Below are 108,763 nucleotides of genomic sequence, written 5' to 3'. Positions count from 1 at the left end.
TCAGGGAAAGCCCCTCGCCTCATGGCGGGGGGCTTTTTCGCGTTCTCGGACCATTTCCGGACCATTTCCGGAGCATTCCCGGAGCCAGCGGATACCGAGTCCGGTCCGTGATCAGTTGGTTGTTGCCCGGGCGGATGGTTGCGGGCAGACTGCCCGTCATCGTGATTGGTCCAGACCATCGGCGGGCGGAGGGCTTCGGGGGTCATGGGAGCGGCGGGGGTTCGGCGGGCAGGGCAGCACGGGGTGGTGCTGGGCGCGGCGGCGGTGACGGTGCTGGTGGCGGTGGCGGTGTTGACCGCGTTGACGGCGCTGACGGGGAGTTCGGTGACGCAGGGGATGCGGCACCGGTTGGCGGCGGATCCGCGGTTCTCGTTGACGTTGTCGGGGCGGTACGCCGAGGGCGCGGACGCGGCGGCGGATGCGCCGGTGCGGGCGGCGTTGCACCGGGCGTTGCCGGGGATGCCGGCGGAGATCGAAGAGGTGCTGCGCGGGTCGATGCCGTTGCGGACGCCGCTGCCGAGGGCGGCGGGGGCGGTGTCGTCGCAGGGAATGGCGGTGGTGCCGTTGGCGGTGCCGGAGCCGCAGCGGGTGGCGGAGCTGGCGCAGGGGGCCTGGCCGACGGGGCTGGAGCAGGTGGCGTTGTCGGAGTCGACGGCGCGCTGGCTGGGGGTGTCGGCGGGGGAGAAGATCGCGCTGACGCAGTCGGCCGGCGGGGTGCTGTCGGTGACGGTGAGCGGGGTGTACCGGGAGCTGCCGGGCGCGGAGCGGCAGTGGCGGGCGTGGACGGCGACGGTGCCGGTGGAGTCGTCGGACGGGTTGGTGCTGGCGTCGCAGGAGTTGCTGCGGACGCATCCGCTGCTGCACGACCAGGTGGACGTGGTGTGGACGGCGGTGCCGGCGCCGGGGCAGTTGCGGCCGGAGGGGCTGGGGCTGGTGCGGGACCGGGTGGACCGGTTGATGGGCGGTGATGTGGTCCGGGCGGTGTTCCGGGGCGCCGAGTCTCCCGTGAACGGGCTGCGGGCGTCGAGCGATCTGCCGACGGCGTTGAACGATCTGCAGTCGCCGATGATGGTGGCGCGGTCGGGGATGCTGGTCCCGGTGACGATGCTGGCGGTGCTGTCGGCGGTGACGATGGTGCTGACCGCTCGTCAACTCACGGACTTCCGGCGATCGGAGCTGCTGCTGCAGTTGGCGCGGGGTGCCGGACGGGCCCGGCTGCTGGGTGCGGCGGCGGCGGAGTGGGCGCTGTGCACGGTGCCGGCGGCGCTGCTGGGCGTGTGGGTGGCGGGGCCGTTGCTGCGGCTGCTGGAGCGGTTGGGGCTGCCGGTGGACGGGGCGGCCGCGGAGGCGACGGGCGCGGCGGCGTGGACGGTGGCCGGGGTGGCGCTGGTGCTGCACGGCTGTGCGGCGTTGCTGCCGGTGCTGTGGACGGCGGACGGCGGCGAGCGGGAGGTGCCGTCGCGCAGTGCCCGCCGGGCGGTGGCGCAGCGGGCCGGGGCGGACCTGGTGCTGGCGGCGGTGGCCGTCCTGGCGTACCTGCAACTGCGGCAGTACGAGGGGTTGTTGAGCCCGGCGTCGAGTGCGGTGGGGTTCGATCCGGTGCTGGTGGCGGCACCGGTGGTGATGACGGTGGCGGCGGCGCTGCTGCTGCTGCGGTTGTTGCCGCCGTTGGGGCGGGCGTTGGAGGCGTTGGCTCGGCGTGGGCGGGGTCTGGTGGGGCCGCTCAGTGGTTGGCAGGTGTCCCGGGGGCGGGCCGGTCAGGCGGCGCCGGTGCTGTTGATGGCGTTGGCGTTGGCGGTGGGGGCGTTGACGACGACGGCGATCGCGGGGGAGGGGCCGAACGATCGGGACCGGGCGGCGTTCGACCTGGGCGCGGATCTGCGGGTGACGGGCGGTGCGGTGCCTCCGGGGGCGCGGCAGGCGGCGTTGGCGGCGGTGCCGGGGGTGGCGGCGGTGACGCCGGTGGGCGCGGTGGAGGGCCAGGTGTCGGGGGTGGCGACGTCGGTGCTGGGGGTGGACACGGCCGCGGTGCAGCCGGTGGCGACGTCGGAGCGGATGGCGTCGGGGTCGTGGACGCATGCCGTTCCGGCGGTCCGGTCCGATCTCGAACAGGGTTCGCTGGCGGGGCAGTTGGCGTCGTTGCGGGACGGGGTTCCGGTGCACGGGATGCCGTTGGCGGGGCGTCCGTCGGAGCTGAAGGCGCGGGTGTCGGTGTCGTCGGCGGGCCGGATCGGTTCGGTGTGGCTGGTGGCGCAGGTCGAGGACGCGGGCGGCCTGGTGACGGAGGTCCGGGCGGAGGTGACGGCGGACGGGGTGGCCCGGACGGTGTCGCTGCCGTTGGCGTCGGGGGAGTTGCACTACCCGTTGCAGGTGACGGGGTTGGGCCTGCGGAGTGCGGCGCGGGGTTTCCCGCGGGCGACGTTCCGGTTGACGCTGTCGGGGATCGAGGGGGCGACGGTGCCGGCCGGGGCGAGCTGGGTGGATGTCACCCGTGGCCCGTTCGGTCCGACGGATCTGGGGTGTCCCGGGCAGTTGGACGAGGGCCAGGGTTCGCGGCGGATCGACGCGGGCGTGTGCGAGACGGTGAAGGCCGAGGACGGCGGGCTGCTGTCGGCGGTGGTGCGCGGCGCGGACCCGTCCCAGGTGGAGGCGGCGGACGGGGTGTCGTTCGCGCTGGCGCCGCCGGGGACGCCGAAGCGGGTGCGGGGGATGCCGGTGGCCGGGTTCGTGGTGCCGGCGCTGGTGAACGAGGCGTTCCTGCGGGCGATCGGCGCTCCGGTGGGCGGCCAGGTGCGGTTGATGTCCGGTCAGGCGGACCTGTTCGGGCTGCGGATCGTCGGGGTGCTGCCGGACTTCCCGGGCGGCGGTGACCGGGACCGGGCGCAGGCGCTGGTGGATCTGTCGGCGCTGTCGGCGGCGCGGTCGGGGCTGGGGTTGCCGCCGGTGGCGGACGGGGCGTGGTTGTTGGCGGCGTCGTCGAAGGCGGGGATGGAGCAGGCGGAGCGGGCGATCGCGGCGGATCCCGGGCTGGGCCGGGTGGAGAGCGTCCGGTCGCGGGCGGCGGCGATGGCGGCGGATCCGTTCCGGGCGGGGCGGCGCAGTGCGCTGGTGCTGTCGTTGGTGCTGTCGCCGGTGTTCGCGGTGGCCGGGTTCACGGTGCATGCGGTGGGTTCGGCGCGGTCGCGGCGGCGGGAGTTCGCGGTGCTGCGGGCGATCGGGGTGCGGCGGCGGCAGTTGGCGGGGGTGCTGCGGCTGGAGCAGTTGGCGGTGGTGGGTTTCTCGGTGCTGCTGGGCGGGGTGCTGGGGGTGGGTCTGGCGGCGGTGGTGCTGCCGTTGATCGTGGTGGACGGCGGTGGCCGGGCGGTGTTTCCGTCGCTGGAGCTGACGGTGGGCTGGGGTTGGACGGCGGCGGTGGTGCTGGCGACGGGGCTGGGCGTCGGCTCGGTGGTGCTGGTGCTGTCGCGGATGTTGGCGCGGGTCGATCTGGCGCGTGAGCTGCGGGCGGGGGAGAGCGGATGAGCGGGTTCGGCGGGTTCGGGGGGTGGCGTCCGGCGTTGCGGGAGGCCCGGACGGGGTGGCCGGTGCTGGTGGTGCTGGCCGTGCTGTCGGCGGTGCTGACGGTGGCGTCGTTGCTGTGGCCGCCGGTCTTCGACGACTTGTCGACGAAGGAGTTGAACCGCCGGTTGGCGGTGGCGCAGGCGGAGGGGCCGCTGGTGGTGGCGCGGGCGACGCTGAACGCGCCGCGGAACCGGGCGGGGCAGTCGACGGCGCCGCAGTTCGGCTCGTTGGACAGCGACCTGACGCGGGTCGGCGAGGGCCTGCGGCAGGGTGCGTCGGGGGAGTTGGCGCACACCCTGGTGCGGGTGTCGGGCCGGGCGCAGAGCGACGGCATGGAGTTGAAGGGGCAGGGCGTGCCCCAGCCGCACGGCAATCCGGCGTCGGTGTCGCTGGCGTACGCGCAGGACGCGGCGGCCCGGGTGCGCTGGGTGGCGGGTCGGGCGCCCGGGCAGCCGGACGCGGCGCAGCAGGCGCCGGTCGAACTGGGCATGTCTCGCAAGGGGTTGGAGCAGTTCGGGTTGGCGCTCGGGCAGCGGGTGATGCTGGAGGGGCAGGCCGGGGCCACCGAGGCGGTGGTGGTCGGCGAGTTCGCGCCGCTCGACGGCTCGGACGACCTGTGGCGTGAACTCCCGTTGTTGAACGAGCCGTTGGACGCGCCGGAGCCGAGCGGGTACATCCGGTACGGGCAGGCGCTGGTGGCCCCGGCGGGGCTGGAGGCGATGGAGGCGCGCGGGTCGTTGTCGCTGTCGGCGAGCTGGGTGTTCGAGGCGGCGCAGCAGCCCTGGGGGACCGGCGGCACGACTGCGGGGGCGCGTGAACTTGCTGCCGGGGCACGGGGGTTCGCTGTCGCGGCGCGGGATCGGGCCTGCGGCGACATCGTCTCGGACATGATGCCGTGCCCGGCGGGAGTGCGGACGGTGTCGCCGCCGCAGGTGCAGGAGCAACTGTCGGCGCTGGTGGACCGGTTCGCGGAGCAGCGGGCCCGGACGGTGTCGTTGCAGTCGTTCGCGTTGGCGGGGCTGTTGGCGATCGGGGTGTCCACGGCGGTGGCGGCGGCCCGGTTGGGGGCGCGGCGTCGGGAGGGGGTGCTGAGGCTCCAGCGGGCGCGCGGGGCGGGTGAGCCCGCACTGGCGGCGGTTCGGCTGCTGGAGGCCGTTCCGGCGGTCCTGGTGGGGGTGTTGGCGGGCCGGGCGGTGTCCGGCCCGTCGGCGGGGGAACGTCCGCTCGGTGCGTGGTGGCCGGTGGCGGCGGTGGCCGTGCTGGTGGCGGGCGCGCCCGCGGTGGCGGTGTGGTGGCAGGGCCGGGCGCTGCGTCGGGCGGGTCGGGAGCCGGTCCAACGGCGGGGTGTGAAGCGGGCGTTGGGCCTGTCCGGCCGGCTGGTGGTGGAGGGTACGGTGCTGACGCTGGCGGCGGCGGGTGTGCTGCAGCTGCGGCTGCGCGGCGCGACCTCGCCGGGCACCGCCGACCCGGACCCTCAACTGGCCGTGGTGCCCGTGGTGTTGGGCCTGGCGGCGGTGGTCGTGGTGCTGCGGGTGTACCCGGTGCCGCTGCGGGTGCTGACCGGCTGGGCGCGGCGGCGGCGCGGCACGGTCGCGCTGGTCGGCCTGTCGCAGGCCGGCCGGCGGTCCGGCGCGGCGGCGACGGCGCTGCTGGTGCTGGTGCCCGCACTGGCCTGCGCGGTGTTCGGCGCGCTGGTGTCCGGGACGGTGCGCAACGGCCGGGCGGAGGCTGCGCAGTGGCGCACCGGCGGGGACGCGGCCGTCCTCTGGCCGGCCCAACGCTCCTTGCCGTTGGAGGAGTTGGCGAAGGTGCCGGGCGTCGGCGGGGTGCTGTCGGTGCACGGCGGGGTGGCGTCGCTGACGGCCGGCGAGGACGGGACGGTGCTCAGGAACGTGGGCCTGGTCGGCGTCGACCAGGAGGCGCTGGCGAAGTTGGAGCCGGGCTCGCCGGTGGCGGCGGCGCTGAGCGGTGCGGGGCTGTCCGCGCCGCTGGCGCCAGGTGCGGAACTGCCTGCGCTGGCCGACGCGAGGACCGCGGCGCGATTCCCCGAGGGGGCGTTCGACGCGGACGCCGGGGCGAACAGGTTCCGGGTCCGGATCGTCGGCGTGCTGCCGGCCGGCGCGGAACGGGACCGGGCGGTCGGGCCGGTGGTCGCCGAGGTCGCGGGCGGGCCGCTGCTGGTGTTCGGCGGGCCCGCCGCGGAGCGCCTGCCGCGACAGACCGGGCAGCGCAACGCGGCCGTGCTGTTCGCCGAGCCCGGCCGCGCCGGGTCGGCGGCCGGCGCGCAGCGGATCGACGGGGACCGGCTGCGGGCCGTGGTGGCGGCCTCGGCGGCGACCGCGGGCGTCGGCGGCGCGGGGGTGGCGGGCGGCGCGGTGCTGCGCGGCGCGCCGGTGGAAGTCCGGGACATGGCAGGGCAGTTGAAGGAGTCGACGAACGACGGGCTGGCGTCCGCACTGGAGCTGGCGTTCCGGTCGGCGGCGGCGATCGGCCTGTTGCTCGGGCTGACGGCAGTGGTCCTGGAGCTGCTGCTCGGCTCCGCGGAACGCGGCCGGATGCTTGCGTACCTGCGCACGCTGGGCCTGGGCCCGAGGGCCGCGGCGGGCGTCCAACTGGTGCAGCTGCTGCCGGTGATGGCAGCGGCGGTGATCGGCGGAACGGCCCTCGGGCTGGGCCTGCCGTGGCTGCTGGGCCCGGCACTGGAACTGAGGGCGTTCACCTCCGGCCCGGGAGCGCCCTCGTTCGCCCCGGACTGGACGAGCATCGCGATCGCCGCGCTGGGACTGCTCGTCCTGGTGCCGTGTGCGGCGGCGCTGGAGGGGGTGGCGGGGCGTCGGCGGGTGCCGCAGTTGTTGAGGCTCGGTGAAGGAGCGCAGTAGACGGTGGGGCGGACAGTGCAACGGGGTCGTGCGTCGTCGGCGTACGGCCCCGTCGTGCTTGCCCGCGCAGTTCCTCGCGCCCCTGACGGGGCACAGAACTGCAGTGCAGTACCGGGACGGACGAGGGATTTGGAGAGAGTCGGAAAACCTGTCAGTGGGGCACGGTACGTTCGTCGTCGGATGTGTCCTGATTGTGGGTGAGGTGTCCGTTGCAGCTGGCTCAGGTGGAGGGGGTCCTGGAGCGGATCACCTATGCCAATGACGAGACGGGGTACACGGTTGCGCGGGTGGACACCGGGCGGGGGGCGAATGATCTGCTGACGGTGGTGGGGGCGCTGCTCGGGGCGCAGGTGGGGGAGAGCCTGCGGCTGTTCGGGCGGTGGGGGTCGCATCCGCAGTACGGGCGGCAGTTCACGGTGGAGAACTACACGACGGTGCTGCCGGCCACGGTGCAGGGGATTCAGCGGTATCTGGGCTCGGGGTTGATCAAGGGGATCGGGCCGCGGTTCGCGGAGCGGATCGTGGAGCGCTTCGGGGTGGAGACCCTGGAGGTGATCGAGAACGAGCCGAAGCGGCTGATCGAGGTGCCGGGGCTGGGGCCGAAGCGGACGAAGATGATCGCCGAGGCGTGGGAGGAGCAGAAGTCCATCAAGGAGGTGATGGTCTTCCTGCAGAGCGTCGGGGTGTCGACGTCGTTGGCGGTGCGGATCTACAAGCAGTACGCGGACGCGTCGATCGGGGTGGTGAAGAACCAGCCGTACCGGCTGGCGGCGGACGTGTGGGGCATCGGGTTCCTGACGGCGGACCGGATCGCGCAGGCGGTGGGGATTCCGCACGATTCGCCGGAGCGGGTGAAGGCGGGCCTGCAGTACGCGCTGTCGCAGTCCACGGACCAGGGGCACTGCTATCTGCCGGAGGAGCGGCTGATCGCGGACGGCGTGAAGCTGCTGCAGGTGGACGTGGGGCTGGTGATCGACTGCCTGGCGGAGCTGGTCGCGACGGAGGGGGTGGTGCGCGAGCGGCTGCCGGGCGGGGACGGGCTGGAGATCACGGCGGTGTACCTGGTGCCGTTCCACCGGGCGGAGATCTCGTTGGCGGGCCAGTTGCTGCGGCTGCTGCGGGCGGGCGAGGACCGGCTGCCGTGGTTCCGCGACGTGGACTGGCCGGCCGCGCTGGGCTGGTTGGCGAAGCGGACGGGTGCCGAGCTCGCCCCGGAGCAGGAGCAGTCGGTGCGGCTGGCGTTGACCGAGAAGGTCGCGGTGCTGACGGGCGGGCCGGGCTGCGGCAAGTCGTTCACGGTGAAGTCGATCGTGCAGTTGGCGTTGGCGAAGCGGGCGAAGGTGGTGCTGGCGGCGCCGACGGGGCGGGCGGCGAAGCGGCTGGCGGAGCTGACGGGCGCGGAGGCGTCCACGGTGCACCGGCTGCTGGAGTTGAAGCCGGGCGGCGACGCCGCGTACGACCGGGACCGGCCGTTGGACGCCGACCTGGTGGTGGTGGACGAGGCGTCGATGCTGGACCTGATCCTGGCGAACAAGCTGGTCAAGGCGGTCGCGCCGGGCGCGTACCTGCTGTTCGTGGGGGACGTCGACCAGCTGCCGTCGGTGGGGGCGGGCGAGGTGCTGCGGGACCTGCTGTCGCAGGGCAGTCCGATCCCGTCGGTGCGGCTGACCCGGATCTTCCGGCAGGCCCAGCAGTCGGGCGTGGTGGTGAACGCGCACCGGATCAACGAGGGCCTGCCGCCGCTGACCGAGGGCCTGCCGGACTTCTTCCTGTTCGCGGAGGACGACGCGGAGCGCGCGGCGGGTCTGACGGTGGACGTGGTGGCGCGCCGCATCCCGCAGCGTTTCGGGCTGGACCCGCGGCGCGACGTCCAGGTGCTGGCGCCGATGCACCGCGGCCCGGCGGGGGCGGGCGCGCTGAACACGCTGCTCCAGTCGGCGGTCACGCCGGCCCGGGAGGGGCTGGCGGAGCGGCGGTTCGGCGGGCGGACGTTCCGGGTCGGCGACAAGGTGACGCAGATCCGGAACAACTACGACAAGGGGCGCAGCGGCGTCTTCAACGGCACCGTGGGCGTGGTGACGTCGCTCAGTGTGGACGACCAGCGGCTGACGGTGATGACCGACGAGGACGAGGAGATCGGCTACGACTTCGACGAGCTGGACGAGTTGGCGCACGCGTACGCGGTGACGATCCACCGCTCGCAGGGCAGCGAGTACCCGGCGGTGGTGATTCCCGTCACCACCTCGGCGTGGACGATGCTTCAGCGCAACCTGCTGTACACCGCGGTGACGCGGGCCAAGAAGCTGGTGGTGCTGGTGGGGTCCCGGAAGGCGATCGGGCAGGCGGTGCGGGCGGTGAGCGCGGGGCGGCGGCACTCCGCGCTGGACCACAGATTGGCTGCCGGGCGTGGATCAGGGGGTACGGTACGTCCAGAGGTTGTCTTGACGTGAAGAGATTTAGGGCGGAACCTGGTCTGGTGCCGATCTTGTCCGGTTCACACCGGCTGCGGCAGCAGAGTTTGTAGGCCCTGGTTCTTTCCGGGGTCGCCCCCGGTGCGCGGCCGTCCTTCGGGTGGGGGATCGTTGAGACAGTCAGGGCAGTCGGATGAGGACCAATTTCGTCGGTGAGGAAGACGTGAGCGACAAATCGGTAGTACTGCGGTACCAGGACGGCGAGTACGAATACCCCGTCGTCGAGAGCACTGCGGGCAACGCCGGCTTCGACATCTCGAAGCTGCTTCCGCAGACCGGCCTGGTCACCCTGGACAACGGTTTCGGCAACACCGCCGCCAACAAGTCCGCGATCACCTTCATTGACGGTGACGCCGGCATCCTGCGTTACCGCGGCTACCCGATCGAGCAGCTGGCCGGCGAGGCCAACTTCATCGAGACCGCCTACCTGCTGATCAACGGCGAGCTGCCGAACGAGGGCGAGCTGGCGGCGTTCAGCAACGAGATCACCCAGCACACCCTGCTGCACGAGGACGTCAAGCGCTTCTTCCAGGGCTTCCCGCGGGACGCCCACCCGATGGCGATGCTGTCCTCGGTGGTCGGCGCGCTCTCCACCTTCTACCCGGAGAGCCACAACCCGTTCGACGCGGACCAGCGCCACCTGTCGACGGTGCGCCTGCTGGCGAAGCTGCCGACGATCGCGGCGTACGCGTACAAGAAGGCGGTGGGCCAGCCCTTCGTCTACCCGCGCAACGACCTCGGCTACGTCGAGAACTTCCTGCGGATGACCTTCGCCGTCCCGGCCGAGGACTACGAGCTCAACCCGGTCGTGGTCAACGCCCTGGACAAGCTGTTCATCCTGCACGCCGACCACGAGCAGAACTGCTCCACCTCGACGGTGCGCCTGGTCGGCTCCTCGCACGCCAACCTGTTCGCCTCGATCTCGGCGGGCATCTCGGCGCTCTGGGGCCCGCTGCACGGCGGCGCCAACCAGGCCGTGCTGGAGATGCTGGAGCAGATCCAGAAGGACGGCGGCGACGTCGACGCGTTCATCCGCAAGGTGAAGAACCGCGAGGACGGCGTCAAGCTGATGGGCTTCGGCCACCGCGTCTACAAGGCGTTCGACCCGCGCGCCGCGCAGGTCAAGGTGCTCGCCCACGAGGTGCTGGCCCAGCTCGGCAAGTCCGACGAGCTGCTGGAGATCGCCCTCAAGCTGGAGGCGCACGCGCTCCAGGACGACTTCTTCGTCTCGCGCAAGCTCTACCCGAACGTGGACTTCTACACGGGTCTGATCTACCGCGCGATGGGCTTCCCGACCAGCATGTTCACCGTGCTGTTCGCGCTCGGCCGGCTGCCCGGCTGGATCGCCCAGTGGCACGAGATGATCAAGGACCCGACCAGCCGGATCGGCCGCCCGCGGCAGATCTACACCGGCGTCGAGATCCGCGACTACGTGCCGATCGACGCCCGCTGAGCGAGCCGCACCGCACAAGCACCGACGAAGGGGCCCGGCCCCCTGCCACCCGATGAGGGAGGCGGGGCCGGGCCCCTTCGTCATGTCTGTCTCCGCGAGGTGGGGCGCACGGCGCCCGGGACGATCCCGGGTGGGGAACGGCCGCTCAAAGCAATCCCCGGACTCCCGGCTCCGGCCCGGCGCCGTGCGCGAAGGCCGTCGACGAGTCGACGACCGTCCGGGGCCCGCCGGAGCCCCGCTCTACAAAAGGTAAGACGTACCAGGGGGCGCAGAGTTACGGCAGGGGGGTGTGAGTTGCCTCTCTCCACTCTCCGTGTGCATCCGCGCACCCGGACGGCGGAGCGCATATCACACCGCACGCCGAGCGTGCGACGTCACCCACCCCGCAGAGACCGCAACCCAGCGTGATAGGAATCGTGGCAATCCGGTACGGACCGCCTGCCATCCGCGGAGCGGTGAACGGTCAGGGAGGGATGCGCTATGGCCAGGAACGTCGTCGTCACCGGTGGAGGCACCGGAATCGGCCTGGAGGTGGCCCGGCGCTTCGCCGAGGCCGGCGAGCGCGTGATGATCGTCGGCCGCCGTCCCGGGGTCCTCGACCACGCCGTCGCGGAACTCGGCCCCAACGTCACCCCGCTGGTGTGCGACCTCGCCGACCCGGACGCCGTGGAGGCCGCACTGGCCGAACTGCCCGCCCGGATCGACGTCCTGGTCAACAACGCCGGCAGCCGGGAGACCGTGTTCGGCGCCGGCCCGCACGCCGTACTGGCCCGCTGGCGCGGCGACTTCGAACGCAACGTGCTGACCGCCGTGCTGCTCACCGAGTCCGTCCGCGACCGGCTCACCCCCGGCTCCGGCCGGGTCATCACCGTCTCCTCGATCGCCGCGCTGCGCGGCGCCGGCTCCTACGGCGCGGCGAAGGCCTCGCTGCACGCCTGGAACCACTTCCTGGCGGCCCAGCTCGGCCCGTCCGGCATCACCGCCAACATCGTGGCGCCCGGCACCGTGGCGGGCACCGAGTTCTTCGGGCCGCGCCTGGACGAGGCGGAGGTCGCCCGCCGCTCGGCGCGGACCCTGCTCGGCCGGATCGGCGAGTCCGGGGAGGTCGCCGCCGCCGTGTGCTTCCTCGCCTCGGAGGAGGCCGGGTTCATCACCGGCGAGATCCTGCACTGCAACGGCGGTGAACTGCTCGGCCGTTGACCGCCGTTGCAGTGCGGGTCAGACCGGTCGGAACGTGCGCAGGCGCAGGCTGTTGGTGACCACGAAGACCGAGGAGAAGGCCATCGCGGCGCCCGCGATCATCGGGTTGAGCAGGCCGCTCGCGGCCAGCGGGATCGCCGCGACGTTGTAGGCGAAGGCCCAGAACAGGTTGCCCTTGATGGTGGCCAGGGTGCGGCGCGACAGCCGGATCGCGTCCGCCGCCGAGCGCAGGTCGCCCCGCACCAGGGTCAGGTCCGCCGCCTCGATGGCCGCGTCGGTGCCGGTGCCGATGGCCAGGCCCAGGTCGGCCTGGGCGAGCGCCGCCGCGTCGTTGACGCCGTCGCCGACCATCGCGACCGTCCGGCCCTCCTGCTGGAGGCGGCGGACGGTGGCGACCTTGTCCTCGGGCAGCACCTCGGCGATCACGTCCTCGGCGGGGATGCCGACCTCGGCCGCCACCGACTCTGCGACCGCCCGGTTGTCGCCGGTCAGCAGGACGGGGCGCAGACCCAGGGCGCGCAGCTCGGCGATCGCCTCGGCGCTGGTCGGCTTGACCGCGTCCGTCACCTCCAGCACGGCCCGCGCCGCGCCGTCCCAGGCGACGGTGACGGTGGTGCGGCCGGCCCGTTCGGCGGCGGCCCGGGCCTCGGCGAGGGCGGTCGGCAGGGGCGTGTCGGCGAGCAGCGCGGCGCGTCCGGCGACCAGCGCGCGGCCGTCGACGGTGCCGCGGACGCCGAGGCCGGGGAGGTTGCGGAAGTCGGTGACGGCGGGCAGGTCGCCGAGGCGCTCGGCGGCGGCGTCGGCCACGGCGCGGGCGATCGGGTGCTCGGAGGCGTGCTCCAGTGCGCCGGCCAGCCGCAGTGCCTCGTCCTCGGTGGTGCCGGCGGCGGTGTGCACGGCGGTCAGGGTCATCCGGCCGGTGGTGACGGTGCCGGTCTTGTCGAGGACGACGGTGTCGGCCCGGAGGGTGTTCTCCAGCACCTCGGGGCCCTTGATCAGGATGCCGAGCTGGGCGCCGCGGCCGGTGCCGACCATCAGGGCGGTCGGGGTGGCCAGGCCGAGGGCGCACGGGCAGGCGATGATCAGCACCGCGACGGCGGCGGTGAAGGCTTCGGTGGGGCTGCCGGTGGCGAGCAGCCAGGCGATCAGGGTGCCGAGGGCGAGCAGGATGACGGCGGGCACGAAGACGGCGGAGATCCGGTCGGCGAGGCGCTGGGCGGCGGCCTTGCCGTTCTGCGCGTCCTCGACCAGCTTCGCCATCCGGGCGAGCCGGGTGTCCGCACCGACCCGGGTGGCTTCGACCACCAGGCGGCCGCCCGCGTTCACGGTCGCGCCGGTCACGGTGTCGCCGACGGAGACCTCGACGGGCACGGACTCGCCGGTCAGCATCGAGGCGTCCACGGCGGAGCTGCCCTCGACGACCGTGCCGTCGGTGGCGATCTTCTCGCCCGGCCGGACCACGAAGCGGTCCCCGACGGCGAGCCGGTCGACCGGGACGCGGGTCTCGCGGCCGTCGCGCAGCACCGTGACGTCCTTGGCGCCGAGGTCGAGCAGGGCGTGCAGGGCAGCGCCGGCCCGGCGCTTGGAGCGGGCCTCCAGCCAGCGGCCGAGCAGGATCAGGGCGGTGACGGCGGCCGCGGTCTCCAGGTAGAGGGCGGAGGAGGCGTCGGTGCGGTCGACGGTGAAGCTGAAGGAGTGCCGCATGCCGGGCAGGCCGGCGTGGCCCCAGAACAGCGCCCACACGGACCAGCCGAAGGCGGCCAGGGTGCCGAGCGAGACCAGGGTGTCCATGGTGGCGGCACCGTGCCGGGCGTTGGTCCAGGCGGCGCGGTGGAACGGCCACCCGCCGTACACCACGACCGGGCCGGCGAGGGCGAAGGCCAGCCACTGCCAGTTGTCGAACTGCAGGGCCGGGACCATCGACAGCAGCACCACCGGGAGGCTGAGCGCGGCGCTGATCAGCAGCCGGTCGCGCAGCGGGTCCTGGACGGCTTCCGGTTCCGGTTCGGGTTCGGGCGGCGGCGGGAGCTCGGCGGTGTAGCCGGTCTTCTCCACCGCGGCGATCAGGTCGGCGACGCTGGTGCCGGGGCCGAAGTCCACCCGCGCCTTCTCGGTCGCGAAGTTGACGCTGGCCTCGACGCCGTCCAGCCGGTTCAGCTTCTTCTCGACCCGGGCGGCGCAGGACGCGCAGGTCATGCCGCCGATCGCCAGTTCGACGCGCTCCCGGGGCCCGGCGGGGGCGGCGGGATCGGTGGTGGTGCTCATCGACTCGCTCTCTCTCGGCGGCGGCGCGGGGGCGGCCTCGGTTCCCGCCGCCCCCGCGGGCGGATCAGGCGGCCCGGCCGACCAGCTCGTAGCCGGCCTCGTCCACCGCGGCGGCGATCTGCTCGTCGCTGAGCGGGGACTCGGCGGTCACGGTGACGGTGCCGGCCGTGGCGTCGGAGGAGACCGCGGTGACGCCCGGCAGACCCGAGACCTCGCCGTTGATCGCCTTCTCGCAGTGGCCGCAGCTCATGCCGCTGACGGTGTAGGTGACGGTGCTGGACATGGGAACCTCCGGGACGCTCGCGGCTTGTGCCAACGAAGAACAGCATACCCCCCAGGGGTATTACGTCCAGGGGTGGGTGGCGTTCCTCGACCGACACGAACCGTGGCCCGCTCCCGAGCCTAGTCCGGCTTCACGCCCGGCCCGCAACGACGGGCGGCCCGCGGTCCGACCGACCCCCGGCGGCCGCCCCCGGCCGACCGGGCCCCGTTCGATCGCGCGGGGCGGGGCGGACGTGTGTCCGATATGTTCGAAACGTGGCTGTTCGACGCCGGGACCGTGCGGCGGCCGCCGGGAGCGGCGACGAGCCGTCCGCCCGGCGTCGCAGCGCGCTGCGCGCCGCCGACCTGCAGGACGTCTCCCCGCTGCTGCGCGCCGCGCCCGCGCTGCTGGCCATCGGCCTGGTGGTGGCGGCCGACCTGCTGGCCGGGACGACCACCTACCTGGCGCCGCTGATGGTCGTCGTGCCGTCGGTCGCCGCCCTCACCCTCCGGCCGCGCGAGCTGATCGCGGTCTGCCTGCTCGGCCTGATGGCGATGTTCGTCCTCAACCGGTACTACGACCAGGTCACCGCGCCGTCCGACAGCCGGTTCCTGTTCGGCGCGACGATCAGCTACATCGTGCTGAGCGCGTTCAGCGCCTTCGTCGCCGAACTGCGGATGCGAAGAGCCGAGGCCTTCGCCGCCGTCAGCTCGGTCGCGGAGGCCGCCCAGCGGGCGCTGCTGCGCCAGCCCGACCCGGTGGTCGGGCCGCTGCGGCTGTCCGTGCGCTACGTCTCCGCCGCGGACGCCGCCCGGATCGGCGGCGACCTGTACTCCGTGCTGGACACCCCGTACGGCACCCGGGTGCTGGTCGGCGACGTCCGCGGCAAGGGGCTGGGCGCGGTGCAGACCGCCGCCGTGGTGCTCGGCGCGTTCCGCGAGGCCGCCTACGACGAGGAGCGGCTGTCGGCCGTCGCCGCCCGGATCGAGGCCAGCATGCACCGGCACGTGCCCGACGGGGAGTTCGCCACCGCGCTGTTCGCCGAGTTCCGCGCCTCCGGCCCCGTCGACCTGCTGCACCTCGGGCACGTCCCGCCGATCCGGGTCCGCGCCGACGGCCACGCCGACGTCCTGGAGTCCGCCGACCCGTGGCTGCCGCTCGGCCTCGGCGACCTCGCCACCGGCGCGCCCTGCGCCACCGCCGTCCCGTTCGGCCCGCGCGAAGTCCTGGTGCTCTGCACCGACGGCGTGATCGAGGCCAAGGAACGGCGCTCCGGCGCCTTCTACCCGCTCGCCGAACGCGTCGGCCCGCTCGTCAAGGACGGCTGGCGCTCCCTCACCGACCTCGACACCGCCGTCGCCCGCCTCTACGGCGACCTGCTCGAACACACCGGCGGCGGCCTCAACGACGACGCACTGCTGCTGCTCGTCACCCGGCCCGAGGGCGGGTGACTGGGCGGGGTGGCTACTTGGCGTCGCCGTAGCAGTCGACGACGGCGGTGGTGAGGGGGAAGCGGACCGGGGTGTCGCCGAAGACCAGGGCGGTGGCTTCGTCGGCGGCTGCGGCGACCTCGGCGGCGACCGTGTCGGCCAGGTCGGCGGGGGTGTGCACGACCACCTCGTCGTGCTGGAAGAACACCAGGTGCGGGCGGTCCGGGCCGGAGTGCAGGGCGGACAGGCGGCGGCGCAGTGCGGCCAGCAGGGCCAGCGCCCAGTCGGCGCCGCTGCCCTGGATGACGAAGTTGCGGGTGAAGCGGCCGCGGGCGCGGGCCGAGCGGCCGCCCGCCTCACCGGACTCGGGGGCCTCGGTGAGGTCCAGCCAGTCCGCCGAGGGCGGCGGGCAGACCCGGCCCAGGCGGGAGGAGACCACGCCGCCGTCCTCGCCGGTGCGGGCCGCCGCCTCCACGTAGCCCATCGCGTCCGGGTAGCGGCGGCGCAGCGTGTTCAGCAGCGGGCCGATGCCGCCGCCGGTCTGGCCGTACATCGCGCCCAGCAGGCCCAGCTTGGCCTTCTCCCGGTCGCCCTGGAAGGCGCTCGCCGCGAGCGCCGCGTACAGGTCGCCGCCGGCGGCGGTGCGGGCCAGGCCGCGGTCGCCCGACATCGCGGCCAGCACCCGCGGCTCCAGCTGCGCGGCGTCCGCGACCACCAGCAGCCAGCCCGGATCGGCGACCACCGCGCGGCGCAGGGTGCGCGGGATCTGCAGCGCGCCGCCGCCCCGGGACGCCCAGCGGCCGGTGACGACGCCGCCCACCACGTACTCGGGGCGGAACCGGCCGCCGCGCGCCCACGCCGCCTGCCAGGCCCAGCCGTGCGCGGCGAACAGCCGCGACAGCTCCTTGTAGCGGATCATCAGGGCGGCCGCCGGATGGTCGACCGCCTTCAACTCCCAGGAACGGGTCGAGGACAGCTGGATGCCGCGGTCCGCGAACGCCTTGATCACCTGGGTGTGCGAGTCCAGGTTGAACGGCCGCGCGCCCAGCGCCTGCTGGACCTCCAGGGCGAGGTCGGACAGCTTCGACGGCAGCGTGCCCGGAATGGTCGGACGCGGGCCGAGCAGCTCCGTCAGCAGCGCGTCGTGCACGTCGGCCCGCCACGGCAGCCCGTCGTGCGCCATCTCGCAGGCCAGCAGCGCCCCCGCCGACTCGGCCGCCACCAGCAGCCGGAACCGGTGCCGGGCCGCCGGGTCGGCGATCGCCGCGAGCCGCCGCAGCTGCTCCGCGTGGACGGCCACCGTGGCCTCCAACGGGTCGGCGCCGGGCGGCAGTTGGAGCCGGTCCGGGGCGAACAGGCCGTCCTCGTCGGGCAGCGCGCCCTCCGGCAGGTCGGCCGGCACCGGCAGCCCGCGCAGCCGCGCCCAGGCCGCACCCAGCGACCGCGGCGCGCCGAACCGGCCCTCGTGGCCCAGCAGCAGCGCCTCCGTCAGCCGGAGGTCGTGGCAGCGCGCGACCCGCTCCGGCAGCTCCGCCAGTAGTGGGCCGTACGCGGTGTCGGCCGTCGGCCACACCCAGCGCGGCGCGTGCTCGGCCTCCACCGCAGCCACCGCCTCGGCCAGCCGCGGCACCCGTTCGGCGGGGCCGAGCGGGCTGCCGTCCTCGGCCAGCGGGCGCAGCCGCCCACCGGGGCCGTGCGGGTCGGGCACCAGGGCGTAACGCACGGGCGGGGGCTCCTCTCGGGCTGCCTGCGAGCAGGTTCGTGTGCGGCAGGTGGACCTGTCGACGTTAGCCGGTGCCGCCGACAGTCGCCCGGAGGGGCGTGCCGGGGTCGACGGCGGGCCCCGGGTGGGGGGTTCGGTGTTCCGCCGACGCGTTGCGCCCCGTAGGGTCGGCGGTCATGAGCGACAATCCCTTCTTCTCGCCCAGCACCCTGGTGTTCGAGCTTCCGCCCTTCGCCGAGATCCGGGAAGAGCACTACCGTCCGGCGTTCGAGCGAGGCATGGCCGACCAGCTCGCCGAGATCGCCGCGATCGTCGCCGACCCGGAGCCGCCGACCTTCGACAACACCGTTGTCGCGCTGGAACGTTCCGGTGCGGTGCTGCGCCGGGTCGGCGTCGTGTTCGAGAACCAGGACTCGTCCGACACCACGCCCGGCGTCCAGGCCCTCGACGCCGAGATCAGCCCGCTGCTGGCCGCGCACTCCGACGCCGTCCACCTCGACGCGGCCCTGTTCGCCCGCGTCGACGCGCTGTACCGCGACCGCCACGAACTCGGCCTGGACGCCGAGTCGCTGCGCCTGCTGGAGCGTCGCCACACCGCCTTCGTCCGGGCCGGCGCCCGCCTCGACGAGGCCGGCCAGCAGCGGCTGCGCGAGATCAACACCCGACTCGCCGCCGACGGCGCCGCGTTCCGCAAGAACACCCACGACGCCTCGCTGGCCGGCGCCGTCGTCGTCGACAGCGCCGACGCCCTCGACGGCCTGCCCGCCACCGCGATCGCCGCCGCCGCCGAGAACGCCCGCGCGCTCGGCCACGACGGCCACTGGGTGCTCGGCCTGAAGAACTTCTCCAACCAGACCGAACTCGCCGAGCTCACCGACCGCGCCCTGCGCGAGCGCCTGCTCACCGCCTCGCTGCGCCGCGGCCTCGACACCAACGGCCCGCTGGCCGCCCGGATGGCCGCGCTGCGCGCCGAACGCGCCGCCCTGCTCGGCTACGACAGCCACGCCGCGTACGTGGTCGCCGACGAGACCGCCGGCACCGTCGAGGCGGTCGGCGCGATGCTCGGCCGGCTGGTCGGGCCCGCCGTCGCCATCGCGCAGCGCGAGGCCGCCGAGCTGGCGGCCGCCGCGGCCGCCGACGGCGTCGACGAACTCGCCGCGCACGACTGGGCGTACTACGCGGAGAAGGTCCGTGCCGAGCGCTACGACGTGGACACCGCCGCGCTGCGCCCGTACTTCGAGCTGGAGCGGGTGCTGCAGGACGGCGTCTTCTTCGCGGCCGGCCTGGCGTACGGGCTGAGCTTCACCGAGCGTCCCGAGCTGACCGCCTACCACGCGGACGCCCGGGTGTTCGAGGTGACGGACGCCGACGGGTCCTCGCTGGGCCTGTTCATCGGCGACTTCTACGCCCGCGAGTCCAAGCGCGGCGGCGCCTGGATGAACGAACTGGTCTCGCAGTCCCGGCTGTCGGGCCGCAAGCCGGTGGTCGTCAACAACCTGAACGTCGCCCGCCCGCCCGCCGGGGAGCCGGCGCTGCTCAGCTGGGACGAGGTCCGGACGCTGTTCCACGAGTTCGGGCACGCGCTGCACGGCCTGTTCTCGGACGTCCAGTACCCGATGTTCGCGGGCACCGAGGTGCCCCGGGACTTCGTCGAATTCCCGTCCCAGGTCAACGAGATGTGGATGATCCGGCCCGAGGTGCTGGCCAACTACGCCCGCCACCACGTCACCGGCGAACCGCTTCCCGCCGACACGGTGGAGCGGATGCTCGCCGCCGAGAACTACGGGCAGGGCTTCCGGACGGTCGAGTACCTGTCCGCCGCGCTGCTCGACTGGGCGTGGCACTCGCTGCCGGCCGGGGCGAGCGTCGAGGACGCGGAGGCGTTCGAGGTGCAGGCCCTCGCCGAGGCGGGCGTCGCGATGGCGGCGGTGCCGCCGCGGTACCGCACCGGGTACTTCAACCACGTGTTCTCGAACGGGTACAGCGCCGGGTACTACGCGTACATCTGGTCCGAGGTGCTGGACGCCGAGACGGTGGACTGGTTCGCCGACAACGGGCGCGAGGTGCGGGACAGCGGCGAGCTGTTCCGGGCCGAGCTGCTGTCGCGGGGCGGGAGCCGGGACGCGATGGAGTGCGTGCGGGCGGTGCTGGGGCGGGAGCCCTCGATCGAGCCGCTGCTCGCCCGGCGCGGGCTGGCGTAACGGCGGGTGTCCCCGCGCCCCGGCAGGGGTGCGGGGCGCCGGCGATTTTTTGCCGCTACTCGGCGAACACCGGGCCGTAGCCGGGGGCCGGACGGCCGTCCGGGGTGAGGGCGCAGTAGCCGCCGTTCCCGCGGCACCAGTACCACATGGTCCAGGCGGCGGCGAAGCCGTTCATCGCGGTGACCTGGCGGCGGATCAGTTCGGCGTTGCCGGGGGTGGCGGCGCTGGGCGGGCCCCATTCGCCGACCAGGACGGGGAGGCGGTGGGCGCGCGGGTAGGCGGTGATCGCGTCGGTGTAGGCGTCGACGAAGCCACCGGCCGGGTCCCAGTCCCGGCCCGCCTCGACGGCGGTGTCGTAGAAGTGCGGGGCGTAGCCGATCCGGTCGGCGCCCGGGCGGGGGTCGGCGAAGCCGGGGAGCCGGGTGGGGACGCCCTGACCGACCAGGACGGTGGGCTCGACGAACAGCCAGGCGTCGCGGTCGACCCGCCGGACGGCGTCGATCAGGCGGCGGTACATGGCGGGGAGCCGGCCCTGTTCGAGGGCGGCGGCGGAGGCGGCGAGCACCGCCGGGTCGGCGGGGTCGCCGTCCACCGGGCCGAACGGCTCGTTGAACAGGTCGTAGCCCAACAGGGCGCGGTGGCCGCGCAGTTCGCGGGCGACGGTGGTGTACAGGTCGGCCTGGGCGCGCTGCAGGTCGCGGTCGTCGTAGAGGTGGCGGAAGGCGGCCTGGACCGAGGGCTGGAAGTAGCCGGCGAACCAGTCGTCCGGGTCGGGCGTGAACGGCAGGCCGTCGTCGCGGGTGGCCCAGGCGGGTGCGCCGCCGTCGCCGCCGCCGAAGTACTGCCCGTAGACGTCCTGGTGGTAGTCGACGACGGCGTACAGGCGGTACTTCTCGGCCCAGTCCAGGATGCGGTGCAGGCGGGCGAGTTGGGCCCGGTCGTAGCGGCCGGGGGCGGGTTCGAGGCGGGCCCAGGAGACGGCGACGCGGATCAGCCGGAAGCCGTGCGAGGCGAGATCGCGCACGTCGGCCTCGGTGGTCTCGTCGTACTTGTCGAGGTTGAAGCCGCGCAGGTCGAGGACGCGGCCGTGCCGGTCGGTGAAGGCGGTGCGGCCGTCGGCGAGGGTGGTCGCGGAGACCTTGCGGGCGTCGAAGGGCTCGCGGTCGGCGGGCGGGCCGGCCGAGACGGTGCCGAGGACGGCGGCGACGGTGAGCAGCAGGGCGGCGGCGGAGCGGCGGACGCGCACGGGGCACCTCGCGGCGGGGTGGGGGAGGGTGGGAGTGCGCCGATCCTGCCGGAGCCGCCCCCGCCGCACAAGAGGTGAGACCTGCTCATGTTTGACGGGCGGTCAGGCCTCGGGGCGGGCTTCCGTCCGGGTCCCCGTCCGGGGGCCGGGGTGCGGCTCGGGTCGGGGTTCGGGTCGGGGCTCCGGGGTGGTGGCGAGCATCGGGGGCAGGTCGGCGGCGGCGGAGAGCCGGCCCCAGAGCAGGTCGGCGAGGGCCTGCACCATGCGGGCGCGCGGGCAGGGACGGGTCTCCAGCCACCAGTCGCCGGCCGCCAGCACCATGCCGGTGATCGAGCGGCCCCAGGTCTCGGAGAGCAGCGGCCCGTCCTGGCCGAGGTCGATCTGCTGCTGGATGGCGCGGGTGATCTCCTCGGCGATCTGCCGCAGCGCGGGCGCCAGTGCGTTGCCCGCGCCGGTGGGGTCGCCGGGCTCGGGGTGGGTGAGCAGCCGGTACACCTGCGGGCGGGACTCGATCGCGGCCAGGTAGACGTCCAGCACGTGCTCGACCCGGTCGCGGCGCTCCAGCGGCTCGTTCAGGGCGGTGCGGACGGCGGCCAGCAGCCCGGCCGTGTGACGCGCCGTCAATGCGCCGATCAGGCCGCTCCGGTCGCCGAAGTGCCGGTACAGGATGGGCTTGGTGATGCCCGCCTCGGCGGCGATCGCGTTCATGCTGGCGCTCGGGCCCTCGCGCTGGACGACCCGGTCGGCGGCGTTGAGGAGTTGTTCGCGGCGGGGTTCGGTGGTCATGCGCTGCTCCTCGTGAGGGTGGGACCTGGACGGGCGTTGACACCGGTTACCTATCGGTAGCAGACTCGCCGCCATGTTACCGGAGGTAACAGCGCAGTGGCGCGGACGCTCCGGCCCGCACTCCCGTCTCCTGGAGGCCGACCATGACCACCTTCTCGCTCGACCCCGGGCCGGACCAGATCGCCGTCCGTGACTGGCTGCACGGATTCGCCGCCGACGTCATCCGCCCGGCCGCCGCCGAGTGGGACGAGCGCGAGGAGACCCCCTGGCCGATCATCCAGGAAGCCGCCAAGATCGGCATCTACTCGCTCGACTTCTATGCCCAGCAGTTCTTCGACCCGTCCGGCGTCGGCATCCCGATCGCCATGGAGGAACTCTTCTGGGGCGACGCCGGCATCGGCCTCGCCATCACCGGCACCACCCTGGCCGCCGTCGCGGTGCTCGCCAACGGCACCGACGAGCAGATCGGCACCTGGGCGCCGCAGATGTTCGGCACCCCCGACGACGTCAAGGTCGCCGCGTTCTGCTCCTCCGAGCCCGACGCCGGCTCCGACGTCTCCGCGCTGCGCACCCGTGCCGCCTACGACCGGGCCAAGGACGAGTGGGTGATCAACGGCACCAAGACCTGGGCCACCAACGGCGGCATCGCGCACGTCCACGTGGTGGTCGCCACCGTCGACCCCGAACTCGGCGCGCGCGGCCAGGCGTCCTTCCTGATCCCGCCCGGCACCAAGGGCCTCAGCCAGGGCCAGAAGTTCAAGAAGCACGGCATCCGCGCCTCGCACACCGCCGAGGTCGTCCTGGACGACGTCCGCATCCCCGGGCACTGCCTGCTCGGCGGCAAGGAGAAGCTCGACGCCCGCCTCGCCCGCGCCCGCGAAGGCGCCAAGGGCGGCGGCAAGAACGCCGCGATGGCCACCTTCGAGGCCTCCCGCCCCGCCGTCGGCGCGCAGGCCATCGGCATCGCCCGGGCCGCGTACGAGGTCGCCCTCGACTACGCCAGGACCCGCGTCCAGTTCGGCAGGCCGATCATCGAGAACCAGGGCATCGCCTTCCAGCTTGCCGACATGAAGACCCGCATCGACGCCGCCCGGCTGCTGGTCTGGCGGGCCTCCTGGATGGCCGTCAACAACCGGCCGTTCACCAACGCCGAAGGCTCGATGTCCAAGCTGTACGCCGGCGAGACCGCCAAGTTCGTCACCGCCCAGGCCATGCAGATCCTCGGCGGCAACGGCTTCACCCGCGAATACCCCGTCGAGCGCATGCACCGCGACAGCGCCATCTACACCGTCTTCGAGGGCACCAGCGAAATCCAGCGCCTCGTCATCGCCCGCGCCATCTCGGGCGCGCCCATCCGCTGACGCCCCGCCGGTTCCCCGATCCGCCCGACGGCGGTGGCCCCCACCAGTTCAGCCGCCGCCGTCGGGCCCTGTTTCGCGCTCAGAACTTCGGCTCGCGGCGTTCCAGGAATGCGGCCAGGCCCTCGTGGACGTCCGGGGCGGTGCGGGAGGCGCGTTCCCAGGGGGCCAGTGCGGCTGCCGCCGTTTCCGGGGTGGCGGACAGGGCGGCCTTGACGGCGCCGATGGTCTGGGGGGAGCGGTGGGTGAGGAGGCGGGCGAAGTCCCTTGCTCGGGCGTCGAGTTCGGTGGGCGGGAGGACCTCGTCGAGGAGGCCGAAGCGTTCGGCGCGGGTGGCCGGGACGAGGGCGCCGGAGAAGAGGAGGTACTTGGCGCGGGCGGGGCCGACCAGGGCGGCCAGGCGGAGGGTGGGGACGGCCGGGTAGACCACGCCGAGCTTGGCGGGGGTGATGCCGAGGCGGGCGTCCTCGGCGGCGAAGCGCAGGTCGCAGGCGACGGCCAGCTGGCAGCCGCCGCCCACGCAGGCACCCCGGATCACCGCGAGGGTCGGCCGGGGGAACGCCGCCAGCGCCTCCTCGGCGGCCACGTTCAGCGCGTGGTAGGCGTCCGCGGCGGCCGGATCGGCGTAGACGTCGGCGAGTTCGGCGATGTCCGCGCCGGCCGAGAAGGTGCCCTCCGCGCCCGTCAGCAGCAGCGCCCGCACGTCGGAGCGCCCGCCGAGCTCGGCCAGCAGGCCCGGCAGTGCCCGCCACATCGCGCCGGTCACCGCGTTGCGGCGCTCGGGGCGGTCCAGCAGCACCGTCGCCACCCGGTCCTCGCCCACCCAGCAGCGCAGGCCGTCCGCGCCGGTCGGCAACTCGGCGTCCCCGGGGCCCGGGCGGTCGAGCGGGACGGTGCTCGCGGACATCACGGCCTCCGGGAAATGGGAGAGGGGACGGGTCGTCAGCCTTCCACAGCGCGGCGGCCGTTCACCATGTGACGCGGATCAAGCGGAGGCGCGCAGCTCCCGCCACTCCGGGGCGAGCATCGACCAGACCTCCAGGTCCAGGCGCTCGCCGTGGTGCAGGGTGATCTGGCGCATCGTGCCGTCCAGCGTCATGCCCACGCGCCGGGCGACCGCGCGGCTGGCCGGGTTCACCGTGGAGTTCCACCACTCGGCGCGGTGCAGGCCGCGCTCGACGAACGCGTAGTCCAGCAGGCGCCGGACGGCGGTGGTGATCAGGCCGCGGCCGCGGCCGGCCGGCTCCGTCCACGCGCCGATCTCGCACACCCCGTCCCGGGTGTCGAACCGGACGAACATCACTCCGCCGATCAGTGTGCCGTCGAGCCAGATCCCGTAGATCCGGCCGCTGTCGCTGCACTGCTTGTCGGCGTACCGCTGCAGGGTGGTGCGGGCCGACGCCAGGTCGGTGCTGATGCCCGCCCACGGGATGAACGGGTCGACGGTGGCCCGGGCGCGCTCCATGTGCGCCAGGAACTCCTCGGCCTGCCACGGCTCCAGCGGGCGGAGCTCGGCGTCCTCGGTGAGTGCGACGGTGTACATGGGCAGCCCCTCCGGCATTCCGACATACATAACAAACGTTTGGTAGGTACCCTAGCGCGCATGACACCACCCGCCCGCGGAGACCACGAAGCACGCCGCCGGGACGTCTCCGAGGCGGTCTGGCGGGTGCTCGCCGCCCGCGGCTTCGGCGGACTCACCCTGCGCGCCGTGGCCGCCGAACTCGGCGCCTCCACCGGGCTGCTCACCCACTACTTCCCCAACAAGCGGGCCCTGGTCGCCCACGCACTGGACGTCCTCGACCGGCAGACCGCCGACCGCCCCCGCCCCGCCACCGCGGAGAGCGCCGGCGCCCGCGGCCTGCCCGTGCTGCGCGCCGCCCTGCTCGACATCCTGCCGCTGGACGGCGTGGGCACCGCCTGCAACCGGATCTGGGTCGGCTCCTGGGACGCCGCGCTCACCGACACCGAGCTGACCGCCGAGCACGCCGAGCGCTACCGCCGGTCGCGGCGGCGGATGACCGAACTCTGCGCCGAGGCACAGGAACTGGGCGAACTCCCCGCCGACCGGCCGGCCGCGGACCTTGCCGCGCTGGCCCAGTCCTTCGGGCTCGGGCTGGTGGTGCAGGCGCTGTTCGCGCCCGCCGAGTTCCCGCCGGAGCGCCAACGCGCCCTGCTGGACGACTTCCTGGCCGGGCTGGTGGCGGGGGAGCGGCCGGGCCCGGACCGGGGCTGACGGCGGCCGGGATGGCTGCGGCCGGGGAAGGTGGCCGACGCGGGGCGGCGGCCGGCGGGGCGGTGGTCGGGAACGGCGGCGGTCGGGGCGGTGCGCTGTGGCCGCGGGTGCTCCGCGGCGGGTCGCCGGGCCGGAGCCGGAGGTGCCCCCAGCAGGATTCGAACCTGCGACCTACCGCTTAGAAGGTATTGGCGCTTGGGCGCTGTGCTTACCTGCTGTTTTGCCTGGTCGTGGGACACCGACTTAAGCCTAGGCGGTTGGTCTATGAGTGATCTTGATTTGTCTCGAAATCGCTCTCTGTAGCCAGAGAACGGAACCGCCCCGTCGCTATGCGAGCGACGGGGCGGTTCCTCGACTGAGGCCCCACCATCTGGGCGGGACGCGGCCTCGTGCAAAGGATCGCTGCCGCAGCCGAGCCTCATCCCCACCCGATTCGTTCGTGCGTTCGAAGCATCGCCAATCGGACGGTACAGACTTTTGATCATGACGCGCCGAGTGTCAACGGGTGTCACTGCCTACTCCCGAGCCCGACGGCGAAGCCGACCTCCGACTCCGGCGTGAGGTCGGGGAGCGCATTCGCTGCCTCAGGCGGGCCCGGGGCCTGTCGCAGGAAGATCTGGGCGAACTGATCGGCGTTGATCGGCGAGCAATCAGTACCTACGAGGTGGGCTCGGTGGCGCTCAGCCTTGACCGCGTTGGCGCCATCTGCCGAGCCCTGCGCGTCGAGACGTGGCGGCTGTTCTACGGCTGAGGCTGACCGATGGCGCGTGCACCCCGTGCCCGCCGGGACGCGTACCGCCTGCCGGCCGTGGCGAGCTTGCGCGCGAGGTCCGAGGCGGCGTCCGGCGACATCCTGAGGATGCTGATGGCGATCTCGCCGGCAGCCAGCGCGTCCTCGTCGACGACGATGTCCAGCTGGAGGCCTACGCTGGCCGCGGCGGCGATCAGGTCGGTGCGGTGCCAGGTTGCGCTGCGCTGCATGTCCCGCTGGTGGTCCTGCTGGTCCAGGAGCGCCAAGCTCGGGCGCTCGTGCTCGGTCATGCCGACCTCCTGGTGGGCTTCTTGCGGCGGTCGCGCGACTGGGATTCGGGGCACCCGATGTGGTTGCTGATCGCATCCGAGTGGCTGTTGATCGGGCAGTCGTAGGTGCCCTGCCCGTAGCCGTGGCATGCATGGCAGTAACCCCATACCGGCTGCACGGCGTGGCTGGCGAGCTTCCTGTTCACGCCTTCCACCAAGTGGCCGACGGACGGTCGGTGAGGCTGCGCTGGCGACGGATCCAGCCATCGGCACCGTCGCGGTCCCACCATGACGGAGGCCGGCCCTCGTCCCGTACCCAGCCGTCGGTGTCGGTGTCCCAGACCGCCCACAGGACGACGCTGCGCTCGTTGGGCGGCAGCTGCCGGGCCTCGAATCGCCCCTCCCGCCACTGCAACAGGTCAGCCACGGTGGACCCCCTGGTGCTCAGTGCAGGAGACGACCTCGCGAACATACTCGACGCCGTCGCCGGGCACCGTGACGGAGCCGGCCGAGTACAACGGGCCCACTGAGGTGCGGCAGATGATGCACGCCCGGCCGGCCAACTGGTCTGCACTGGCCAGGATCTCCTGCGCGCGGTCACCAACGTTGCGGGTCACCCACTGCGAGGTGTTGGCGTGGTGCAACGCAGCCGCGAGCCGCAGTGGATCGACGAGCTGCTCAGGTGCGCTCGGGTTCGGTGGGGCTGGCCAGCACACCCCGATGGGGTCCACCAGGTCCAGGCCTGGGACGGCGATCCAAGTTCCACGGCCGAGCAGCCTGCCGGAGAGTCGCGGGTCTACAGCGCTGAGGGAGCCCGCTGGGACGAGGAAGTAGAAGCGGTTCACCCGGGTGTCCCAGATCACCGGCCCGGGCTGACTGCGTGTTTCCTGGTCCAGGACCGCCAGCGCTGCGAGACCGAGTTCCTGTCCCACCGCCACCGCGTCCCAGTGAATGCCCGCTTCGACCGGGACCACTGTGTGCTGGGGTGGCGCCCAGAGGGGCGTCGTCCTATCTGGGGTTAACGTCATGTTCGTTCCCGTCTCCTGCTGACCCATCACATTTACGATCGGTCAGCAGCAGGGAGGGAACTCACACAGTTCTGTGTTAGTCGGTGCTACAGGTTGGCCCACTGGGCAAACTGCGTCAGATCCTCCGGTGGCTTTCGGTGTGCCCGCAGCAGGCTCGCGATGACACCCTTGGCCTTCGACGAGTGTCGGATCTGCTGAGGAGCCATGCGACGGGCGATCTGGAGGCGGGCGAACGCGGCTTCGGGCTGGCCCAGCCACAGGTGCGCGCGCGCCATCTCCGCATGATGATGTGCGGCCCGCGACGGGGCCCAGGATGAAGGGATCTCGACGCGTCGCGCCACCTCCAGCGCCTCGCGGTACATCGCCTGGTCGACGTAGCAGGACACGCGGTGCGCTGCGGCGTTCGTCGGGCCGAACGACATCCACAGCGTCGATGTCTCGCCGAGGCCGGCGGCGATCCGGTCAGCAGTCCCCAGGTACTCCTCCACCTCGTCATGGTGGCCGCTGCTGGCCGAGAGCACCGCGCTGGCCAAGTACAACTGCCCAGTCACGGCCTGCCGGTCCCGCCCGGGGTCGGCCTGCTCGACCATGGTGCGGGCGAGGGCCGCAATCCTTATCCCTGTCCGGGGCTGCCCGGACCGCAGGTAGATCATCGCCCGGTTGTAGTAGCGCAGACCGGCGATCGCAGCGTCCGACGCGCGCTCCGCAGCCCAGCCCATGCGGTCAAGGGCGATTGACGCGAGGTCGCAGTGTCCGGTCTTCGAGGTGACGTCGTACGCCGTGCGGTACTGCATCGCCAGGTCCCGCCAGAGCTGCCGGGTTTGGTGGGTGTGCGCCGCGGTGGTGGTCTCCATGATCAGGGCGGGTAGCTCGGTGGCCGCAGCCCGCAGATCGGACGCGCGGACCAGCGCGCAGAGCCGTTCGGTATCAGCGGTCAGCGCGTCGCGGTCGCGGGGTGCTACGTCGGGGTCGGCGCCGAGGTCGTAGACATCGAGGGCCTCACGGATCGGGTTGATCAGGGCGCTGAGCTGGTCACGGCGCAGCTCGTCGACCGGAGGATGGCCAAGTAGGTCGGCCGGCGTCGCCCCCAGGGCCCGGGCCAGCCCGACGAGTACACCCTCGCTGGGCTGACGGGCTCCCCGCTCAATCGCTGCGACGTACGACAGAGACACCCCGGCCACTACCGCCAGTTGACGCTGCGTCATGTGCCTGAGCTTGCGGGCCTGCTGGAGGCGCGCGCCGAACCCGTTGTCGTCCACGCCCTGACGGTAGCGCGTAGCAGGGAGGTTCTGGGACAGCTCGCGAGGGTTGCTCCGCAGGTAGTGCACCCTGTTGCATGGGCCCATGCCCGAGTCTCCCCGCCGCCCTGTGATCTACCTCTTCGGGGCCGCCGCACCGCCCGTGCTGCAGCTGCCAGATGTCGTGCGCTCCGCCCAGGGCAGGGGGTGGGACGTGGCGGTCGGGCTGACCCCGACGGCGTACGAGTGGCTGGAGGAGCGAGTGCCGGAACTGGAAGAGCTCACCGGGTACCCGGTGAAGTCGGCGTACCGTCGGCCAGGTCAGCCGGACGTGCTGCCGCCCGCGGACGCGGTGCTGTTCGCGCCGGCCACGTTCAACTCCGTCAACAGCATGGCCATCGGGATCACCACGTCGTGGGTGGTCGGATTCACGGCGGAAGCGCCGGGAAAGGGCATCCCGGTGGTGGTGATGCCGTGCGCCAATTCGGCGCTCGCGGCGCACCCGCAGTTCGACCGGAGCGTGGCAGTGCTGCGCGAGGCGCGGATGCAGGTGCTCTACGGAGAGAGCGGGTTCGAGCCGAACACCCCGGGAGTGCGGCCCCCGTACCCCTGGGCGGCAGCGTTGGATGCGGTGGGGCAAGCACTTCTGTGACGTGGACGTATGACGCCTCCGCGCCCTGGACAGACCCTCCGCCTACACTGCCAGCGCGGGAGGCCGTCGCCGCTGCTGCCGCGGCGGTCCTCGCGTACCCCGCGCTCACCGCAGCGCGCGAGGCCGGCCAGCACTACAAGATGCTGCAGGCGCTCAAGGATGTGACTCGGGCCGCAGCCTGACGTCCCGAACGCGACCAACCGCCCCGCCGGCCTCCGGAGAGGTGGGCGGGGCGGAGGTGTTCAGCGACGGGTGATGCCCGGTCAGGCCGATGGCAGCATGGTGCGGTCCAGAACGGCCTGCAGGTCGTCGACGGTACCCAGTAGGCGCGTCGCCTGCACCGGATCGTCGGCAGTCTCCCGGCCGGCGGCGAAGGCGATTTCGGCCTTGGCGCGCTGGAGAGCGGCGCGCAGGTCCGCGATGTGCTGGTCGCGACGCTCGATGTCTGCATGCGTGGTCATGGCGGCATCCTCGCGGACACGCAGCAACGCCACGCCGAAGACGACGAAACCGCCCCGCCTGCCTCCGAGGAAGCGGGCGGGGCGGTGGTGTTCAGCGGCCCATGATCTGCGCGATGCCCGCACCGGACCCGGCACCGAGGACGACAGCAGCACCCATCGCCATCCACACCCGGGCCTCCAACGCGCGCAACCGCTTCTCGTGGTCACTGGTCTCCTCCCGATGACCACGCTGGTCCTCCAGGAACCGGTCGATCTTCTCGTCCATCCTGATCTGCCGGTCAGCGATCCTCCGTACCTCCGCGTACATCTGGCCGGGCGAGATGACGACGCCCGGGTCGGGCGGCGGCGGGGCGGTCACTCGCGCACCGCCGGGATCGGCGGCAGCTGCCGGACCGCCGGCACCGGCGCGGTCACCTGCGTGCGCGTCCACATCGCCACCAGCGCCGCCACGGCGGACAGGGCGACCGCCTGCTGGTCCGCCGACCAGTGCAGGCCGTAGCCGACCGCGAGCGCGAGCGCGGCCTGCACCAGGCCGAGGACCGCTGCGCCACGGCCGTCGTGGACGACGAGCGCGACGACCAGGCCGACGCCGGCCGCCGCAGCGGCGTTGATCAGCGCCTGCTGCTCGGGCGAGACAGAAAGACCGAACGCGGCGCCGAGCTTGACGACGACGGCGACCAGGGCGAGCCACAGCGCGGGCTCGCGGCCGAAGATGCGCATGGTCAGGCCCCCTTCGGCGCGGTCGGGGCGGCGACGTCTACCTGGACGTGCACCAGGCCGTCCTGGATACCGCGGCGAACCGCGTCCTCGACCTGCTGCGGCGTCAGGTCGGAGTGCTGCGCGGCCAGCAGGCCGGTCAGGCCGGTGACCGCGCCCTGGAGTGCGACGACCTGCTGCTGGATTGCCTCGACGCTGTTCTTCAGGCCCCAGATCATGCTGTTCCAGCTGTCGCTGCGGTCCTGGGTGAGGGTGGTGCTCAACTCGTCCTCCTCGGTAGGGATTGGGGTCTTGGGTGCGGCGACTGCCGCGGTGCGGGTGCCGCCCAGGGCCGGGTCGGCGCTGACGGTGCCCTCGGGGTAGGCGGGGACGCCGTAGCCGTACGGGGAGCCGGGCCCGCGCCGGGGGCGCTGGCGGCGGTACACGCCGTCGCCCTCCGCGCTGCCGCCGCGGTTGCTGTTGCCCTCCACCGTGGTGATGGTGTCGGCGTCGAACGCGACGACGACACCGGTGTGCTGGCCGCCGCCGGGGCCGAGGTAGAAGGGACCGCCGAGGACGGGGTACGGCGTCCAGCGGTTGTGGCCACGCCACCAGGCGACGGCATCGAGGCAGGACGCCGTCATCGGCCAGATGCCGTCCATGCCGGTGCGGTGTGCGCCCCAGGCCTCGAAGGTGGCGCACCAGGGCTGGCCGTCGGACCATTCGAGGCCGGGGGTTTCCTCGCTGTAACGCTGGCGGTTGTTCCAGGTGCCGTCGCCGTCCCGGCCTTCATGGACGCCGACCTGACTCAGCAGCAGCCCGGTGAACTCGTCTCGCATTCGTGCCTCCCGTTCCCGGCCCACGGCAGGGTCGGTAGCGCAACCACGCTAGCTACCAGCGGAGTTCAGGCACCTCGGCTAACCGCGAGCTCACGAGCCGCGCTGGTACGAGCCCGACACCGAGCCGACGATCGACCCTGCCCCGCCGTTCCGGCCGCCGGTCGTCGCTCCCGACGTCCGCTGCACCTGGACGCTCACCTGTACCGCGTCCCCGGGGGCGTAGTACGGGGTCATGTCGATGTCGGTGGAGACGTTCACCCATGTGAAGGTCGGCGGTACGGTGCCGGCCGCGGCCTGCGTTCCGTTGATCATGATCCGGTAGGCCCCGCCCGTGTTCACCCCCGCGACCTGGTCACCCACGAACGACGCCTCAAGCCTCAACTTGGGGGCGTCGCGTGGCACGTACGCCGAGCTCACCTCCGTCCACACGGTGTCCTGCGAGTACGGGGCACAGAGGTACGAGGTGGGCGAGAACCCGACGGCGCGGAAGGGCATGGCCACGCCCTTCCGGGAGATGGCGTCGGTGGTGAACACGTACGAGCCGCTGGCGTCGTACACCGCCCAGAACTGCCCGGCAAACCCGGCACCCGTACTGGGGTTGGGCTGCCAGAGGGCCATGGTGAGCTCGTTCGCCGGCGTGTCCCGGTACAGCTGCATGCCCATCTGCGGTACCCCGTTGATGTCGGGGTTGTGCAGGTCGCCGATCCGGCACACCACCCGGTTCGGGTCCTGTACGGACATCACGAGGATCGAACTGCCCTGCCGCAGGACCAGGTTGCCGTTGGTGAGCGTCGTGCCGCTGATGCTGTTGGTGCGGGCCAGTGCCTCCACCTGCCGCTCCAGCTCGGCCACCCGGTCCTCCAGGGACTGGGACCGCAGGTACTGGGCCATCATGCCTCCACACAGGTAAGGGCCACGGTCTCGGAACCGCCGCCGCTGACCGTCACCTTGACGGTGGCGATTCTCAGCTCCTGGTTCACGCCGTCCGGGTAGTAGGGGTTGGGGTCGACGATGAACCGTGCGCTGTCGCCGACGGTGTACGAGCCCAGCACCGGATCCGCGTCCGCGAGGACGGTGAACGTTGGTGTGGTCGTGGCAGTCGAGTGCGCGGCCAGGTCCGCGGACGCGTGCGACTGGATGGTGTTCCACTCGCTGACGCCGCTGTACTTGGACACCGTCTCCAGCAGCGGCCACCCGGCGGCGAGGAGATCCGTAGCCTCGGCCTGCCCCACCACCACGTCCAGTCCCTGCCCCTGCCCGAGCGCGATCGCCCGGGTGGCCAGCAGAGTGCCGTCCTCCGGCCAGTCCGGGACGATGATGTTGCCGCCCGGGCCGTGCTGCCACGTGAAACCGGTGGCGGCGGCGCTCCGGCCGCGACGCGGGTAGTACACCTGCCACCTGCGGTAGCGGGACCCGTTGGCGTTCCACCCGACCTCGATACCCCAGTCGAACCCGTTGTCGACGGCCGCGAGTTGGCGGATCAGGTCGAGGATCACGGGCCGCTCCGACGGGTCGTACGTGCGGGTGCGGGTGATCCCGGTCGGCGCGACCAGCGGATTCGTGTCCACGCCGATCGACCCGGCGCCGGTGATGTCCGCGCCGGCATACTGCAGGAGCGACCAGACGATCCACGCCTGATCGCCGTACATGCGCTGCCCGGCCGGCACGTACGCGGTGTTCGCGCTGTTGGCGGTCAGCACCGCGGTGTCCGTCGACAGCAGCTTGTTGACGTGCCGGTACTGCCAGTACGACGGCAGCTCGGATGCCTGCAGCGCCGCCCCGTAGACCTGCCCGCCGCGCTCCAGCGGCCGGCGTGTCCAGACGATCCCGGCCCACACGATGACGCCGTCGCGGTCGATGTACAGGACGGTGCGCGTCGGGGTGGTGGCCTCCATCGGCCGGAGCGGGGCCGTGGCCCGGTTCAGCGGCAGCGTCGCCGTGCACACGCCGATCCCGTTGAGCTCGGTGCTGTACTCGACGTCCTGGAGGGGGAGTTCGGCGAGGACGCGGTCGGTGCGCAGGTCGGCGAACAGGTAGGTGTACTGGTGGGGCATCACGCGACCCGGGTGAGACGGATGTAGCTCCCGGCGTGCATGACCGTCGAGGCAGCATTGGCGGTCTGCTGTGCCCACTGGCACTTGAACGTGCCGGACGTGGCGCTGATGGTCAGCAGGCCGTCCAACTTCCCGACCAACTTCCCGCCGGCGCCGCGACCGCCGAGCGTGTACGCGGTGGAGGTGATGTCCTGGCAGTCGAGGATGATCGGGGCGGTGCTGCCTGTCTGGCTGCCGTCTTGTCCGCTGATGTTCCACGAGAACGTGGCGCTGGTGGGGCCGGCGAACCCGATCCGAATGTCGGCGTTGGAGTCGGCGCTGTAGATAAGGAATCCCTCGACGATGTACACGGCGCCGGCGGGGAGCGAGGCGAACAGCAGGTCGTTGTCGTCCTGCAGGCCGCTCGTGTTGGAGAGGCTGCGGTCCGCCGTCTTGCGGCGGACGGTGATCTGACCGAAGGTGGCGGCGCCCTGCGATTGCAGCAGGGGAATCGTCGTGCCGGCCAAGTTGGTGTAGACGAACGTATCCGTATCCGTGCGGTACCGGACCTGGCCGGGGTGCCCGTTGTCGAGGTCTGTGGTCGAGGTGACGGGCTGGATCCCGCCGGATGCGACGGTGTAGGAGCGGGCGTCGGAGATCAGTGTGTTGGTGATGGACGAGACGCCGGCGTCCACGTACACGTCGGCGATGATCGCGGCGTTCGGGGGGATGGTGCCGCGCTGGGCGGCGGCCCGGGATGCGGCGTAGGGGCCGGACACGACCTCGAACGAGGCGGAGTTGGCCGTGCCGAGGGTCTCGGCGTCCAGCACCTGGGCGACGATCGTGTCGATGCGGTACTGCGAGCCGGACGACGCACCGATCGGGATCGAGATGGTGCCGTCGTTCACGACGACGTACGCGCCGTACGCGGCGACGTCGTCGTTCTGGACGTACGCCCACCCGGAGGTGAGCTGGACCGACATGTTCGGCGTGCTCTGAGCGGCGACCTTCAAACGGGAGTTCTGGTACGACGGCTTCACGCCGTCGGCGATACTGATCGGCGACGTGGCCCGGCCCGACGTGCCGGGGTACTGCAGCATCGCCGAGAGCACCGACAGGCGGTCGACCCGGGCGGAATACGATCCGGCCTGCTGGAACGCCGGAGGGGAGATGGCGGCCATCTCGGTCCTTTCTCTACAGAGTGGCGTCGCGCCAGGTGACGGTCAGGTAGGTGGGCTGGGTGCCGTCGCCGTACGGGCTGGCGCGGTAGACGAGCGTGTTCGTACCGGGCTGCATGACGGGCCAGCGCGGGATGCCGGTGATCCAGTCGCGGCGCGGGATGGTGCCCATGTGCAGGACCGCCCGGGTCGAGGTGTCGATCAGCGCGAACTCGCCCACACCGAGGGTGGCGTTCAGCACCAGCACCGCGCCGGTCTCGGTGAGCTGGACCGTGGGGTTCACCGTGGGCCCGTCGATCCGCAGCAGCGGATACGTGGGCGTCCCACCCGCGTTGACGCACTGCAGGGTGCCTGCAGTACCGCCGGTGCCGTACACCCACGGGTACGTGCGCGGGTAGGAGCGGCCGGACGCCGGGGCATAGGCGGTGGTGGACAGGGAGTGCTGCGTCAGGGAGTAGACCAGGGGGTCAGCGCAGTAGAACATCAGGTGCGCTGTGGTGGACGACAGCAGGGTGGCGGCGTCGTACGGGATCGAACGCCGGCGCGGCTTCGCCCAGACCATCACCCCGCGGTCCACGAACTGCAGCTGCTGCGGTTCGGCGCACGGCTGCACCGCGGCCCGCAGCGCCGTCACGAGCCGCCCGAGGTCCGCCGGGTCCTGCCCGCGCAGCAGTACGGACAGGGTGATGATCCGGGCCCCGGTGTAGTCCGCACCCGTCCACGTGCCGTGCGCCTGCCCCCGGTCGACGTCGCTGCTGCGGATCTCCGGCATGTCGTCGAGGTCGGGCATGTCCGCGATGGCGTACTGGGTGCCGGGGCCCATCGTCAGGCCGCCCCAGACGATTCGTCCTGCCGCACTCATCGGAGCCCCACCTTCGAACGCCAGGACAGTTCGGCACCGACACCGGCCGCGGTGGCCTCGCCGCCCTGCAGGATGATCGTGTTGGTCTGGAACACCGGCCGTGCCGTGCCGGCGTAGGCCCCGGACAGGGCCGCCGGGGACCCGGCAAGGGAGAGGCTCGGCCCGCCGAGGGCCCCGGCGAGGCCGCCGCTGATCTGCGCCGTGACGGCGGCGAGTTGGGCGCCGAGGGCGTCCCGCCGGGATGCGACACCGGCGATCAGGCCGTCCATGATGAGCTGCCCGGCGGGGGTCAGCAGCCTGGCGTCCCGCTCCGGCGGGCCCTTGTGCGCGGCGATCCAGTCCGTCAGGTCGCCGAAGGTGCTGGCGACCTGGCCGAACTTGGATCGCACGCCGCGGAGGAAGCTGTCGATGATCCCCTGTCCGGCCTGCTCCAGGCGCTGGAACAGGTCGCCGATGGCGCTGAAGATCGCCTGCGGCACTTTGGCGAACACGTCGATCGTGAGCTGCAACCAGCCCATCGTCGCGTCCTTCGCAGACTGGAACGCGCCGGAGAAGTCGCCCTTCAGGAGCTGCGCGATCATCCGCAGCACCGGGACGACCGTGCCGACGATCGCCTGCACCAGCACCCCCGACAGGATCGTCGCGAGCTGGGCGATGAACGAGATCAGCGGCGGGAGCAGCGGCATCAGCATCGTCAGGATCTGGGCGGCGAGCTCGGCGATCTCCTGCAGCACCGGGCCCAGCGCAGTCGCCAGCTGGCCCAAGGCCTCGCCGAGTTGGGGAATGGGCAGTTCGGTGATCAGCTGGGCCAGCAGCGGCAGCACCGCGCCGGTCAGTGCCGTGATGAGCGTGACGGCGGGCTGGATCAGTGCTGGGAGCGCTGCCAGCGCGGGGGTCAGGAACGCGGCGACGGCCTGGGCGACGGCGGCGACGACGGGCTGCAACTGTCGGAAGATCGTTCCGCAGCCGGCCAGCAGGGGCTGCAGCGCGGGCAGCAGTGCGGCCGTCAGCGTGCCGAACAGGCCCAAGAGTGGGGACGCGGCAGCGACCAGATCGCCGACCGCCCCGGCGGCGGTGACCAGCAGCGGGGACAGCGCCTCGATGATCGGCATGAGCACCTGCTCCCCCAGCACGTGGACGAGCTGCTGCGCGGGCGGGCCGAGCGCTGTCAGCACCGGGCCGATCGCCTGCAGCGCAGACCCCAGCAGGGGCATGGCGGTTGAGGCGATCAGGGATACCGTCTGGAACAGGGCCGTGAGTCCGGCCTGCACCTGCGGTGTCGAGAACGCGGCCGCCATCGAGCCGGTGATCTTCTTCAGCGTGTCGAGGAAAGCGGCGCCCTGCTGCTGTGCCGGACCGAACACCGCGCCCAGCAGACGGCCCACGTTGCCGATCACGTCGACCAGCACCCCGAACTGCTGCGCCGCCGCGTCGATCGCACGGCCCAGGCCGCCCGACTCCAGGCTCGCCGCGAGTTTCGTGTTCAGCTTGTCCAGGGCGCCGCCGGCCCCGGCAGTCAGCCGGTCGAACAGCGGCGCGGCCCCGGCGCTCAACGTGACCAGCGCGGTCAGGACGCCGGACGGCACGTTGGCCAGGTTCCCCAGACCCTTCGTCGCGCCGTCCAGGGCCCGGCCGAACACACCCGACGCGCCCAAGTGCCCTGCCGTCGTGACGAGGTTCAGGGCCATCGAGTTGAGCGCGCCGGCGGCGCCGACCAGGCCCTGCCGCAGGGACGGCAGGACGGTGCCCGCGTTGTCGCGCATCGAAGCCGCGAGGCCCTCGAACAAGCGCTGCTGAACGTCGAGTTTGAGGGCGTTCCACGCGGGCTGCATTGCGATGATCTCGGTGACGAACTCCCGGGCGCTCGGGGCGAGTTTGGCCATCGCCTCGCCGAACCGGTCGACACCGGCCGCCCCACCGGCCGCCCCGGCCCCGGCCTGCTGCAGCGCCTCCGTCGCGCGGCGGATCGCCTCCTCGCCCTGCTGTGCGGTCCGCGCGACCTGCTGCTGCGCGTCCGCCAGGTTCCGGGCCTCGTCGCCGCTCCGGCGCTGCGCCAACGTCAGCTTGTCCTGCGCCTCCACGACCTTCTTCGAACCGTCCACGCCAGCCCGATTGGCGGCCTCGGTGGTCTCCTGCAGACGCTGTACCTGCGTGTCCTGCTCGCGCAGCCGCTGCACGGCCTGGTCGTAGGCGAGTTGGGCCTGCGCGCGCTGGCGGGCCGTGGACTGGTCGTTGTTGATGGTCGACTGCAGCGCGTACTGCGCGTCCTGGACCCGCAGGGTGGCCTCGCGCTGGCTCAGCATCGCGTCGGTCAGCCGGTTGCTCTGGTCCTCCAGGTCCTGCGCGGCCTCGTGCCGGGCGTCGTTCAGGTCCTGCTGCGCCCGGAGCGCGGCCTGTTGCGCGTCGGCCAGGTTGCGTTCCGCGTCGCTGACGTTCCGCAGTGCCCGCGCGTTCGAGTCCGCGGTGTTCTGGATCGTGGCGGCGAGGTTACGTTGCGCGTCGGCGTAGGCGTTGGTGGTCTGCGTTGCGGCCGCGGCGCTACCTCCGGCGGCCGGCGCGAACGCCGCCTTCAGGGTCTCGCCCACGCCGCCGAGGCCGACCTTCGCCGCGGCCCCGGCGGTCACGAGCGACAGCAGCGCCGGGGCCGCCACGGCCGCCGCCGGGGTGATCGACGCGATCGCCTGTGCCGTCCCGGCGATGATCGGGCCGAGCGCGCCGACGATCCCCGCGACCTGCGCCGCGGTGCCAGCGAAGGAGCCCAGCGACGATGCCGCGGTGCGGGCCGCGTTGGTCAGGCCGCTTAAATCCCGACTCACCCGCTCAATCTCGGCAGGGGCCTCGTGGGTGTCGACATGGACGTCGATGTCCGGCGCCACCTCGTCCACGGCATGCGCGGCGGCCGTGACAGCGGCCAGCTCGGCCATGGCCTGACCGATGCTCGCGGTGACGTCGACATCGGGGTGGGTGACGGACAGACGCTCCAGGTGCACCTGCAGGTCGAGGAGTTCGCGGGTCGCTTTCTCCGCGCTGATGTCGACGCCGATGCGTTTGTCCGCCAGCGCGGTCAGTTTGCCGCGCAGCTCGGCCAGGTCGCGGTCCGCTCGGGAGGTGTCGGCACCGACCTCGATCTCGGGCATGTGCCCGGTTGCGGCCCGGAGCCGCTCCCGCATCGCGTCGCCCAGGCGCTCACCGAGCACGCTGCCCTGGCGGGCGGCGTCGGCCTGCGACCCGGCGAGTCCGGACATGTCGATGCTCAGGCTGGTGACCAGCGCGGGCAGGTTGATCGCCGGGCCGGCCATGGTCATCCTCCGTACGGGAGTTGGGACAGGCGGGTGAGCCCGTCGGGGGTGGAGTACAGGCCGGGCTCGTCGGGCCCGAAGTCGTCGTCGGCGGCGGGGCCTGGGCCGGTGGCGAGGTTGTGCTGCTCGACCAGCGCGTACAGCTGCGCCGGCGTCAGGTCCCAGAACTCGTCGAGGCCGCGGCGCAGTGGGACGGTGGCGGTGTAGATCAGCTGAGCCCAGGCGAAAGCGTCGTCTCGCTCGGGACCGGGCTCACGTCGTTTCCCTGGCCGCCGGTGTCGAACGCCACGTTGAACGCGGCGCTCATCGCGTCGGCGTACTCGGCTACCCGGCCGGGGGCGAGCAGCTCGCCGAGGTCGGTGCCGTCGGAGGAGCGGCGGTAGAGGATGCTCTCCACCGTGCGGTGGCCGGAGGCGTCCTGGTAGTGGCGGATATGGGGGGTGAACCCTCCGGCGCGGGAGGCGAGTCCGGCTCCGATCATGTCCATCAGCGGGCCGAACGCGGTGCCGGCGGCGGCGAGCTCCATGGCGTCTTGGATCGCGGTGATGGAGCCGAAGCGTTGCTCCAGCAGGGCCAGGGAGCGGAAGTTGTAGGTGAGCGGTACTTCGGTGCAGTCACTGAGGGTGATGGTGGGGCCTGTGCCGAGGGCCTGCGCGGCGGTGAGGGTCATGGGGTGCTCCAGGGGTGGGCCTGGGGCCGAACTGGCGGCGGCCCCAGGCGGGTTGGCGATGGGGCGCGCTACGGGATGGCGACGGCGGTCTCGTTCATCACGACGTCCATCCACTTGCCGGTGGAGGCAAGCGGGACCGAGGACACCTCGAACTTCGGGATGCGGTAGTCGTCTCCCTGCATCCCCAACTCCGGGAACTTGGACAGGGTGCACTTGTAGAGGACGACGTGGACGTCGCCGCCGATCAGGTCGGAGCCGTTCGACGGGGTGACGCCCTCGATCTTGAAGTACTGCGGGGCGCTGTTGGCGGTCAGTGACCACACGGCCTTCTGCGCCGGAGTCGCGCCGGAGTCGGTGACCGTGCCGCCGAGCATCACCGCCAGGGCGTCCAGCGACAGCTTGGCGTGCTCGGCGGCGGCGGTGACGCCGTCGATGTACGTCTGGGTGTCGAGCAGGGTGTTGTCGCCGCGCAACGACTTGGTCTGCATGTTGCCGTTGATCGCCAGCGAGCGGATGCCGGGCAGGTCGACGGACGTCGCGGCGTACGTCGCGGTCCCACCGATCGGGTCGGTGGTGAGCGCGGTGATCTTGCAGTCGACGATGCTGAACAGCTTCGTCACGTGGGGCAGGCCGCCGGCCATGTCAGTTCCTCTCGCTGGGCGCGGTGTTGTCGTCTTCGGGGTCGAGCGGCGGCACATCGGCATCACCCGCGTCGGACAGGGCGACCAGCGGCACCAACTCGGCATCAGCCGCAGGCGGGCCCTCGACCGGCGCGGGCGGCCACAGCTCGGCCTGCATGTCACCGGCCGTCGCACGCACCGCGTCCGGCCACTGCACGAGCGGGTCGATCGTGTCCGTCCGCGACTGCCACGGCAGCCACCCGTCCCACACGTACTGGTAGAGACCGGGGTACCCCGGCCGGCCCGGGATCTGCACCATGCCGGTGCGCCCCGCGAACCATTCCGGGAGCCGCCACGCCGGCCATGCCGAGTCGATGTGCTGAGGGTCCGGCGGCGCCCACATGCCCTCGGCCACGCAGTACTCCTGCGGGAGCCAGGTGTGGCCGTCCGGGTCGACGTCGGGCTGCGGGCCGGGGTCCGGCTGCGATTCGTCCGGGTCCGGCTGCGGGTCGGTGGGGGTGCTCACGGGCGCTCCAGGGTGCGGGTGACGAGGACGGTGATGGAGGTGCGGACGACGTTGTCGACGATCGGTTCGCGCCGCGCGGAGATGAACTGGACGCCGTTGACGACGGACCCTGCGGGCCCGGCCTGGAACGGGCCGGAGCACAGTCGGATCACCCGGGGGACGAGGGTGTAGTCCTCGGCGTTCGGCGCGCCGCCGGCGTCCTGCGTGCGGGCCTGCTGGACGACGTCGACCTGGACCATTTCCTGGATGACCAGGTCGCGGTCGGGGTCGCCGTAGTCGCCGTTCGCGGTGGGGTGGTTGAGGTAGTTGGTGCCCTCCTGCACGGCGATGTACGGAAGGGGCTGGCCGGGGGACGCGCCGTCGCGGACGACGGGCACCGGTGCGACCTGCGGGCCGAGCCAGGCACGGAACGCCCCGGCGGTGGTGGCGGCCATCAGCGCACCCCCTTGGCGTGAGCACGCAGCAGCTCTTCGGCTCGCAGGACGGCCGGGCGCATGAACGGGTACGGGCGCGTCCCGGGATGGTTGACCCGAGCGACCGGGTGTGCGGCGCCCTTCCAGTAGAGGGCCTTCTTGTTCTTGGGGAGGATCACGTGTGGGGCGGTGCCGTACTCGACGTCCGACGCGTACTCGACGTTCGTTCCGACCGTCACGGTGTACGTGAAGCGGCCGCCGCCGACGGGGATCGCGCGGATGCTCGACCGCAGCCGTCCCGTGTCCACCGGCACCAGCGACTTGGCGGTGTTCACCATGTCGTTGGCGACCCGGTCCATCACCTGCCGGGACTCGCCGCGCAGCCGGTCGACGGCGTCGCGCAGCGCGTTCTGGAACTGGCCGGAGTCGACGTTGTACGACAGGCCACCCATCACGCACCGCCGATCAGCGTGTGGTCGTTGCGGTACAGGGACAGCAGGACGTCAGCCTGCGGGACGCCAGTGGTCGCGCGGGGCGCTGACGGCCCGCCACCTGCGTCAGCGTCCGCCCCAGCAGGTTCGATGACGACGTTGTTGCCCTCGTCGTCGACCTGGATTCCGCCCGGGGCGACCCCGCCGCCCGGCGTGCCCTGACCCGTCGCGATCGCCTGTGACCAGGCCGCGACCATCGCCGTCGCCAGGTCCACACCCGACGGCGGCGCGTCGTAGCCGAAGGACCCGTCGACCAGCGCGTCCGACCCCCAGCGCCCCCACAGCCCGGCCCAGCCGCCGGCGTACGACTCCGCGCCAGCCACGAGGTCGTTGTAGCCGAACTCGGCGAGCTGTACTGCGTCGACCTGCCCGAGAACTGCACTGCTGGTGACCCGGTACGCGCTGACCGGGACGGTGTACTCGGTGTCGCCCGGGCCCGTGCCGAGGCGCACCGCGCTGATCGTACGCACGCGGCGCGGCAGGAGGATCCGCATCCGAGAGCTGACTGTCCCGGCAACAGTCAGGTCGGTGGGCTCGAACGCCTGCTGCGTGTAGGCGTCGACGACGGCCTGGGCGCGGGCGATCCACCCGGTCACCTCGTCGTCGGTGCCGGTGCAGCCAGCGGCGCGGGCCTGGGCGACAGTGCAGTACACGGGCCGTCAGCCCTCCGTCGACGGGGCGTCGACGGCCGCCGCGAGGGCGCGCGCCACGCCCTCGGTGACAGTCGCTCCGGCAACGCAGATCTGGATGGCGCCGCCGCCGGGGTGGGTGGTGTAGGCCGGGCCGGTGCAGCCGCCGTCCGAATGGAGCGCACGGTAGGCGTCGGTCGGCGCGGGCCGGCCGACCTCGAACCGGTCGGTGTCGACCCGCTGCGGGCCGGTGGTCTTGGCGGCCATCAGCTGCCTCCGATCACGCCGCGGGTGCGCAGCGCGGCGAGCAGGTTGTTGAAGTCGGCCTGAGTGGGGGCCACCGTGAGGTTGTTGACCACCGGCAGTGAGATGCCCGACAGCAGCGCGGTGCCGCCGGACACGACCTGGACATCGACGGTGACCTGCTCCGAGCGGCGAGTGCCGCCCTTGACGAGGTTCACCTGCATGGGGACGTTGGCGGCCATTACGGCAACGCCTGGAACGTGATCTTGGTGAAGGCCTGCGGGGTGTGGACCGCTACGTTCGCGCGGCGTTCGGCCAGGATCACGAGGGTGTTGTTGATGAAGAAATCCGCGTGAGAGTCGGTCATCAGGATGGTGACGCCCTGCCGCTCCCACAGGGTCGCGCCCATGCGGAAGCCACCCATCAGCGCGGTACCGGCCGCCATCGCGACCGTGGAGACGACGGTCAGACCCCAGATCCGCGGGACCGCGTTGCCGTCCTGCACGTTCGAGATGACACGGAACGTGCCGGTAGCGGTGGTGTCGAGCTCGATGTCCTGCCAGTCGCTGGGGTTCAGCACCACGGCGTCCGGCGGGTAGAGCGCCAGCTCCTGGACGGTCTTCGCCTTGCGGATCGTGATCAGCTTCGCGTCCGTGTTCCCGGACGACGGCTGGTAGGCGTTGATGCCCGAGGTCGTGAGGATCCCCTGCATCTGGGTGCTGCCGTTGCCGGTGAGGATCTCCCGATCCAGCTTGAAGTCGAGGCCGTAGCCGAGCCGGCCGTTGATGTAGCCGACCAGCTGGCCGTTGTCGTCGGCGGCCTGCCTGGTGATGGGCACCCAGTGGGCGACGGTCTTGAGGCTGGTGGTGATCAGGTCGAACGAGAACGGGCCGGACATGGGCTTCGTCGTGCCTTCGGCGACGACCGCGGCCTTGTTCCACGTGCCGGAGCCGGTGACCGGGCCGGACGTGTCCCGCATGTACTCCAGCGTGGTGCCGTCCGAGGTCTGCCTGTCCAACAGGTTGGCGATCAGCAGCGGGTAGTCGGGGTTCTGCGGGATGATCCCCGGGAGCCGGTGGTTCTGCTTCGGCTGGGTGCCGGTGGTGACGGTGCCGGCCGGGGCATCGCGGTGCTCGACCGCGATCTTGCCGACCATGCCGGCGGCCCGGAACTGGGTGAGGGCTGCGCTGCGGACGAACGCCTCGGCGACGCTGACGGGGTGGTCCGGCGCGAACTCGGGCTGCTGCCCGGGCTGCTGGCGCTGCTGCGGCTGCTGACCGGCCGGAAGGGCCGCGGCCTCCAGCGCGCGCAGCCGGGCGTCGCGCTGCTGCGCCTGCTCGATCTGGCCGGTGACCTGCTCGGCGCGCTGCAGGAGTTCGCCGATGTCGCCGTCGTAGGAGTCATCGCGGAGCAGGCGCATGACCTCGTCGCGCTGCTCGGCCAGGGTCGGTGCGCCGCCGGCGATCGGATAGATCGGGTAGCGGCGGGTGGGGTCCTCGCCCGGGCGGGCCTTGCGGGTGCCCAGGGCGCGGCGGCGGTTGCTCATGCCGGGTCCTCTCGGTCCGTGGGACGCGGACGGCGCCCCAGTGGTCTGGGTCGCGTCCGTCTTTCACGGCCGGTGGATCGCCCCGGCAATGCCCGTGGCTTGTACGTCCGGTACGAGCGGCCCGGATGCGTAGCACGATAGACAGGAGGGTGGTGGGGGCTGCCCGGCTAACGGCCGTCAGCCCCCGTCAACGGCCCGTCAGTGCCCCGCTGCGGCGAGGGCGAGGCGGGCGGCGGCGCGGCGGCGGTCGTCTTCCTGCCCGGCGAGGCGGGCCCGCTCGGCGGCGACCTGGGCGTCGAGGTTGTTCGGCTCGCCGTCCTCGAACAGCGCATCCAGGGCGGCCCGGACGGTCTTCAGCTTCGACCCGGGGACGGCGGCCATGCGGGCGGTGATCTGGGAGACCTCGACCAGCCGCGCGCTGCGGATGTTGGCCAGCCTGTCCTTGTACTCGTCCTCGGGCAGCGCGGCCAGCGCCTCCCAACTCGGCAGGTCCGTACGGACGAACCCCACGGACAGTTCCGGCGCCGACCCGGAGCGGGCCATGGTGCGGGCGTCCCGGCCGGCAGCGGTGTCGTCGTACTGGCCGCTGATCCACAGGTGGTCGCTGCGTTCCTCCGCGCGGAACGTACCGACCGGGCGGGATGGGTCGTGCATGAAGAGGAACGCGAAGCTGCCCCGGAGCCCCTTCTGGAAGACCTTGGGATGGAACGTCGTCCCGTAGGAGTCCTCGACGCCGTACCGGCAGCCGACGCCCTCGAACGTGCCGTCCTCGCCGTCGGCGACCCGCCATTCGACGGTGTCCAGCTGCCGCAGCTCCAACTCGGCCATCAGCCCTGTCCCTTCATCAGCTTGTGCTCGGCGTAGACCTCGGCGATGCCGTCCATCAGCCCGCGGTGCGCGGGTGACAGGCGCGGCGAGTAGCGGTAGATGGCAATGCCGTCGGGGCCGGTGCGGTCGTACTCGTAGACGATCCGGCCGTTGGCCAGGGGGAGCAGCTTGGGCAGTTCGCCGTTGGCACCGCGGTGAACAGCTCCCCGGGTGCCGTCGTAGGGGCCGCGCCGGACTTCGGCCAACGGGATGCCGGGCGGCCGGTACGCCCCCTGGTACTGGGCGTGTTCGGCGGCCTGGAGGACGGCGGGGGCCTCGCCGCGCAGGAGGGTGGCCATGCTCAGTGCTCCTCGCCGGTGCCATACGGTGCGCTCGGGTCCACCTCGCGCGCGGCCTGCTGCTCGGTTGCGGCAGCATCGAGAGCGGCACGTACGAAGCAGTCCTTTGCTTCCAGGAGCTTGCGCAACCCAGCAGTCAGCTCGGGCCCGTCAGGTAGCACGGCGACCATGTGGCCGGCGAGCTGGGAGCACGCCCGCGAGGTCTCCTGAAGGTGTGTAGGTAGGTGGCTCCAGCTGAAGTAGCGCATCAGCTGCTGTGTGGCCGGGTGTCGGTTCTCGTAGGGCTGCATGACGGTCAGTTCTCCTCGTACTCGAAGGTGAGCGTGCACCGGCAGTTAATCGACTGGTTGGCGGGCGCCGCCGGATCGCCGGGCCAACGCGACTGTGACGCGGTGAACCGCTCGCCGAGCGGCACCGTGTCGCCGTTCGCCAGCCGATGCGACTGCCGAGTCCGCGGGTCGAACTGGCCGGTCTCCCGGTTTCGGGTGGCCAGCCACTTCTTGCGTACCGCCCCCGCCTGCGACGCGGCAGATAGTGCCGTCTGGTTGTACGCCCCCACCGTCTCCGTCCGCGCGATCATCTCCGCCCGGTAGTCCGACAGGTCCGTGAACACCTTCTGCAGCCGGGCCCGCAGCGCCGGAATCGACTCGCCTTCGGATACGCCATGCTGCAGCAACTGCGCCTCCAACGCCCGCTGCGTCGTCGCCGTTACCTGCCCCGCCAGCTGCTCCGCCCGATCCGCCAACGCCTGCGCCACATCCGTCTGATCGACGTCGAACCCCGGCGTGATGCCCTGCCCGCCGCGCTGCGCCGCCCGCCGGATGAACGGCGCGAGCGCCTCCACGGTGCGACGCCGCCAGTACCGCGGATCGAACAAGTCCCGCGCCCGGATGCGCTGCTCCCACCCGTCCGGGCCCGACGCGAGATCCACGCCGGCCATCTCCGCGGCCGGCACGTGATCCGGGTCCGGCGTGGTAAGCCGAACTCGTCCCTCGACCGCGAGTGCGGCGGCCTGCCCGTGCAGGACGGCCAGCCAGTCAGTGGACCGGACCGGCTTGGCCATCAGCCGGTCGAAGTCGCGCAGGACGGCGGCGGCCTGCTCCATCGCGAGCCGGCGGACGGCCGCGACGCCCTCGCCCTCGATCGCGTCGTACTCGGCCTGCACGTTGACCGCCGGGGCCGGGTCGGCAGCGCGCACCAGCTCCCGCCGCGGTTCGCCGGTGAACGTCGGCAGGCTCCGGGCGGTCTGCTCCTCGCTGCGCATCCTCTCGATCAGCTGGGCAGCCAGCACGTCGAAGTCGAGCACCGCCCGGCTGCCGGCGGCCGGAGACGCGACCGGTGCGAACGCGGCCCGGTACGGGGTGATGGTCTGCTGCCCGATCCCGCCGGGCAGTGGTGGTCTACCGATCTCGGCTCGGGCCTCGTCCAGGGTCAGCAGGTCGGCGCCGACGTTCTCGCGGACCCGGGTGGCCTGCGCGTCCTGGCCCTCCTGCAGGGCCTCGACGCTGTCGTAGTCCCAGGTCGCGTCCTCGGCGTCGGAGGGCAGCAGGCGCAGGTCGACCTCGCTGGCGATGATGTCGAGCTTCGGCCGGATGGTGTCCGACCAGAGTGTCGTCTTCGCCGCCCTCGCGTTGTCGTATGTGGACTGACCCATCAGGTAGTCCCGGGGCACGCCGAACGCCAACATCACCTCGGCCGCGTTGGCGACGCGGGACTCCAGGTAGTCCATCTCCTCGGCGGTCAGCCCGACCCGGGCGTACGAGACGCCCTTGCTGTTGCTGCCGGGCGGGGAGCCGACCAGCAGGGTGCGGCCGGCGTTCGCAGGGCCCTGCATCTCCGCGCGCCAACTGGCTTTGGCCTGGGCGTAGTTGGCCTCGGTCATCTCGCCGAGGTAGACCACGCCGGTCGGCGCCGCGCCGTTCTGGTAGCTGGAGCGCTGCCACTCGCGGGCGAACGCGTCCATGTCGACCGCGTGGCGCGCGGCCTTCCACGGTGCTAGGGCCCCCAGCGGGTCGAACGGGTGCGGGTACCGCAGCCACAGCACCTCTTCGGGGAGCAGCGCGATGCGCTGCCCGTCCGCCCGGTTGACGACGAAGCCGAGGATATCGCCGGGGGTGGGCCGGTCGGCGGCCGGCTTGTCGACGACCACCTGCACCGGGTCGTAGATGGTGTACGCGCCCTGTACGTCGCCGACGCGGGTCTCGCCGCGGTCGAGGTAGACGAAGCTCTGGCCGGCCAGCTCGCCCTGCTGGAGGATCACGTTCTTGAACACCCGGGCCGACATGAACCGGTTCGGCCGCTTGTTGAACAACTGCGACACCCAGTGGTTTTGGATCACCTCGCCCTCGCCGTTGCGCACCACCATGTCGATCGACGAGCCGTTGTCGGCGATTGCCGCGACGCACCGGTACGCGACCGCGGAGTGGGAGTAGCCGCGGGACTCCGGGTCGAGGTTGAGGGTGACGGCGGACCCGGTGCTGAAGCTGACGGGGCGCCGGTCCCGGATCGAGTCCAGGGCGACGGCGGGCGCGGCGCGGCGGCCGAACAGCGCGGCGGTGGCGTCGGCGAGGCGTCCCACGTGCAGTCTCCTCTCAGGCCACGGCGGCGAAGTTGCCGCCGGCCGTGAGCATCAGGTCGGTCAGGGCCCAGACGAGGGCGTCGAGGCGGTCGGGGGAGTCGTCGACGCCGGCCACCCAGGTGGCGAGCTGGTCTTCGAGGGTGGAGTGGCCGCCGACGAGGTGCGCGGCGTGCTGCTCGAACAACGCGGCGACCGGCTCAGCGCGGGTCTTCTTGCCGCGGCTGGCGTGCACAGTGCGGTAGTTGACGGTCGGGTCGACCTGCCGCACGACGGTCCCGATCCAGTCGCCGCCGTTGTTGACCTCGGCGACGATCGCGTCCGCCTGGTGGGCGTGGTAGGCCTGCACGGCGCGACGGACGGCGTCCAGCGGCGGCATCCGCCCGGACAGGTCGTCGATCACGTACCCGTGCTGGCGGACGGTGCCGTTGCGGTCGGGGATCGCCGCGGCGGAGCGGCCGGCGACGATGATGCCCATCTCGTCGGACTCGGTGCCGGAGGTGGCGGCGGGGTCGACAGCGACAACGACCCGGGACATGGGCGGGGCTGCGCCGACCCGGGTGGCGTCGAGCAGGGCGAAGCTCCACAGGGCGCCCTCGATGTCGGTGAGGAGTTCGCCGTCGAGTTCCTGGCGTTCCATGCGGGTGCCGGCGTACTGCGCGATCAACTTCGAGCGCATCAACTCGGGGAGATGGTGGGCGTCGCGGGTGCGGCCGCGGGTGGTGAGGACGTCGTTGCGGGCGAGCAGGTCGACGATCTCGCGCCTGGGCTTCGGCGTGGTCGAGGCGATGTAGTGCGGGCGGGGCCCAACGCGCAGGCCCATCGCGGAGTGGGTGAGCGCCGGGCCGAGGTGTCGCATCGCGGCGGCCTCCTCCAGCCACACCAAGCATCGGTTGCCGCCGGAGCGCAGGCGCTCGACGTCGTCGGGGGTGTGCGCCCCGAACAACTTCGCCTCGGCACCGGATGGCCAACGCACGTAGGTACCGCCGACGGTCGTGCGCAGCACCACCCGCGGGTCGTGGGCTTTCAGTCCTGACGGGCCGTTGACGGCCGATTCGACTGCGTCGCCCTGCGTCGGAGCGATGATCGACATGCGGTGCCCGCCGGGCAGCCGCGGGTCGCAGGCGGGCCCGTTGACGTGGCTCACCATGTACCGGGCGCACCCGTCGGTTTTACCCGTGCCGCGGCCGCCGAGCTGCAGCCACATGCCGTGCGTCTCCACCTCCCCGGGGCAGACCTGCCACGAGTACGGCGTCCACGACGACCAGCGGGCCTCCCACGCCCGGCGCGCCAACTCGCCCTCTAGGAGCTCAAGTTCCTCGGGGGTGAGCTGCTGGAGTTCGGCAAGCATGTCGGGGGTGATCGTCACTGGCCGGCCTCGACGGCGGGCAGCCTGATCTCGGCGAGCTGCTCGGCGAGCTGCATGACGCGGGCCACGCGGTCGTCGGTGACCTGCGCGTTGACGCGGATCGGGGCGTCGAGGCCGAACAGCTTCGCGTGCCGGTCGAGGGCGCGGATGACGATCTCGGCGGCGCGGGTGTCGCCGAGGGCGGCCTTCGGGAGCATGCCTTCGAACACGGTGTCGAGAATGACGACCTGCTCGCCGATCAGGGCGTCGCGGTCAACAACAGTCTCGCGGGCGCGGGCGGCCAACGCGCGCTGGACGTACGTCCATGCGGTCTTGCGGTCGACGCCGAGCTGCTCACCGATCTGGGCGTACGACATGCCGGTGCGGCGCAGTTCGACAGCGTCGTGCTGCCTGAACTGCGATTCGGTGGTGCCGCTGCTGTTGAACCTCGGTGCGCCCATCGTGCCTCCCTGCTGGGCAGGGTAGGGAGATGGGCGCCGGGGGCAGGTCGGCTAACAGCCGGCTACTGCTGCGGGGGCCACTGGCCGTACGGCGGCGGGTGCGCGCCGGGCGGCGGACCGTAGGTGACGGTCCGGGTCTTGCGGCCCATGGCGGCAGCGATGGGCCAGCCGGTGATTGCCCAGATGCCGCCGGTGCAGATGGTGAGGATGATGTGCAGGACGTGGTTGGCACCGCGCCGGGTGACAACGACCTGCTGCTTCTGCCGCTTGGTCATGGGCACACCCTGTCGGGTGTGGGGGTGGTGTGGGGGAGATGTTGCCGACCTGTGACCGGCTCAGTCGGCAGTCGGCGTGTCGTAGAACCCATCCAACTGGATGTTGAGCTCCGCAAGATCGGGGTGCTGGGCGATCTCCAGCCTCTCTGACTCCGTGAACGCCTCCATGAACGTCCTGACCGACTCGGCCGCTTCAACCATGGCCGCGTTCAGGTCTTCTCCTCAGGCTTGGAACCGTAGCCAGTTGGCGCGCAGGCGGTGCACTCGGGCGGTGAACTCGGCGTGTTCTTCGGGCGTCATGCCAATGACCTCTCGGTGTGGGGACGCCCCGGGCCAGGCCTGGTGCGGCCAGCAAGGAATCAAGCCAGGCTACGGTGCAACGGCGAGCTGCCGCACTGATTCTTCCGGCAGCCGCCGCAGCTCCGGCTCCGCTTCCTCGACCAGTCGCCGCAGAGTGCCCCGGATGAACCCGTCGGACTGCACGATCAGCCCGGCCGCCGCGATCGCCGACCGCATGCTGCTGGTGCTCGGCCGGAACCCGCCGTCGTACAGGCTCCGGATCACGGCGCAACGCGCGTCGGTGTACGAGATCGGCGTGCGCGGCGGTGCGACGGGCTTCGGCGGGATCGCTGGCGGCCCGGCCGTGACCGGGGGCGCGATCGGGGCGCTGACGGGCTGCTGACGGGGCATCTGCTGCTCCCGGTGGCCGGGGCGCGGATCGGTCGGCGCAGCAGGTGCCGGGACAGGCGTCGCGGCCAGGTGCAGCAGGTGACCCACCACGGCCGGCGGGACCGCGGAGATCAGGGCGACGAGCCACGCCTGGTTGCCCTGCATGTGCCCCTGCTCGATCAGGTGCGCGCCGATCTGCGCAGCGAGTGCCAGCGCGATGGCGAGACCGGCGCCGAGGATGGCGGATACGCGGCCGCGTGCGCCCTTGGGCCGGGAAGCGGCGACTACGGCGGCGATCCCCGCGTACGCGGACAGAGCGGCCGGCATGCCGTACGCCCAGGGGTCCGACCAGCCTGCGAGTCGAGCGAGTTGGTATTCGCCGGGGGCGCACATGGCGAGGGCGAGGGCGAGAACAAGGGGGCGGCCGGCGGTGGTTGCGGTGCGCGCGTACCAGGGGGCGTGGTAGCCCGTAGAGTTGACGGTAGCCATGGAGTGCATGCTCCTGTGGTCAGGGCCGGGCCCGGGGCTGCTATCCCCGGTGCCTGGCCCGCTTCAGTTGTGTCGCCAGTCTACTGGGAGCAGGGCGTCAACGGGTCGCTCCCGTCAGGTAGTTGGCTACGCGGCGCGCTGGAGGTATGGCTTCACCGCGGCAGAGTGCGCGGCAAGACACGCCTGGCACGCCGGTACGCCGAGCTGGAGGTGGAGCCGGTACCCGTACCGGGTCGGGCCGCCGGGGCGCTGGTGTTCCTCGATCAGCCGGGCCGCCCGATCCGCGCGGATCCGGGCCGCGTACGCCTCGTCGCATCGGTCGCACTGCTCTTGGTGGCCGATGTGCCGGCGGCGTGCGTCCTCGGTGCCGCAGTCGTCGTAGTGCTTGGTGCGGGTGATGCGGCGCCGGTCGGGGAGTTCGGTGCGGGGGGTGCCGCGGTCGTTGTCGGTTCGGCCGGCCCAGGTGCCCCATTCGGTGTGTTGGACGGCCCAGGTGTTGCAGGCGGTGCGGACGGGGCAGGTGGCGCAGAGTTCGGCGGCTTCGGTGGCGGTGTCGGGTTCGTCGAACAGGGCGTGTTGGCCGACGCAGGGGAGGAGGCCGGCGCTGGTGGGGGGGATGAAGTGGGGCAGCTGCTGCATGGCGGGGCCTCCTCCTTCTGCTTGTGGCGGGTGTTGACGGGGCGTCAGCGGGTGCTGTGCCGCTTCTTGGTGGCGCGGGCGGCGGCGCGTCGGGTCTCGCGGTTGGGCCGGGGCTCGACGTGATCGTCCTGCTCGTCCTGGACCACGTGCTCGATGGGGCGGACGACGGTGCCCCAGGTGGCGCCGGGGCGGCCGGCACGCTCGCGGGTCACGGCTGCTCGCCGAGGATCTGCTGGGCGGCGGCGGTGAGGGTCTGTTCGGGGGCCGCCGGGGTCTCCTGGCTGGTGCGGTGGATCTGGATGGCGTGGTCGAGGTTGCGGGTGCCGAGGGCGCGTTGGGCGCGGGCGGCGGTGTTGCGGATTTCGCGGGCGCGGTGGGGGTCGCGGGCGGCGAGGACACCGATCGACTGGCCGGTGCGGACGAGCTGGTCGAGGAGTTGGCGTTCGGTGCTGGTGAGCGGGCGGGTCACTCGGAGGCCTCGCTGACGAGCCGGTAGCCGGTGCGGCGGGGCTTGCCCCAGGCCCCGGTTCCGGCGAGGTGGAGGCTGACGGCGAGGATCTGGCGGGGGCGCTTGCCGGTGATGGCGTCGACGACGTGGGCGCGGGCGTCGCCGGGGGTGTAGCTGATGATCCGGATGGTGGTTCCGCTGCGGGGGTCGCAGGCGGTGTAGATCTGGCCGGGGGTGATCACGGTGTGCTCCTGGTGGTGGGGTGGCCGCCGCGCGGTGCGGCGGCCGGGGGGCGTGTCAGCGGCGGTCGAGGTCGTGGATCCAGGCCGCGCACACGGCGGCGACCTGGACCAGCTCGGCGCGGAGCTTGGCCGGATCGGACTCGGCAAGGGCCTCGTACACCTCCTCCAGCAGCACGTCCCGCCAGGCGAGGACGCCGGACTCGGCGTTGCGGTCGGCCTGTTCGCGGTAGCGGACGGCGGAGTGCGCGTAGATCGGCAGGCCGGTGCCGTCGGGGTGGTGCTGGTCGCCGAACTTGGCGAGCTGGCGGGTGCGTTCGGCGTCAATCTGCTCGGCGAACTGGCGAACGCCGGGGGTGCTGAACAGGGTGGGGTACACGTGCTGCTCCTTCGGGTTGGCCGGCCGCCTGGTGTGGCCGGCCGCCTGGTGTGGGCGGCCGGCGGGTGGTCAGGTGTCGGTGTCGAGGGCGGCGCGGAGTTGGGCGTTGCTCGCGATGACGCGGTCGAGGCGGTTGCGCAGACCGAGCCGGGCGGCGGTCTCGACGCTGAGCTCGGCGCGGAGCCGCGTGTTCTCGGCGTCGCGGGCGTCCAGATCGCCGGCCTGGGCATCGATCTGCTGCTGGAGGATGCTGCTGGACTCGGTGGCCGCGAGAAGTGCGCGGCGGTGCTGCTCGCGGAGTGCGTCCAGCTCGGCCAGCACGGCCTCGGCAAGTTCGGCGGCGATGTCGGCGGTGAGGACGGACCTCGTGGCACACAGGCCGCCGTTGATGGCCTGGGCGATGCGCTGGCGGAGGTCGGGCTCGGGCGCGGTCACCGGGTGCTCGCCTGCTGCTGGCCGCAGGTGTTGCGGTGCTCGGCCACCAGGCGGACGAGCTCGTCCTCGGTCGTGGCGGTGACGGTGGTCCAGCAGCGGGCGCAGGTGTACTCGGCGGTGTCCCAGCCCTGCTGCTCGGCCGTGGGCGGGGAGAGGGCGATCAGCGGCCGGAGGTCGTCGGGGGTGGCCATGGGTCAGCCCTCCTGCACGGCACGGGCGATGCGGGCGGCGGCGCGGAGGCCGAGCACGCGAACAGACATGGCGGGCTCGTCGGGGTACTCGGCCACGGTCCGGTCGGCGGCGGCGTCGATCTCGGCGGCGACCTCCTCGCGCACCTGGGCGCGGTGCTGGCCGATGATGTCGGCGTTGACGCCTCGCCAGATTTCGTCCAGCACCTGGTCGCGGTAGGCGTCGAGCAGCTGGTGCGCCTGGTCGTCCGGGAGGCCGATGATGTCGGCGTCCTGCTCGGGCGGATCGGTGAGGGCCGCGAACAGGGTCTGGCGGGCGGTGGGCTGGTCGGTGGTCATGTGGGTCTCTCCGTGGGTGGGTCTGGTGGGGTGGCTGGCCGTCAGGCGGCCGCGCGGGGTGCGCGCGGCCGTGGGCGAGGGTGGTTCAGGCGGCGGCGCTGCCGGAGCGGCACGCCCAGGGCGAGCAGCCGTCCGGGTCGCCGGCTTCGAGTTCGGCGTCGGCGATCTGGCCGAACACGTCCGTCTGACGGCTGGCCCACTCGTGGGCGGTGATGCGGTCGATCGGGGCCTGGTCGAGCGGGAGGCGGGAGCGGTGCAGGTAGGCCTCGCCGAGGAGCGGTTTGCCGTTGGCGTTGCCGCGGGCGTTGCCGGAGCGGATCTGCCGGTCGAACTCGACGGCGTCGGCCCATTCGTCGGGGTGCTCGTCCCGCATCTGCCGCCACTGGGCGTTGCCGTGGAACGGGCAGCCGATGCATGCGGACTTGGGGGTGGATGCCCAGCCGCGGGAGCGGAGGTAGCGCAGGCAGTCGTCGCGGGTCCATCCCGTCCGGCCGTCGGCGGCGCCGTCGAGGTCGAGCAGCGGGAAGGCGTTGCGGGCGTACTTGACGTCGGAGTCGCGGGCGCGGCCGATCTCGTCGCGGCTGATGCCGATCCACTGCTCGACGTGCAGGCTGCGCGGGACCGGGCTCGGGTGCGGGTAGCCGAGGAGCTGCCGGACCTGCGCCTTGATGGCGACGACCTTGTACTCGTTCGAGCACTGGCGTCGGGTCATGCCGTCTCCGCCGTCGCGGTTCTTGATGAACAGGGGCATGGAGGCGAAGCGGTGTGCGGGGTCGAGGGCGTCGTGGCGGATGTTGCCGCGGGTGACTCGGTGGAGCGGGATGCCGGCGGGCTGGAGGATGTCGCGCTCCAGGCGGTCGAGGTGCTGGTAGACGGCGGCGGGTTCCCAGCCGGTGTCGGCGAAGATCGCGGCGTCGAGGCGCGGGAGGCGGCCTTCGGCGGAGAGCAGGGCAGCGGTGGTGGATTGGACGCCGGCGCCGAGGGACAGGACGCGCAGGGCGGGTTCGGCGGTCATGGGATGGATACTCCGGGGGGTATATGTCGGCTGGTGGGCGGCGGCCTTGCGCAGCCATACGACGGGGTCTGGTGGGGTGGCGGGCCGTCAGCGGGCGTCGTGGGCCGCGCTGGGGGCGAACGGGAGCGTGCTGTCCGGCCAGCTGCCGATGCTGGTGGCGTGCCATCCGTCGTGGCCGGGCTGGCGTTCACAGCGGTCGAGTCTGGCGACGGGGTGGGGTGCGCTGCATTCGGTTGGGGCCGAGCGGGCCGTGTTGGCAAGTCGCAGGTTCTCGGCGAGGAGCTGGGCGCGCTCGCCCATCCACTCGTCGGAGGCGTCGAGGTGCGCCTGCAGCTTCTCGACGAGGTGCGTGCTCACGGCCTTCTCGCTGGTGAGCTGCTGCTCCAGCTCGCGGGCGTAGGCGATCAGCGCGGGTACGTCCTGCCGGGCGTGGGCGATGAATTCGGCGTCCGGGTGCGGGAAGCCGCGGCAGGCGTTCTGACCGTCCGGGAGGAGTTCGGCCGCCGTCTCCATCAAGCCGTCGACGTTGAAGCGGGGCTGGGCTCCCTGGAGGCCGTGGCGGACGAAGTCCATGACGGTGTCCCACTCATGGGTCTGGAGGCGGAGGTTGCGGTCGCGTCCGGTGCCGTACCAGAGCCAGCGTCCCGGGGTAGCAGCGTCGGTGCGGGCCTGGATGGCGTCGAGGTCGAGGGGCTGGATCATCGCGGAATCTCCATCAGGGGGTGTCGTGGGTGGGCTGGCAGATGACGTGGGTGGTGTATCCGCGGGCGGCCCAGTCGAGTTGAAGCGGGTCGCCGCAGAGCGTGCAGATCGGGATGTCCTCCCCCGGCGCGCTCCCCCCTCCCCCCTCTATAGGGGGGAGGCGGGGGGAGGGAGGAGCTGAGTGCGGTCCCCCGAACCTCCCCCCGACCTCCCCGGGGGATGTTTGACCTGCGGTTTTGTCGTTACCTCCCCCCGTGTCGGGGGGAGTTTCGGTTACCGGCGAGTAGGGGAGGTGTGGGGGGATGTCCCCCGACGGACGCGACTTCCGCACCCGGACGGCCTCCTCGGCCTTGTCCTTCCGGACCCGGATGCCCTTCTCCCGGCACCAGTTGATGACCTTCGGGCTGCCCCACGTCGGATCGACACCGGCCCGATCGAGCTGGTCGACCAGCCACTCGGTCGTGCCCTCGATCAGCGCGGCGCGGTCCTCCCACGTCATCAGGTCGTGCCGGGTCGCGCCGAACACCCAGTCCGTGCCGGCCTTCCGCGAGTGCCGGATTACGGTGAACTCGTCCGGCCCGACACCGGTCCGAGAGTGGGTCCGCTTGAGGGAGAGGATCCCGCCGCCCTGCGCCCGCAGCTCCCAGACGTGGTCGACGTCCTGGGTTTTCGCGCTGCTGCCGCGGGCGCCGCGCTCGCCGTCCTTGCCCATGTGGTCGAGGCGGATCGAGGCGATGCCGGCGGCCTTGAGCGGCATCAGGGTGTGCCGGTACAGGTTGAGCCAGGTGTCCGCGTCGTTCTCCGCGCCGGAGATGAATCGGGAGACGGTGTCGATGAACACCACCTGTGCCTGGGTGGCGGTGGCGATGGCCATCAGGTCCTGCCCGCCGCCGGGGGTGTCGAGCGGCCGGACGGGCGGGAACGACAGGTAGGTGAGCAGGCCCATGTCGTCGGGGCTCGCGCCGAACGAACGGAACCGCTGCTGGATTTCGGGGTGGCCGTTCTCCGCGTCCACGTAGGTGACCCGGATCGGCGGCTGCGCCCGGTCGCCGAGGAACGGCCGGCCGGTGCCCATCCGCCACGCCCACTCCTCGGCCAGCAGGGACTTGCCCGCCTTGCCCTCGGCGACCATGGCGATCTGCTGGCCGTGGGCGAGGAGTTGACCGGGCAGCAGCTGCACGTTCTGGTAGTTCGTGCCGAACAGGGCGTCCCAGTCGAGGGTGGACGCGAGAAGGTGCGTCGGCCCGCCGCCGGCCGCCGCGGCTGTGCGCGTCTCCTCGGCCGCTACGTGCTCGGCTATCAGCGTGTTCAGGTCGTCGGGGCGGGCGCCGCGGGCGATGGCGGTCTTGATGCGGACGGCGAGGTTGTCGGCGCGGCGGGCTGCGGCCTGCTCGGCGACGATCCCGGCGTAGTACTCGACCTCGCCGAATGCCGCAGTGTCGGTGATGGTGAACAGGTAGCCGCCGTTGACCCGGTGGCCCTGGCCGAGCGCGATGATCTCGCGGTTCACTGCGATCGGGTCGGTCGGTCCGTCGGACCGGTGCTGCTCCTGGAGGACGTTCCAGATCAGCTCGTGGGCCGGTCGGTAGAAGTCTGCGCCGCGCAGGAGTTGGGCGGCGCGGGGGACGTTGTTGCGGTCGTACATGCACGCGCGGAGCACGGCCATCTCGGCGGCCTGGTCCTCGGGGACGCGGCGGTCGATGTACTCGCCGTCGTCCTCCGGCTCCGGCGGGGCCGGGAAGGGGTGGACGTTGCTCACGGGCTGGTGCTCCTAGAAGAGGGTCGGCTGCGTCGGTGTGGGTGGGGTGCAGCCGTAGGGGCCGGGGAGGTGCGGGTGGTGCGCGCGGGCGTTCTGGCGGCCCGTCAGGATCTCGGCGGCGTCGAGTGCGTCGATTCGGCCGCCGTCGGGGAGGTGCACGGCGAGCGGGTGCGGCGTCGGGTCGAGGTGCCGGCCGTCCGGGGTCTGGAGGATGGTGGCCCCGCACCGCGGGCAGATAGTGCGCGTCGCGGTGCGGGGCGGTCTCATCAGGCCGCGTCGTTGAAAAGGCTGCCGATCCGGGTCGCGCCCGGCATGAGGGAGTCGAGGGTGCCGGCGTTGGTGCGCTGCCGGTACATGTCCTGCTGAACCTGGCGCAGCCGCTCGTCGGTGAACTCGTCACCGGCGACCTCGATCCCGACGACGCGGATCTTCACCGACGGGTCCCTGTCCTCCTCCGGGCCGGGCTCGGTGCGCTCGGCGTGGGCGATCTCGACCACGGCCATCCAGCGGCCGGCCCGCTGCTTGAACATGTGGTCGGCGTGCGGGGCGAGGGCGGCGGCGACGTCGGCGAGGACCTTGCCGTCGATCTTGATGTCGGTCACGGGGTGCCTTTCGGGTGGTGGGTGGCGAGGTGGCTGGTGTGGAGGTCTGCGGCGTGGCGGGTGTCGTCGCCGGTCAGGCGGGCGTGGTGGTACGGGGTGCAGCGGGTGCACAGGTAGTCGGCGGTCGGCCGGCCGCCGGGCCCGTGCTCGCGGATCGTCAGCCCGCCGACCCACGGCCCGCTCACGCCGCAGCCGCGAGGGCGGTCGAGCGACGGGCGGCCTTCCGGGCGCCGATGGTCTCGCCCGCCCAGATACCGTTGTCGTGGACCGAGTAGCTGGTCTCGCGGCACCCGGCCTGGATCGGGCAGCTGGCACACAGCACGCGGGCGGCGAAGATCCGGGCCCGGGCGTCGTCGCTGTCGCGTCGCTCGCCATCGGGGGCATGGAACAGCTCGGGCGCGCCGGCGCAGGGCAGGGGAGCGTCGGTACGCGGCACGAGCGGGGTCCGGGCGGCGGGGATGCGAGGGGGAAGGGTGTTCACTGGTCGGTCCCTTCGGGCCATGCCACGCCGTCGAGGGCGCGGGTGTGGGTGGCGGGGAGCTCGGCGAGGGGGTGGCCTAGGTGGGCGAGGCCCATGGCGAGCAGCACGTACGCATCGGCCTGGTCGTAGCGCCAACGGCCCTCGCACTCGATGCCGTACTGCTCGGCGACGGCCTCGCGGACCTTCGCCTTGACCTGGGTCGGCGTCAGGCCCTTCCACCGCGCCTTGCCGGTGGCGAAGATCGTCCGGTTGTCGGGCGGGCACACGGCGTACGGGATGCCGCGCTTCCACAGTTCCAGCCGGACCATCCACCGCATCGCGGACAACTGGTCGGCGCCCTGCAGGTGCGACCGGGAGAATGCGGCGCCTTCGATGACGACGAAGTCGGCGCGCCGCACGTACTCCTTGATCTGGGTGAGCTGGTGGACCATGCGGGCCTGCAGGCCGGGCTGGTTGGCGTGGATGGCTTCGGTCCAGCCGACGCCGGCGACTCCGGTGGTGCCGATGGCGACGTCGAGGCCGATGACGAGCGGCCGGGGCCCGGCCGCGGTGGGGGCGGGGGTCGTCCCGGCCGGAGCCGGGACGACCTCGGGGAGCAGCAGCTGACTCACCGTGCACCACCCTGCTGACGGGGGACCAGTGGCCACTCCGGCTCGACCACCGCCGCCGGGTCGCTCTTGCGCAGGTACGCCTGCAGCGACACTGCCTGCTCCCGCGCCCAGATGACCTGCGCCGCGTGCAACTGCTCCAGCGGCTGCCGGGCGGCCGGGTATCGGGCGGCTTGCTTGTACGCGATCCGTGCCGCGGCGAGCGCGTCCGCGCCGGCCTCGTGGGCGTCGCCGCCGAGGGCCACGCCGTAGTGGCGGGCCATGTCGATCAGCTTCCGCGAGCCCTTGCGGTACTTGTCGACGGCCTTGTCGATGACGTACGGGTCGACCACCAGCGGCTCGGCGCCCGCGAGTTCGGCCAGCGGCGGCAGGCCGTGCCGGGCGCACTCGCGGTCGAGCAGCGTCAGGTCGAAGCGGGCGTTCATCGCGACGATCGGCAGCCGGTGCGCGACGAACTCGGCCAGCTTGCTGGCGATCTCCTTCACGACCTCGGCGGCCGGACGGCCCTCCGCCCGGGCCCGCGCGGTGGTGACGCCGTGGATCGTGGACGCCTGCTCCGGGATGTCGATCCCGGGGTCGGCCAGCCAGGTGCGCGCCGCGGCGGGCATGCCGTCGCCGAGGCCGATCACCGCGGCAGTCACGATCCGGTCGGACTCGACGTCCACGCCGGTGGACTCGGTGTCGAACGCGACGATTCGTCCCAGGCCCCAGCTCACCGGGCACCCGCCTTCAACCAGCCCAGGAACTCGGCGAGCTGCGTGACCTCGGCCGATCCCGGCATGGTGCCGCCGTTGCGCTCCGCGAACGCGGCCTCGGTCGCGTCGGTGGTCCAGCCCAGGCGGCCGGCCGCCGCGATGATCTGGAACCAGACCTCGGTCGGGTCCTGGTCGTCCACGATCTCCGGCTCGATCACGCCGTCCTCGTCCGGCACCGGCGCAGCGGCCGGGGCGAACCGGGCGGCCAGCTCGCCCAGTTCGGCGGACAGTTCAGGCGTCATGTGGCCCTTGCCGTTCGCGGTCTTCCAGATGTCCCGGACGGCCGCCGCGTTGCGGCTCATCCTGGCCAGCGCCACGTAGTCCGGCATCGGGGCCTCGGTCGGGGCCGCCTCGATCGCGGCCCGCCCCGGGCCCGCAGCCGCCAACTCCGGTACGGTCCCGCGGATCTGCCCCGACATCAGCTCGGCCGGGGTGATCTCCACGTCCAACGTCGGCACCATGAACCGGTTCGTGCCCCGGTCGGTGACCACACTCTTGGCCTCCATGCCGAGCCACCCCGCCACGTACCCGCCGCCCTGCGCCAGCAGCTCGGCCGCCGGCGGCAGCTCCACGGCCGCGTAGTAGCCCTTCGAGATCAGCAGCCACTGCCCGAGCGCGGGCAGGTCGCGGAGCATCACATTCACCCGGGTGGTGATCTTGCAGTCCCGCTTCTCCGGGTCGCACAGGCACGGCCGGTCCAGCTTGTGCTCAGTCACGCCGTCGCAGCGCCGCTGGCACTTCGATCCGGCGTACAGCTCGTACCACTGCGACACCGCATCACGCGGCGGCACCAGCACCGGCAGCCGATCGACGGTGGTGTACACCTCGAACTCGGACGGGGCGCCGTTTGCCGGCGTCCACGGCCGCACCTCACCGCCGTACAGGGCGGCGACCTGCTCCAGGATCGGCCGGGACGCCGAGGTGATGCGGAACTTGTCGAGCTTCGCCGGGCGCTTGGTCGGCTTGCCGTTGGAGTCGGTACGGCCGGTGGCCACGGTGTGGCCAATCCGGATCTCGCCCAGCTGCCGCATGCGGCGCTGCAGGTCGAGGATGGGCATCAGGCAGCACTCCTCTGGGAAACAGCCGGCAGGGACAGCGCCCCGCCAACGACGGTCTTGGACAGGCCAGAGGCCCACTCGGCGGCCTCCTGGGTGACGCGGAACGCGGCGAACACCTCGTCACCGCACAGCAGCGGATACACCCGGTACCCCTCCGGCCGCAGGTGCAGGACGATCCCGGTCGAGTGCACCGCGGGCATCGGCACCGTGGAGCCGTCCCGCAGCCACGCCACCTCGGCGCGCCGGTACGCGGCCATCTGCAACCCGGCCTCCGGGTACACACCCTTCTTGTCGAGCTCGCCGCCGGTCTTCGTGTCGCCGATGAACAGCGTGTCCAGCGGCAGCGAAAGCGCCGTGGCGATTCGGCGGGACCGGAACAGGTAGTCGAGGGTCCCGGCGTACCCGAAAGTCCGGTTCCCGACGACCATCTCGGACGCCTCGAACTCGACCTCCCACTCGGCCACGAACGCCAGGAAGTTGGCGAGGAACACGGCCATCTCCGGGTCGTCAGTGGTCGCGGCGGGGATCGGCTGGCCGAGCACGTGCGCCTCGATGACGTCGTGCACCGCGCCGCCGATCTCGGCACGCTCGTCGCGCTTCCGCAACGGAGCCCGGCCGAGCCACGCCTGCTTCTCCGCCCGCTCGTCCGGCCGCAGCGACGCCGCGACGAGCTCGGGCAGGTGGGCGAATGCGACCTCGGCCACGAGGTTGCCGGCCCAGCGGGTGAGGACGTCGCCCTTGGTGCCGCCCTGGTCGAGGATGGTGGTGACGCGCCGGTACTTCTCGCCGGTGACCTTGTCGCGGTACCAGCCCTGGGACGGTCGCGGGATGCGGTCCGGCCCAGTAGGTACGGCGGTGGTCTTCCGGCGCCGCCCGGCGGCCGGGGACGCGGTGGCCCCCGGCAGCTCGGTGATCGTCATGCGGCAGTGCCGCCCTTCACAGTCGCGCCGGCGTCGATCGCCGCCAGCTGCTCGTCGTTGTAACCGAGCGCCCGGGACAGCTGCACGAGCAGCCCGTCACGCGTGACCCTCAACTGCCTGACCTGCTCGCGCAGTTCGGCCTCGGTGTCGCCGGAGCGGGCGGCGAGGATGCCGTTCGCGCCCGCCTGCACCCGCGTTGCAGCCTCGGCCTGTTCGGCACGGGCCCGGAGACGGGCCACCAGCGCGGCGGTCTCGGACTGCACGCGGCGGGAGATCCACGGCATCAGATGTCCTCCTCGGAGTAGTCGGGGCTGACGTCGGTGATGTGCGAGTGGGCATACTCGACCGCGGTGGACACCTCGACCAACAGGTCGCGGGCGTCGTCTCCGGTCACGCCGTGCAGGTCGACGGTGACGATCAAGCGACGGGTGGCCATCAGCCGGCCGCCTTCCGCTGCATCGGCACCAGCATCGGCCCGGCCGCCCGCTCGATCCGAGCCGCCAACTCCCGCGCCGTGCTGGCCGGGTAGCGGATCTCCGCGCCCCCCAGGCGCTCGATCAGCTCGTCCAGCAGCGCGTCCAACTCCGGGCCGCGCGCGCCGTCGATCACGGCCAGCTCCTCGGCGACACCCTCCGGGTCCTCCACACACTCGGAGGCCAGGGCCTTGACCAGCGCCCGCACCACCAGGTACGCGTCGACCTCTGCGCCGGCGGCCGTCGAGCGCACCGTCAGCCCGTACGGCAGCCCGGACGGATCGATGGTTGCCGGCCACGCCAGCATCCCCGCGTCGTGCAACGCGGTGGCGGCCTTCGCGGCGGCCCGCGGGCGGATCCCGCACCGTGCGACCAGCGCGGCGGCCTGCTTCTTGAGCAGGGGCATGTGCTTCATCAGCTTTTCCCCTTCCGGGAGTTGCGGGCCCGGCGCCGCAGCACGGCCTGGGCCACGGTGTCGTACAGGCGGATTACGACCATCACCAGCAGGCCGACAGCGAGGATCAGCACGACCGTCACGCCGCCACCCCCGGCCGGTGTGCGTGGTGCGCGATCTCGCGGGCCTGGGCCTCCTGCACGCGGAGCCTCGCCGGGAACATCGCCCGCACCAGCGCCGTGTCCGGCAGCACCTGCTGCTCGACGGTGACGGTGCGCACGAACACCCGCACACCGCCGCCCCTGATCGGGCCCAGGCCGAGCATCCAGTCCAGACCGCCGAGGCCGTACAGGTGACCGTCCTCGCCGCGGACCTGACGGGACGACATGGACACCGAGCACCGCGGGTACGCGGCGTACCAGGACGACAGCGCCTCGATCGAGTCGACCGTTAGCGTCACCGACAGGCCGTCAGCGGCCAGGTGCGCCTCGTGCAGCTGCACGCCGGGCGTCGCGACCTGGTCGTACAAGGCCTGGACGCCGGCCATGATGCCGACGATCCGGGCCGTCAGCGGCAGGGTGCCGGTGGGGATGGTGGCGGGGTCGGGCCCGGCGAACGGACTGGTGGAGCGGGTAGGCTGGTTCATGACCTGCCTCTCCTTCTCTGTGAGTTGGTGTTCTCGGGGTGGGTCGCTGGGCTCTCGCGGGCCGGCATCCGGGTGCCACCGGTGTCGCCGGGCGAGGGCCCGACCCAGTTCTGAGGGTCAGTCAGGCGGCGATGGGGGCGGTTTTCTTCATCTCGCGCTCCAGGCGGCGCTTCTGCGCGGCGAGCAGGGCGAGGCGGGAGAAGTAGGCCTTGCGGGCGTGCTCGGCCCGGCGCAGCCGCTCCTCCGGGGTGAGCACCCCATCGGGGTCGACCTCGCCCTCGAAGCGGGCCATCGCCGCAGCGCGGGCCTTGGCCGTCCGGCTGCTCGGATCGGCGGTCTTCGCCCAGCTGGCGTGGGCTCCGAGTCGAGCGCGGAGCTTTCGCTCTCCGGGGGTCATCACTTTCTACTCTCCTCGTCTGCATCCGTGGATGCGGATGTACTTGGCGAAAAAAGGGAGGCCCGTCGAACGCCAACCGCGGCGGCGATCGAGTCGGCCTGAGCCCTGGTGAGGGTGGGGCGCGTACCTGTGGTGAGGCGGTGAATCTTGCTCCAGGAGACGCCGGCCACTTTCGCGAGGCTCCGGACGGTGTGAACCGCCCCGTCCGACCCGGGGTGCTTCATCAGCCGTTTCAGGAGATCGCCATCGTGGATCCTGTATCGCATTGAGGCATCGACCGTCCTGGTGTTCATCCGCATCTGCGGATAGAGATAGCTAAGCACAGCGCTCGACCGGTGTCCAGAACCGCGACAACCCATCCATGGGGCGTCCACACGAGCGATCCTTTTGAGTCTCTTAAGCGAGGCCGGGTAGCCGTACCCATCCATGGATGTGGACAATGTGCACGACGGGTACGCGCCAGCGGGGCATCCGACGCCCCGCGCGCACCCGCAGACATGGAGACTCCGAATGGCTTCGGACGAGACCTTGGCCTCGCTCGTGAGCGAGCAGGCCGGCGCCGGTCGTCGATACACCTTTGCCGCTCTGTCCGAGCGGAGCATTGATCCCCAGAGCGGGTATCGACTCAGCCATAGTCAGCTGCACAAGATTTCCAAGGGTGACCTGGTGAAGATCAACCCGGAGTTGATCAGGGCGCTGTCCGAGGGGCTGTCGCTCCCCTGGGATCGGGTCGCCGCAGCGGCCGCCCGGCAGTACATCGGGTACGCGGTCGAAGATCCAGGTGTGAATGCTGCGGAGGGTGTTGCCGTTCGCGTCGCCCGTGCACCCGGTGCCAGCGGTGGCACCTCGCGCAGTCAGGACTTCGTGAACGAGGTGCTGGCGGAAGAGTCTGACGAGGCGTGAGGCGGGTCGTGCGTATCGACTCGGTGAAGTGACTCCCGTCACTCCAGTTCCAGGCGTATTGTGTTGCTGCCTCGTGCAACTCGCACGCGCGTTCGACTCGCCCAGCCGTGGAGAGACGCGCGGGGACAAGGGGGTCGAATGACCGAAGTGACCGTCCGTCTCAGACTGCTGGATCCGGGGTGTCCGGCCGTCCTGGTTGAGACGGCGGACCGCGTGGCCATCGCTGTCGACGAAACCGACCCCTTCGCTGCCTTGAGCGCCCTTGCCGCCCTGATTCAGGAGCGGTTCGACACTGGGGCGTGGGAGAGGGCCGCTGCGTCATCGCAGTGACCCTCTCGGAGCCCCAGCTACCGCCCGTACAGGCGGTCGCTGGGGCTCAGCTTCTTGTGCTCCTCGCGGGCCCGCTCTCCCGCCGCTGAGGCTCCGTATCGGCTCAGCATCTCCCGCGACCGCCAGCCCGTGATCCGCATCAAGGCGTCCTCGTTGCCACCCCGGAGCTTCCACTGGTGTGCGAACGTGTGTCGGAACTGGTGAGGATGGATGTGGGGCAGCCCGGCGGCCTTGGCGCGGCGTTCGACGATGTCGGCGATGCCCCACTTCAGCATCCGGCGACGGGTTTTGACGCCGATCCACAGCGGGTCGTTGGGCTCCAGCGGTCGACCGATGTGCTTCGCGTAGGCCCGCAGATACCGGTCGACCGCGACGGTGGTCTGACGGCCGATCGGCACCCGGCGCTCCCGACCGCCCTTGCCAACGACGGTGAACTCCAGGACGTCGATGTCGATGTGCACCACGTTCCGGACAGTCAGCTCGGACAGCCGGATCCCGGTGTCGATGAACAGCATGATGATTACGGTGTCGCGCCGGGACTCGAAGTCCTTGCCGGAGCACTGCTTGAGGAGTCGCAGGAGGGCGTCGTCCGGGATGACCGGGACATCCTTCTCCGGGACGATCGGCGGCTGCATGGTCCGCATGGGGGAGCGGTCCAACTCCTCTTCACCGACCAGCCAGTTGAAGAACGTCTTGAGGGACCGGAATGCCTGGTGCGCGTTGCCCGGACTTGTTCGCTCCAGCACCGTGGTGATGTGGCTCTCGACGTGCTCGCGGTGGATCTCGTCGAGCTCGGTGGGAATCGGCTTCGCCTTCTCGTCGGCCGGCCGGTACGCGCGAATGGACTCGGCGAGCTGCAGGCCCGCATGCTCGTAGATCTTGATCGTGTTCGGGCTGAGGTTGCGCGAGCGCAGGGAGCGCACCCATGACCCGACGAGCGGCGCCAGGTCGTACGGGTCGTCAGCGGGTGGCGATTGGAACGTCAGAGCCGTCGTGTCTGCCATGGCGTTACGCTAGGTGAGCGAGGCCTATTTGACTAGGCGGTTGGCCTGTATCCGCTGTACGAGGTCCTCAGCGGTGTGGGCAATGGCCGTTTTCGCAGGTCGCGCCCAGTGTGTGCCCCCAGCAGGATTCGAACCTGCGACCTACCGCTTAGAAGGCGGGTGCTCTATCCGCTGAGCTATGGGGGCCGGGGTCGTGACGTCGGCCCGCTTGCCGGGCCTTGGCACCGGGACGGGATGTTCCGGGACAGGATACGGGTGTTCAGTTCCGCCCCCTGGACTTCGAAGACCGTGTCGGCCTCCACGGGGCGGTCCGATAATCGCAGGTAGTGCCCCGGTGCGCAGCGCCCTGCGGCGTCCTGGAGCCGGACGTTGTGCAGTCGTTACGGGGCTGTCTCCCCACCCGTTATGCATTCGGTGCGGCAATCCCTCGAACCGGCCCGCGGGTGGGGGCATGTTTTGGGGTTCGTTCGGGTGGATGACATGGACGGGGCGACTTGACGTCCACTCGTTCGGGGTTTCGGCGGTGGCGTCCGGGTGTCCAGCGGGTGCACGCCAAGCCTTGTCGTGGACACGCCCTCCGGTGTACGTCACGTCAAGTGATCGAATCCGAACAGGGAATTACGGGTATTTCACTCGTCCGAGGTATCCCGGTTTTCCACAGGGCCGAGTTTTCCACAGGAGAAGGGAAGTTACTGGTCCGAATTCGCCGACCGGCGGAGGATCTGTCCGCGGCGGAAATCCCGTCGGCGAATTGCGGGTCGGCCGGTTCGGCGGCCGGAGAACGGAGGCGGGGAAATGGACGGCGCGCTGGTGACGATGGTCGGTTATGCGGCCTCGAATGTGACGTACCGGGAGACGGCCGGCGGGGTGGCCGTCGCCAGCTTCCGGCTGGCCGCGACCGAGCGGCGCTTCGACCGGGAGCGCGGCGACTGGTCGGACGGCGAGACCACCTGGGTGACGGTGGTGGCCTGGCGGCGGCTCGCGGTCAATCTGGTCGGCTCGGTCGGCAAGGGGGACCCACTGGTGGTGAGCGGGCGGCTGCGGGTGCGCGAGTGGGGAGAGGAGAGCAGTCGGCGCACCGAGGTGGAGATCGACGCCCGCGCGGTGGGTCACGATCTCACTCGCGGCACCGCGCTTTTCAAGCGCGCGGTGGAGCCCCGCGCGGTGGAGCCCCGGGCAGTGGAGGCCAAAGCGGCGACGGCGCAGGGCAGTTCGGGGGCGGAGTGGCCGACCGGTCCGGCCCGGGGCGGGTCGCGGGCGGTGCGACTGGTGGAGGAGGCGGTGCCGGAGTGGATCGTCCAGGCGGTGGCGGCCCGCCGGGAGGCCGAGGCGGGGGGCCCGGCGGGCAATTCGGCCGGCGGCCCGGCCGGCGGTGCGGCGCGCGGCGGCGCGGGCGGGCCGGTCGGCGGCGGCCTCGGCGGGGCTGCGGGGCCGGGAGGTTCGGATGTGACGCAGGAGGTTCTGAACTGACGGATTCTGGGCGCGCGAGGCACCGATCGGTGCAATCCTGATTGCCGCGGCGGCGGCTCGTGACTTTATGTCGACTCATCAACTCCCGCTGGCAGTGCGCTCCTTGATAACGAAACAGCCACGATATCGTCCTGATTTGCTACGGCCGCCGAGCGCTCGGGTCGCGTCAATAGGATGCGTCTGGTCCACACACGTGCAGCGGTGCCACAGGGGGTGCCGCTTTGCAGGGGGCGGGTTGCCACCGGCACGTCGCCGCCCGGAGGGATCGCACATGTTCCACAAGCAGAGGCGGGCTGTCTCCCGCATCGTCGCTGTCATGCTCGCGTCGGGTCTGGTCGTCGGATCAGGGCTGCTCGCCACCGGTGCCGCCGCCGCGGCCGACACCCCTTCGGGCGTGACCGGAAAGCTGGAGGGCGGGGTCAAGTACGGCGAGCGGATCGAGTCCGAGACCCGCCCGGGCCACTGGGAGCCGGTCACCGCAGGTCCGTTCACCCTCAAGGTGACCGGCACCGAGTCCGCGCTGGACGTCTACTGCATCGACCTGCTCAACCCGACGCTCACCACGGCGACGTACCACGAGACCGATTGGGCCTCCACCTCGCTCTCCCAGCCGGCCAAGGTCAAGGCCAAGGCCGGTCCGAAGATCCAGTGGATACTCGAGAACTCCTTCCCGAACATCGACGAGGTCGCGCTCTCCAAGTCCTCCGGGATCGACGGGCTGACCAAGAACGACGCCGGTGCGGCCACCCAGGTCGCGATCTGGCACTTCTCCGACCCGAACATTCCGGTCCGGATGGTCGGCGACTTCCCGAAGACCACCAAGCTGATCGACTGGCTGATCGCCCAGGCCGAGGCGAAGGGCGGCTCCGAGGAGCCCAAGCCCACGCTGGCGCTCAACCCGAGCGCGGTCGGCGGCAAGAGCGGTGAGACGCTCGGCCCGATCACCGTCAACACCGGCGGCGGCGCCGCCGACGTCGCGGTCGCGCTCGACAAGAAGGGCACCGACGCCGGCCTCGCCCTGGTAGACAAGAACGGCGCCCCCGTGAAGACCGCCAAGAACGGCGATCAGCTGTTCGCGAAGGTCCCCGCCGGTGCGGACGCCGGCAGCGCCGGCATCACCGCGGACGCCAGCGCCACCATCAAGCTCGGCCGCGCGTTCGTCGGCGACGACAACGGCAAGCACAGCCAGACGCTGATCCTGGCCGGCACCAACAAGGTCAAGGTCCACGCCCTCGCCACGCTGGCCTGGGCTCCCACCGGCGCGATCCCGGCCGTCACCGGCAAGGTCGACTGCACGCAGGGCGCGCTGGTCCTCACCGTCTCCAACAAGGGCGACCAGGACTGGAAGTTCACCGTCGGCGGCAAGGACGTCACCGTGAAGCCCGGCGCCACCCAGGACGTCGTCCTGCCGGTCGCCGAGGACACCGCCTACAACTTCACCGTCACCGGCCCGGCCGGCTTCTCGCAGACCTTCAGCGGCGTGCTGAACTGCAAGACCGACAGCAACACCGTGCCGCCGTCCACCCCGGCGCCCAGCTCGTCCGGCCCTGAGCTGGCCACCACCGGTGGCGGCATGGGCACCGGCGTCACCGCCGCGATCGCCGGCGTCCTGGTCGTCGCCGGTGGCGCCGCGGTCTACGGCCTGCGCCGCCGCGGCCGCCACAGCCGCGCCTGACCCGTACGCCGACCGATCACCCGGCAGCCTGCCGGGTGATCGGCCCCCGGCCGGCCCCGCCCCCGCACCCGAGGGGCGGGGCCGTTCGCATCCCGGGCTGCCCCCGCAGCAGGCGGTCCGCAGGCCGGCCGGTTCCCGCCGGGCCCGAAGGGCGTTCGGGGCGGCACCGGCCTTACGGCACAATGGAAGGCTGCAAGCCGATTACTCGACGACGACGCCGGAGCGATCTCACGTGGCGGAATACATCTACACCATGCGCAAGGTGCGCAAGGCACACGGCGACAAGGTCATCCTTGACGACGTGACGCTCTCCTTCCTCCCCGGGGCGAAGATCGGCGTTGTCGGCCCCAACGGCGCCGGTAAGTCCACTGTGCTGCGGATGATGGCGGGCCTGGACCAGCCCTCCAACGGCGACGCCTTCCTCTCGCCGGGCTTCACCGTCGGCATGCTCCAGCAGGAGCCGCCGCTGGACGAGACGAAGACCGTGCTGGAGAACGTCCAGGACGGCGTCAAGGAGACCAAGGGCAAGCTCGACCGGTTCAACGAGATCGCCGAGCTGATGGCGACCGACTACTCGGACGCGCTGCTCGACGAGATGGGCAAGCTCCAGGAAGACCTGGACCACGCCAACGCCTGGGACCTCGACGCCCAGCTGGAGCAGGCCATGGACGCGCTGGGCTGCCCGCCCGGCGACTGGCCGGTCACCAAGCTGTCCGGTGGCGAGAAGCGCCGCGTGGCGCTGTGCAAGCTGCTGCTGGAGCAGCCCGACCTGCTGCTGCTCGACGAGCCCACCAACCACCTGGACGCCGAGTCGGTGAACTGGCTGGAACAGCACCTGGAGAAGTACCCCGGCACCGTCGTCGCAGTCACCCACGACCGGTACTTCCTGGACAACGTCGCCGAGTGGATCCTCGAACTCGACCGCGGCCGCGCCTACCCGTACGAGGGCAACTACTCCACCTACCTGGAGACCAAGCAGACCCGTCTCAAGGTCGAGGGCCAGAAGGACGCCAAGCGCGCCAAGCGGCTCAGGGAAGAGCTGGAGTGGGTCCGCTCCAACGCCAAGGGCCGCCAGGCCAAGTCGAAGGCCCGCCTCGCCCGTTACGAGGAGATGGCGGCCGAGGCCGACAAGATGCGGAAGCTGGACTTCGAGGAGATCCAGATCCCGCCGGGCCCGCGTCTGGGCAGTGTCGTCATCGAGGTCGACCACCTCAACAAGGCCTTCGGCGAGAAGGTCCTGATCGACGACCTGAGCTTCACCCTGCCGCGCAACGGCATCGTCGGCATCATCGGCCCGAACGGCGCCGGCAAGACCACCCTGTTCAAGATGCTCCAGGACCTGGAGACCCCGGACAGCGGCACCGTCAAGGTCGGCGAGACCGTCAAGATCAGCTACGTCGACCAGACCCGCTCCAACATCGACCCGAAGAAGACCCTCTGGGAGGTCGTCTCCGACGGTCTGGACTGGATCAACGTCGGCCAGGTCGAGATGCCGTCCCGCGCCTACGTCTCCGCGTTCGGCTTCAAGGGCCCGGACCAGCAGAAGCCGGCCGGCGTGCTGTCCGGCGGTGAGCGCAACCGCCTCAACCTGGCGCTCACCCTCAAGCAGGGCGGCAACCTGCTGCTCCTCGACGAGCCGACCAACGACCTCGACGTCGAGACGCTGTCCTCGCTGGAGAACGCGCTGCTGGAGTTCCCCGGCTGTGCCGTGGTCATCTCCCACGACCGCTGGTTCCTGGACCGAGTGGCCACCCACATCCTCGCCTACGAGGGCGACAGCAAGTGGTTCTGGTTCGAGGGCAACTTCGAGTCCTACGAGAAGAACAAGATCGAGCGCCTGGGCGCCGATGCGGCCCGCCCGCACCGCGCGACCTACAAGAAGCTCACCCGCGGCTGATCCGCGGACGCACCGGCGGCCCGGCAGCCCACCCCTCGGGGGCGGACTGCCGGGCCGCGGCCCGTAGGCTTCCTGTGGGTCCACCTGATGTGAGGAGAACACCGTGGCACGCCACATCTACGCCTGCCCCCTGCGGTGGTCGGACATGGACGCCTTCGGTCACGTCAACAACGTGGTCTTCCTGCGCTACCTGGAGGAGGCCCGGATCGACTTCATGTTCACCCAGGCCGCCGAGGCCGGCGCCGGGGAGTTCGCCGGCGGGTCCGTGGTCGCCCGCCACGAGATCGACTACAAGCGGCCGCTGGTGCACCGCCCCGAGCCGGTCACCATCGAGACCTGGGTGACGAAGATCGGCGGCGCCTCGCTGACCGTCTCCTACAAGATCAAGGACGTCGCCGCGGACGGCACCGAGACGGTCTACGTCACCGCCTCCACCGTGGTCGTCCCCTACAACCTCGCCGAGGGCCGGCCGCGCCGGATCAGCCCCGTGGAGCGGGAGTTCCTCGGCCGCTTCATGGACGAGCAGCCCGCCGGCTGCGCCGCCTGACGGGCCCGGCCCCCGACGCCCCGAGCCCGCCGCACTGACGAAACGAGCTGAACGCCCGGTGATCGCGCAGCCCCGCCTCGACCTCGCCGACCAGGGGGAGGCCGCCGACCTGGCCGCCTTCCTGGGCCGGCTGCTCCGCTTCGACCGGGCCGCCGCGGTCCGCCTGCAGGCGGTGCCGGGCGCGGACGGCGGCGGGGTGCTGGCGGTGTTCGGGCGGCTCCCGCTCGGCGGCTCGGCGGTGCTCGCGGTGCGCACCGTCCGACTCACCGGCGAGCTCGCGGCCGCCGATCTGACCGTCTCCGCCGGACAGTTGATGGACTCCGTGGACGAGCCGGGCGCGAGCCTGACGCTGCCTGCCCCGGTCACCGGTCCGTCCTGGGCGGGCCTGCTGCCGCCGCGCTCCGGCTGGCAGCCGCTCGGGCAGCCGCCGGTCGACCAGGTGATGGACGAAGTGCGCACCGCCGTCGCGGAGTTCAAGCAGCGCACCGCCGAGGTGCCGGAGCACCACCGGAGTCGGGAGACGGTGGACGCGATAGCGGACGAGATCTGGTCCCGGCCGCTGGGCGCGGCCGAGGGCCTGCCGCTGCGGGCCGCGCACGCCGCCCACGCGATCGGGTTCCTGCGCCCCGGCGCCCCGCTGCGCGCGCACCGCTCGGGCCCCTGGCTGCGGTTGGACGCCCCGGCCGGCTCGGTCGCCCTCCGGGCGGGCGGCGCCCCCGGCGCGGGCCTCGGGCTCAGCCCGCTGCGCTGAGACTGCGGAACTGCGGAATGCGGAACGGCCTTCTCAGCCCGCCGTGTTGATCATCGAGGCGGCGGCGTACGTCATGTAGTGCCACAGTTCGCGGTCGTCCTCGGCGGGCAGGCCGAGCTGGTCGAGGGCGGCGCGCATGTGGCGCAGCCAGGCGTCGTGGGCGGCGCGATCGACCTGGAACGGGACGTGGCGCATCCGCAGGCGCGGGTGGCCGCGCCGCTGGCTGTAGGTGCGCGGGCCGCCCCAGTACTGCATGAGGAACAGCGCGAAGCGCTCCTCGGCGGGGCCGAGGTCCTCCTCCGGGTACATCGGGCGCAGCAACTCGTCCTGGGCGACGCCCTGGTAGAACAGGTGGACCAGTCGGCGGAAGGTCTGCTCGCCGCCGACGCGGTCGTAGAAGCTCTCCTGCTCCGCCGCCGACGGCTGCCCGGTCTCCTCGTGTGCGGTGTCGCGTCCGGTGTCAGTCACCTGTCCATGGTCGCAGACGCCGACAGGGGTCGTACACCGGGACTTTCGGTGTACGACCCCTGTCACGGGCGGGGCGGAGGCTACGCGTCGTCCCAGTTGAAGAAGCGCCAGGCGACGGCGGACAGGACCACCGTGAAGCCCAGCAGGATGCCCATGGCGGGCAGTGCGTCGGCGATGCCGCCGCCCTGGCTGAGCACCGACTTGGCGGGGGTGATCAGGTAGCGCAGCGGCAGGGCCCTGGAGACGTCCTGCAGCCAGCTGGGTGCGAAGTCCAGCGGGATGAACGCGCCGCCGAGGAAGGACATCGGCAGGATGATCAGCTGGTTGATGCCGTTCGCGGACTCCTCGGACTTCGCCAGCGAGCCGGTGACGAGGCCGATCGACATGAAGGCCAGGGTGGCGCAGACCACCAGCGGGATCACCAGCCACCAGTTGCCGGTGAGCTTGAGTCCGAAGTAGTCGAGCTGCGCGACCGCGAGGAACAGCGCGGTCTGGGCGAGCGCCACGATCACGCTGACCAGCACCCGGGCGCCGACGATGGTGCCCGCCGAGATGGGCGCCAGCCGCAGGCGGCGCAGCACCCGCTTCTTGCGCCAGGTCACCAGGGTGAACGAGGCGCCGTAGACCGCGCCCATGGAGACGGCGTAGGCGAGCAGGCCGGGCGTCAGGTACTGGATCGGCTTGGTGGAGTCGTCCTCGACCTTGGTGGAGTCCAGGGTGAACGCCGGGGTGGCGTGCGAGGCCATCTGGTTGGCGGTCTGCACCAGGGAGTTCATGATGCCCTGCACGGTGCCGGCCTTGACCTGGTCGGCCTGGCTGAAGCGGAGCACCAGCTTGCCGTCGGGGCCCTCGGTCACCAGGCCGTCGAGCTCGCCCTTCTTGACCTTGGTCAGGGCGGATTCCTCGTCGGAGAAGGTGGTGATCTCCAGGACGGACAGCGGGCCGTCCTTCTGGTCCTTCAGCTGGTCGAGCAGCTTGACCTGGCCGACCTCGGCGACCTTGACGTGCGAGGTGCCGCCGCCCTTGTAGAGGACGCCGAACAGCACCAGGAACATCAGCGGCAGCGCCAGGGTGAAGAACAGGGTGCCCTTGTCGCGGACGAAGCCGAGCAGCATGACCCGGGACAGTCCGACGAAGGCGTTGGCCTTCTCCGTCCCGCCGTCGGCGGCTGGGGAGGTGCGGGCCTGGTCGGTGGCGGTCATGCCCGGTACTCCCGTCCGGTCAGCTGGAGGAACACGTCCTCCAGGGTGGCGCCGCGGACTTCGAGGCCGCGCAGCGCGTTCTCCTCGGCCAGCATGGAGAGCACCGGCCCGGGCGCGTGGGTGGACAGGGCCAGGGTGGTGCCGTCGTCCTCCAGGTTGCTGAACGTGGCGCCCGCGGTGGTGAGCAGGTCACGGGCCCGGTCGGCGGTCAGCATTCCGGATTCCACCCGGATCCGGACGGTGTCGTCGATCTCGCGGACCAGCGTGGCGGGCGCTCCGGTCTTCAGCACCTTGCCGTGGTCCATCACCGAGACGCGGTCGCAGAGGATCTCCGCCTCGTCCAGGTAGTGGGTGGTGAGGACGACGGTGCGGCCCTCGGCGTTGATGTCGCGCAGCAGGTCCCAGAGGTTGCGGCGGGCCTGCGGGTCGAGGCCGGTGGTCGGCTCGTCGAGGAACACCAGCTCCGGGTCGTGCACCAGGGCGCAGGCGATGGACAGGCGCTGGGCCTGGCCGCCGGACATCTTGTCGGTCAGCACACCCGCGGACTCGGTCAGGCCGACCCGCTCCAGCATCGTGTCGGCCGCCTTCGGGCCGATGCCGTAGAAGGAGGCGAAGGTGCGGATGGTCTCGCGCGCGGTCAGCTTGTTGAAGAACGCCGACGCCTGGAACTGCACGCCGATGCGCGGCAGCAGCTTGGCGTTGCGCGGCCACGGCGACATGCCGAGCAGCTCGACGCGGCCCTCGTCGGCCTCCCGGATGCCTTCCAGGATCTCCAGCGTGGTGGTCTTTCCGGCCCCGTTCGGCCCGAGCAGGCCGTAGAATTCGCCGACGGCGACGGAGAGTGACACTCCGTCAACCGCCTGTACGTCCCCGTACCGCTTCCGGATTCCGTCCGCGGTTATTGCTTCAGTCATGGGCCGAAGCGTAGGCGCTGGGGCGGCCCCCACGAGCGCATTTGTATGAACTTTGATCGCTCGGTGATGGTTGGGCATGCCGACCGGCGGCGGGGAGGCAGGCTCCCCGCCGCCGGTCCGGCGTGACGCTCGGTCAGGCCCGGTGCACCGTGATGGTGGTCCAGGCGCCGATGTGGACGCGGTCGCCGTCGTTCAGCGGGATCGCGGTGTGCGGCGGCAGGGTGTCCGGGCCGCCGTTGAGGGTGGTGCCGTTGGTGGAGTCCTGGTCGACCACCACCCAGCTGCCGTCGGGCTGTTCGGCGAGCAGGGCGTGCTGGTGCGAGGCGCCCGGGTCCTCCGGGGAGACCGACAGGTCGATCTCCGGCACGGTGCCGCGCTGCTGGCTGCGCCGCCCGATCCGCAGCTGGCCCCGGCCGGTCAGCGGGATCCGCCGCTCCGGGGTGTACGGCGGGAAGGACAGCCCGGCCGCCTCCGGGCCGCTGCGCGCCATCATGTCGTTGAAGTAGTCGGGGTCGGCGGCCACCACGGCGACCCAGGCGGTGCGCTGCGGAGCGGCCGGCGGCTGCCCGTGACCCTGGTGGCCCGGCTGGCCGTGCTGGGGCTGGCCGTGCTGGCCGTGCTGGCCGGGCTGGGGCTGGCCGGGCTGGGGCTGGCCGTGCTGTCCGGGCGGGGTGAGCCGGAACGAGGTGCCGAAGTCGTCGCCGCCCTGCTGCGGGGGACGCTGCTGCTGTCCCGGCTGTCCCGGCTGCGGGCCGGTCGGCTCGGCGTAGACCGGGCCAGGGCGCTCATAGTCGCCGTCAGGGAAGGCGGCGGGCGGGCGCTTGTCGAACGAGGGCGCGCCCGGGTAGCCGGCGGCGGGCGCGGGCTGCTGGTAGCCCGGCCGCTCGTACGGGGACTGCGGCTCGTACGGCGACTGCGGCTCGTACGGGTTCTGCTGCTCGTACGGCTGCTGCGGCCGCTCGAACGGCGTCGGGCGTTCGAAGCCGGCGGGCGCGGGGGCGGCCGGTTCGAACGCGGACGGCTCGAAGCCGGCGGGCGCGGCCGGGGGCGCGGAGGGCGGGAAGCCGTAGCCGTGCTGCGCGGACGGCGGGGCCTGCTGGGCCCGCCCCTGCTCGGGGCGGCCGTGCGGGCCGCCGACGGGCTGCGGCGCGGGCGGCGACTGGTGCCCGACCGGGGCGGGGCCGCCCGGCGGGCGGGCCGAGGTGGCCAGGTTGTAGTCGTACCCGCAGTCCTCGCAGTACCGACCGGTCTGCGGAGTGCGGCAGATCGGGCAGCTGGTCAGCGCCGGCGCGGGGGCCTGCGGCGGAGCGCCGTACGGGCCGGGGGCTTCCGGGGCCTGCGGCGGGGCGCCGTACGGACCGGGCATCTCCGCGGCCTGCGGCGGAGCGCCGTACGGGCCCGGGGCTTCTGCGGCCTGCGGCGGGGCACCGTACGGGCCCGGGGCCTGGCCGGTGGGCGTGCCGCCCGGCGGGGTGGCGGCGCGGCGCGGCTCGAAGTAGCCGCCGCCCCCGGCGGGGGTGCCGGCCGACGGGGTGCTGCCCGGTCCGGCCGGCGGGTAGCCGCCGCCGTACGGGGCCTGCGGTGCGCCGGGCGCACCCGGCGCACCGGGGCCGCCGGGCCGTTCCTGGGCGGCCGGGAACCCGGGGATCGCCAGGCCGGGCGGCGGGGTCATCGGGAATCCGCAGTAGTCGCACCAGTCCTCGGCCTGAGACTCGTGTCCCCTAGGGCAGATCGGCATCAGGTCCCCCACACTCCAGCAGGTTCGGGTCCGGCGGGTGTCCGGCTCACTTCTTCACGCGTACGGTCTTGGTCGACCGGGTCTCGAGTGTCATCGAGTCGGCCTCGCTCACGTTCTTACGGAACCGAACGGTACCCTCCCTCGCGTCGACCACGTCCACCACCTTCCGCAGCAGCTTGAGGGTGCCCTCGTTGCCGCTGGCGTGGGCGAGGCGGACGGCCGCGCCGAGTCTGGCGGTGGCGCGGTCCAGGTCGCCGGCCCGGTGGGCCTCCAGGCCGTCGCGGATGGACTCGGCGAGTTCGGCCTGGCCGGTGTAGTGCGCGACCTGCGGGTTGATCCGGGTCGAGGAGGCCAGGTCGTCGGTCCACACGGCGCGCACCAGGCCCTGGCCGAGCACCTCGGTGGTGCCGTCGGGCCCCGGCAGCACCAGGCTGATCCGGGCGGCGAGCATCTCGTTGCCGACGGCGGCGGCCGGGACCTCCACGCAGACGTGGTAGTCGCGGGACTCGTCGCCCCAGGACCCGGTCGGGTAGTCCCCGGCCCGCGGCCCGGCCTCGGTGCGACGCTCGGTGAGGTCCTCGACGGCGGGTGCGGCCTGCTTGACGAACTTGACCCGGGCGTTGGCGGGCGTCCAGACCCGCAGCGCCACGTCGGCGACCTGCTTGCCGATGGCGGTGGCCATCATGGCGCGGAAGTCCTCGGCGAGGCCGGAGGGTTCGGCGACGATGTCGACGGTGCCGAGCAGCGCGGAGGAGATCCGGCGCAGTTCGGCGACCTCCCAGTCGGTGCCGACGCCCCGGCAGTCGGCGGTGAACGCGCCGGTCGCCGCGTCCAGGGCGCGTTGCAGGTCGGCGGGCGTCTCGTGCTCGTTGCGGCCGTCGGTGAGCAGCACGGCATGCCGGATCGTGGTCCCGGGGTGTGCGTCGAACAGCTTCCGGGCCCGGTCTATCCAGGTGCTGATCGAGGTGCCGCCGGACGGCTTGAGGCGGTGCAGCGCCTCCTTGGCGTGGATGCGGGTGTACGGGTCGAGGACGGCGAGGGTGCCGTTGCCGGGGAAGACGTCCTCCGCGCGGTTGGTGCCGGCGACCACGGCGAACGCGACGCCGTCGGGCAGCGTGTCGATGGCGGCTGCGGTGGCCTCGCGGGCGTTGCGCATCTTGGTGTTGGGGTGCTCCATCGAGCCGGAGCAGTCGATCACCAGCACCACGGCGGTGCCCGGCCCGGGGGCGGCCGCGCCGAGCGGCCGCCCGCCGGAGGTGCCGCCGCCGGTCGCGGTGACGGTGACGATCGCGTTGACCTCCCGGGCGCCCTGGGCGAGGTACTCGTTCTGGAAGACGTCGACGTCGAATCGTGGCGCGTCGGGCTTGGACAACGAGGCCATGCGGTGGGCTCCTGTCGGAGAGTCGGGAGTGGCTAGTTGGCGGCCGGCTCGGCCCGGCGCAGCGGCACGGTGGCGTCGGTGTCGGCGGCGGCGCGCGGCAGCGGGACGTCGAGCAGGGTGTCGTCGTGGTCGGCGGGGGAGACCTGTGGGTCGATCGGCAGGACGGCGACGGTGATGTTGTCGTGGCCGCCGCGTTCGACCGCGAACGTCACCAGCGCGCGGGCTGCGGCGAGCGGTTCGGTGCGGGCGTCGGCGCGGACGAAGAACGCCAGGTCGGTGGCGGCCTCGGCGTAGTTCCACAGGCCGTCGGTGCAGATCAGCAGCACCCCGGGGACGTGCGGGGTGAAGCTGACGGTGTGCGGGTCGAGGTCCTCGGCGTCGGCGCCGAGCCAGCCGGTGATGGCGTGGGCGCGCGGGTCGGCGTAGGCCTCGGCCTCGTCCATCAGCTTGGCGGCGACCATCCGGGCCGCCCAGGAGTCGTCCTCGGTGAGGCGGTACGGCTCGGCGGACTCCCGGTCGTCGGGGATCCAGTAGGCGCGGGTGTCGCCGACCCAGCCGATGGTGACCAGGCCGCCGGCGCTGATCGCGCTGACGTAGGTGCAGGCCGGCGCGTTGTTGTGGCGGCCGGGTTCGGCGGGGGTGCCGTCGTGGGCGAGCGCGGTGACGGCCCGGTTGGCGGCGCCGATCGCCTCGTGCATGGCCTGCCCGGGGTCGCGGCCGGCCTTCAGCGCGGCGACCAGGGAGTCGGTGGCGGCGGTGACGGCGGTCGCGGACGCCTCGTCGGGGCGGGCCGAGGAGGAGACGCCGTCGCAGACCACGGCGATCACGGCGGGTGCGCCGTCCGGGCATTCGGCGCCGGCGACGCCGAACGCGTCCTCGTTGCGGTGGTGGCGCAGGCCCCGGTCGGAGACCGCGGCGACGCCCGTCACCTCGTGCTCCTGGTGGTCGCGTTCGCGGGGCTGGGCGTGGCCGCAGCGCTGGCACCAGCCGTCGGCGAGCTCGGTGGATCCGCAGTTCGGGCAGCTGGGCACGACCGGCAGGTCGCGGAGGGTCGGTGGCCCGGTCAGGGCCGTGCCGCAGGCCCCGCAGAAGGCGTCCTGGGGCCCCAGCGGTTCGGCACAGGTCGGGCACTCGGTCTGCTGCGGCATGTTCACACCCACGTCCGGGGGCGGGCCCGGTTGGCCCGTTCCACCCACTCGATCCTTTTCTCGGCCCGGTCGGTCAACCGAGCCAACACCCGGTAGGAGTGTTCCAGGGCAAGCCGCAGTTCCCGTTCCTCGGCGGGATGTCCCAGCAAGGTCAGCGTGGCGGGCCGGCCGGCCGCTCCGGCGAGCACCCAGTCGAGGGCGGTCTCCAGTACTTCGGCGGCGAGTTCGGCGCGCCGCCGGGCGTCGAGTTCGAGGACCGTCAGCTGGGCGGAGCTGTCGGCGAGTTCGGGTGCCAGCGCCTCGGTGGCGGCGCGGCCGCGCAGCCGGGCGCGGACCGCGCCGATCCGGGCCGCGGTGTGGTGGGTGGAGCTCTCCGGCACCGCCTCCAGCGCGGCGACCGCGCCGGGCCGGTCGCCGTCCCGCAGCCGGACCCGGGCCAGGCCGAACGCGGCGCCGACGAACGACCGGTCGGTGCCGCCGACCAGCGCGTAGCGGGCGGCGGCCGCGGCGGTGTCGCCGAGCAGTTCGGCGCAGACCGCGAGCGCCAGCTTGGGCGCGGCCTCGCCCGGGAAGGCGTCGTACACGGCGTCGAAGGCCTCCGCGGCGTCCTCGGTCCGGCCCGCGGCGAGTGCGGCCAGCCCCCGGTACCACACCACCCGCCAGTCACCGGCGTGTTCGTCCTCCAGGGCGGCCAACTCCTGTGCGGCGGCCTCGTCGTCGGCGAGTTCCAGGTGGGCGCGGACCGTGCGCAGCCGCAGCTCCGGGGAGTCGGCACCGGCCGCGCGCAGGGCGGTGAGCGCCTCGGCGGGGTCGGCGGCGGGCAGCGCGGACAGGAAGCCGGCGTTCGGGTCGGCCGGGTCGACCAGCGGCGCGGGCAGCGCCAGCGCGGTGGCCCGGGCGTCCGGCGGCTGCTCGCCGAACTCCGGGTCCACCACCCGCAGTTCGGGGCCGAACAGGGTGGAGACGGCGGGCCGGGGGCGGCCGTCCTGGAGGCCGAGGACCTCGCGCAGCACGCCGGTGAGCTGGCCGGCCATCTCCTCGGCGGAGGCGAACCGGCGGGCCGGGTCCGGGTCGGTGGCGCGCAGCAGGAGACGGTGGAAGGACTCGTAGCGGGCGAACGCCTCGGCCTCGTCCGGGCCCGGCAGTTCGTGCTGTCGCGGGCCGGTCCAGCCGGGGAGCTCGACGGTCAGCACGGCCAGCGTGCGGCCCACCGTGTACAGGTCGGAGGCGGGCGAGGGCCCGTCGGCGGCGATCTCCGGGGCCTGGTAGCCGACGGTGCCGTAGATCGGTCCGTCGTCGTCGTGCCGGCGCACCGCGCCCAGGTCGATCAGCTTGAGGGTGTCGTCGGACTGGATGACGTTGTCCGGCTTGAAGTCGCAGTACACCAGCCCGCGGGCGTGCAGGTGGCCGAGTGCGGGCAGTGCCTCCAGCGCGTACGCGGCGGCCTGCTCGACCGGCATCGGCTCCCGGCGGCCGTCCGGGGTGCGGCGCTCGCCGGCGATGTCCTTGAGCGACTTGCCGCCGACGTACTCCATCACGATGTAGCCGTCGGCGGCGCCGGTGCGGGCGTCGGGGTGCTCGACGAAGTTGATGATCCGGACGATGTTCGGATGGTCGACCTCGGCCAGGAAGCGGCGTTCGGCGATCGCCACCGCCAGCGCGTCCTCGTCGCCGGTGTCCAGCAGGCCCTTGAGCACCACCCAGCGGTCGTTGACCCGGCGGTCCACCGCCAGGTAGATCCAGCCGAGCCCGCCGTGCGCCAGACACCCCATCACCTCGTACTGGCCGCCGACCAGATCGCCGCGCACCAGCTTCGGGGTGAACGAGTACGGGGTGCCGCACTTGGTGCAGAAGCCCTCCGGGCGGCCCGGGACGCCGTTCTTCCCCCGGCCCACCGGCTGGTCGCAGCGCGAGCAGAACCGCCGACCCTCCGGCACCTGGGGGTTCGCCAGCACCGCCTTCGACGGGTCCGCGGCCGGCACCGGCGGCACCGTGACCAGGCCCGCGCCGAGGTTGCCGCGCCGGCCACCGGTGCCGGTGCTGCCCGTCGAACCGCGTACGGAGCTGCGCACCGAGACGGAACGGCCGGAGGCAGAGCGGCCCGAGGTGAAGCGGCCGGAGGTGGAACTGCCCGAGGTGGAACGGCCGGAGCCGGCCGGCGCGAGGGGGACGGAGACGGAGCCGGCCAGGCCGCAGTCGTCGCAGTAGCCGTCGGTGTCGATCTCGCCGTCGCAGTCGGGGCGGCCGCACGGGTCGCCGGGCGCGCTGCGCGGGGCCGGGACGGCGGCGGGTGTCACGGCGGCGGTCGGTGCGAGGCCGCACTCGGTGCAGAAGCCGTCGGCGTCGATCTCGCCGTCGCAGTCCTGGCGGCCGCACGGCACGGCGGCGGGGGACGGAGCGGCGGGTGTCACGGCGGCGGTCGGTGCGAGGCCGCACTCGGTGCAGTACCCGTCGCCGTCGATCTCGCCGTCGCAGTCCGGACGGGCGCACGCCTCAGCCATCGGTTTCCTCCCCCTCGGTACTGTCCTCGGTCGGCGGTGCGGGCTGCCGTTCCGGGGCGCGCAGCACCTGCTGGTAGCGGGCCACCGCCTCGGCACCGGCCCGCAGGTCGCACGGCGCGCTCCAGAGCAGCCAGCGGGCCTTCTCGAAACGCTCGACCACCTCGGGGTCCTCGGCCAGGCCGAGTCGGGCGGCCATCGCCTTGTACGCCTCCAGCCGGCCGCGCAGTTCGGCCCGGACGGCGAGTGGCTGGGCGACCTCGGTGAGCGCCTGCCGGGCCCGGCCGAGCTCCTTGGCGGCGGCGTTCTCCAGGGCGTCCAGCAGCGGGCCGAGCCGGTGCCACTGGCCGGTCTGCTGGTAGTCGACGGCCTGCCCGATCGCCTCGCGCAGCGCGGACGCCGGGCCGGGCACGGCGGGCACCTCGGTGGCGGCGATCTTCGCCAGCACCTCGCCGCGGGCCCGGCGGGCCTCGGCGAGCGTCAGGTCGGCGCGCTGGAGCAGGTCGGCGACCTGCTGGAGGCGTTCGTGGGACTCGTCGCGCAGCCGCAGCAGCCCTTCGAGCTCGACCCGGACGTCGTCCAGGGTGCGGCCCAGCCGGTCGAAGTCGGCGGTGTCGACCGCGCCGGTGGGGGAGGCCCAGGCTGCGCCCTCGGCCTCCCGGCCGCGCTGCGCGGGCACCCGGCCGGGCCGCCACAGCGCCAGCGGGTCGGCCACCACCTCGGCCCGCAGCGCCGTCAACTGTTCGGCCAGCCCGGCGAGATCGTCGGCCAGCGGGTGTCCGCCGGGGCGCACGCCGACGGACAGCGCGAGCATCTGGACCCGGCCGAGTTCGGCGAGCAGCAGGTCGATCCGGGCGGGCAGCGCCGACCACACCGCGTCGACGGCGCTGACCACCTCGACCACCACGGCGTACCAGCCGTTCATCCGCTCCAGCAGCTCGGCGAGCGTGACGCGCTCCACCAGCCGGGCGGGCGAGCCGAGTTGGCCGGCCGCTTCGGGGAGCCGACCGCCGGAGACGGCGACCGCGCGGCCGGACAGCAGCTCGCCGAGCTCGGCGAGTTCGGCGGCGGTGGGCCGGGTGCGGCGCGAGCGCACGGCGCGGGCCGAGGCCAGCGCCTCCGCGTACTGGTCGAACAGCGCCCACAGCAGGGCCAGGCCGCCCTCGGCGACCGCCCAGCGCTCGCGGGTGCGCCCGGACAGTTCGGCGCCGGTCAGCAGCCGCAGCCCGGGGTGGTCCTGGAGCGCCAGCAGCGCCGCCTCGACCGCGTCGCGCTCGGCGCCGAGTCGGGCCAGCGCGCGGTCCACCTGCTCGCGGTTCATCACCGGGCGGGTCCCTCCGGCCATCGCGGTTCCTCCTCTCGGGCACGCTCGTGGTGACGGGGCGTCGGTCCGTCGGCGGCAAGTCTCCACGACGTCCGGTGCGGGGCGGACGCCGGTCCCCCGCCGGACGGTCACGGCAGGTACGGGTCCGGGGCCCCCATGGTGTCGCGCAGCCAGTGGTCGTAGGACGTCTGCCAGCCGCCGGAGGCCCGCCAATCGATCAGCACCTGGTTGACCCAGGCGATCAGGTCGGTGTCCTTCTGGTCCATCCCCACGCCCATCCAACCGGGCAGGATCGGCTCGCCGACCATCTCCACCCGCGGGTCCTGGGCGACCTGCGCGGCGGCCAGCTCACTGTCGGTCAAGGTGGCGTCCACCTCGTCGAGTTGCATCAGCACCAGGCAGTCCAGCTGGTTCTCCATGGCGCGCACCGAGACGGTGCCGTGCGGGTCGCGCTTCAGCTCGGTCTCCGAGGCGGAGGTCTTCGCGACGCACGCCCGCTTGCCGTTCAGCGCCTCGGCCAGCGTCTTCGCGTGCGCGGACTTCGGCACCACCACCCGCTGGGCGATCCGGAAGTACGGTGCGGAGAAGGCGATCTTGTGCTCGCAGTTGATGGTCATGGTGCGGGCGATCAGGTCGACGTCGCCCTTGTCCAGCGCGTCGGCCCGGCCGGCGGTGGTCACGGTCTTCAGGGTGATCTTGTCCGGATTGCCGAGCAGCGACTTGGCGACGGCGTGCGCCAGGTCGAGGTCGAAGCCCTCGATCCGGCCGGTCTTCGGGTTGCGGAAGCCCCAGTTGTAGCTGTTCTGGTCGACGCCGACCAGCAGGGTGTCGCGCTCGATGATCTTGGCGATCTTCGTGCCGACCACCTTTCGGGGCGGCAGCGAGACCGTCGGGTCGCAGCTGTCGGCGGCCGCCGCGGGGGCTTCCGGAGCCAACACCGCGGCCTGTGGAGCGGGCCCGCCCGCGCCGTCGGCGCTGCCGGTGGCGAACACCCCGGCCGCGAGCACGACTGCCGCCACCAGGAGACGTGACCTTGCCGTACGCATTCCTCGTTCCCTCCTACCGGTACTCGGCCAGTCGGCGGCCGATGCCGCGCAGCGCGGCGGCCGCGCCCAGGACGGACAGCACTCCGGCGGCCACCGCCTGGCCCGTCAGCATCCCGTCAAGGCCGGCCGTGGCCTTGGCGAAGGCGTCCTGCTCGACCTTCGCGGCGTCCTTCCACTTCCTGCCGGCGTCCTGGAACGCGGCGTCCGCGGTGTCGGGGCCGCCCGCGGTCAACGTCCGTTGCAGCGCGGCCTCGTAGTTGCCGGCCGAGTTCTGCGCGGCGGCGTCCTTGTGCCGGTCCTGCCACTGCTGGTAGGCGCTCGCGGCGTCGGTCAGCAGGTTGGCCGCGTCGGGCGGTGCGCCGGCCTGCAGCCCGGAGACCGAGCCGACGGTGCGTGGGTCCTGGTCGAGGGTGGCGACCAGGTCGGCCCACTGCTTGGTGTACTTGTCGCTGGCGCCGCGGGCCACCAGGTCGAGGTTCTCCGCGGTGTGCGCCTTCAGGGCCGCGATCCGCACCTGGTCCAGCTCCCGCAGCGGTCGGGTGCCGTACGTCCGGCCGCGCGCCAGGTCGTCGCCCGCCGTCATGGTGCCCGCCAGCAGCCAGCCGAGGGCGGCCAGTACCGCCAGCGAACCGCCGAGCAGCCCGGGGTTGAACACCCGGTTGGTGCGCCGGAACAGCAGGACCTGGTAGCGGGCCAGCGCGGCCAGCGCCAGGACGCCGAGCGCCAGCGCCGCCCACGGGGTCGCCCCGGCGGCGCGGTAGTCGGAGTCCAACCGGGCCGACTCGTCCTCGGCCAGGCTCTGCGCCTTCGGCAGCACGGTGCCCTGCATCAGCTCGGAGGCGTACCGCAGGTAGGCCCCGCCGAGCGGCAGGCCCTGCCGGTCCAGTGCCCGGGCGGTCTCCACCAGGCCCGCGTAGCGCGACAGTTGCTGGTTGAGCTCGGTCAGCTTCGGGTCGCCCGTGCCGCCACTGCGGCCCGCGGCCTCGGCGAGCCGCTCGGCGGCCGTCGACAGGTCGTCCTGGTAGTGGCCGCGGACCGTGGCGGGCTCGTCGACGGCCAACAGGAATCCGGCGGCGGCGGTCGCATCGGCGTCCGCGAGCCGGAGGTAGATCTCGGCGGCGTCCTGGCTGAGCGGACCGCTGGCCGACACCACCTGCCCGGCCGCCCGGGACCGGTGCACGGACTGCCACACCGCCACCGCGCCGAACAGCAGGACCAGCGCGGCCAGTACCGCGCCCGCCGCGCGCAGCCGCCCCGGTGGGGTGGCCGCCGAGCGGCGCAGCCGGGCCACCGGCCCCGGTTCGCGGGCCGGTGGGGGCGCGAGTGCGCCCGCCCTGGCCTGTGGCACTGCCGGTGCTGTCACCGTCCGACCTCCCCGTACGACGTCCCCCGTCACCCCGCAGTATGGCGGTCTGCGTCGTCCACCACACCTGACTTGAGCGGGAGTTGATCTCTTCGTGCCCGTTCGGCCGCGTGCGGTCCGCCCCCGCTGCGACGCGCGGCCGACGGGGGACGGTTCCGGGCCTCGTAAGCTTTCGGTCATGCGCCTGATCGGAACCGTCACCCCCGACCGCCCGCTGCTCGTCCTCGCGCTGCCCGAGGAGGCCGCCCACCTGGACGCCGCCCTGCCGGTGCTGCTGACCGGCATGGGGAAGGTCAACGCGGCGGCCGCGCTGGCCACCGTGCTGGCGGCCGGACCGAAGCCGTCCGCGGTGGTCAACCTGGGCACCGCCGGGTCGCTGCGGCCCGGCCTGGCCGGCACCCACGAGATCGGCCGGGTGCTCCAGCACGACCTGGACACCCCGCTGCTGGAGCAGCTCGTCGGCCGCCCGCTGGACGGCCCGATCGACCTCGCGCCCGCCGGTCCGGTGCTCGCCACCGGCGACCGCTTCGTCTCCTCCGACGCCGACCGCGACGAACTCGCCCGCACCGCCGACCTGGTGGACATGGAGGGCTATGCGATCGCCACCGTCGCCCGCCGCGCCGGGCTGCCCGTCCGCCTGGTCAAGCACGTCAGCGACGGCGCGGGCGACGGCGCGGAGCTCAACTGGCAGGCGTCCGTGGACGGCTGCGCCCGGCTGCTCGCCGAGTGGGTCGCCGCCCACCTGCGCTGACCTGCCCGCCGGCACGACGAAGCGCCCGCCCGGGGGTCCGGACGGGCGCTTCCGCCGTTTCGGCCGTGTCGACCGCTTCGGCCGCGGCTCAGCTCTGGTACGGGTTCGGCTGGCCCTGCTGCGGGTGGGCCGCGCCCTGCGCCGGGTACGGCTGGCCCTGCGGCGGGACGGCCTGGCCGCCGCCGAACAGGCTGTTGACGAAGGTGTCCAGCTCGGTGCGCCAGTAGCGGCCGATGTTCAGGCGGGTCGGCTTGGGCTCGCCCGGGAACTGGAACTTCAGCGAGCTCCACAGGGTGGCGCGGTTGACGTCGGTGACCGCGGCGCGCGCCTGGTCCAGCGGGATGACGTGCACGAGCTCCTGCGGACGGTTGCTCATCCGGGAGGCGCGGTGCACGGTGACCACCCGCTGGGTCAGGGTCACGAAGTAGTACTTCACGAACAGCTGGCCGATCAGGCCGAGCTGGCTCATCAGCCACGGGCTCGGGCCCGAGATGGTGTGGAAGGTCACGACCGGGCGGTCGTTCGGCTCGATTGCGGCGATCGCCGCGGCGACCTGCTCCTGCATGGTGGACTTACGGATCGCCATCTGGCGTCGGCTCCCGGACTCCCCGCGCACCCCCGTCGGACACGCTGTGAGAGCGCGACGCTAGCGGGCCCGTGCGGTGCCTTCAACGGACAGATCGGGGCATCCTTCGCACCTCGCCGAAACTTTCCCCAATCGAGATGCGTTTGCGGAACTTGTCGCACCGGTGACGTACCGTCACCTGCGGGATCGCCCCGCGGCCCGGTCGCCCGGCCTCTCCGCCCGATCGTCCGGTCAGTCCGCGACGACGTCCGCGACCGCGCAGGCGATGTTGTCCGGCCCACCCGCCCGGTTGGCCAGCGCGACCAGCTGCTGCACCGCCTGCTCGGGGGCGGCGACGGCGCTCAGCACGCTGTGCAGGGCGTCGTCGGGGACCCACCGGGACAGGCCGTCCGTGCACAGCAGGTAGCGGTCGCCGGCCCGGGCGGCGTGCAGCGACACGTCCGGGCGGTTCTCGCCGGAGCCTGTCAACGCCCGCACCAGCAGGGTTCGTTGGGGGTGCGAGGCGGCCTCGGCCAGGGTCAGCCGGCCGTCGTCGACCATCGACTGCACCAGGGTGTGGTCGTGGGTGAGCTGGAAGAGGTCGCCGCCGCGCAGCAGGTAGGCGCGCGAGTCGCCGATGTGCACCAGGGCGAGCTGCGCGTCCGACCACAGCATCGCCGTCAACGTGGTGCCCGCGTCCGGGAGTTCGGACGCCGCGCCGACCCGGCCGTCGATCCGGGCCACCGCGTCCTCCAGGGCGTTGAGCAACTCCCCGGCGGGCAGTGCGAGTTCCTTCAGCGCGTCGATCGCGGCGGCGCCGGCCGGCGCGCCGCCGCCCTGCGGGCCCATGCCGTCGGCGACCGCGATCAGGCCGTCGCCCGCGTAGGCGGCGTCGTCGTTGCGTTCGCGGACCAGTCCGGCGTCCGTGCGGGCCGCGTAGCGGATCCGCAGGGCGCCCGTCGTTCCGTCCGTCATCGTGGGGTCCTTCCCCGAGAGGTGGTCGACGAGGAGGGCGGCGAGCTCCCGGCGGGCCTCGGTCTCGGCCCGTACGGACTCCCAGTACCGGGCGACCTCCTCGGCCGCCCGGGCGGGCTCCAGGCCGAGCACCAGCCGGATCCGGGCCAGTGGCATGCCGAGCCGGCGCAGCCACAGCACCAGCCGGGCCTGCTCCAACTGGTCCGGCGCGTACCGCCGGTAGCCCGTGGCCGGGTCCACCTCGGCGGGCCGCAGCAGCCCGAGTTCGTCGTACAGGCGCAGTGCCTTCGGCGACAGCCGGGCCGCCCGGGCGAACGCCCCGATGGTCAGCAGCTCCATCCCCGCCTCCTCGTGCCGGACCGGTGTCCGGCTCCACCGATGCTGGGCCTTCCCCGAAGGTGAAGGTCAAGCCCGGGAGTGCCGACGGGAGCGCCGAGGGCCGTTGCCCCGGCGCTCCCGTCCGCGGCGGGTCAGGCGGCGGGTCAGGCGGCGACCGGATGGGCGGTCGGGTAGGCGTCCCGCAGGCGGCGGTGCGCGGCGGGGTCGGCGCCGAGGTGGTCGAGGCCGAGCAGGGCCGCGCCGAGGACCGGCGGGGCGACCACGATGCGCGGCTCGGCGAGCGGCGCGGCGGCGGCCAGCCGGGCCGTCAGGTTGTCGATCAGCAGCGGGTGCCGGGAGGCCAGCACGCCGCCGCCGAGGACCACCGGCACCGGCCGGTCGAGCAGGTCGAGCCGGGTGAGCGCGACGGTCGCGAGCCGGCAGACCTCGTCGGCCTGCCGGTCGATCAGCGACAGCGCGATCGCGTCGCCGGCCTCGGCGGCCTCGAACAGCACCTGGGAGACCTCGTGCAGCCGGGCCGGGTCGAGCTGCCCGAGGTGCATCGCCTCGGCGAACGCGTTGGCCCCGGCGAGGCCGAAGCGGGCGCCGATCATGGGGGAGAGCAGGGTGGGCGCGCCGCGCCCGTCCTCGGCCCGGGCGGCGTGCCACATCGCGGCCTCGGCGAGCCCGCCGCCGCCGCCCCAGTCGCCGGTGAGCTTGCCGAGCGCGGGCCAGCGCGCGGTGCGCCCGTCCGGCCGCAGGCCCACGCAGTTGATGCCGGCGCCACACACCACGGCCACCCCGAGCGGCCCGTCGGTGCCGGCCCGCAGCAGGCCGAAGGTGTCGTTGGCGACGTGCACGGACGTCGTCCAGCCGTGTGCGGCGATCGCCTCGTGCAGCCGCTGCTCCTCGACCGGCAGGTCGGCGTTGGCCAGGCAGGCGCTGACGTGGTCGGTCAACGGCCGCCCGCCGGGCCGCAGTTGGACGCCGGCCTGGCGGGCGAGGTCCTCGACCAGCGGGGCGAGCGCGGCGATCGCGGCCTGCGGGCCGGTGTGCTGCGGTTGGAAGCCGCCGCCGCGGGCGGTGCCGAGGACCCGCCCGTCGACGCCGACCAGGGCCAGGTCGGTCTTGCTGTTGCCGGCGTCTATCGCGAGGACGCCGGGCAGGTGTGCGTCGTGGCTCATCGGCCGGTCCCCCCGTGGCGGTGCTTCGTGCGGATCGTTCTCATGGTGCGGTTCACGCCCAGCTCAGGTGGTCGCGGTTGTGCGCGAGCAGTCGGTCGGTGAGCTGCTCGGCGAGTTCCAGCTGGCCGACCAGCGGGTGCGCGAGCAGCGCGTCGAAGACCCGGTCGCGGCCGCCGTGCAGCGCGGCGTCCAGCGCCAGGTGCTCGTACGCGGTGACGTTGGCGATCAGGCCGGCGTACAGCGGCTCGACGGGCCGCTGCGGCAGCGGGCGGACCCCGGCGGCGTCGACCTCGGCGGGGACCTCGATCACCGCGTCGTCGGGCAGGAACGGCAGCACGCCGTCGTTGCGGGTGTTGACGACCTGCACGGTGGTGCGGCCGTCGGTGCCGAGCAGCGAGGCGATCAGCTGGACCGCGGCCTCCGAGTAGAACGCGCCGCCGCGCTTGCCGAGCAGTTCGGGCTTGGTGTCGAGGGTCGGGTCGGCGTACATCTCCAGCAGCTGCCGCTCGATGGCGGCGACCTCGGCGGCCCGCGAGCCCTTGACCTTGAGCTCCTCGACGACCAGGTCGTGCTGGTAGAAGTAGCGCAGGTAGTAGGAGGGGACGACGCCGAGCCGCCGGATCACCGGCTCCGGCAGGTGCAGGTCGGCGGCGATGGCCGCGCCGTGCTCGGCGAGCAGCTGCGGCAGCACCTCGCGGCCGCCGGCGGCGTTCGGGGCGTCGAGCAGGGTGACGCCGCGTTCCCAGGTGAGGTGGTTGAGGCCGACGTGGTCGAGGCGGATCAGCTCCGGGTCGACGCCGAGGTGGGCGGCGAACTTGCGCTGGAAGCCGATCGCGACGTTGCACAGGCCGACGGCCTTGTGCCCGGCGGTCTGCAGGGCGCGGGTGACGATGCCGACCGGGTTGGTGAAGTCGACGATCCAGGCGTCCGGGTTGGTGCGGCGGACCTGCTCGGCGATGTCGAGGACCACGGGGACGGTGCGCAGCGCCTTGGCGAGGCCGCCCGCGCCGGTGGTCTCCTGGCCGACGCAGCCGCACTCCAACGGCCAGGTCTCGTCCTGGTTGCGCGCGGCCTGCCCGCCGACCCGCAGCTGCAGCAGCACCGCGTCGGCGTCCCGCACGCCGGCGGCGATGTCGGTGGCGGTGGTGACGACGGCGTCGTGGCCCTGCTTGGCGAAGATCCGGCGGGCCAGGCCGGCGATCAGCTCCAGGCGGTCGACCGCCGGGTCGATCAGCACGAGTTCGCCGATCGGCAGAGTGTCGCGCAGCCGCGCGAACCCGTCGATCAGCTCCGGCGTGTAGGTGGAACCGCCGCCGACTATTGCCAACTTCAGTGCGGACATCAGCCCTTGACCCCTGTCAGTGTGACGCCTTCGACGAAGGCGCGTTGTGCGAAGAAGAACAGAACGATCACCGGCGCCATCACCAGCAGCGTGGCCGCCATGGTGAGGTTCCAGTTGGTGTGGTGGGCGCCCTTGAAGGACTCCAGGCCGTAACTCAGGGTCCAGGCACCGGGGTTCTCGCTGGCGTAGATCTGCGGGCCGAAGTAGTCGTTCCAGCAGTAGAAGAACTGGAACAGCGCGACGGCGGCGACGGCGGGTTTCGCCATCGGCAGCACCACCCGCAGCAGGGTGCGCAGTTCGCCGCAGCCGTCGATCCGGGCGGCCTCGATGTTCTCCCGGGGGATGGTCAGCAGGAACTGCCGCAGCAGGAAGATCGAGAACGCGTCGCCGAAGACCATCGGGATGACCAGCGGCCACAGCGAGCCGGTCAGGTGCAGCTGCTTGGCCCAGAACAGGTACATCGGGATGATCGTGACCTGCGGCGGCAGCATCATCATCGACACCACCGCCATCAGGGCCAGGTTGCGGCCCCGGAAGCGGAACTTGGCGAGCGCGTACGCCACCGGCAGGCTGGAGGCGACGGTCAGCGCGGTGCCGCCCGCCGCGTACAGCAGGGTGTTGCGCCACCAGGTGAGGAAGCCGGGGGTGTTCCAGACCTTGGCGAAGTTCGACCACTGCCAGTGGGTCGGCCACAGGTCGGAGGTGAGCGCCTGGTGGTCCGTCATCACCGAGGTGAGGAAGACGAACACGAACGGCAGCACGAAGAACAGCGCGGCGGCGATCGCCAGCGCGTGCACGGCCACCCAGTGCAGGGCGGCCCGGCGGCGGGCTGTGCGCGCGGCGCCGGCGGCGGAGCCGGGGGCCGCGGCCTCGCGCGGCAGGGCGGGGGCAAGGGTCATGGCAGTCAGTCCTCCGCCAGGAAGCCGGACCTGCGGCGCAGCAGGAGCGAGGTGAACGCCATCGACAGGGCGAACAGGACGACCGCGACGACGCACGCCGAGCCGTAGTCGTAGTGCTGGAAGCCGAGGTTGTAGACCATCTGCGGCAGCGTCCAGGTGGAGCCGGACGGGTAGCCGGGATCGAACTGCTGCCCGGAGCCGCCGATCACGCCGGAGGCGACCTTCCCGGCGACGATCGCCTGCGTGTAGTACTGCATGGTCTGGATCACCCCGGTGACCACCGCGAACATCACGATCGGCGAGATGTTCGGCAGGGTGACGTACCGGAACCGCTGGAAGGCGCTCGCGCCGTCGAGCTCGGCCGCCTCGTACTGCTCCCGGGGGACGTCCAGCAGCGCCGCCATGAAGATCACCATCAGGTCGCCGATGCCCCACATGGCGAGCAGGGTCAGCGCCGGCTTCGACCAGGACGGGTCGTTGAACCAGCCCGGCTGTGGCAGGCCGAGCTCGCCCAGCAGGTGGTTGACCGGGCCGGTGCCGGGGTTCAGCAGGAATGCGAAGGCCATGGTGGCGGCCACCGGCGGGGCCAGGTACGGCAGGTAGAAGGCGGTGCGGAAGAACCCGGCGCCGGTCTTCACCTTGGTGATCAGCATCCCGATGCCGAGGCCGAACACCACCCGCAGGCCGACCATCACGACGACCAGCCACAGCGTGTTGGCCAGGCCCGTCCAGAACGGCGGGTACTTGGTGAAGACGAAGTCCCAGTTCTGCAGTCCGGAGAAGCTCGGCGGGAGGAACCCGTCGTAGCTCATGAACGAGAAGTAGACCGTCGAGACCAGCGGGTACAGGAAGAAGAACCCGAACCCGACCAGCCACGGGGACAGGAACGCCAGCGTCCTGACCCGCTCCCGGCGGCGCTTGGCCCGCAGCGCCGGCGGGACGGGGGAAGTCACCAGTGCCATGGCGCGCCCGTCACTTCTTCGCCTGGTTGACGGCGTCGTCGATCTCCTTGGCGGTGGCCGTGAGGCCCGCCTTCAGGTCGGTCTGCTGGCCGGACTCCACCTCGAAGCTGAAGTTCTGCAGCGAGATCTGGTAGGCGCCGCCGTTGATGCTGGCCGGGGTGGTGGAGGAGTTCGGGTTGCGGGCGATGTCCAGGAAGGTCCTGGAGTTGGCGTCGACCTGCAGCTTCGGCGAGTCCAGCGCGGCCAGGGTGCTCGGCACGTTGTGGATGGCGTTGGCGAAGGACACCACCGCGTCGGTGTCGGTGGTCAGGTACTTGACGAACTCCCAGGCGGCGGTGCGCTTCCGGGAGTTGTTGGCGACGCCGATGATGGTGCCGGTCTGGTAGCCGCGCCCGTAGGTGGAGGCGAGCTCGTCGGGGACGGGGAACGGCGCGGTCGCCCACTCGAAGTCCGGCTTGTCGTCGGCGAGCGCGGCGGTCCGCCACTCGCCGTCCATGCTCATCGCGACCTGCCCGGTGGTGAACGGATTCTTCGCGCTGTACTCGTCGCCGAAGCCGGTCCGGTACTTCTCCAGCTTCTCGAACCCGCCGAGCCGGTCGACGAGTTGCTTCTGCCAGGTCAGCATCGCCGTCACGGTCGGGTCGGTGGCCACGGTGGACCTGCCGTCCGGGCCGAACCAGGTGGAGCCGTACTGGCCGAGGTAGTGCGCGATCGGCGTCTCGTAGCCGTGGTAGTTCGGCATGAAGCCGAGCTGCTGGTAGGAGTCGCCGGACGGGATCGTCAACCGGACGGCGTCCTCGGCGAGTTCGCCGAAGGTCTTCGGCGGGCCGCTGATCCCGGCCTTCGCGAAGGCCGTCTTGTTCCAGAACAGGCCGTAGGCGTCGCCGAGCAGCGGCAGCGTGCACTGGTTGCCCTGGTACTGGCTGTACTGGAGCATCGCCGGCGGGAAGGTCTTCGCCGGGTCGATGCCGTCCTTCTTCAGCAGCGGCCCGAGGTCGGCGAACACGTGCGAGGAGCAGAACTTGCCGACGTTGTCGGTGCTGAACGAGGACACCACGTCCGGCGCGTCCGGACCGCCGGCCCGCAGCGCCTGCTCGCTCTTCTCGTCGGCGATGTTCCCCCGCACCTTGACGTGGATGTTGGGGTGCAGCTTCTCGAAGGCGGCGACGTTGTCGTTGATCGCCTTCACCTCGTTGTCCTGGTTCCAGCCGTGCCAGAAGGTGATCGTCACGTCCTGCCCGGCCGCCGAAGCGTCCTCCGCGCCGCCGGAGTCGGTGCCGGTGCAGGCGGAGGCCAGGAAGGCCGTGCAGAGCGCGGCGGCGAGCGCGGCCAGCGGGCGGCGGCGGGCGAGCGGGGAGCTGCGAGTGGTGTCCACGGGATGGCACTCCTGACGAGGGTACGGGCGAAGCCGGTGGGTCCGGCGCCCGTGCGGGGGGAGGGAGCGGGTTCGTGCGGATCGGACTGCGGATCTGACGGGGGAGCGGAGGTGCGGAGCGGAGGTGCGGAGCGGGCGTGCGGAGCGGGCGTGCGAGCGGGAACCTTTCAGCGGGTGCTGAACAGGGCGTCCCGGGTGGTGGCCAGCGCGCGCTGCAGCGCACCGGCGAGGACGGGGGAGCCGGGCAGCGCGGACAGCCTGACCTCCGGGCGGGGCAGCGACATCCGGCCCAGCGCCTGCTGGACCAGCTCCCGCAGGCGCTCGCCGCCCGCGGTCGGGGTGCCGCCGGAGAGCACCACCAGTTCCGGGTCGACCACCGAGGCGATCACTGCCAGCCCGACCGCCAGGCGCTCGGCCAGCTCCGCCAGGAACGCCTCGCCCCCGGGGGCGTCCAGGGCCGCGGCCACCGCCTGCGCCGCGTCGGCGCCGCGGATGCCGTGCGCCCGGGCCAGCGCCAGCACTGCCGGCTCGCCGGCCAGGTCCTGGTAGCCGCCGGTGTGCTTGCGGCGGGCGCTCACCGTCACCGGCGCGTCCGGCACCGGCATGTAGCCGACCTCGCCCGCGCCGCCGGTGAAGCCGCGGTGCAGCCGGCCGGCCAGCACGATCGCCGCGCCGATGCCCTCCTCGGCCCACAGCAGCACGAAGTCCTCGCAGCCGGCCGCCGCGCCCACGGACTGCTCCGCCACCGCCGCCAGGTTGACGTCGTTCTCGATGGTCACCGGCGCGCCGATCGCCGCCGCCAACTCCTCGGTCAGGCGCGGCGAGTGCCAGCCCGGCAGGTGCGAGGCGTAGCGGAGCTTGCCGGTCACCGGGTCCGGAGCGCCGCCGATCCCTATCACCGCCTCGCGCAGCGAGCCGGGCGGGAGCTGCGCGCGGCGCACCGTCTCGGCGACCGCCTCGGCGACCCGCGGGACCGTCGTCGCCGCCGGCCAGCCCTTGCAGGACACCTGGTGCTCGGCCAGCGTCACCCCGGTGATGTCGGCGACCGCGACCCGCACCGTCGTGCTGGTCACGTCCAGGCCCGCGACGTACCCGGCTGCCGGATTCACCTGGTACAGCTGGGCGTTGGGCCCCGGCCCGCCCGCGGTGGTGCCCACCGGGACCACCAGCCCCGCAGCCTCCAGTCGGGCCAGCAGTTGGGACGCGGTCGGCTTCGACAGGCCGGTCAGGCTGCCGATCTGGGTGCGGGACAATGGGCCGTTGGCGAGCAGTAGTTCCAGTGCGGCGCGGTCGTTTATGGCCCGGAGCAGGCTGGGCGTGCCGGCCAGGGGGTTACGGGATCTGTTCGGGGTGGTCACAGGCCCGATCATCCTCCATCCGGTGACACCGACGCGGCCGACTGTTAGGAAAGTTTCCAATCGGCGCGCCGCGATGTCAACGGTCGGGCGCGCGTTCGTTTCGGGGGCGTGCGACGAGGCGTCGGCCGCCCCCTGCCTGATGCATCGTCAGGACGCCTGCCAGGAAACCGCGTTGCCCCGAACGGGTGAAACGGAGGGCGGTGTTCCGAAGACTTCACGGGACCGCTACTCTCCGTCCCATCGTGTGTGCCTTTCCGGGGGAGGGGCGCGCGACAGGAGGAGGGGAGAACGTGCAACTCAAGAAGATCGGATACCGGCGCACCGCCGCACTGGCGGCGTTACTCGCGACCGGGATCGCCACGGGCCCGGCGGTGTCCGCGCCGGCCGCCACCGCCGACGGTTCGGTGACGGTGCGGGTGGTCCGCGCCGTGGACGAGAGCGGAACGTACAGCACGGTGCTGAACCCGGGCCTGGCCGGGGTCACCGTCACCCTGACCGGCGAGGACGGCGCGGTGCGCACCGGCGTCACGGCCGCCGACGGCACGGTCACGCTGACGCCCGCCAAGGCGACCGCCAGCGGCAAGTACCGGGTGGAGGTGGTCAATCCGAAGCCGGGCGTGCTGTACCCGGCGTTCGCCTCCCGCGAGGGCCTGGCCGGCGCGCCGGACAAGCTGAGCAGCAACGAGGAGTTCGTCGACCTGTCGGCGGGCAAGCAGGCCACCCTCACCACCGGCCTGTGGAACCCGTCCGACTACTGCCAGAAGAACGCGCCGCTGGCCACCGCCTGCCAGCCCTCGGTCGCCGAGCCCGCCACCCGGCGGACCCTGCTCAGCGCCCCGTACGAGTCGCGCGGCATGAACAAGGACGTCACCGACATCGCCACCAACGGTGACACCGGCAACGTCTTCGGCATCGCCTGGAACCGCGAGGACCGGCGGCTGTTCAGCTCCGCCCAGGCCAAGCGCGACGCGCCCTACGGCCCCGGCGGCCCGGGCGCGATCTACGTCACCGACCCGGCGACGAAGACCACCAAGCTGTTCACCACCGTCCCCGACGTCGGCGCCACGCCGCACACCGCGGGCGGCGACGTCGGCTACCTGACCGCGGCCGGCAAGGAGAGCCTCGGCGGGATCAAGCTCTCCGAGGACGGCCGCGACCTGTACGTGGTCAACCTCAACAACCGCAAGCTGTACCGCTACGACGCCACGGCGGCCACCGTCGAGAAGCCCAAGGCCGTCTACAGCATCCCGACCCCGGCCTGCCCGGCGGCCTCCGACTGGCGGCCGTTCGGCCTCGGCATGCAGGACGGCACCGGCTACCTCGGCGGCGTCTGCTCCGGCGAGTCCACCCAGAAGCTCGCTGACCTGCGGGCCGTGGTGTTCCCGTTCGACCCGGAGACCGGCGAGTTCGGCGCCGCGGTGCTGAACCAGCCCCTCGACCACCGGGGCACGCCGCCGGCCGTGTGCGGCGGCTACTACTGGTACCCGTGGACCAACGCCAAGCCGGGCACCGGGACGTGCTACTACTACGGGCAGCCCGAGCTCGGCGAGATCGGCTTCGAGACCGACGGCTCGATGCTGCTGTCGTTCCGCGACCGGTACGCCGACCAGACCAGCGGCTCCGGGGTGCCGGGTGCCGAGTTCATCGTCTCGGCCGCCTCCGGCGACCTGAACAAGGCGTGCAAGTCCGGCGACCAGTACGTGCTGGACGTCAACCTCGGCTGCGGGATCACCACCCGCGGCAAGGGCTTCTTCAACACCGAGCGCATCGGTCACGTCTATGCGACCTTCGCGGGCATGGCGCTGTCCAAGGTGGAGAACTCCATCGCCACCTCCGGCTACGACGTGCTGGGGCACGCGTGGTCGGCCGGCACCATGTTCACCCTGCGCGACGGCGCGAAGGATCCAGGTCTGGGCAATGAGCTGTCCAACGGCACCGCCAGCTTCGGCAAGGGCGCGTCCATGGCCGACCTCGAAGTGCTCTGCGACAAGGCGCCGCTGCAGATCGGCAACCGGGTCTGGTACGACCCGGAGCGCTCCGGTCTCCAGCTGCCGCAGCAGAAGCCGGTGGCGGGCGCGACCGTCAACCTGTACGACGGCGAAGGCAAGAAGGTCGGCACCGCGAAGACCACCGCGCGCGGCGAGTACTACTTCGACGACAGCAACGTCACCGGCGGGCTGAAGCCGAAGACCGCGTACACCATCCGCCTCGACAACCCGGCGGACTACGCCAAGGGCGGCCCGCTGTACCACTGGGTCCCGACCAAGGACAACGTCGGCTCCAACCGGGCGATCGACTCCGACGGCACCGTCCCCAAGGGCGGAAAGTACGTCGAACGCGCCCTGACCACCGGCGGCCCCGGCCAGAACGACCACACCTTCGACTTCGGCTTCATGCAGCAGCAGGGCGAACTGCGCCTGGTCAAGAACGACCAGGACGGCAAGGCGCTGCCCGGAGCCGTGTTCCAGCTGTGGCGCGAGACCAACGCCACCGACGGGCTCCAGACCGACGGCGACAAGCCGGACACCAAGGTCGGCGACCCGTGCACCACCGGCGACGACGGCACCTGCCGCACCGTCACCGACAAGGGCACCTACTACTGGCAGGAAATCACCCCGCCCAAGGGCTACCAGACCCCCGAACAGCCGGTCCTCGGACCGGTGGTCCTCGACGACGACCACCTCGACGACGGCGTCAGCACCACCGCCGTCAACAAGCTGCTCCCCCCGCCCCCGAGCACCCCCGCGCCGACGCCGGCGCCCACCCAGACGCCGTCGGCGCCCTCGGGCGGCCTGGCCTACACCGGCATGGACGACACCACCCTCACGTACGCCCTGGTAGGCGGCGCGATCCTGGTGGTGGTCGGCGCCGGACTGCTGATCGCCGTCCGCAAGCGCCGCGCGCACTGACGCACGGTCAATGACGAACAAGGGCCCCGGAAGCCATCCGGGGCCCTTGCCGTCTCCGCGATCTGAGGATTCGTCATCTCCGTTACTCAGTCGTGTTGTTGTCCTATCGGGTGAAAACGGAATCATCGCTTCCGAACCGCCGCTGCGACCCGCTAGCCTCCGTCGGAGCGCGCCCCTCCTGGGGGGAGGGGCGCGCCGGAACGAAGGAGAGACGTGCAACCCACGAGACAGCGGCTTCGGCGATCCGCCGCGCTGGCCGCTCTGCTGGCGGCCGGCCTGGCCACCGGCCCGGCGGTGTCCGCACCCGCCGCCACCGCCGACGGGTCGGTGACGGTGCGGGTGGTCCGCGCGGTGGACGACAGCGGGACGTACACCCCGGCACTGGAGCCGGGCCTGGCCGGGGTCACCGTCACGCTGACCGGCGAGAACGGCGGGGTGCGCACCGGTGTCACGGCCGCCGACGGCACGGTCACGCTGACGCCCGCCAAGCCCACCGCCACCGGCAGGTACCGGGTGGACGTGGTCAACCCTCAACCCGGTGTGCTGTACCCGGCGTTCGCCTCCCGCGCGGGCCTGGGCGCCCCGAACGCGCTGAGCAGCAACGAGGAGTTCGTCGACCTGTCGGAGGGCAAGCAGGCCACCGTCACCACCGGCCTGTGGAACCCGTCCGACTACTGCCAGCAGAACGCCCCGCTGGCCACCGCCTGCCAGCCGACCCGGACGGAACCGGTCGGCGGGCACACGCTGGTGAGCTTCCCGTACCGGGCCCGCACGTCCAACGGCGGCGCCGCGCAGATCACCGACCTGGCCACCGCCCCGCAGACCGGCACGGTCTTCGGCCTGGCCTGGAACCGCGACGACCGGCGGCTGTTCGGCGCGGCGTTCGCCAAGGCGGGCTCCCCGTACGGCCCGAACGGGCCCGGCGCGATCTACGTCACCGACCCGGCCGCGAAGACCACCAAGCTGTTCACCACCGTCCCGGACGCCGGCCCGACCCGGCACGGCGGCGACGACGCCGGGTTCATCGCGGCCCCCGGCAAGGAGAGCCTCGGCGGGATCAAGCTCTCCGAGGACGGCCGCGACCTGTACGTGGTCAACCTCAACAACCGCAAGCTGTACCGCTACGACGCCACGGCGGCCGCCGTCGAGAAGCCCAAGGCCGTCTACAGCATCCCGACCCCGGCCTGCCCGGCGGCCTCCGACTGGCGGCCGTTCGGCCTCGGCATGCAGGACGGCACCGGCTACCTCGGCGGCGTCTGCTCCGGCCAGTCCACCGGCCGGACCGGCGACCTGCGGGCGATCGTGCTGCCCTTCGACCCGGCCACCGGCACGTTCGGCGCCGCCGTCCTCGACCAGCCGCTCGACCACCCCCGCCTGCAGACCGTCCAGACCAGCTGGAACAAGGACCCGCTCTGCCAGGGCGCCGGCTGGTTCCCGTGGACCGACGCCTGGCCCACCGGCACCGACGGCGCGCTCTGCGCGGGAACCGCCTTCGCCAAGCCCGAACCGCAGCTCGGCGAGATCGGCTTCGAGACCGACGGCTCCATGCTGCTGGCCTTCCGCGACCGGCTGGCCGACCGCATCTCCGCCGACAACCTGACCGCCCCGGTCTGGGCGAGCGGCGACCTCAACAAGGCCTGCACGTCCGGCGGCCGGTACGTGCTGGACGTCAACCAGGGCTGCGGCATCGACACACGCGGCAGCAAGTTCTTCGACGTCCACCGCGTCACCGTCTACCACCCGTACGCCGCCTACGCGGGCCTGGCGCTGTCCAAGGTGGAGCCGTCCATCGCCACCGCCGGCGTCGACCCGGACAACACCACCTACGGCTACGGCCCGCTGTTCACCCTGCGCGACGGCGGCGTCGACCCCGGCGCGGGCCTGCGCCTCAACGACAAGGCACACCCCACCTTCGGCAAGGGCACCTCGATCGGCGACCTCGAAGTGCTCTGCGACCGCGCCCCGCTGCAGATCGGCAACCGGGTCTGGTACGACCCCGAGCGCTCCGGTCAGCAACTCCCGCAGCAGCAGCCCGCCGCCGGAGTGACCGTCAACCTGTACGACGCGGACGGCAAGAAGGTCGGCACCACCACCACGAACGAACGCGGCGAGTACTACTTCGACAACAGCAACGTCACCGGCGGCCTGAAGCCCAACACCGCCTACACCGTCCGCCCGGACAACCCCGCCGACTACGCCAAGGGCGGCCCGCTCCACCACTGGACGCCCACCACCGGCGCCGAACTCGCGCTCACCACCGGCGGTCCCGGGCAGAACGACCACAGCCTCGACTTCGGCTTCGGCCGCCAGCAGGGCGAACTGCGCCTGGTCAAGCACGACCAGGACGGCAAGGCGCTGCCCGGAGCGGTCTTCCAGCTCTGGCGCGAGTCGAACAGCGCCGACGGTCTGCAGACCGACGGCGACAAGGCCGACACCAAGGTCGGCGACCCGTGCACCACCGGCGACGACGGCACCTGCACCCGCCGCGCCGAAGCGGGCGCGCACTACTGGCAGGAGGTCAGCCCGCCCAAGGGCTACAAGGCCCCGGAACAGCCGGTCCTCGGCCCGGTGGTCCTCGACGACGAGCACCTGGAGGACGGCGTCAGCACCACCGCCGTCAACGAGCTGCTCCCGCCGTCCCCGAGCACCCCGGCCCCGACCCCGACGCCCACGGCGGACCCCACGCCCGCACCGTCGCAGCCCTCGCAGCCCGGGCAGTCCTCGGGCGGCAACCTGGCCTACACCGGCACGGACGACACCGCCCTCAGGTACACCCTGGTCGGCGGCGCGGCCCTGCTGACGGCCGGCGCCGGCCTGCTGGTCGCCGTCCGCAGGCGCCGCAGCAGCTGATCGACAGGGACGGAAAGAGGGGCCCCGGGAGTGCGAACTCCCGGGGCCCCTCTCGTCGTCGGCGGCGCGCTACGGCTGCGTCGGTATCGGCTTGGCCGCCAGCGACCGCGCCGAGCTCGGGTCGGACAGCGCGGACGGCGGCAGGATCTCGGGGGCGGCGGCCTGCGCGGGGACGGCGGCGGCCGCCTCCTCCTTGAGCTTGACGCCGGCCAGGTCGAACGCGGCCTTCAGGCGCAGCCGCAGCGCGCGGGCGACCTGCGCGGACTTGCCGGGCGTGCAGCGGGCCTCGATCCGCAGCAGCATCGAGTCGACGGCCACCTCCTCGACGCCCAGCACCTTGACCCGGCCCCAGATCAGCTCGTCGTAGGGCGCTTCCTTGGAGAGCTGGTCGGCGGCCTCGGTGACCAGCAGTTCGATCCGGTCCAGGTCCTCCTTGTAGCCGACCTGGACGTCCACCGAGGCGGTGCCCCAGCCCTGGCTCATGTTGGCGATCCGCTTGACCTCGCCGTTGCGGATGTACCAGATCTCGCCGCCGGACCCGCGCAGCTTGGTGACCCGCAGGCCGACCTCCAGCACGGTGCCGGTGGCGACGCCGGTGTCGATCTCGTCGCCCACGCCGTACTGGTCCTCCATGATCATGAAGACGCCGGAGAGGAAGTCGGTGACCAGGTTCCGGGCGCCGAAACCGATCGCCACACCGGCCACACCGGCGGAGGCCAGCAGCGGCGCGAGGTCCACGCCGAGCACCGACAGCGCCATCAGCGAGGCGGTGCCGAGGATGCTGAAGGACGCCACCGAACGCAGCACCGAGCCGATCGCCTCGGAACGCTGCTGGCGGCGCTCGGTGTTGACGACACCGCTGTTGGCCAGCAGCCCGCCGAGCACGCCGTGGTCGTCGTCCGCCACGGACGGGCGGCCCATCCGGGAGACCAGCTTGTCGATGACCTTGCGGACCACGGCCCGCAGTATCAGCGCGAGCAGCAGGATGAAGACGATCCGCAGCCCGTCGACCAGCCAGCCCTGCCAGTTGTCGTCGAGCCAGCTGGCCGCCTGCCGGGTGGAGTCGGTCACCTCGGCGGCGCTGGTGGGCAGGTTGAAGGTCGGCGGCGTGCTGTCAGGAGGAGAATCGGCGAGCATCGCCCCACTCTAGAGCCTGCCGATTGCCTCCCCAGAGGCCCGTTCACCCGCCCGGACGGCCCGTTCACAGAGAAATGGTGGCGTCGTGCCTGGGCGTAAGGCGACACTGAGGGAGATCGCGTCCCGCAAGGGGCACGATCGACCGCTCGACTCGGCGCGAGCCACGCGCCGCAGGCGTCCAAGGAGGCCCCGTGCCGCATGTCCTTGTCCTCAACGCGTCGTACGAGCCACTCGGTGTCGTCTCGATGCGACGCGCACTCATCCTCGTCCTGAACCACAAGGCGATCGCCCTGGAGGACGCGGGAACCACTCTGCACAGCGCCACCAGCGCCGTTCCGGCGCCGTCCGTCGTCAAACTGACCCGTTTCGTCCGGGTCCCCTACCGAGGCCCCGTACCGCTGACCCGGCGCGCGCTGTTCGCACGCGACCACGGGCGGTGCGTGTACTGCGGGGCCGCCGCGACCAGCGTCGACCACGTGATCCCGCGCAGCCGGGGCGGTCAGCACCGGTGGGACAACGTGGTGGCGGCCTGCCGCCGCTGCAACCACACCAAGGCCGACCGGCACCTCGCCGACCTCGGCTGGCGGATGAAGCGCCCCCCGGCCGCGCCCAGCGGCCTGGCCTGGCGGGTCATCGGCACCGGGATCAAGGATCCGCGCTGGCGGCCCTACCTGGAGCCGTACGGCGGCCTCGACCAGTTCCGGGACTTCGAACACCACGACCATACGGAGCTGCCGCCCGCCGTTCCGTCCCCGGTCCGCACCCGTCCCGTCCGCCGCGGCGAGCAGCACGCTCCGCTCTCCGCCTGATCAGACAAGGGCCTGCCCGACACGACATTCGGTACGCCTCATGGGCCGCCGGCGCACCCCTCAGCGGGAGCGTCGGCGGCCCGCCGCGTGCAGGGCGCGACGGCGCGCGACGGCGGCTAGGACGTGACGGCGTACACCTCGACGGCGGACAGCGTGTAGCCGTAGCGGCCGGCCCGGCTGACGCCCTGCACCCGCAGGTACTGCGCGCCCGGCGCGTCGAAGCGGACCGTCTCGGTGCCGCCCTGCCCGTTCTCCACCACCGCCACGGTCGTCCACGTCACCCCGTCGGCCGAGGTCTCCAGCCGGTACCGGGAGGCGTACGCGTCGCCCCAGCGCAGCACCGCCGAACCCAGCCGGGCGGCCTGCGGCAGCCGCAGCTGCACCCAGGCGTCGTCCTTCGCGGGGGACGTCCAGGAGGTCTTCGGGTCGCCGTCGGCGATCGCCGCCGCCGGGGTCTTCCCGGAGTCGTCGCCCGAGGAGGACGCGGCGGCGGACCGCGCCAGGTCCGGGCCGCCGGTCGGCGGGACCACGTGCACCAGGAGCTCCTGCCGGACGGTCAGCGTGCCCGCCGTGAACACCACCGGCACCCGGTAGGTGCCCGACGGGGTGTCGGCGGCCGCCGACACCTGCACCGGCGCGCCCGCCTTGCCGCCGCGCGGCACCGTCACCGTCGGGGCCGGGGTCACCGTCAGGCCCTTGGCGACCGCCGGGACCTCCGCCTTCAGCTGGCCGGTCAGCGCGTCCGGGCGGCCGGACTCCACGGTGGCCCGGGTCTGCGACGGGGCGCCGCCCGCCACCGCGTCCAGCGTCGGGTCGGCCAGCGTCACCCGGGCCGCCGGGACGTCCGCGTACCACGGGATGACCTGGTTCACCACCGGGGCCTCGCCGCCGGGACGCCACACCAGGCGGAACGCGTCCACCGGGCCGCCGTCGGCGCGCAGCTCGTTGTAGCCGGGGTGGACCGCGCCGAGGTCGGCCCAGGTGCCGTCCGCGTGGCGCACCTGCGCGGTCGCCTCGGCGCGCACCGTCGGGTCGGTCAGCACGGTGAGCCGGTCCAGCGGGCGGGCCGTGTCCAGCTCCACCGTCAGCGGGGCGTCGCCCACCCGGGGCGGGGCCGCCGCCCGGAACGCGGAGTCCGGGTCGCCCGACAGCACCGCGTCCGGGGACGAGCCCGGCACCGCGGGCGGGCCGCTGACCTCGGCGTCCACCGCGCCCGGCGCGACCGCGGTGAACTCGCGCACCGCGACCGCGGTCTTCTGCCCGCCCGTGGAGCGCAGCCGCACCGCCTTGGCGACCGCGCCCGCCGGGGCGTTCACGACCACCGTCCGCTGGTCGTGGACCGTCGCCAGCCGCTGCCAGCCGCCCGAACCGCTGAAGTACTCCAGCACGCCGTCGCGCAGGTAGTCGTCGGCCGCCGAGGACGCGTCCGGGTCGTCGCCCTGGCCGCCCATCAGCACCGTCACGGTGCCCAGCGGCTTCGGGGTGCCCAGGTCCAGGCCGAAGCTGTCGCCGACCTGCGGCGGCGCCGACGACCAGTAGAAGGTCTGCGCGGAGCCGTCCGCCATCAGCGCCGGACCGTGGTCGTGCGCGGTGCCCAGCGTGGTGGTCGGGGACGCGCCCGAGGTGATGCCCGCCCAGGTGTCGGCGGCCTTCACCGCCCGGTCCAGGAACGGGTCCAGCACGCCCTTGCCGACCGTCACCGGGTTCTGCTCCAGCGCCGAGCGCTGCCGGCCCAGCTCCAGCCGGGCCTGCCAGGCCGCGGTGCCGTCGCCCGCGTGCTGCGCGAGCAGCATGTCCAGCGCCGCCCGGCCCGCCGCGCCGTACGCCGACAGCCGGGACAGCCACGGCGCGGCGTCCGCGCCCAGCGGGTCGCTCGCCAGCGTCTTCGGGGCGTCCGCCATCACCGTGAACGCCTCGCGCAGCGGCTGCGCCGCCTCCCGCAGCTTCGCCTGGTCGACCGGCCCGCCCGAGGCCGGCTCCGCCGCCGCCCAGAACCGCTCCACCAGCGGCGCCAGGTACGCCGACTCCTTGCCGCCCAGCGGAGAGGACGCGCTGTTGCCCGCCAGCGCCGCCACCGCGGCCTGCTGCGCCGGGCCCGCCGTCAGCATCCGCAGCGCCGAGGACATCGACTTCTCCGGCTGGTAGCCGGCCGGCTGCCAGCCGAAGTCGGCGGCCGTGGCCAGCGGGATCCGGGACGCCACCGGCTGGCTCATCGCCGTGGTCAGCAGCACCGCCGAACGCTGCGCCACCTCCGCGTCCCGGCCGCCGTAGCCGCCCAGGAACAGCCGGTCCGGTGCCGAGTCGTTCACCGGGTAGTTGTCCAGCGTCACCAGCGGACGGTCGAACAGCCGCCGGGTGTCGGCCAGTTGGGAGCCCGTCACCTGCTTGGCGATCACCGCGCCGCCGCTCCACACAACCTGCGCCTCGGCGGGCAGCGCCGCCGCCAGCGCCGTCCGGTACGGCGTCGCGCCCTGCTTCTGGAACTCCGTCGGCACCACCGACAGCGGCGCCAGCTCCGGGTGCGGCGCCACCAGGCGCTTCTGCACCGCCGTCACCACCGCGGCCTGCGCCTTCGCCGCCGCCGCCGGACCGGTGCCGAACTTCCGCCGGTCCGTGCCGCAGTGCCACTCGTCGTACGAGACGTTCACGAAGTCCAACTGGAAGGCCCGGAAGCCCAGTTGGCGCAGCCCGTCGAGCTTGGCGACCAGCGCGTCCAGGTCCTTGGCGGAGGAGAAGCAGAACGACTGCCCCGGGTTCACCGAGTACGCCAGCGTCACGTGGTTGTCCCGCGCCCGGCCCGCCAGCTCGGTCAACTCCCGCACCTGCTCGGCCGGGTAGGACTCGGCCCAGCGGCGTGAACGGTACGGGTCGCCGCCCGGCGCGTACAGGAAGAAGTTCTGCTTGGTGCGGCCCAGGAAGTCCACCGTCGCCAGCCGCTGCGCAGCGCTCCACGGCTCCCCGTAGAACGACTCGGCGGTGCCGCGCACCGGCGCGCCGCTCGGCCAGTCCCGCACCAGCACGCCGGGGAAACCCTTGCCGTCGGCCGCCGCGCCCTGGCCCTGCCCCGCGCCGACCGGCGCCAGCAGCTGCGCCAGCGACTGCGCCGCGTAGAACGTGCCCTCGCCGTCCACGCCCGCCAGCACCACCGCGCCGTACGCGCCGCCCGCCGTCGGCAGCTGACCCGTCGCCAGCAGGTGGCCGCCGGACGGCAGGCCCGCCAGCGGCGGCACCTCGGTGTCCTTCAGGCCCCCCGCCGCCGCGAGCGCCCGCAGCGCCCGGTCGGTCGCCCCGCCCGCGCCCTCGCGCGGGCCGCCCACGAACACCACCAGCGACCCGGCCTCCGGAGTCTCCGGGGCCTCCGGGGCGGTCGTCACCTCGGCCGCGCCCGCCCGGGTCAGCAGCGCGCGCACCGCGTCCACCGCCGCCCCGTCCGCGCCGTCCGCCATCACCACCGTCGCCTTCCGGGGCACCGCCACCGGCTTCCCGCCCGGACGCAACTGCTGCGGACGCGGGAACACCTGCGGGTCCGTCAGCGAACCCAGCGGCAGCGGGGCCTCCACCGCGGCCGGGACCTCGGCCCCCGCCGACACCGCCTGCCGGTCGCCCGGCTGCGCCGCGAAGCTCTCGCCCGGGATCAGCAGCCCGCCGACCACGGCCGCCGCCGACAGCGTCGCCGCCAGCCGCAGCGCGCTGCCGCGCCGGCCCGCCCGCCGCTCGGCGCGCACCGACGCCAGCAGCGGGTCGGTGCCCTTGATGTCCGCGATGAACCGGTCCGCCGCCTTCGGCGCCAACTGGCGGGCCGTCCTGGCCGCCACCTGGCGCGCCGTCAGCGCCGCCGGGTGGTGCAGCACCTCACGCAACGCCGCGCTCTGCTCCAACTGCTGACGCAGCCGACGCCCGGCCGCCACCGACACCCGTGCCTGCACCGGAGCCTCCTTGCCCGAACCGCCAGCTCACCGGCCCCCACAGCCCGCCCCGGCCCCCCGCGGCCATCCGGCCCGACCAGCCCATCAGCTCTCCGCGTCCCTGTCAACGTCCCTGGCGGCTATGTCCGTTATCGGCTGATATCGCCGGTGCCGTCGAACACCCGGGCGACACCGCGGCGATGACGGGACGACACCTCGGGCGGACGGAGGCCGGGCCCACGGCAACCCCGCGACGCCACGTTCACCCGTCCGGTGGAGGCGGGCCGCCGTGTCGGTCGGGGTCGGGGGAGGGGCGCGCGGGTAGGACTGTGCCTGTCGGCGTTCGGGAACCCGAGGACGGAGTGCGCTGGGTGGCCGCATACCTTGACCGCGAGCAGGTGGGAACCGAGCAGGTGCCGGCGGAGGACAATCCGGCCGCGCCACCGGAACTGCTCGCACTGGCCCACGCGTACGGGGTGGACACCAGCTACGACGCCGGCGCCGGGCCCGTCCAGGTCGGGCCGCGCACCCTGAGCGCCGTGCTCGCCGCGCTCGGCGTGGACGCCGACACGCCCGAACTCGCCGCCGACGCGCTGGAACGGCACCGCGCCGACCAGGCCCGGCGACTGCTGCCCCCCACCGTGGTCGCCTGGCACGGCCGCCGCACCGCCCTCGACCTGCCCCCCGACGCCGAGGCGCGCGTCGAACTGGAGGACGGCGGCGCCTGGCAGTTGACGCACGACCACTCCTGGTGGCTGCCCGAGGACCTGCCGCTCGGCCGCCACACCCTGCACGCCGCCGCCGGCGAACGCACCGGCCGCGCCGCGCTGATCGTCGCCCCGCCGCGCATCCCCGAACCCCCGCACCGCAGTTGGGGCTTCCTCGCGCAGCTCTACTCGGTGCTCGGCGAGCACTCCTGGGGCATGGGCGACCTCGCCGACCTCGCCGAACTCGCCCAGTGGGCCGGAGCCGAACTCGGCGCCGGCTTCCTGCAGATCAACCCGCTGCACGCCGGCATGCCCGGCGAACCCTCCGACCCGTCCCCCTACCGCCCGTCCTCCCGCCGCTTCGCCGACCCCGTGCACCTGCGGATCGAGGCGATCCCCGAATACACCCGCCACGACCACGTCCGCGACCTCGCCCGCCGCGCCCGGCTGCTCCGCGAGGAAGTGCTCGACCACGACGCGCTGATCGACCGCGACGCCGTCCGCGCGCTCAAGCAGGAGGCCCTGGAACTCCTCCACACCGTGCCGCGCGGCGTCGGCCGGGAGGCCGCGTACCGGGCGTTCGTCCGCCGCGAGGGCGAATGGCTGGAGCGGTACGCGGTGTGGAACGCCCTCGCCGAGGTGCACGGCCCCGCCTGGCACTCCTGGCCGAAAGGCCTGCGCCACCCCGCCAACCCCCAAGTCGCCGCCGAGAAAGCCGCGTTGACGGACCGCATCGAGTTCCACCGCTGGCAGGCCTGGCTGGTCGACGAACAACTGCACGCCGCGCAGCGCGCCGCCACCGACGCCGGCATGCCGCTCGGCCTGATCCACGACCTCGCCGTCGGCGTCCACCCCGACGGCGCGGACGCCTGGGCGCTGCAGGACGTCCTCGCCACCGGCATCTCCACCGGCGCCCCGCCCGACGCGTTCAACGCCCACGGCCAGGACTGGGGCCTGCCGCCCTGGCGCCCCGACGCCCTCGCCGAGGCCGGCTACGCCCCGTACGCCGAACTGCTGCGCTCCGCCGCCCGGCACGCCGGCGCGATCCGGATCGACCACGTGATGGGCCTGTTCCGGCTCTGGTGGGTGCCGGTCGGCGCCCGACCCACCGAGGGCACCTACGTCCGCTACGACGCGGAGGCGATGCTCGCCGTCCTCGCCCTGGAGGCCCACCGGGCCGGCGCCGCCGTCATCGGCGAGGACCTCGGCACCGTCGAGCCCGGCGTCCGCGAACGCCTCGCCGAACACGGCGTCCTCGGCACCTCCGTGCTCTGGTTCGAACGCGACTGGAACGCCGACGGCGAGGTCCTGCCCCCCGACCGCTGGCGGGCCGGCTGCCTCGCCACCCTCACCACCCACGACCTGCCCAGCACCGCCGCCCGCCTCACCGGCGACCACGTCGCGCTGCGCCACCAACTCGGCCTGCTCGCCCGCCCGCTCGCCGAGGAACAGCACGCCGCCGCCGCCGAACTCGCCGACTGGCAGCACGAACTCGTCCGACTCGGCCTGCTCGCCGACGGAGCACCCGTCACCACCGAGGCGCTGTACGCCTACCTGCTCGCCACGCCCGCCCGACTGGTCGGCGTCTGGCTGCCCGACACCGTCGGCGACCCCCGTCCGCAGAACCTGCCCGGCACCTGGGACCAGTACCCCAATTGGCGGCTCCCCGTCGCCGACGCCACCGGAACCCCCCGCACCCTCGACGCCGTCGCCGCCTCCCCGGGCGCCGCCGCCATCGCCTCGACACTCGCCCCGATGACGGGACACGCCGACAGGCGCACCCCGCCGGGCGAGCCGCTGTAGGGGGCCGGTACCTTGGGAAACGTGGACAAGAGGAACGCAATGCGCGCCGGTGCGGTCACCGCAGCGGCCACGCTGATGATGCTGATGTCGTCGCCCGCCATGGCGCTCGTACGCGACGACGGCGACGATCCGGGCACCGGCCTGAGCGTCGGCCAGACCCTGGGCCTGTTTGTCGCCCTCCCGATCGTCTCCTTCCTGGTGATCGCGGGCCTCTGCATGATCCCGGGTCGGAAGAAGTAACCCTCCGGGTCCCCGGACCCGAACGGCGACTGCCGGGGCGGCC

Annotated in this window: 108 protein-coding genes and 1 tRNA gene; 24 read left to right on the top strand and 85 right to left on the bottom strand. The window is 72.6% G+C overall.

The features are described 5' to 3' along the window. The first annotated feature begins 204 nt into the window (after nt 1–204). The 5 genes from AMK19_RS38200 (at nt 205) to AMK19_RS23895 (ending at nt 11,561) form a co-directional block, all read left to right on the top strand. The gene (locus AMK19_RS38200) at nt 205–3,519 is read left to right on the top strand and encodes an FtsX-like permease family protein (RefSeq protein ID WP_158071940.1); all 3,315 of its coding nucleotides are present in this window, start codon (nt 205–207) and stop codon (nt 3,517–3,519) included. Further along, on the top strand, nt 3,516–6,437 hold the full coding sequence (locus AMK19_RS36085; RefSeq protein ID WP_158071939.1) for an FtsX-like permease family protein: 2,922 nt from the start codon (nt 3,516–3,518) through the stop codon (nt 6,435–6,437). Before AMK19_RS38200 ends, AMK19_RS36085 begins: the two co-directional genes overlap by 4 nt. A 209-nt stretch (nt 6,438–6,646) precedes the next feature. Continuing rightward, nucleotides 6,647–8,887, top strand: coding sequence for an SF1B family DNA helicase RecD2 (recD2, locus tag AMK19_RS23905; protein ID WP_143200353.1), 2,241 nt, complete (start codon nt 6,647–6,649; stop codon nt 8,885–8,887). Nucleotides 8,888–9,071: 184 nt separating this feature from the next. Continuing rightward, complete coding sequence (locus AMK19_RS23900; protein ID WP_073815085.1) at nt 9,072–10,361, top strand: citrate synthase; 1,290 nt, start codon at nt 9,072–9,074, stop codon at nt 10,359–10,361. Between the two features lie 480 nt (nt 10,362–10,841). Then, nucleotides 10,842–11,561 carry an SDR family NAD(P)-dependent oxidoreductase gene (locus AMK19_RS23895; protein ID WP_073815084.1) on the top strand — a complete coding sequence of 240 codons (720 nt, stop codon included), beginning with the start codon at nt 10,842–10,844 and terminating at the stop codon, nt 11,559–11,561. A gap of 18 nt (nt 11,562–11,579) precedes the next feature. On the opposite strand, the gene AMK19_RS23890 is transcribed toward AMK19_RS23895, so the two are convergent. Together AMK19_RS23890 and AMK19_RS23885 are read right to left on the bottom strand one after the other, a co-directional pair. After that, the gene (locus tag AMK19_RS23890) at nt 11,580–13,826 is read right to left on the bottom strand and encodes a heavy metal translocating P-type ATPase (protein WP_073815082.1); all 2,247 of its coding nucleotides are present in this window, start codon (nt 13,824–13,826) and stop codon (nt 11,580–11,582) included. A gap of 64 nt (nt 13,827–13,890) precedes the next feature. Further along, nucleotides 13,891–14,109, bottom strand: a complete 219-nt coding sequence (locus AMK19_RS23885) for a heavy-metal-associated domain-containing protein (RefSeq protein WP_073815081.1) — start codon at nt 14,107–14,109, stop codon at nt 13,891–13,893. Between the two features lie 254 nt (nt 14,110–14,363). On the opposite strand from AMK19_RS23885, the gene AMK19_RS23880 reads away from it, so the two are divergent. After that, nucleotides 14,364–15,539 carry a PP2C family protein-serine/threonine phosphatase gene (locus AMK19_RS23880; protein WP_083647274.1) on the top strand — a complete coding sequence of 392 codons (1,176 nt, stop codon included), beginning with the start codon at nt 14,364–14,366 and terminating at the stop codon, nt 15,537–15,539. 13 nt (nt 15,540–15,552) lie between these two features. Here AMK19_RS23880 and AMK19_RS23875 read toward each other — a convergent pair whose 3' ends face one another. After that, on the bottom strand, nt 15,553–17,241 hold the full coding sequence (locus AMK19_RS23875; protein ID WP_143200352.1) for a bifunctional 3'-5' exonuclease/DNA polymerase: 1,689 nt from the start codon (nt 17,239–17,241) through the stop codon (nt 15,553–15,555). Between the two features lie 176 nt (nt 17,242–17,417). Here AMK19_RS23875 and AMK19_RS23870 point away from each other — a divergent pair, with 176 nt between their 5' ends. After that, a complete protein-coding gene (locus AMK19_RS23870; RefSeq protein ID WP_073815079.1) occupies nt 17,418–19,442 on the top strand; it encodes a M3 family metallopeptidase in 2,025 nt (674 codons plus the stop codon). Between the two features lie 55 nt (nt 19,443–19,497). Here the strand turns inward: AMK19_RS23870 and AMK19_RS23865 are convergent, their stop codons facing one another. Continuing rightward, nucleotides 19,498–20,688 (bottom strand): glycoside hydrolase family 5 protein, encoded by a 1,191-nt coding sequence (locus AMK19_RS23865; RefSeq protein WP_073815077.1) that lies wholly within the window; start codon nt 20,686–20,688, stop codon nt 19,498–19,500. 102 nt (nt 20,689–20,790) lie between these two features. After that, a complete protein-coding gene (locus AMK19_RS23860; protein ID WP_241844537.1) occupies nt 20,791–21,474 on the bottom strand; it encodes a TetR family transcriptional regulator in 684 nt (227 codons plus the stop codon). 143 nt (nt 21,475–21,617) lie between these two features. Here AMK19_RS23860 and AMK19_RS23855 point away from each other — a divergent pair, with 143 nt between their 5' ends. Next, the gene (locus tag AMK19_RS23855; protein ID WP_073815076.1) at nt 21,618–22,835 is read left to right on the top strand and encodes an acyl-CoA dehydrogenase family protein; all 1,218 of its coding nucleotides are present in this window, start codon (nt 21,618–21,620) and stop codon (nt 22,833–22,835) included. Between the two features lie 79 nt (nt 22,836–22,914). On the opposite strand, the gene AMK19_RS23850 is transcribed toward AMK19_RS23855, so the two are convergent. Further along, the gene (locus AMK19_RS23850; protein ID WP_083647272.1) at nt 22,915–23,739 is read right to left on the bottom strand and encodes an enoyl-CoA hydratase/isomerase family protein; all 825 of its coding nucleotides are present in this window, start codon (nt 23,737–23,739) and stop codon (nt 22,915–22,917) included. Nucleotides 23,740–23,817: 78 nt separating this feature from the next. Continuing rightward, entirely contained in the window at nt 23,818–24,375 is a 558-nt protein-coding gene (locus AMK19_RS23845; protein ID WP_073815074.1) for a GNAT family N-acetyltransferase, read from the bottom strand. 60 nt (nt 24,376–24,435) lie between these two features. Here AMK19_RS23845 and AMK19_RS23840 point away from each other — a divergent pair, with 60 nt between their 5' ends. Beyond that, nucleotides 24,436–25,068: a TetR/AcrR family transcriptional regulator gene (locus AMK19_RS23840; protein WP_073815073.1), complete on the top strand. Its 633-nt coding sequence runs from the start codon at nt 24,436–24,438 to the stop codon at nt 25,066–25,068. Nucleotides 25,069–25,573: 505 nt separating this feature from the next. After that, nucleotides 25,574–25,819 (top strand): helix-turn-helix domain-containing protein, encoded by a 246-nt coding sequence (locus AMK19_RS38660; protein ID WP_073815071.1) that lies wholly within the window; start codon nt 25,574–25,576, stop codon nt 25,817–25,819. Here the strand turns inward: AMK19_RS38660 and AMK19_RS23830 are convergent. From AMK19_RS23830 to AMK19_RS23815, 4 genes are all read right to left on the bottom strand, one after another. Next, nucleotides 25,810–26,109, bottom strand: coding sequence for a hypothetical protein (locus tag AMK19_RS23830; protein WP_073815070.1), 300 nt, complete (start codon nt 26,107–26,109; stop codon nt 25,810–25,812). The genes AMK19_RS38660 and AMK19_RS23830 overlap by 10 nt on opposite strands. Nucleotides 26,110–26,290: 181 nt before the next feature. Next, on the bottom strand, nt 26,291–26,515 hold the full coding sequence (locus AMK19_RS23825; protein ID WP_073815068.1) for a hypothetical protein: 225 nt from the start codon (nt 26,513–26,515) through the stop codon (nt 26,291–26,293). Next, nucleotides 26,508–27,143 carry a hypothetical protein gene (locus tag AMK19_RS23820; RefSeq protein WP_073815067.1) on the bottom strand — a complete coding sequence of 212 codons (636 nt, stop codon included), beginning with the start codon at nt 27,141–27,143 and terminating at the stop codon, nt 26,508–26,510. The genes AMK19_RS23825 and AMK19_RS23820 overlap by 8 nt, the downstream gene beginning before the upstream one ends. 59 nt (nt 27,144–27,202) lie before the next feature. Beyond that, nucleotides 27,203–28,375: a helix-turn-helix domain-containing protein gene (locus AMK19_RS23815; protein ID WP_073815151.1), complete on the bottom strand. Its 1,173-nt coding sequence runs from the start codon at nt 28,373–28,375 to the stop codon at nt 27,203–27,205. 85 nt (nt 28,376–28,460) lie between these two features. On the opposite strand from AMK19_RS23815, the gene AMK19_RS23810 reads away from it, so the two are divergent. Beyond that, nucleotides 28,461–29,006, top strand: coding sequence for a flavoprotein (locus AMK19_RS23810; protein ID WP_073815065.1), 546 nt, complete (start codon nt 28,461–28,463; stop codon nt 29,004–29,006). 263 nt (nt 29,007–29,269) lie between these two features. Here AMK19_RS23810 and AMK19_RS23800 read toward each other — a convergent pair whose 3' ends face one another. The 52 genes from AMK19_RS23800 to AMK19_RS23565 form a co-directional block, all read right to left on the bottom strand. Then, nucleotides 29,270–29,620, bottom strand: coding sequence for a hypothetical protein (locus AMK19_RS23800; RefSeq protein ID WP_143200351.1), 351 nt, complete (start codon nt 29,618–29,620; stop codon nt 29,270–29,272). Further along, entirely contained in the window at nt 29,559–29,825 is a 267-nt protein-coding gene (locus AMK19_RS23795; protein ID WP_073815060.1) for a hypothetical protein, read from the bottom strand. The genes AMK19_RS23800 and AMK19_RS23795 overlap by 62 nt, the downstream gene beginning before the upstream one ends. Next, nucleotides 29,822–30,187: a hypothetical protein gene (locus AMK19_RS23790; RefSeq protein ID WP_073815059.1), complete on the bottom strand. Its 366-nt coding sequence runs from the start codon at nt 30,185–30,187 to the stop codon at nt 29,822–29,824. Before AMK19_RS23790 ends, AMK19_RS23795 begins: the two co-directional genes overlap by 4 nt. 2 nt (nt 30,188–30,189) lie before the next feature. Next, nucleotides 30,190–31,002, bottom strand: a complete 813-nt coding sequence (locus AMK19_RS23785; RefSeq protein WP_073815057.1) for a hypothetical protein — start codon at nt 31,000–31,002, stop codon at nt 30,190–30,192. Between the two features lie 90 nt (nt 31,003–31,092). Next, nucleotides 31,093–31,896 (bottom strand): hypothetical protein, encoded by an 804-nt coding sequence (locus AMK19_RS23780; RefSeq protein ID WP_198953420.1) that lies wholly within the window; start codon nt 31,894–31,896, stop codon nt 31,093–31,095. Beyond that, on the bottom strand, nt 31,893–33,059 hold the full coding sequence (locus AMK19_RS23775) for a hypothetical protein (RefSeq protein ID WP_206745152.1): 1,167 nt from the start codon (nt 33,057–33,059) through the stop codon (nt 31,893–31,895). Before AMK19_RS23775 ends, AMK19_RS23780 begins: the two co-directional genes overlap by 4 nt. After that, nucleotides 33,056–34,216, bottom strand: a complete 1,161-nt coding sequence (locus AMK19_RS23770) for a hypothetical protein (protein ID WP_073815053.1) — start codon at nt 34,214–34,216, stop codon at nt 33,056–33,058. The genes AMK19_RS23775 and AMK19_RS23770 overlap by 4 nt, the downstream gene beginning before the upstream one ends. 13 nt (nt 34,217–34,229) lie before the next feature. After that, complete coding sequence (locus AMK19_RS23765) at nt 34,230–35,075, bottom strand: phage distal tail protein (RefSeq protein WP_073815051.1); 846 nt, start codon at nt 35,073–35,075, stop codon at nt 34,230–34,232. Further along, nucleotides 35,072–38,380, bottom strand: coding sequence for a phage tail protein (locus AMK19_RS23760; protein ID WP_143200350.1), 3,309 nt, complete (start codon nt 38,378–38,380; stop codon nt 35,072–35,074). The genes AMK19_RS23765 and AMK19_RS23760 overlap by 4 nt, the downstream gene beginning before the upstream one ends. 202 nt (nt 38,381–38,582) lie before the next feature. Then, nucleotides 38,583–39,044, bottom strand: a complete 462-nt coding sequence (locus tag AMK19_RS23755; protein ID WP_073815047.1) for a hypothetical protein — start codon at nt 39,042–39,044, stop codon at nt 38,583–38,585. 68 nt (nt 39,045–39,112) lie between these two features. Further along, on the bottom strand, nt 39,113–39,685 hold the full coding sequence (locus tag AMK19_RS23750; protein WP_073815046.1) for a phage tail protein: 573 nt from the start codon (nt 39,683–39,685) through the stop codon (nt 39,113–39,115). A gap of 1 nt (nt 39,686) precedes the next feature. Then, the gene (locus tag AMK19_RS23745) at nt 39,687–40,190 is read right to left on the bottom strand and encodes a hypothetical protein (protein ID WP_073815044.1); all 504 of its coding nucleotides are present in this window, start codon (nt 40,188–40,190) and stop codon (nt 39,687–39,689) included. Continuing rightward, entirely contained in the window at nt 40,187–40,624 is a 438-nt protein-coding gene (locus AMK19_RS23740) for a hypothetical protein (RefSeq protein ID WP_073815043.1), read from the bottom strand. The genes AMK19_RS23745 and AMK19_RS23740 overlap by 4 nt, the downstream gene beginning before the upstream one ends. Continuing rightward, on the bottom strand, nt 40,624–41,055 hold the full coding sequence (locus AMK19_RS23735; protein ID WP_073815042.1) for an HK97 gp10 family phage protein: 432 nt from the start codon (nt 41,053–41,055) through the stop codon (nt 40,624–40,626). Before AMK19_RS23735 ends, AMK19_RS23740 begins: the two co-directional genes overlap by 1 nt. Beyond that, entirely contained in the window at nt 41,055–41,747 is a 693-nt protein-coding gene (locus AMK19_RS23730) for a hypothetical protein (RefSeq protein WP_073815041.1), read from the bottom strand. Before AMK19_RS23730 ends, AMK19_RS23735 begins: the two co-directional genes overlap by 1 nt. A gap of 6 nt (nt 41,748–41,753) precedes the next feature. Then, on the bottom strand, nt 41,754–41,990 hold the full coding sequence (locus tag AMK19_RS23725) for a hypothetical protein (RefSeq protein ID WP_073815040.1): 237 nt from the start codon (nt 41,988–41,990) through the stop codon (nt 41,754–41,756). After that, complete coding sequence (locus tag AMK19_RS23720) at nt 41,990–42,208, bottom strand: hypothetical protein (protein ID WP_073815038.1); 219 nt, start codon at nt 42,206–42,208, stop codon at nt 41,990–41,992. The genes AMK19_RS23725 and AMK19_RS23720 overlap by 1 nt, the downstream gene beginning before the upstream one ends. Continuing rightward, complete coding sequence (locus AMK19_RS23715; protein ID WP_083647268.1) at nt 42,208–43,512, bottom strand: phage major capsid protein; 1,305 nt, start codon at nt 43,510–43,512, stop codon at nt 42,208–42,210. Before AMK19_RS23715 ends, AMK19_RS23720 begins: the two co-directional genes overlap by 1 nt. 198 nt (nt 43,513–43,710) lie before the next feature. Then, complete coding sequence (locus tag AMK19_RS35395; RefSeq protein ID WP_073815037.1) at nt 43,711–44,340, bottom strand: HK97 family phage prohead protease; 630 nt, start codon at nt 44,338–44,340, stop codon at nt 43,711–43,713. Further along, entirely contained in the window at nt 44,340–44,678 is a 339-nt protein-coding gene (locus tag AMK19_RS35390; RefSeq protein WP_073815035.1) for a hypothetical protein, read from the bottom strand. The genes AMK19_RS35395 and AMK19_RS35390 overlap by 1 nt, the downstream gene beginning before the upstream one ends. A 2-nt stretch (nt 44,679–44,680) precedes the next feature. Then, nucleotides 44,681–44,968 (bottom strand): hypothetical protein, encoded by a 288-nt coding sequence (locus AMK19_RS23700; RefSeq protein WP_241844536.1) that lies wholly within the window; start codon nt 44,966–44,968, stop codon nt 44,681–44,683. A gap of 5 nt (nt 44,969–44,973) precedes the next feature. Then, nucleotides 44,974–47,256, bottom strand: coding sequence for a phage portal protein (locus AMK19_RS23695; RefSeq protein ID WP_073815033.1), 2,283 nt, complete (start codon nt 47,254–47,256; stop codon nt 44,974–44,976). A gap of 13 nt (nt 47,257–47,269) precedes the next feature. After that, nucleotides 47,270–48,622, bottom strand: a complete 1,353-nt coding sequence (locus AMK19_RS23690) for a phage terminase large subunit family protein (RefSeq protein WP_241844535.1) — start codon at nt 48,620–48,622, stop codon at nt 47,270–47,272. Further along, nucleotides 48,619–49,062 carry a sigma factor-like helix-turn-helix DNA-binding protein gene (locus AMK19_RS23685; protein ID WP_073815032.1) on the bottom strand — a complete coding sequence of 148 codons (444 nt, stop codon included), beginning with the start codon at nt 49,060–49,062 and terminating at the stop codon, nt 48,619–48,621. The genes AMK19_RS23690 and AMK19_RS23685 overlap by 4 nt, the downstream gene beginning before the upstream one ends. 62 nt (nt 49,063–49,124) lie before the next feature. Further along, nucleotides 49,125–49,337 carry a hypothetical protein gene (locus AMK19_RS23680; protein ID WP_073815030.1) on the bottom strand — a complete coding sequence of 71 codons (213 nt, stop codon included), beginning with the start codon at nt 49,335–49,337 and terminating at the stop codon, nt 49,125–49,127. A 60-nt stretch (nt 49,338–49,397) separates the two neighbouring features. Then, a complete protein-coding gene (locus tag AMK19_RS36080; protein ID WP_158071938.1) occupies nt 49,398–49,538 on the bottom strand; it encodes a hypothetical protein in 141 nt (46 codons plus the stop codon). A 168-nt stretch (nt 49,539–49,706) separates the two neighbouring features. Continuing rightward, nucleotides 49,707–50,495: a hypothetical protein gene (locus AMK19_RS23675; protein ID WP_073815029.1), complete on the bottom strand. Its 789-nt coding sequence runs from the start codon at nt 50,493–50,495 to the stop codon at nt 49,707–49,709. Between the two features lie 126 nt (nt 50,496–50,621). Next, nucleotides 50,622–51,134: a WhiB family transcriptional regulator gene (locus tag AMK19_RS23670; protein WP_073815027.1), complete on the bottom strand. Its 513-nt coding sequence runs from the start codon at nt 51,132–51,134 to the stop codon at nt 50,622–50,624. 44 nt (nt 51,135–51,178) lie between these two features. Beyond that, nucleotides 51,179–51,346 carry a hypothetical protein gene (locus AMK19_RS36075; RefSeq protein ID WP_158071937.1) on the bottom strand — a complete coding sequence of 56 codons (168 nt, stop codon included), beginning with the start codon at nt 51,344–51,346 and terminating at the stop codon, nt 51,179–51,181. Further along, nucleotides 51,343–51,603 carry a hypothetical protein gene (locus AMK19_RS23665; protein ID WP_073815026.1) on the bottom strand — a complete coding sequence of 87 codons (261 nt, stop codon included), beginning with the start codon at nt 51,601–51,603 and terminating at the stop codon, nt 51,343–51,345. Before AMK19_RS23665 ends, AMK19_RS36075 begins: the two co-directional genes overlap by 4 nt. Beyond that, nucleotides 51,600–51,824 (bottom strand): hypothetical protein, encoded by a 225-nt coding sequence (locus AMK19_RS23660; RefSeq protein ID WP_073815024.1) that lies wholly within the window; start codon nt 51,822–51,824, stop codon nt 51,600–51,602. Before AMK19_RS23660 ends, AMK19_RS23665 begins: the two co-directional genes overlap by 4 nt. Nucleotides 51,825–51,879: 55 nt before the next feature. After that, the gene (locus AMK19_RS23655; protein WP_073815022.1) at nt 51,880–52,200 is read right to left on the bottom strand and encodes a hypothetical protein; all 321 of its coding nucleotides are present in this window, start codon (nt 52,198–52,200) and stop codon (nt 51,880–51,882) included. Nucleotides 52,201–52,269: 69 nt separating this feature from the next. Continuing rightward, on the bottom strand, nt 52,270–52,635 hold the full coding sequence (locus AMK19_RS23650; RefSeq protein WP_073815021.1) for a hypothetical protein: 366 nt from the start codon (nt 52,633–52,635) through the stop codon (nt 52,270–52,272). Next, complete coding sequence (locus AMK19_RS23645; protein ID WP_073815019.1) at nt 52,632–52,826, bottom strand: hypothetical protein; 195 nt, start codon at nt 52,824–52,826, stop codon at nt 52,632–52,634. Before AMK19_RS23645 ends, AMK19_RS23650 begins: the two co-directional genes overlap by 4 nt. A 3-nt stretch (nt 52,827–52,829) precedes the next feature. Beyond that, complete coding sequence (locus tag AMK19_RS23640; protein WP_073815018.1) at nt 52,830–53,162, bottom strand: hypothetical protein; 333 nt, start codon at nt 53,160–53,162, stop codon at nt 52,830–52,832. An 85-nt stretch (nt 53,163–53,247) separates the two neighbouring features. Next, entirely contained in the window at nt 53,248–54,177 is a 930-nt protein-coding gene (locus AMK19_RS23635; RefSeq protein WP_083647264.1) for a hypothetical protein, read from the bottom strand. A gap of 87 nt (nt 54,178–54,264) precedes the next feature. Continuing rightward, nucleotides 54,265–54,879 carry a hypothetical protein gene (locus tag AMK19_RS35385; protein ID WP_073815016.1) on the bottom strand — a complete coding sequence of 205 codons (615 nt, stop codon included), beginning with the start codon at nt 54,877–54,879 and terminating at the stop codon, nt 54,265–54,267. A 13-nt stretch (nt 54,880–54,892) separates the two neighbouring features. Next, complete coding sequence (locus AMK19_RS23625; protein WP_073815015.1) at nt 54,893–56,638, bottom strand: AAA family ATPase; 1,746 nt, start codon at nt 56,636–56,638, stop codon at nt 54,893–54,895. 12 nt (nt 56,639–56,650) lie between these two features. Beyond that, a complete protein-coding gene (locus tag AMK19_RS23620) occupies nt 56,651–56,905 on the bottom strand; it encodes a hypothetical protein (RefSeq protein WP_073815013.1) in 255 nt (84 codons plus the stop codon). After that, nucleotides 56,905–57,240 carry a hypothetical protein gene (locus tag AMK19_RS23615; RefSeq protein WP_073815011.1) on the bottom strand — a complete coding sequence of 112 codons (336 nt, stop codon included), beginning with the start codon at nt 57,238–57,240 and terminating at the stop codon, nt 56,905–56,907. The genes AMK19_RS23620 and AMK19_RS23615 overlap by 1 nt, the downstream gene beginning before the upstream one ends. Continuing rightward, nucleotides 57,237–57,425, bottom strand: coding sequence for a hypothetical protein (locus tag AMK19_RS23610; protein WP_073815009.1), 189 nt, complete (start codon nt 57,423–57,425; stop codon nt 57,237–57,239). Before AMK19_RS23610 ends, AMK19_RS23615 begins: the two co-directional genes overlap by 4 nt. Next, nucleotides 57,422–57,676, bottom strand: coding sequence for a WhiB family transcriptional regulator (locus tag AMK19_RS23605; RefSeq protein ID WP_158071936.1), 255 nt, complete (start codon nt 57,674–57,676; stop codon nt 57,422–57,424). Before AMK19_RS23605 ends, AMK19_RS23610 begins: the two co-directional genes overlap by 4 nt. A gap of 41 nt (nt 57,677–57,717) precedes the next feature. Continuing rightward, entirely contained in the window at nt 57,718–58,332 is a 615-nt protein-coding gene (locus AMK19_RS23600) for a hypothetical protein (RefSeq protein ID WP_083647260.1), read from the bottom strand. Next, the gene (locus AMK19_RS23595) at nt 58,329–59,045 is read right to left on the bottom strand and encodes an exonuclease domain-containing protein (RefSeq protein WP_073815006.1); all 717 of its coding nucleotides are present in this window, start codon (nt 59,043–59,045) and stop codon (nt 58,329–58,331) included. Before AMK19_RS23595 ends, AMK19_RS23600 begins: the two co-directional genes overlap by 4 nt. Continuing rightward, nucleotides 59,042–60,142, bottom strand: a complete 1,101-nt coding sequence (locus AMK19_RS23590) for a recombination directionality factor (protein WP_073815004.1) — start codon at nt 60,140–60,142, stop codon at nt 59,042–59,044. Before AMK19_RS23590 ends, AMK19_RS23595 begins: the two co-directional genes overlap by 4 nt. Continuing rightward, nucleotides 60,142–61,062 (bottom strand): hypothetical protein, encoded by a 921-nt coding sequence (locus tag AMK19_RS23585; protein ID WP_073815003.1) that lies wholly within the window; start codon nt 61,060–61,062, stop codon nt 60,142–60,144. The genes AMK19_RS23590 and AMK19_RS23585 overlap by 1 nt, the downstream gene beginning before the upstream one ends. Beyond that, complete coding sequence (locus AMK19_RS23580; RefSeq protein WP_073815002.1) at nt 61,059–61,346, bottom strand: hypothetical protein; 288 nt, start codon at nt 61,344–61,346, stop codon at nt 61,059–61,061. The genes AMK19_RS23585 and AMK19_RS23580 overlap by 4 nt, the downstream gene beginning before the upstream one ends. Further along, nucleotides 61,346–61,498, bottom strand: coding sequence for a hypothetical protein (locus tag AMK19_RS36070; protein WP_158071935.1), 153 nt, complete (start codon nt 61,496–61,498; stop codon nt 61,346–61,348). Before AMK19_RS36070 ends, AMK19_RS23580 begins: the two co-directional genes overlap by 1 nt. Continuing rightward, nucleotides 61,498–61,950: a hypothetical protein gene (locus AMK19_RS23575; protein WP_073815001.1), complete on the bottom strand. Its 453-nt coding sequence runs from the start codon at nt 61,948–61,950 to the stop codon at nt 61,498–61,500. Before AMK19_RS23575 ends, AMK19_RS36070 begins: the two co-directional genes overlap by 1 nt. After that, a complete protein-coding gene (locus AMK19_RS38195; protein ID WP_274536995.1) occupies nt 61,950–62,072 on the bottom strand; it encodes a hypothetical protein in 123 nt (40 codons plus the stop codon). The genes AMK19_RS23575 and AMK19_RS38195 overlap by 1 nt, the downstream gene beginning before the upstream one ends. Beyond that, nucleotides 62,069–62,575 carry a hypothetical protein gene (locus AMK19_RS23570; RefSeq protein ID WP_073814999.1) on the bottom strand — a complete coding sequence of 169 codons (507 nt, stop codon included), beginning with the start codon at nt 62,573–62,575 and terminating at the stop codon, nt 62,069–62,071. Before AMK19_RS23570 ends, AMK19_RS38195 begins: the two co-directional genes overlap by 4 nt. Nucleotides 62,576–62,696: 121 nt before the next feature. Then, entirely contained in the window at nt 62,697–62,972 is a 276-nt protein-coding gene (locus AMK19_RS23565; protein WP_073814997.1) for a hypothetical protein, read from the bottom strand. A 510-nt stretch (nt 62,973–63,482) separates the two neighbouring features. Here AMK19_RS23565 and AMK19_RS23555 point away from each other — a divergent pair. Then, nucleotides 63,483–63,875 (top strand): hypothetical protein, encoded by a 393-nt coding sequence (locus AMK19_RS23555; RefSeq protein ID WP_073814993.1) that lies wholly within the window; start codon nt 63,483–63,485, stop codon nt 63,873–63,875. Nucleotides 63,876–64,013: 138 nt separating this feature from the next. Then, nucleotides 64,014–64,205 carry a hypothetical protein gene (locus AMK19_RS23550; protein WP_073814991.1) on the top strand — a complete coding sequence of 64 codons (192 nt, stop codon included), beginning with the start codon at nt 64,014–64,016 and terminating at the stop codon, nt 64,203–64,205. Between the two features lie 17 nt (nt 64,206–64,222). On the opposite strand, the gene AMK19_RS23545 is transcribed toward AMK19_RS23550, so the two are convergent. Continuing rightward, complete coding sequence (locus AMK19_RS23545) at nt 64,223–65,209, bottom strand: tyrosine-type recombinase/integrase (protein ID WP_073814989.1); 987 nt, start codon at nt 65,207–65,209, stop codon at nt 64,223–64,225. A 113-nt stretch (nt 65,210–65,322) separates the two neighbouring features. After that, nucleotides 65,323–65,395: transfer RNA gene (locus AMK19_RS23540), tRNA-Arg, on the bottom strand. A 609-nt stretch (nt 65,396–66,004) separates the two neighbouring features. On the opposite strand from AMK19_RS23540, the gene AMK19_RS38190 reads away from it, so the two are divergent. From AMK19_RS38190 to AMK19_RS23515, 5 genes are all read left to right on the top strand, one after another. Further along, nucleotides 66,005–66,679 carry a single-stranded DNA-binding protein gene (locus tag AMK19_RS38190; protein ID WP_073814987.1) on the top strand — a complete coding sequence of 225 codons (675 nt, stop codon included), beginning with the start codon at nt 66,005–66,007 and terminating at the stop codon, nt 66,677–66,679. A 316-nt stretch (nt 66,680–66,995) separates the two neighbouring features. Continuing rightward, the gene (locus AMK19_RS23530; RefSeq protein ID WP_073815142.1) at nt 66,996–68,354 is read left to right on the top strand and encodes a Cys-Gln thioester bond-forming surface protein; all 1,359 of its coding nucleotides are present in this window, start codon (nt 66,996–66,998) and stop codon (nt 68,352–68,354) included. Between the two features lie 232 nt (nt 68,355–68,586). Then, nucleotides 68,587–70,251: an energy-dependent translational throttle protein EttA gene (gene ettA, locus AMK19_RS23525; RefSeq protein ID WP_073814985.1), complete on the top strand. Its 1,665-nt coding sequence runs from the start codon at nt 68,587–68,589 to the stop codon at nt 70,249–70,251. A 103-nt stretch (nt 70,252–70,354) separates the two neighbouring features. After that, the gene (locus tag AMK19_RS23520; protein ID WP_073814983.1) at nt 70,355–70,798 is read left to right on the top strand and encodes an acyl-CoA thioesterase; all 444 of its coding nucleotides are present in this window, start codon (nt 70,355–70,357) and stop codon (nt 70,796–70,798) included. 58 nt (nt 70,799–70,856) lie between these two features. Then, nucleotides 70,857–71,549 (top strand): hypothetical protein, encoded by a 693-nt coding sequence (locus tag AMK19_RS23515; RefSeq protein ID WP_073814980.1) that lies wholly within the window; start codon nt 70,857–70,859, stop codon nt 71,547–71,549. Between the two features lie 33 nt (nt 71,550–71,582). Here the strand turns inward: AMK19_RS23515 and AMK19_RS23510 are convergent, their stop codons facing one another. The 10 genes from AMK19_RS23510 to AMK19_RS23465 all read right to left on the bottom strand — a co-directional run bounded on the left by AMK19_RS23510 (nt 71,583) and on the right by AMK19_RS23465 (nt 84,631). Then, complete coding sequence (locus AMK19_RS23510; protein WP_073814979.1) at nt 71,583–72,017, bottom strand: globin; 435 nt, start codon at nt 72,015–72,017, stop codon at nt 71,583–71,585. Between the two features lie 80 nt (nt 72,018–72,097). Further along, entirely contained in the window at nt 72,098–73,219 is a 1,122-nt protein-coding gene (locus AMK19_RS23505) for an ABC transporter permease (RefSeq protein WP_083647256.1), read from the bottom strand. Continuing rightward, nucleotides 73,216–74,133 carry an ABC transporter ATP-binding protein gene (locus AMK19_RS23500; RefSeq protein ID WP_073814977.1) on the bottom strand — a complete coding sequence of 306 codons (918 nt, stop codon included), beginning with the start codon at nt 74,131–74,133 and terminating at the stop codon, nt 73,216–73,218. Before AMK19_RS23500 ends, AMK19_RS23505 begins: the two co-directional genes overlap by 4 nt. Nucleotides 74,134–74,266: 133 nt before the next feature. After that, nucleotides 74,267–75,805, bottom strand: a complete 1,539-nt coding sequence (locus AMK19_RS23495; RefSeq protein WP_083647253.1) for an FHA domain-containing protein — start codon at nt 75,803–75,805, stop codon at nt 74,267–74,269. A 112-nt stretch (nt 75,806–75,917) separates the two neighbouring features. Next, a complete protein-coding gene (locus AMK19_RS23490; protein WP_073814973.1) occupies nt 75,918–77,252 on the bottom strand; it encodes a vWA domain-containing protein in 1,335 nt (444 codons plus the stop codon). A gap of 32 nt (nt 77,253–77,284) precedes the next feature. Next, the gene (locus AMK19_RS23485) at nt 77,285–78,400 is read right to left on the bottom strand and encodes a protein phosphatase 2C domain-containing protein (protein ID WP_083647283.1); all 1,116 of its coding nucleotides are present in this window, start codon (nt 78,398–78,400) and stop codon (nt 77,285–77,287) included. Nucleotides 78,401–78,402: 2 nt separating this feature from the next. After that, a complete protein-coding gene (locus AMK19_RS23480; protein ID WP_083647251.1) occupies nt 78,403–80,901 on the bottom strand; it encodes a serine/threonine-protein kinase in 2,499 nt (832 codons plus the stop codon). Next, nucleotides 80,894–82,243, bottom strand: a complete 1,350-nt coding sequence (locus AMK19_RS23475; RefSeq protein ID WP_241844534.1) for a hypothetical protein — start codon at nt 82,241–82,243, stop codon at nt 80,894–80,896. Before AMK19_RS23475 ends, AMK19_RS23480 begins: the two co-directional genes overlap by 8 nt. Before the next feature lie 107 nt (nt 82,244–82,350). Next, a complete protein-coding gene (locus AMK19_RS23470; RefSeq protein ID WP_158071934.1) occupies nt 82,351–83,241 on the bottom strand; it encodes a glutamate ABC transporter substrate-binding protein in 891 nt (296 codons plus the stop codon). Between the two features lie 40 nt (nt 83,242–83,281). Beyond that, nucleotides 83,282–84,631, bottom strand: coding sequence for a hypothetical protein (locus AMK19_RS23465; protein ID WP_241844533.1), 1,350 nt, complete (start codon nt 84,629–84,631; stop codon nt 83,282–83,284). A gap of 178 nt (nt 84,632–84,809) precedes the next feature. Here AMK19_RS23465 and AMK19_RS23460 point away from each other — a divergent pair, with 178 nt between their 5' ends. Beyond that, a complete protein-coding gene (locus AMK19_RS23460) occupies nt 84,810–85,382 on the top strand; it encodes a nucleosidase (RefSeq protein ID WP_073814967.1) in 573 nt (190 codons plus the stop codon). 88 nt (nt 85,383–85,470) lie between these two features. Here the strand turns inward: AMK19_RS23460 and AMK19_RS23455 are convergent, their stop codons facing one another. The 8 genes from AMK19_RS23455 to AMK19_RS23420 form a co-directional block, all read right to left on the bottom strand. Further along, a complete protein-coding gene (locus AMK19_RS23455; RefSeq protein ID WP_073814965.1) occupies nt 85,471–85,968 on the bottom strand; it encodes a hypothetical protein in 498 nt (165 codons plus the stop codon). 231 nt (nt 85,969–86,199) lie between these two features. Beyond that, nucleotides 86,200–87,261: a MerR family transcriptional regulator gene (locus AMK19_RS23450; RefSeq protein ID WP_073814964.1), complete on the bottom strand. Its 1,062-nt coding sequence runs from the start codon at nt 87,259–87,261 to the stop codon at nt 86,200–86,202. 143 nt (nt 87,262–87,404) lie between these two features. Next, a complete protein-coding gene (locus tag AMK19_RS23445; RefSeq protein WP_073814962.1) occupies nt 87,405–88,424 on the bottom strand; it encodes an N-acetylglucosamine kinase in 1,020 nt (339 codons plus the stop codon). Between the two features lie 52 nt (nt 88,425–88,476). After that, a complete protein-coding gene (locus AMK19_RS23440) occupies nt 88,477–89,757 on the bottom strand; it encodes a 6-phospho-beta-glucosidase (RefSeq protein ID WP_073815135.1) in 1,281 nt (426 codons plus the stop codon). An 8-nt stretch (nt 89,758–89,765) separates the two neighbouring features. Beyond that, a complete protein-coding gene (locus tag AMK19_RS23435) occupies nt 89,766–90,665 on the bottom strand; it encodes a carbohydrate ABC transporter permease (protein WP_073814961.1) in 900 nt (299 codons plus the stop codon). Nucleotides 90,666–90,670: 5 nt separating this feature from the next. Continuing rightward, entirely contained in the window at nt 90,671–91,627 is a 957-nt protein-coding gene (locus tag AMK19_RS23430) for a carbohydrate ABC transporter permease (protein ID WP_073814959.1), read from the bottom strand. A gap of 10 nt (nt 91,628–91,637) precedes the next feature. Then, the gene (locus tag AMK19_RS23425; protein WP_073814957.1) at nt 91,638–93,002 is read right to left on the bottom strand and encodes an extracellular solute-binding protein; all 1,365 of its coding nucleotides are present in this window, start codon (nt 93,000–93,002) and stop codon (nt 91,638–91,640) included. 167 nt (nt 93,003–93,169) lie between these two features. Continuing rightward, nucleotides 93,170–94,372 carry an ROK family transcriptional regulator gene (locus AMK19_RS23420; RefSeq protein ID WP_198953417.1) on the bottom strand — a complete coding sequence of 401 codons (1,203 nt, stop codon included), beginning with the start codon at nt 94,370–94,372 and terminating at the stop codon, nt 93,170–93,172. 278 nt (nt 94,373–94,650) lie between these two features. Here AMK19_RS23420 and AMK19_RS23415 point away from each other — a divergent pair, with 278 nt between their 5' ends. Both AMK19_RS23415 and AMK19_RS23410 read left to right on the top strand, forming a co-directional pair. After that, a complete protein-coding gene (locus tag AMK19_RS23415; RefSeq protein WP_241844531.1) occupies nt 94,651–97,269 on the top strand; it encodes an SdrD B-like domain-containing protein in 2,619 nt (872 codons plus the stop codon). A 213-nt stretch (nt 97,270–97,482) separates the two neighbouring features. Then, nucleotides 97,483–100,119 carry an SdrD B-like domain-containing protein gene (locus AMK19_RS23410; protein ID WP_083647249.1) on the top strand — a complete coding sequence of 879 codons (2,637 nt, stop codon included), beginning with the start codon at nt 97,483–97,485 and terminating at the stop codon, nt 100,117–100,119. A gap of 69 nt (nt 100,120–100,188) precedes the next feature. Here the strand turns inward: AMK19_RS23410 and AMK19_RS23405 are convergent, their stop codons facing one another. After that, nucleotides 100,189–101,256 carry a mechanosensitive ion channel family protein gene (locus AMK19_RS23405; RefSeq protein ID WP_073814955.1) on the bottom strand — a complete coding sequence of 356 codons (1,068 nt, stop codon included), beginning with the start codon at nt 101,254–101,256 and terminating at the stop codon, nt 100,189–100,191. A 191-nt stretch (nt 101,257–101,447) separates the two neighbouring features. Between AMK19_RS23405 and AMK19_RS23400 the strand changes: the two genes are divergently transcribed. After that, nucleotides 101,448–102,065, top strand: a complete 618-nt coding sequence (locus AMK19_RS23400; RefSeq protein ID WP_083647247.1) for an HNH endonuclease — start codon at nt 101,448–101,450, stop codon at nt 102,063–102,065. 116 nt (nt 102,066–102,181) lie between these two features. Here AMK19_RS23400 and AMK19_RS38185 read toward each other — a convergent pair whose 3' ends face one another. Next, entirely contained in the window at nt 102,182–105,991 is a 3,810-nt protein-coding gene (locus AMK19_RS38185) for a beta-N-acetylglucosaminidase domain-containing protein (RefSeq protein WP_274536994.1), read from the bottom strand. A 350-nt stretch (nt 105,992–106,341) separates the two neighbouring features. On the opposite strand from AMK19_RS38185, the gene malQ reads away from it, so the two are divergent. Further along, nucleotides 106,342–108,480, top strand: a complete 2,139-nt coding sequence (gene malQ / locus AMK19_RS23390; RefSeq protein WP_073814953.1) for a 4-alpha-glucanotransferase — start codon at nt 106,342–106,344, stop codon at nt 108,478–108,480. Nucleotides 108,481–108,501: 21 nt separating this feature from the next. Then, on the top strand, nt 108,502–108,720 hold the full coding sequence (gene psbW / locus AMK19_RS23385) for a photosystem II reaction center protein PsbW (protein WP_073814952.1): 219 nt from the start codon (nt 108,502–108,504) through the stop codon (nt 108,718–108,720). The last annotated feature ends 43 nt before the right edge of the window (nt 108,721–108,763 follow it).

It is taken from the genome of Kitasatospora sp. CB01950 (assembly GCF_001905465.1).
Taxonomy (GTDB): Bacteria; Actinomycetota; Actinomycetes; order Streptomycetales; family Streptomycetaceae; genus Kitasatospora.
The sequence above is the reverse complement of the archived record's forward strand: the minus strand, read 5'-3'. Positions and strand labels throughout refer to the sequence as shown.

What these genes read in the sequence shown, in the direction of transcription:
- AMK19_RS23445 (WP_073814962.1), bottom strand. Translation starts at nt 88,424, where the DNA reads ATGAGCCACGACGCACACCTGCCCGGCGTCCTCGCGATAGACGCCGGC.
- AMK19_RS23890 (WP_073815082.1), bottom strand. Translation starts at nt 13,826, where the DNA reads ATGAGCACCACCACCGATCCCGCCGCCCCCGCCGGGCCCCGGGAGCGC.
- AMK19_RS23785 (WP_073815057.1), bottom strand. Translation starts at nt 31,002, where the DNA reads ATGCGAGACGAGTTCACCGGGCTGCTGCTGAGTCAGGTCGGCGTCCAT.
- AMK19_RS23550 (WP_073814991.1), top strand. Translation starts at nt 64,014, where the DNA reads ATGACCGAAGTGACCGTCCGTCTCAGACTGCTGGATCCGGGGTGTCCG.
- AMK19_RS23680 (WP_073815030.1), bottom strand. Translation starts at nt 49,337, where the DNA reads ATGACCAAGCGGCAGAAGCAGCAGGTCGTTGTCACCCGGCGCGGTGCC.
- AMK19_RS23895 (WP_073815084.1), top strand. Translation starts at nt 10,842, where the DNA reads ATGGCCAGGAACGTCGTCGTCACCGGTGGAGGCACCGGAATCGGCCTG.
- AMK19_RS23575 (WP_073815001.1), bottom strand. Translation starts at nt 61,950, where the DNA reads ATGAAGCACATGCCCCTGCTCAAGAAGCAGGCCGCCGCGCTGGTCGCA.
- AMK19_RS23585 (WP_073815003.1), bottom strand. Translation starts at nt 61,062, where the DNA reads ATGACGATCACCGAGCTGCCGGGGGCCACCGCGTCCCCGGCCGCCGGG.
- AMK19_RS23820 (WP_073815067.1), bottom strand. Translation starts at nt 27,143, where the DNA reads ATGGGTCAGCAGGAGACGGGAACGAACATGACGTTAACCCCAGATAGG.
- AMK19_RS23810 (WP_073815065.1), top strand. Translation starts at nt 28,461, where the DNA reads ATGCCCGAGTCTCCCCGCCGCCCTGTGATCTACCTCTTCGGGGCCGCC.
- AMK19_RS23675 (WP_073815029.1), bottom strand. Translation starts at nt 50,495, where the DNA reads ATGGCTACCGTCAACTCTACGGGCTACCACGCCCCCTGGTACGCGCGC.
- AMK19_RS23860 (WP_241844537.1), bottom strand. Translation starts at nt 21,474, where the DNA reads ATGACCACCGAACCCCGCCGCGAACAACTCCTCAACGCCGCCGACCGG.
- AMK19_RS23765 (WP_073815051.1), bottom strand. Translation starts at nt 35,075, where the DNA reads ATGAGTGCGGCAGGACGAATCGTCTGGGGCGGCCTGACGATGGGCCCC.
- AMK19_RS23885 (WP_073815081.1), bottom strand. Translation starts at nt 14,109, where the DNA reads ATGTCCAGCACCGTCACCTACACCGTCAGCGGCATGAGCTGCGGCCAC.
- AMK19_RS23725 (WP_073815040.1), bottom strand. Translation starts at nt 41,990, where the DNA reads ATGGCCGCCAAGACCACCGGCCCGCAGCGGGTCGACACCGACCGGTTC.
- AMK19_RS23750 (WP_073815046.1), bottom strand. Translation starts at nt 39,685, where the DNA reads ATGGCCGGCGGCCTGCCCCACGTGACGAAGCTGTTCAGCATCGTCGAC.
- AMK19_RS23450 (WP_073814964.1), bottom strand. Translation starts at nt 87,261, where the DNA reads ATGGAGCTGCTGACCATCGGGGCGTTCGCCCGGGCGGCCCGGCTGTCG.
- AMK19_RS23855 (WP_073815076.1), top strand. Translation starts at nt 21,618, where the DNA reads ATGACCACCTTCTCGCTCGACCCCGGGCCGGACCAGATCGCCGTCCGT.
- AMK19_RS38200 (WP_158071940.1), top strand. Translation starts at nt 205, where the DNA reads ATGGGAGCGGCGGGGGTTCGGCGGGCAGGGCAGCACGGGGTGGTGCTG.
- AMK19_RS23770 (WP_073815053.1), bottom strand. Translation starts at nt 34,216, where the DNA reads ATGGCCGCCATCTCCCCTCCGGCGTTCCAGCAGGCCGGATCGTATTCC.
- AMK19_RS23460 (WP_073814967.1), top strand. Translation starts at nt 84,810, where the DNA reads ATGCGCCTGATCGGAACCGTCACCCCCGACCGCCCGCTGCTCGTCCTC.
- AMK19_RS23735 (WP_073815042.1), bottom strand. Translation starts at nt 41,055, where the DNA reads ATGGGTGGCCTGTCGTACAACGTCGACTCCGGCCAGTTCCAGAACGCG.
- AMK19_RS23545 (WP_073814989.1), bottom strand. Translation starts at nt 65,209, where the DNA reads ATGGCAGACACGACGGCTCTGACGTTCCAATCGCCACCCGCTGACGAC.
- AMK19_RS23635 (WP_083647264.1), bottom strand. Translation starts at nt 54,177, where the DNA reads ATGACCGCCGAACCCGCCCTGCGCGTCCTGTCCCTCGGCGCCGGCGTC.
- AMK19_RS23555 (WP_073814993.1), top strand. Translation starts at nt 63,483, where the DNA reads ATGGCTTCGGACGAGACCTTGGCCTCGCTCGTGAGCGAGCAGGCCGGC.
- AMK19_RS23580 (WP_073815002.1), bottom strand. Translation starts at nt 61,346, where the DNA reads ATGCCGTGGATCTCCCGCCGCGTGCAGTCCGAGACCGCCGCGCTGGTG.
- AMK19_RS23570 (WP_073814999.1), bottom strand. Translation starts at nt 62,575, where the DNA reads ATGAACCAGCCTACCCGCTCCACCAGTCCGTTCGCCGGGCCCGACCCC.
- AMK19_RS35395 (WP_073815037.1), bottom strand. Translation starts at nt 44,340, where the DNA reads ATGGCCGAGTTGGAGCTGCGGCAGCTGGACACCGTCGAATGGCGGGTC.
- AMK19_RS23455 (WP_073814965.1), bottom strand. Translation starts at nt 85,968, where the DNA reads ATGGCGATCCGTAAGTCCACCATGCAGGAGCAGGTCGCCGCGGCGATC.
- AMK19_RS23715 (WP_083647268.1), bottom strand. Translation starts at nt 43,512, where the DNA reads ATGAGCAACCGCCGCCGCGCCCTGGGCACCCGCAAGGCCCGCCCGGGC.
- AMK19_RS23645 (WP_073815019.1), bottom strand. Translation starts at nt 52,826, where the DNA reads ATGGCCACCCCCGACGACCTCCGGCCGCTGATCGCCCTCTCCCCGCCC.
- AMK19_RS23590 (WP_073815004.1), bottom strand. Translation starts at nt 60,142, where the DNA reads ATGCCCATCCTCGACCTGCAGCGCCGCATGCGGCAGCTGGGCGAGATC.
- AMK19_RS23840 (WP_073815073.1), top strand. Translation starts at nt 24,436, where the DNA reads ATGACACCACCCGCCCGCGGAGACCACGAAGCACGCCGCCGGGACGTC.
- AMK19_RS23505 (WP_083647256.1), bottom strand. Translation starts at nt 73,219, where the DNA reads ATGACCGCCACCGACCAGGCCCGCACCTCCCCAGCCGCCGACGGCGGG.
- AMK19_RS35390 (WP_073815035.1), bottom strand. Translation starts at nt 44,678, where the DNA reads ATGGCCACCCTCCTGCGCGGCGAGGCCCCCGCCGTCCTCCAGGCCGCC.
- AMK19_RS36080 (WP_158071938.1), bottom strand. Translation starts at nt 49,538, where the DNA reads ATGGTTGAAGCGGCCGAGTCGGTCAGGACGTTCATGGAGGCGTTCACG.
- AMK19_RS23700 (WP_241844536.1), bottom strand. Translation starts at nt 44,968, where the DNA reads ATGCAGCCCTACGAGAACCGACACCCGGCCACACAGCAGCTGATGCGC.
- AMK19_RS23720 (WP_073815038.1), bottom strand. Translation starts at nt 42,208, where the DNA reads ATGGCCGCCAACGTCCCCATGCAGGTGAACCTCGTCAAGGGCGGCACT.
- AMK19_RS23870 (WP_073815079.1), top strand. Translation starts at nt 17,418, where the DNA reads ATGAGCGACAATCCCTTCTTCTCGCCCAGCACCCTGGTGTTCGAGCTT.
- AMK19_RS23640 (WP_073815018.1), bottom strand. Translation starts at nt 53,162, where the DNA reads ATGACCACCGACCAGCCCACCGCCCGCCAGACCCTGTTCGCGGCCCTC.
- AMK19_RS23480 (WP_083647251.1), bottom strand. Translation starts at nt 80,901, where the DNA reads ATGGCTGAGGCGTGCGCCCGTCCGGACTGCGACGGCGAGATCGACGGC.
- AMK19_RS23620 (WP_073815013.1), bottom strand. Translation starts at nt 56,905, where the DNA reads ATGAGACCGCCCCGCACCGCGACGCGCACTATCTGCCCGCGGTGCGGG.
- AMK19_RS23850 (WP_083647272.1), bottom strand. Translation starts at nt 23,739, where the DNA reads ATGTCCGCGAGCACCGTCCCGCTCGACCGCCCGGGCCCCGGGGACGCC.
- AMK19_RS36085 (WP_158071939.1), top strand. Translation starts at nt 3,516, where the DNA reads ATGAGCGGGTTCGGCGGGTTCGGGGGGTGGCGTCCGGCGTTGCGGGAG.
- AMK19_RS23670 (WP_073815027.1), bottom strand. Translation starts at nt 51,134, where the DNA reads ATGCAGCAGCTGCCCCACTTCATCCCCCCCACCAGCGCCGGCCTCCTC.
- AMK19_RS23405 (WP_073814955.1), bottom strand. Translation starts at nt 101,256, where the DNA reads ATGCTCGCCGATTCTCCTCCTGACAGCACGCCGCCGACCTTCAACCTG.
- AMK19_RS23500 (WP_073814977.1), bottom strand. Translation starts at nt 74,133, where the DNA reads ATGACTGAAGCAATAACCGCGGACGGAATCCGGAAGCGGTACGGGGAC.
- AMK19_RS23830 (WP_073815070.1), bottom strand. Translation starts at nt 26,109, where the DNA reads ATGACCGAGCACGAGCGCCCGAGCTTGGCGCTCCTGGACCAGCAGGAC.
- AMK19_RS35385 (WP_073815016.1), bottom strand. Translation starts at nt 54,879, where the DNA reads ATGATCCAGCCCCTCGACCTCGACGCCATCCAGGCCCGCACCGACGCT.
- AMK19_RS23685 (WP_073815032.1), bottom strand. Translation starts at nt 49,062, where the DNA reads ATGGGCGCACCGAGGTTCAACAGCAGCGGCACCACCGAATCGCAGTTC.
- AMK19_RS23475 (WP_241844534.1), bottom strand. Translation starts at nt 82,243, where the DNA reads ATGGCCGGAGGGACCCGCCCGGTGATGAACCGCGAGCAGGTGGACCGC.
- AMK19_RS23845 (WP_073815074.1), bottom strand. Translation starts at nt 24,375, where the DNA reads ATGTACACCGTCGCACTCACCGAGGACGCCGAGCTCCGCCCGCTGGAG.
- AMK19_RS23790 (WP_073815059.1), bottom strand. Translation starts at nt 30,187, where the DNA reads ATGCGCATCTTCGGCCGCGAGCCCGCGCTGTGGCTCGCCCTGGTCGCC.
- AMK19_RS23780 (WP_198953420.1), bottom strand. Translation starts at nt 31,896, where the DNA reads ATGATGGCCCAGTACCTGCGGTCCCAGTCCCTGGAGGACCGGGTGGCC.
- AMK19_RS23485 (WP_083647283.1), bottom strand. Translation starts at nt 78,400, where the DNA reads ATGCCGCAGCAGACCGAGTGCCCGACCTGTGCCGAACCGCTGGGGCCC.
- AMK19_RS23760 (WP_143200350.1), bottom strand. Translation starts at nt 38,380, where the DNA reads ATGACCATGGCCGGCCCGGCGATCAACCTGCCCGCGCTGGTCACCAGC.
- AMK19_RS23435 (WP_073814961.1), bottom strand. Translation starts at nt 90,665, where the DNA reads ATGACCCTTGCCCCCGCCCTGCCGCGCGAGGCCGCGGCCCCCGGCTCC.
- AMK19_RS23530 (WP_073815142.1), top strand. Translation starts at nt 66,996, where the DNA reads ATGCTCGCGTCGGGTCTGGTCGTCGGATCAGGGCTGCTCGCCACCGGT.
- AMK19_RS23495 (WP_083647253.1), bottom strand. Translation starts at nt 75,805, where the DNA reads ATGACCCCGCCGCCCGGCCTGGCGATCCCCGGGTTCCCGGCCGCCCAG.
- AMK19_RS23420 (WP_198953417.1), bottom strand. Translation starts at nt 94,372, where the DNA reads ATGATCGGGCCTGTGACCACCCCGAACAGATCCCGTAACCCCCTGGCC.
- AMK19_RS38190 (WP_073814987.1), top strand. Translation starts at nt 66,005, where the DNA reads ATGGACGGCGCGCTGGTGACGATGGTCGGTTATGCGGCCTCGAATGTG.
- AMK19_RS36070 (WP_158071935.1), bottom strand. Translation starts at nt 61,498, where the DNA reads ATGGCCACCCGTCGCTTGATCGTCACCGTCGACCTGCACGGCGTGACC.
- AMK19_RS23490 (WP_073814973.1), bottom strand. Translation starts at nt 77,252, where the DNA reads ATGGCCTCGTTGTCCAAGCCCGACGCGCCACGATTCGACGTCGACGTC.
- AMK19_RS23565 (WP_073814997.1), bottom strand. Translation starts at nt 62,972, where the DNA reads ATGACCCCCGGAGAGCGAAAGCTCCGCGCTCGACTCGGAGCCCACGCC.
- AMK19_RS23430 (WP_073814959.1), bottom strand. Translation starts at nt 91,627, where the DNA reads ATGGCACTGGTGACTTCCCCCGTCCCGCCGGCGCTGCGGGCCAAGCGC.
- AMK19_RS23755 (WP_073815047.1), bottom strand. Translation starts at nt 39,044, where the DNA reads ATGACCCTCACCGCCGCGCAGGCCCTCGGCACAGGCCCCACCATCACC.
- AMK19_RS23740 (WP_073815043.1), bottom strand. Translation starts at nt 40,624, where the DNA reads ATGGCCGCCACCACCGCCGGGGCGTTCCGTGCCTGGCTCGGCCCGCAG.